We start from the raw sequence: 88,575 nt of genomic DNA, 5'->3' as shown, positions 1-88,575 counted from the left end.
CTGCGCAGCCGCAGACCAGATCAGTGCCGAGCGGAGCCCACCGTCTCCACGGTGCGCGAGCTGGCCGGTGTAAGCAACGCCGATGCCACGCGGTACCTCACGGCATGGAAATTGGAGCACCTTGCAGCCGCGGGCAAGATCGCGGCCACCCCGCAGCCCGTCACCGAGCGGGCAGTGCGCATGGCCGGAGTGGTCTGGGCTGAGGCGGCAACGGCTGATGACGCCAGGCACTCCGAGGTGGAGAAGGCGTGACGGGAAAAGCGTGACCACAAGGCCGGGAGATCCACGAGCCAGCCGCTGAACTGGACAAACTCTCCCTGGCCCCGGGAGCCGGACCCGCAGAACCACCATCCCAGGCTGCGATTTAACCGCCAAACGAAGTTAACAGTCACACACCGCTATTGCGGATAGTTCCGTGCGGGAACTCCACCGACCGCAACTGCCGACGTTTCCGGGCTGCCTACTGTCCACAGCGGTGAGGTGACTCTCCTCGCCGGAGGCGGTCCTTCGGAAAGGAGCGCATCGCGACGCGTCAGGGCATGGAGGTCGCCCAGCGACCGGAATGCCCTCTACGCGGCGGGTCTAAGCGACGCCGAAGGGCCGGCTCAGGCACCCAAGGCGAGCGGACGAGGAAGGGCCGGCTCCGGCACCCGCGCCAGAGCCGGCGCGCCCCAAGGGGGCTATTCGCCGAGGACTTCCAGGGCTTCCATCCATTCGAGTTCCAGGGCTTCGCGGTCGGCGGCGAGGTCCTTGAGTTTCTTGTTCTGGTCAGCGAGGGCATCGAAGTCGGACTCTGCGGTGCTTTTGACCATCTGGTCGTGGATCTTCTTTTCCTGCTGCTCCAGTTTGCCCAGCTGGCGCTCGATCCGGTTCTTGGCCTTTCGGGCGTCGCGCTTTTCGGCTTCGGAGGCGCCGGAGGCCGCGGGAGCGGAGCTGCCGCTCGGACCCGTGACGGGGTTCCCGCCGCCGGTGATGGTGGAGCCGGCGAGGGCCCCTTCGCGCAGTTCCAGGTACTGGTCCACACCGCGGGGCAGGGCGCGGATCTTGCCGTCGCCCAGCAGCGCCATCTGGTGGTCCGTCACGCGCTCCAGCAGGTAGCGGTCGTGGCTGACCACAACGAGCGTGCCCGGCCAGCCGTCAAGGACGTCTTCGACGGCCGCGAGGGTGTCGGTGTCGAGGTCGTTGGTGGGCTCATCGAGCATCAGCACGTTCGGCTCCCCCACCAGCAGGCGCAGCAACTGGAGGCGCCGGCGCTCACCACCGGACAGATCCCTGACCGGGGTCCACTGCTTCTCGTTGGTGAAGCCGAGCTGCTCTACCAGCTGGCCCGCCGTGAATTCCTTGCCGCCCACGTTGAAGGACCGCTTTTCGCGCTCGATGACTTCGATCACGCGCAGGTCCGAGACGTCGTCGAGCTCTTTGACCTCCTGGGTGAGTACGGCGGTGACCACGGTTTTGCCGCGCTTGACCTTACCGGATGACGGCTCAATCTCGCCGTTGAGGAGTTTCAGCAGGGTAGTCTTGCCGGCTCCGTTGACGCCCACGAGGCCCAGCCGCTCACCGGGAGCAAGCCGCAGGGTGATGTTGTCGAAGAGTTTCTGGCCGGGGTCGCCGCCGAGGAAGTCCAGCGAGACGTTCTCGAGGTCCAGGACGTCCTTGCCGAGCCGGGCGGTGGCCATCTTGCTCAGGGCGGTGGAGTCGCGCGGCTCGGGGACGTCGGCGATGAGGGCGTTGGCGGCCTCGATGCGGAATTTCGGCTTGGCCGTGCGGGCCGGGGCACCGCGGCGCAGCCAGGCGAGCTCCTTCTTCACGAGCATCTGGCGCTTGCCTTCCATAACATTCGCCGCGCGGTCACGCTCGGCGCGGGCCAGGACGTAGGCCGCGTAGCCGCCGTCGAACGGGTCCATGATGCCGTCGTGGATTTCCCAGGTCTTGGTGCAGACTTCGTCCAGGAACCAGCGGTCGTGGGTGACCACGAGGAAGGCGCCCTGGTTGGCCCGCCAGCGGGTCTTCAGGTGCCTGGACAGCCAGGCCACACCTTCGACGTCGAGGTGGTTGGTCGGTTCGTCGAGCATGATGACGTCGTGGTCCTCGATCAGCAGCTTGGCCAGCGCCACACGGCGCTTCTGCCCGCCGGACAGGGCGTGGACGTTGGCATGCCAGTCGACGTCCGAAACAAGTCCGCCCATGACTTCGCGGATCTGGGGATTGCGGGCCCATTCATAGTCGGCCTGGTCGCCGACGATCGCCGCGCCGACCGTGAGGTCGCCGTCGAGCACGTCGCTCTGGTCCAGGTAGCCGATGTTGACTTCGCTGCGCTTGGTCACCCGGCCGGAGTCCGGGGTTGAGCGCATGGCCAGCAGGCGCATCAGCGTGGATTTGCCGTCGCCGTTCCGGCCCACCATGCCGATCCTGTCACCTTCCTCGAGTCCGAGGGTGATGCCGTCCAGGACGGTGCGCGTTGCGTACGAAACCGTAAGGTTTTCGCCGCCAAGAAGGTGTGCCAAGGGGACTGCTTTCTGCTGCTCAGTAAGGAAGGGGGCTCTTAAAGGAGGGTATCGGAGATGATGCGCGCGCCGGGCACGGGCCCGTGGACAGCCAGTGCTGTCAGACCGTAGTGCCGCAGGTCCTCCGCCAAGCTTTCGGCGGCTGTCGGATTATGCGTCAACAGTGCCACGGTGGGTCCGGAACCGGAGATAATCCCGGCAATGGCACCGTGAGACTCCCCGATTCCCAGCGTATCGCGGAGTGCCGGGGCAAGTTCAATGGAGGCCCGCTGGAGATCGTTCACCAGGACCCGGCTCAGGGCATCGGCGTCCCCGCTCCGCAACGCCTGCAGGATCTTGGGATCCACGGCCGTGGGCTCGGCAATGTCCAGCCCTTCGGCCTCGCGGAGCCGGTCCAGGGTGCGGTAGACCTCGGGGGTGGGCAGTCCATAGTCCGCTGCCACGAGGACCCAGTCGGTTTGGGCTTTGGCCAGGGCCGGCGAAAGGTCGTCGCCAACGCCAAGCCCGACGGCGGTTCCGCCGAGGAGGGAGAACGGGACGTCGGCACCCAATTCGGCGGCCAGATGTGCCAACTCGTCCCGCGACAGCCCGCTGTTCCAAAGCGCATCGCAGGCCAGCAGCGTGGCGGCGGCATCGGCCGAGCCGCCGCCCATGCCCCCGGCAACGGGGACCCGCTTGGTGATTTCAAGGTGCACTCCGGTGGAATGCTCGGAGACATCGGCCATGATGGCTGCGGCCTTGTAGGCCAGGTTCTTCTCATCCAGCGGAATATCCACGCTGTCCAGGTCCAGCGTGCTCTCAGGGCTGATGCTGACCGTAATCCCAGGCGTCTCCGTACTGGTGGCCGCCACTTCCTCATAAAGGGAAACGGCCAGGTAGACGCTGGCAACGGAGTGGTAGCCGTCCGCGCGCAACGGTCCCACGTCCAGGGAAACGTTGACCTTGCCGGGCGCCTTCACCCGGACCGTCCGTGCGGGAAACTTCCCGGCGGGTGCGTTCACGACCCGGCCTCGCGGGCTTCGGCAATCCGGGCGAAGGCGTGGATGTCAAGGACTTCGCCCCGGGCCGATGGAGCAACTCCGGCAGCGATGAGGCAGCGCTCGGCTTCGGGTGCGCCGCCGGCCCAGCCGGCCAGGGCGGCCCGCAGCGTTTTCCGGCGCTGGGCGAAGGCGGCGTCGATCACGGCGAATACCTGCTCACGGGTGGCAGTTGTTTCAGGCGGTTCCCGCCGGGTGAAGGCCACGAGTCCGGACTGGATCTTCGGCGCAGGCCAGAAGACGTTCATGCCGATCACCCCGGCCTTGCGCATGCTGCTGTACCACGCCGCCTTGACGGAGGGCACCCCGTAGGTCTTTGATCCTGGACCCGCGGCCAGCCTGTCGGCGACCTCGTCCTGGACCATGACCAGACCGTGCTGAAGGCTGGGAAAATGCTGGAGCAGGTGCAGGACCACAGGCACGGCCACGTTGTAGGGCAGGTTTGCCACAATGGCGGTGGGCTCAACAGGGAGGGACGTCACCCTCATGGCGTCCGCCTGGACCAGGTGGAAAGCGCCTGCCGCTTCAGGCCGCCAGGCCTTGACGGTTTCGGGCAGCTTCGCCGCCAGGACAGGATCGATTTCGACGGCGACCACTGTCTGCGCGGCGTCCAGCAGGCCCAGAGTGAGCGAACCAAGGCCGGGTCCGACTTCCAGCACCGTCTCGGTGGGCCCGATGTTGGCAACCGAGACGATCCGGCGGATGGTATTGCCATCAATGACAAAGTTCTGGCCCAGTGTCTTGGTGGGCCGGATACCGATTTCTTCTGCCAGCCGGCGAATGTCGGAGGCACCGAAGAGGGGTGCGGGCGCGGCGGCAGTCGGTTCAGTCACCTAGGTATCCTATCCCGGCCACCGTGGCGGGCCATCCGCTTTCCGGGCGGATCATGCGTGTTACGCGGTGGGCGTTTCCGCTTAACGGCAGCGGCCGGCCCCGGGACAATCCGGGACCGGCCGCTGCTTTCAGCTTGCCTGGCGGCTGTGGTCAGCTGCCACCAGCGCAGGTGCGCATGGTGCCTAGCTCGTAGCGGCCCAGCCACAGCCCCACGGCTGCAGGCCACGCTGTGCGTATACGCGGTTGGCGATATCGATCTGCTGCGCCTTGGTGGCGAGGCTGGCGTTGGGGGCGTAGGCGCCACCGCCGGAGCCGATCCAGGTCTGGATGTTGAACTGGAGGCCGCCGTAGTAGCCGTTCCCCGAGTTGATGGACCAGTTTCCGGTGGACTCACACTGGGCGATCTTGTCCCACATGGCCTCGTTCATCATGGCCGGGGCCGCGGCGCCGGTGTTTGTTCCGGCAGCGGCCGCTGGCTTTGCCTTGGTTCCTACCGTGACCTTTTCAGTCACGGGCTGGCGGGAAACAGTTTCGGAGACCAGGGTCCGCGCGGCTTCGCGGCCGTCAACCATCACCAGTTTGAAGCTCTTGTCCACCTTGCCGGCCACGCCGGCCTGGGTGACTTCTTTCTCGCCCTTGAGGAGCTCAGCGCTCTCAGTGGTCATGCTGTCGAAGGCAACATCTTCAGTAGTGGCTGCGGTCTGGCTGGTATCCACCCGCGAGACCTTAACCACCATGTTGTTGACCACGTGCGCGTTTCCGGGCTGGGAGCTGCGGTCGTCGACGCCGAGGGTGATGCCGGCGTCTTCCAGCACCTGGGCGACGGTCCCCGCGGTGGTGGTGGCCGTGGCGGCCTTGCCGTCGGCAACAATGCTGACGGTCTTGGGCGTGGAGATGGAGACAAAGGATCCGGCCACGGCGAGCTGGGCTTCCTTCGGGACGGAAACGGAAGAGGCGCTGGCCACTCCGAGTTCGGTGACGAGGCCGGCAACATCCGGCGCCGTTGTGTTGACGGTCTTTTCAGAGCCGTCCAGGCTGACCTTCACGGCTTTGGCCATGTTGACGTTGATCACGGTGCCGTTCTCCACTTTGGCGTCCGCCGTGGGCGAGACGCGGTCAGCCGGCTTCAGTTCTACGTTGGCGCTTTTTACGACCTGGCCCACGGTGCCGCCGAAGGACTGGACCGAAGTCACTTTTCCGTCGACGTTGAGGGTAACGGTTTTGTTATTTCCGACGAAGGCCACGAGGCCCAACACCAGCGCACACAGCACCACGAGTTGGGTGCCGACCTTGATAAAACTGAATTTGCCGTCCGTTGTGAAGAGCTTGACCACGATTGCCCGTAACTTTAGATCCATCCGGGCACGGGGAAAAACGCAGTGAAATAGCCGGCGCATGACCCTGGGGACAGCTCCGGGCACCGTTGCGCCGCCACACTCCGCGCGGCAGGCACGGGGCATCAAAGCCCTGCGTGGTCCTGCTGCGAATGAAGTGAAATTATCCGAAGGCCTTCCCCGACCCCGGCTAATAGTCCTCCACTGTAACCGTAGCGTTATAAAGCGGCCAAGAATTTTACATACGAGGTATGCGTAGCAAGCAATGCGACGAGGCCCAGATCAGTCCCACGATCCGTACGCCCGCACGGTATTTTCGCTGATCCGGGTGCAGAGCCCGGCGAGATCAGTTCCTGTCAATTCGGCCATGGCGCGGACGGTATACGGCACCATATAGCTGGCGTTGGGACGGCCCCGGTGCGGATGCGGCGTCAGGAACGGAGCGTCTGTTTCCACCAGCACCAGGGTCGGGTCTGCCACCGCCAGCGCGGCGCGGAGGTTGGCCGCATTCCTAAAGGTCAGCGTGCCGGCGAAGGACATGTTCCAGCCCGCGGCGTTGCAGATCCTGGCGAGCGCCTCATCACCCGAGAAGCAATGAAAAACCACCCGCTCAGGGGCCCCCTCCTCGCGCAGGACCTGCACCACGTCGTCGTGCGCGTCGCGGTCATGGATCTGCAGCGTCAGGTCCAGGCGCTTGGCAATATCGATATGCCGCCGGAACGAATAGCGCTGGTGGGCCAGGCCTTCCCCTTCGGTGCGGAAGAAATCAAGGCCGGTCTCGCCGATGGCCCGGATCCGGGGATGGGCGGCCAGTCGCTCAATCTCCGTCAGCGCATCCTCCAGCTCGCCGCGCCTGGCATAGTCCGGGGCGTCATTGGGGTGCAGTGCCACTGCCCCCAGCAACCTGTTGTCCAGGTCAACGGCGCGGACCGTGAACCGGGAGGACTCCAGGTCGCAGCCCACCTGGACAGCCCCCTGTACTCCGACGGCCTGGGCCGCATCCATCGCAGCGGCGATGCCCACCGGACTCTCGCCGTCCGGGAAATCCAGGTGCGTATGGTTGTCCATCACGGGGACCGGCAGCGGCTCCGGCGCCGGCGGATAGTCCCGCCGAGCCTGCCGCCCGGCACTTGCTACGGAGTCGGCGTCGGGCGCGGAGTGGGCGGCATCGGCAGGGTCCGCCCCGGCGGCACGGTAGGCGGCGGGGATCAGCGAATTGCACATCCCTCAAGCCTAGCGGCGGCGGATCCCCGCAGAATTCCCGGAATTCTCTGTCAGCCTGGGCAGTTGTGTTAGTAGGCTGGTACGAACAGATGCGAACGCCCACCGCCGGGCGAAGGCAGGCCTGCTGTCCCGTTCCGGGTGATCCCCGGGCTGAAAGGTTGCAGATGGACTCCCACCGCCGCACCGCCGTCAACGAGGTAACCCCTGCCAGCCGGAACTTTACCGCTGTGACGGAGCAGGCGGGCCACCTCAACGGCCACAAGGCAGCCGCCATGGACGCCGAAGCATTCCACGCGGCCAGCCAGCGGATCCTGGCCTCGATCAACACCGTCATCGACGGAAAGTCGGATGCCGCCAGGCTCGCCCTGACGGTGCTGCTGGCCCAGGGCCATCTGCTCCTGGAGGACGTGCCAGGTGTGGGCAAGACCCTTCTGGCCAAAACCCTCGCCCGGACCATCGACTGCACGGTCAGCCGCATCCAGTTCACCCCCGATCTGCTGCCGTCGGACGTGACGGGCGTGTCCATCTATAACCAGGCATCGCGGCTGTTCGAGTTCCGCCCGGGTGCCGTGTTCGCCAACATCGTCATTGGCGATGAAATCAACCGGGCGTCCGCCAAGACCCAATCAGCCCTCCTGGAGTGCATGGAGGAACACCAGGTGACCGTGGACGGGGACTCGTACAAACTCGACGAACCGTTCATGGTGGTGGCCACCCAGAACCCGATCGAGATGGAAGGCACGTATCCCCTGCCCGAGGCCCAGCGGGACCGTTTTATGGCGCGGATTTCCATGGGCTACCCGGACAAGGACTCCGAGATCGAAATGCTGGAGACCCATCAGGCAACCTCCCCGTTGGCCAAGGTCACCGCGGCGGTCACCGCGGCGGACGTCGCAGCAATGATCGCCGCGGTCCAGCAGGTGTACGTATCCCAGGCGGTCAAGGAATACACCGTCTCAGTAGGCCGCGCAACGCGCGAAAGCCCCCTGCTCCGGCTGGGCGCCAGCCCCCGCTCCATGCTCCAGCTGCTCCGGGCCGCGAAGGCCACGGCGGCCCTGGACGGCCGTGATTTTGTGCTTCCCGACGACGTCGTCAGCGTGGCGGAATCCGTGCTGGCCCACCGGATCATCCTGGACCGCAAGGCGGCCGGCGCCGGCGAGACCCCGCACAGCGTGATCCGGGGCATCCTCTCCCGGCTCCCGGTGAACCAGGACCCGGTGAACAACCCGGCCCGGTCATCGGCCCCGCCGGCCGGATTGCGCCGGAACCACTAGGCAGGACCGTCACATGGCGCTGCGTGACCGACTGCCCCGACACCTGTTCAGCCAGCGTGGCTGGGGCCTCCTGGCCGCCGGCGCCGTCTGCCTGTTGTCTGCGCAGATCATGGGGCGGCGGGATCTGCTGAGCCTGAGTGTCCTGCTCATCGTCCTTCCCCTGATATCGCTCGCCGGAATCAGGCTCCTCAAGCCCCGGTTCCAGGTTTACCGCGAGTTCAACCCGTCCCCGGTGGAGACCTCCGCCGCCACCACAGTGCGGCTCGCCGTGGCGCGGACCGGTTCCGGTGGCGGCCGGGCGATCATGGAGGAACGGCTGCCGCCACGGTTCGGCGAGTCCCCGGCCTTCCATTTTCCCGCCCGCTCAGCCAAGGGCGGGACCAGCAGGTACGAATACCACTTGCGTTCCACCAAACGCGGACAGTACCTGATCGGCCCGGTAACAGCCGAGTTCACTGATCCGTTCGGGTTGTCCCTGCACCGGCGGTCAATTGACGACGGCGACACGCTCACGGTGACGCCCGCCGCCGTCGAGCTTCCCGTGACGGGCCTCGCGGGAGCCCGCGGCAACGCCGGCATTACAGCAACCCGTACCCGCGCCAACCCCAGCGACGATGACGTCATGACCCGCGAATACCGCCCGGGAGATCCGATGCGCAGGGTGCACTGGGCGGCGACCGCCCACCACGGCGCCCTGATGGTGCGCCAGGAGGAATCCGTCACGACGCCGGAGGCCACCATCATCCTGGACCAACGGTTCGCGGCGTTTTCCGGGGGTCACGGTTCCGGTTTCGGTGGCAATGCGGCCGTGGACGGCCACGAGATGATCACCAGCGGCACGTTTGAGTGGGCCGTGGTGGCCGCGATCTCCATCTGCACGCACCTGTCGGAGCGGAACTACGCCCTGCGTCTCCTGGACCCCCGCGGCGAACCCGCGTTCCTCCGCTCCCTGTCCGCACCGGAACCGGAGACGGAAGAGTTCAGCGGAGTATCCGGGCTCCAGTCAATCGCCGAAAGCCTCGCTGCCATCCAGCTGTCCGGTCCGCACCACGCTGCCCGGGACCACGGTGGCCAGGATGCCGGGCCGGCTGTTTTCGACGATCACCTGATGGACAAACTCTCGGCCCACCGGATGCGGGGGCCCCTTATTGCGGTGCTCGGCAGGATCTCTCCGAACGAGGCCAGAGCCCTTGCTCCGGCGGCGGGTTACGGCGCGAATGCCTTCGCCATCATCGTTTCCGACCGGCCGGCGGATGCCGAGGACTCTTTGGAGGCCCTCCGCCGGGGCGGCTGGAGGGCAGTGGCGGTGCCTGCCTCGGTTTCCGTCCCGGACGCCTGGACCCACTTCGACCAGGGTGGTGCTGCGCCTGCCACGGCAGCGGCTGACGTGCGCCGCGGAGCGGGGGTGGGGCGGTGACGCTGGCACAGGAACGCAACGCGTCCCGCGAGCGGGCAGCCACGGGTTCACCGGGACAGGTCCCGGCACGGAAGCGGGTGGGGGCGTACCCCTGGGCCATGGCCGGTGCCGTCGCCCTGGCCGTGGCCGGCGCCGCCATTTCCCTCAACGGCGTCATGCGCGGTTGGGCCTGGTACTTGCCCATCCTGACCACGGTGGTGGTGGTCTGCCTGTCCATCGCCGCGCTCCGCGCGCTGCGGGCCCAGCCTCTCGTGGTGGCGGCCGGCGGCTTCGCGTCCCTGATCGCGATTCTCACGCTGACGTTCTTCCGGAGCACGGGCATTGCCGGTTTCATCCCGTCAGGGGCAACCCTGGCTGAAGTGGACAGGTTCATCCGTCGCGCGAGCGAGACGGTCCTTGCGGAAAGTGCCCCGGTGGCGCCAAACGCAGGAATCGTGATGGTCAGCTGCGCAGCCCTGGGCCTGACAGCCATCCTTATCGATGCGCTGGCCGTGCCGCTTCGCATGCCGGCAACAACCGGGCTGGGCCTGCTGGCCATCCTGGTAGTCCCCGCCACCGTGAAGCCCCAGAGCGTGGGGGTTTGGGGCTTCGCTGCCACGGTAGCCGGGTACTTGCTGATCCTCGCATGCAGCCAGTGGTTTGCGCCGGATTCCCGCACTCCAGCCGACAGTGGCCGGAACCCCGGCCAGCTCCGGCGGGCCGTGCTGACCGGAACCGTGGCACTGGTGGCAACCCTGGCGGTGCCGGCGGCCATCCCCGGTTTCGACCACGGTACGTTTCCGCAGGGCTCCCGGCTGAATCCTTGGGGCTCCGGCACCGGCTTGAACCCCATGATTACCTTGGGAAACAGCCTCCGTGCACCGGCCGGAAGCGGTCGGATCACCTATGCCACCAACGCGGCCGGGCCGCTTTATCTGCGGTCCGTCACTGTTGATAATTTCGACGGCGAATCCTGGGGACCCGATGACCGCGACGCAGAGCGGCGCCCCGTGGCCGGACAGCTTGAAACGGGCTACGAAATCGTCGCCGAGGAGCAACTCCGCCAGGTGACTGCTGTGGATACGGGCACGTTCACCAGCCCGTACCTGCCGTTGCCGTACGCCCCGGAAACAATCCGCGGGCTCGATGGTGCCTGGACATGGGACCCGGCCACCCTGGCCGTCAAGGGATCCAACACCAACACGCGGGCACAGCAATACATTGTGGTGTCCTCGGCACCTAAGCTCACGGCCACCCTGCTCCAACAGTCGTCGCAGGCCGTGCGGGGAATCCCGGCTGACTTCACAAGGGTTCCCGGCAACGTCCCGGACATCGTCCGCAGTACTGCGGACGCGGTGACGGCCTCCAGTGACACACCCTTCGCCAAGGCCATGGCCATCCAGAGGTACCTTCGCTCAGGGGAGTTCTCCTACTCGCTCCAGTCACCTGTCCAGGGCGGATACGACGGTAACGGGCTCTCGGTGATGGCCGATTTCCTGACCCAGAAGAGCGGGTACTGCATCCATTACTCGTCCGCGATGGCCGTGATGGCCCGCCTGGAGGGTATCCCCAGCCGTATCGCGGTTGGCTACGCGCCGGGCCGCACCACCGGTTCCACGGTTTCTGTGGCCGGGCAAGGTGCACTGCCGGAGTACGAGGTGGACGCCCGGGATGCCCACGCCTGGCCCGAGCTCTATTTCCAGGGATTGGGGTGGGTGCCCTTCGAACCCACGCCGTCGCGTGGTGTTATTCCCGCGTACACCACGGACACCAGCACGCCGGGTAACCCCGCTTCGCTGGAAAACAACGACGACCTCCTTCCCGGCGCAACCGCTCCGACCCCCACGCCCAGCGCCACGGCCGCGCCCCTCCCAGGTGTCGGTGGGGGCACAGGAGACCTCGGACAGTGGATTCTGCCATGGCTGTTGGGGACGGCGGCCGTGCTGGGTCTGGTGCTCCTGGCGGCCTCGCCTCGGCTGGCGAGGATGGGGCGGCGTGCCCGGCGGCTCCGCACCGAGGACCGGGCGCGGGAGGACGCGATTCCGCTGGCGTGGGCTGAAATCCGTGATCTTGGCACCGACTACGGGCTGCCCCCGGAATCCAGCGAAACCGCCCGAACGTACTCCGCACGGCTCCGCGTTTCATCGCTGCTCGGCGCAAGCGGCGGCATGGATGACGCCGCGCACCAGGCCATCCGCAGCCTCACCTCAGACTTCGAACGCCGGCACTACGGCCCGCCTGTCTACGACACAGCCGGCCGCGGCAGAACCGGGGCGATTGCCCCGCGCATCGCGGCGGTGCAGCAGTCCCTGCGTGCCAACGCCTCCTTCCCCCGACGCCTCCGTGCCGACTGGCTCCCGCCGTCGGTTCTGGGACGGTGGGCCTGGCTCCTGGCTGCCCCCTTCAAGGGGCTTAACGGGCTGGGGCGCGGGACGGCAAAAGCCGCCGCACGCTCCTGGTCAAGGGCGCGCGGCGGCTTGTTCCGGCCGCGAGGCAGCCAATAGCGGCTCGCCGCGGCGGCATACCTACGGGCGGTGGCGGGAGCGGCTGACCGGAGGATAATCCTGTCAGCCGGAGAACGATCCGGTCAGCCGGCGTAGGGGTCAGCGATGCCGATGTACTGGGTGTAGAGGTATTCCTCGATGCCTTCGAGGCCGCCTTCACGTCCCAGCCCGGACTGCTTGACGCCGCCGAACGGCGCGGCGGCGTTGGAGATGACACCGGCGTTCAGGCCGAGCATGCCGGTCTCGAGCCTCTCGCCCATCCGGATGCCGCGGTTCAGGTCGCGGGTGAAGACGTACGCCACCAGCCCGTACTCGGTGTTATTGGCCAGGCGGATCGCTTCGTCCTCGGTGCCGAACGTGATGATCGGTGCGACGGGGCCGAAGATTTCCTCGGACAGGATCCGGGTACCCTCGGTGACGCCGGTGAGGATGGTGGGCGGGTAGAAGTAGCCCGGGCCTTCGGCCGGGGCGCCACCCAGGACGGCCTTGGCGCCGGAGGCCACGGCGTCGGACACCAACTCATGGACCTTGTCCCGGCTCTTGGCATCGATCAGCGGACCCACCTTGGACTCCGGCTCCGTACCCCGGGCGGTAGTCATCTCACCCATTTTCGCGGCGAACTTTTCGGCGAATTCGTCAGCGACGGACTCGTGGACGATGAACCGGTTCGCAGCGGTGCAGGCCTCGCCCATGTTCCGCAGCTTCGCCAGCATGGCACCGGCGACCGCGGCGTCCAGGTCCGCGTCTTCGAACACCACAAACGGGGCGTTGCCGCCGAGTTCCATGGAAGTCCGCAGAACGGTTTCGGAGGCGTCCGAGAGCAGGCGGCGGCCCACTTCGGTGGAGCCGGTGAACGAGAGTTTGCGCAGGCGCTGGTCCTTGATCAGCGGGCCGGTGGTGGCGCCTGCCGTGGACGTGGGAATGACGTTCAGGACTCCGGCGGGCAGGCCCGCTTCCTGCATGACCGCGGCGAACAGCTGCGAGGTCAGCGGCGTGAGGTTGGCGGACTTCAGCACCATGGTGCAGCCGGCCGCGACGGCAGGGGCGATCTTGCGGGTGGCCATGGCCAGCGGGAAGTTCCACGGCGTGATCAGCAGGCACGGGCCCACCGGCTTCTTGGTCACCAGGAGGCGGGACTTGCCGTCCGGTGAGACCGAGTAGCGGCCGAACGCGCGGACGGCTTCTTCGGAGAACCAGCGCAGGAACTCCGCGCCGTAGGTAACCTCGCCCCGGGCTTCGGCCAGCGGCTTGCCCATTTCCAGGGTCATCAGAAGTGCGAAGTCCTCGGCACGCGCCGTGACCATCTCAAAGGCACGGTGGAGGATCTCGCCCCGTTCACGCGCCGGGACCTTCGCCCACGACTCCTGCGCCGCGGCGGCCGCGTCCAAAGCAGCCTTGCCGTCCTCCGGGCCGGCGTCAGCGATGCTGAGGAGCACCTTGCCCGTGGCGGGGTCCTCGATGTCGAACGTCTTGCCTGAAGCCGCCGGGCGCCATTCGCCGTTGATCAGCAGTCCGGTGGGAACAGAGGCCAGCAGCGCGCTTTCGCGCTCCGCAGTAACAGCTGGCAGTGCGGTGACAGTCACGTTGACTCCCTCGTCAGTAAGGTTTGGTTCAGCCACTACGCAGGCCTGGTAGCCTGCCTTCCCGGCTGATTTACTGTCAGACTACTGCCGTGGCCGCCAGAGGGTCTACGCCTGGACGCACTACAGACACCAGACACCTTTGTGCAGCTGCACAGCTGAGATTTTCGCTCGCTCAGCGTGCAGCGAGGACCGCCGAGTACAGCTCCCGCTTGCTGACGCGGACGTCCTCAGCGACGGCGGCCACGGCTTCCTTCAGCCGGATTCCCTGGGCCACCAGCTCGTTGACGGCGGCTACGTGGTCTTCGGGGGTGCCCGGCGCCTGCGCGGGGGCGCCGCCCAGCACCACCGCGATCTCGCCGCGGACCTCGTTGCCTTCGGCCCACAGCAGCAGTTCCCCCACCGTCCCGCGGATGACTTCCTCATAGGTCTTGGTCAGTTCGCGGCAGACGGCAATCCGCCGCTCGGCACCGAAGCGCTCGCGCAGCGCCCGCAGCATCGATTCCAGACGGTGCGGGGCCTCAAAAAACACCATGGTCCGGCGTTCCGCCGAAAGGTCGGCCAGCCGCGACGCCCGTTCGCCGGCTTTACGGGGCAGGAACCCCTCAAAACAGAAGCGGTCGGTGGGCAGGCCGGAGAGGGCCAGGGCGGTCAGTACCGCGGAAGGGCCCGGGACGGCGGTCACGGTGAGTCCGGCTGCCACGGCGCCTTCCACCAGCCTGAACCCCGGGTCCGAGACCGAAGGCATGCCGGCGTCTGTGACCATGACCAGGGTTTTGCCTGACCGGACGTGCTCCAGCAGCTCCGCGGTCTTGGTGGCCTCGTTGTGCTCGTGGTAGCTGATGACCCGCCCGGCGACGGTGACTCCGAGGTTCTGGACAAGGCGGTGCAGGCGCCTGGTGTCTTCGGCGGCCACGATGTCCGCCGAGCCCAGGAGTTCGATCAGGCGGGCCGACGCGTCGCCGGTATTACCGATGGGCGTCGCCGCCAGCACAATCCGGCCAGGCCCCGTGGCAACCGGTGCCGCTGCAGCTGGGTCCGCTGTCACCTGCGCCTCTGACTCTGGCTCCTCCCCGGCGGCAACGGAAGGTGCTGCAGGGCGGGAATCGGCGAAGGTGCTGGGGTTAGGGTCCACTCCCCCAGCGTACTGCTGGCAGGCGGCCCAAGCTGCAAAAGGTAGCATGGGGCTCGTGACGCAGACCTCCATGCGGCCTGCCGAGGCCGGTCAAACCAACTTGCCGGCACGAGGCTCCTGGATCGCCCGTCCGGCGGAGGCCTTCTCTGCTGCAGCCCTCCGCGAGCGCCTGATCGGAAGCACCCGCAGCTTGCGGGATTACCCGCCGTCGCTCCGCCTCTGGTTCTGGCTGGTGCCTGCCCTGACCTCCGTGATCGGCGGCGTCCTGCGCTTTGTCCGGCTGGATACGCCGCACAGCCTGGTCTTCGATGAAACGTATTACGTCAAGGACGCATACTCCTACGTGGTCAGCGGCTACGAACGGGGCTGGCCGGACAAGGCCAACGACTCCTTCAACGCAGGGAACCCGGCCATCCTCCTGGACACTCCCGAGTACGTGGTCCATCCGCCCGTGGGCAAGTGGATGATCGCCGGCGGCATGTGGCTCTTCGGGGACGATAACCCGTTCGGCTGGCGGTTCGCGGCCGCGCTGACCGGAACCCTGTCCATCCTGCTGCTCACGCTGATTGCGCTGAAACTGTTCCGCTCACTACCGCTGGCTGCCGCCGCGGGCCTGCTGCTCGCCGTCGACGGCCACCACCTGGTGATGTCGCGGACATCACTCCTGGACATCTTCCTGATGTTCTGGCTCCTGGCGGCCTTCGGAGCTTTGCTGCTTGACCGCGAAGACGGACGACGACGGCTGGCCGCACGGCTCGGACGGCTCGCGGCCGCGTCCCGGAACGGCCGTCCCTCATCCAGTCAGCTGCTGGCGGGACCGTGGCTGGGGATCCGCTGGTGGCGTCTCGCCGCGGGCGCATGCATGGGCCTCGCTGTGGGCACCAAATGGTCGGGCCTGTTTTTCCTCGCCGGCTTCGGCGTGCTGACGGTCCTGTGGGACCTCAATGCACGGCGCGTCGCGGGAATCCGCGGTTGGGTCAGCGGCGGAATCATCAAGGACGGACTGCCGGCCTTTGCCAGCATGGTTCCGGTGGCCGTAGTGGTCTACACCGCCACGTGGACGGGCTGGTTCCGTTCCGAGGGCGCCTACTTCCGCCGCTGGGCCCAGAGCAACCCCTCAGCGGAGTGGGGCTGGCTGCCGGACTCCCTGCGTTCGCTGGCGCATTACCACCTGGAGGCCTACAAGTTCCATCAGGGACTGGGCTCGGAACACCCCTACGAGGCAAGCGCCTGGAGCTGGCTGGTGATGGGCAGGCCGACGTCGTTCTTCTACCAGAAACCGGAGCAGGGCGTCCCGGGATGCGACGTGCCCAACTGCGCCTCAGCCATTCTCTCGGTGGGGAACCCGATGATCTGGTGGGGAGCGGCCATCTCGCTGGTGGTCCTGCTGTTCTGGTGGGCCGGGCGCCGAGACTGGCGCGCAGGGGCCATCCTTGCGGGCGTCGGTGCCGGCTACCTGCCGTGGTTCCTGTACCCGGAGCGGACCATGTTCTTCTTTTACGCCGTCTCCTTTGAGCCTTTCCTGGTGCTCGCGCTGGTGTATTGTCTGGGCCTTGTCCTGGGCCGGGACACCGACCCGCTGTGGCGGCGGCGGTCCGGAGTTTACCTGGTGGCACTCTTCGTCGCCGGGGCAGTCCTGCTGTCCGCATTTTTCTACCCGGTGTGGACGGCGGAGACCATCCCCTACCAGGAATGGCGCTACCGGATGTGGATGCCGTCCTGGATCTAGGGCAGGATTGCATCAGACCCTGACCAGCCGCGAACTGCGTTGAGGCAGCGGAACGGAGACGCCCCCGTGCGAGAAGCAAGCACAAAACTCCTGGTGGAGCTGGAGCCCGGCAGCAATGTCACCGATCTCCTGCGCCGTCAGGAGGCCGCCAACCCGGCCCACGCCCTCTATTCGCGCAAAGGCCCCAACGGCTGGACCGATGTTCCGGCGCAAAAATTCCTGCACGATGTCTGCGCCCTCGCCAAAGGGCTGATCGCCGGCGGCCTGGAAACGGGCGACACCGTGGCCGTTATGTCCGCCAGCAGCTATGAGTGGGCGCTGGTTGACTTCGCCATCTGGTTCGCCGGTGGCGTCAGCGTTCCCATCGACGAGACCTCGTCCCCCGGCCTGGTGGAGTGGATCCTGCACGACGCCGGAGCGCGGCGGGTGTTCGCCGAGGACCGCGGCAAGGTGGCGATGATTACAGGCATCCTGGAGACCTCCGCCCTGCTCAAGGACCGGCTGGTCACCGTGGTTAGGATGGATGACGACGGCGAGGCCCCGAACCTCGCCAGCCTTTCGGCTGCCGGAATGGGCGTCACGAACGCCGAGCTGGAACGCCACCGCTCCGCCGCGGGCCTGGACGATGTCGCGTCCCTGGTCTACACCTCCGGCACCACCGGACATCCCAAAGGCTGCGAGATCACCCACGGCAACTTTGCGCTCGTTGCCGTCAACGTCGTCGCCTTTCTCCCGGAGGTCCTCAAGGCGCAGAATGCACGCACCCTCATGTACCTTCCGCTGGCCCATGTGCTGGCCCGCGCCGCCCAGGTGGCGTGCCTCCACGCCGGCGCCACACTGGGCCACGTCACCCGTCCTGCTGACCTGCCGGCGGACCTGGGCACATTCAGACCGACGTTCCTCCTGGCGGCGCCCCGGACGTTCGAGAAAGTCCGGGGCGCCGCGCACCAGGCGGCCGGGTCCGGGAAAGCCAGGATGTTTGCGGCTGCGTCTACCTCTGCCATCCGCTTCTCCACGGCACAGGACAACGTGGCCCGCGGCGGGGCCAGCGGACCCGGACTGGCGTTAAGGGCGGGGCATGCCGTCTTTGACCCGGCTGGTGTACCCGAAGCTCCGCAGGCTCCTGGGCGGCCGGGTCCGCTACGCCTTATCGGCGGCCAGCCCGCTGAAGCCTGAGGACGCGCACTTCTTCCGTGGCGCCGGGATCACGGTCCTTGAGTGCTACGGACTGAGCGAGACAACGGCACCCTGTACGGCCAACACGCCCGCCCGGACCAGGGTGGGCAGCGTGGGCGTCCCCCTGCCGGGTACCACCATCCGCGTGGCCAAGGACGGCGAAGTGCTGGTCAAAGGGATCGGCGTGTTCAAGGGTTACCACACCAACGAAGCCGCCAACGCCAATGCCTTTGTGGACGGTTTCTTCCGCACCGGGGACCTAGGCGAGCTGGACCCAGAGGGCTTCCTGACCATCACCGGCCGCAAGAAACAGCCCGCCATACGAAACGGTTGAGCCTGGTCAACGGTTTAGGGCTGCACCTCAGCGGCGTCCTGGTCATCCTTGGCCAGGCCGCGACGGCGGCGGGTGGGCCAGGTGAGGATTACCGTCACCAGAGCCGCCAGGAGGACCATTGCGGCGATGACAATGCCGGCATCGATCCAGAACTGACCCGGGAACAGCCTGATGAGGGTGTCTTCCAGGGCGAACGTCCAGGAACCGCCGGCGAAGAAGATCCGGTGGAATTCGGTGAAGAACTGCTGCCAGCCGAGCACGGCCAGCGCGCCGAGGCCCAAGATGATCGCCAACGCAACGATGGATCCCGCAAACAGTCCGCGGCGCACTCCGCCGGTGCTGCGGCGGCGCAGGTACGCGATAGCGACGAGGCTGAGGACGATCAGGAGCGCTCCCCCGCCAAAGGCCGAGAGGATGACAACTTTCACGTCGGCCATATGGCTGACTTCGCCGTCCTTGAAAAGGTCCCCGCCGCTGCGGTTGACCAGATCACCCAGGTACCGCGGCCCAGCCCAGTTGCTGAGGTAGTCAACCGCGTAGGAGCCGTACGTCATCCTGTCGTCGGTGCTGAACCCGTACCCGTCGCCAGGAAACCCGGGCCTGTTGTATTCAGCCCACAGGAACAGCGGGCTGGTGACCGCGCGGACGGCCAGCACCAGCAGGATCACAGGGTAGAAAAGGGCCAGCAGGACTTGCCAGATGCGCGGGGCCACGGGCTTGGCGTTGGCTGCACTTTCGCGCTCCGCATTGCGGCGCTCCACTTCCTCCTGCGGCGGCCGCACCTGCAGCGCCGACGTGGGCAGCGGCTCGCTGAAATGGGCGCCGTTTCGGGTGGCGCCCGGGGTGGACGGTTCTTTGCGGAGTGACTCTTCTACGGACGGTACGACGGCGGGTGGTTCGACGGCGGCCTCCGCGGCTTTGCGGCCGGCACGGCTTTCGGGCTGGGTGACACCGCCCTGATCCGAAACGGCGCTACCGGCCGGGGACTCCTCGGAAGTGCTGGAGTCATTCAGCCAGGCAAAGGCCGGTTCGTCCGAGTCCGACGAAGTGTCCAGGTCCGGATCCGGCTGCGGCTCCGTGCGTTTGGCAGGGGTCGGCGAATTGTCGTTCACAGCAGCGTCACTTCCGTTGGGGTCCGCGCTGCCGGCTCTGATCCGGGCAGCGCCGTGTATCTGATATCGAGCCTACCGCCCGCTCCTCCACGAGGGCGAGGAGCCACCCCGGCGCTACCGGATTCATGCGGCGATTTCACTGTATCCAGCGTCGCCGGCCATCAAATCGCCGCGTTCACCGGCGACATAGGCCCGCCGTCCCCACACCAGGACGTATCCCCAGTAGGCAGCCAGCACCGCCAGGCCAATGCCGATCTTGGCCCACACCGGAAGCGGGCTGGGCGTGACAAAACCCTCCACCAATCCGGAAACGAACAGCACCAGCACCAGCCCCAGGGCCACGGTGATCAGCGACCTGCCTTCGTCCGCCACGGCCCGTCCCCGCGTCCGTGGTCCCGGGGACACCATGGCCCAAAAGATCCGCAAGCCTGCCGCGCAGGCAATAAAAACAGCGGTCAGTTCCATCAGGCCATGCGGCAGGATGTAGCTGTAAAACACATCCTGCTGGCCCACGGCGGCGAAGACCCCGGCGGCGATCCCGACGCCCTGGGCGTTCGTGAACAGGATCATGGGTACCCAGATGCCGGTAATGCCCAGGGCCACCGCCTGCGCACTGATCCACGCATTGTTGGTCCAGACGGCCCCCGCAAACGAGGCCGCGGGATTCTCCGAATAGTAATCAATGAAGTCCTCCTCGACGTACTGCCGGACCGCAGCCTCCGAGGCAACGGACCGCAGGGCCTCCGGGGACGTCCCGATCCAGAGGGCGTATGCGCCGGCGACCAGGACAAACGCGGCGCCGCAGGCCACCGTCAGCCACCGCAGGCGGAACAGTGCAGCCGGCAGGGCAGCCACGAAGAAACTGGCCAGATCCGCCATCACGTTGGACCGTGCGCCTGTGAAACGAGTCCGGGACTGGGCCAGTGTGGCGGACAGGGACGCGGACAGGCCGCTTTCGGGGGCAATCGACCGGATGAAGGAAAGGTGGGCCGACGTCGACTGGTAAAGGCGCAGCAGTTCATCGGCTTCTTCGCCACTGAGGCGCCGCTTATGGGCGAGCTGGTGCAGCCTTGACCACTTGTCCCCGTTGGCGGCGGAGAAGGCATCCATATCCACGGCAACAGCCTAGCCGCCATAGACTGTGAGCGTCCGCAGGATGGTTGACGAGGGATTGGGTATCCGCTTGAGTTCGATAATCACCGGCGAGGCCGTTGTCCTGGAACTGCGCCCCGCATCCTTCGCCGCCCGTGCCCTGGGCCTGCTGCTGGATGTCCTGTTCCACATCATCCTGCTGGTCCTGATCCTGCTGGGCGTCGCGGCCGCGGGCCAGGACGTTGACGAGGCGGCAATGCGGGCGCTGACGCTGGTGAGCGTGGTCTTCTGCTTTGTGATTGTCCCCGTGGCGGTCGAGACCTTCACCCGGGGGCTGTCCCTCGGGAAAATGGCGGCCGGCCTGCGGGTGGTCCGTGACGACGGCGGCGCCATCCGGTTCCGCCACGCCGTGATCCGGGGGCTGACCGGATTCCTGGAAATCTACTTGACCCTGGGCGGCCTGGCCATCGGCGTCGCCCTCTTCAACAGCCGCTCCAAGCGGCTGGGTTACATCCTCGCCGGCACCTATGCCCTGCGCCGGCGCGTCCCGGTGGAGGTACCGGTCCGCGTTTTTGTTCCCCTACAGCAACAGGTCTGGGCCACGGCCGCGGACATCGGACGGATACCGGATGCGACCGCACGGCAGGCCGCCCAGTTCATCCGGCAGGCAGGGCGCATGTCACCGCTGTCCGCCGCCGGAATGGCCGCGTCGATCGCCACGGAACTGGCCGGGCATGTGGCCCCTCCGCCGCCCCCGGGAACCACCCCGGCGCAGTACCTGGCGGCAGTTACCGCAGAACGCCGTCACCGCGAACTTGCGCGGCTGCAGGAGGCCCGGCGCCGGAACTCGGCCACGGCAGAGCGGCTGAACCGTCTGCCGTTCGGCCCCTAGGCCTTGTCCTGGACTGAACCGGTCCCTAGTTGTTGTACTCAGCCCAGGGGATGTTCCAGTCGCCATAGCCGTCGTCGACGGCGGCGTAGTCGCCTTCTGTATTGATAATCTGAACCATATCGCCGGTGGTCATGTTGTCAAAAACCCAGGCGGCGCCGTCGGGAGCGAACCCGATGCAGCCGTGCGAGACGTTCGTGTTGCCGATAAACGGGAACGCGGACTCCAGCGCCTGGTGGATGTAGGCCCCGCTCAGGGTGAGGCGGATGGAATACTCCACGTCCACTTCGCCGTAGTAGGCCGGATCGCCGGGCTTGAGTCCGATGCTGGCCGCACGGAAGTGGTCATAGCGGTTCTTCTCCATCAGGACCGCGTAGCCACGCGCTGACGGGAAGCGCTGATCGCCCATGCTGACCGGGAGGGTTTTCACTACCTGGTCGTTGACGCTGAGTGTGAAGGTGTGTGCGGCGGCGTCGGCGATAGCCACCCGCTTGTCACCGAAATTGACGGTGACCTTTTTGTTGAAGTTGGCAATCTGGCCGTTGCCGAGGTCCACGCCGAACAGCTGCATGTCCATGGTGACGGTGGAGTTCGCCGCCCAGAAGGCCTCAGGGCGGTACCGGACCATGGTGTCGCTGAACCAGTGGAAGGCTCCTGCCTGCCCCGCGCTGGAGGTGATCTTGATGGCCTTCTCGACGGCATCCCGGTTGGCCACCGGTTCGCTGAAGATGACCTGCAGCGGCTGGCCTACGCCAACCTTCATCCCGTCCAGGGGGTAGATGGCGGCATCCGCCTCATGGGTGCTGGAAACCGTGCTGAAGGAGTTTGTGGTACTGGTTTCCCGGCCCGCACCGTCAGTGACCACGTATGTGTAGCTGTATTCGGTGTTGAATTTCAGGGCGTCGGTCGCAGTCCAGCTGCTGCCATCCCCGGCGAAGGTGCCGTGGACTGCTTCGCCGGCGGTGCTGGTCAGGGTAACGCTCTCGATCCTGCCGTTGCCCACCTTGAGCGACACCGGCGTGGCCGGGTTCACCTGCTTTGCGGCGTTGGCCGGCGTGATGTCCACCTTGACCGGGGCCACCACTGGCGATGCGACTCCCGGCGCGGAGCGGACGGCCGAGCCAGCTTCGGACTCCAGGCCACCGCGCGCAAAACCCGGCGCGACGGCAGCGAAAACGCCACCCGTTGCGGCAAGGACACAAACGGCCGCCACCAAGAGAATCTTCTTGGCGGTCCCCCGCCGGCGTGGCTTAACAACAGGTTCCATAGTCCGATCTTAATGCTTGGACCTAACAGCCCCGGGCGCGGTCGGCACCCGGGGCGTCACACGTCAGTAACGATAGTGCTCGGGCTTGTACGGTCCGGCGATGTCCAGGTCCAGGTAGTCGGCCTGTTCCTTGGAGAGTTCCGTGAGCTCCACGTCGAGTGCGTCGAGGTGGAGGCGGGCAACCTTTTCGTCCAGGATCTTGGGCAGGACGTAGACCTGGTTGCTGTATTCGCGTTCACCTTCGGGCTGGTCCCGCTTGGTCCACAGCTCGATCTGGGCGATGGTCTGGTTGGCGAACGAGTTGCTCATCACGAAGGACGGATGGCCGGTGGCGTTGCCCAGGTTCAGCAGGCGGCCCTCGGACAGGACGATGATGGAGCGCTCCTCCGCGGTCCCGGCGTCGAGCACCCATTCGTGTACCTGGGGCTTGATCTCCACCTTCTTGATGCCGGGGATCCGCGCCAGGCCGGCCATGTCGATCTCGTTGTCGAAGTGGCCGATGTTGCCCACAATGGCTTTGTCGCGCATGCCCGCCATGTGTTCGGCCAGGATGACGTCCTTGTTGCCGGTGGTGGTGATGAAGATGTGGCCCTGGCTCAGCACTGACTCAAGCTTGGCCACCTGGTAGCCGTCCATGGCTGCCTGGAGGGCGCAGATGGGGTCGATCTCGGTGACAATGACGCGCGAACCCTGGCCGCGGAATGCCTCTGCGGCTCCCTTGCCGACGTCGCCATAACCGCAGACGACGCCCACCTTGCCGCCCATCAGGACGTCAGTGGCGCGGTTGATGCCGTCAGGCAGCGAGTGGCGGATGCCGTACTTGTTGTCGAACTTGCTCTTGGTGACCGAGTCGTTGACGTTTATGGCCGGGAACAGCAGCTTGCCCTGTTCAGCCAACTGGTAGAGGCGGTGCACGCCGGTGGTGGTTTCCTCGGTGACGCCGCGAAGGCCGGCCCCGATCCGGGTCCACCGCTGCGGGTCTTCCTGCAGCGAGGCGCGAAGCACGTCCAGGAAGATCCGGCCTTCCTCGGACTCGTCATCGCCTGTCGCCGGCACAGCGCCGGCGGCTTCGAACTCAACACCCTTGTGCACCAGCATGGTGGCGTCGCCGCCGTCGTCCAGGATCATGTTCGGGCCAAGCTCCGGGCTGGTGTCCGCGCCGGGCCAGGCCAGGATCTGCTGGGCAGTCCACCAGTATTCCTCCAGCGTCTCGCCCTTCCAGGCGAACACGGGGACACCCTGCGGGTCCTCGGCTGTTCCCTTGCCCACCACAACGGCTGCGGCGGCATCGTCCTGGGTGGAGAAGATGTTGCAGGAGGCCCAGCGGACCTCGGCCCCGAGGGCTGTGAGGGTTTCGATCAGGACGGCGGTCTGCACCGTCATGTGCAGGGATCCTGCGATCCGGGCGCCCTTCAGCGGCTGGGTGGGTCCGAACTCCTTGCGGAGCGACATCAGGCCTGGCATCTCGTGCTCGGCCAGGCGGATCTGGTGCCGGCCGGCTTCGGCCAGCGAGATGTCGGCTACCTTGTAGTCAAATGTCATGGGGTTCCTTATGCTTGTCCGATGGCGGCGACGGCGTTGAAGCGTCTGCGCGAGAGTCGACTGCTGGTGGTGGTGCGGGGTGTCCAGGTGTTGCCTAGGCAGTACCTGCCGGGCTATGGTCCGTGGCTTCCCGGACAGCGGGATCGTGCTGGTCCGAGCCGGCAGCGGTAGCGGCCTGGAGAAGTTCCGGCGGCAGCAGCAGCGGGATACCGTCCTCTATCGGGTAGCGCGGCTTCACGCCCGAATCTCCGGCCGCCGTCGACACCAGCTCTTCGCCTTCCTGGACCAGGGGCGAACCGGTCACGGGACAGCGGAGGACGGACAACAGTTCAGGACTGATCTTTGGCATGATTGGTGCTCCCGACAGGGGCGCGTTCGCGCCGTTGGCTGACTGATTAGCAGGTTCCAGCCTACCGCCAGATCCGTCTCAGGAAGGTTCGCGCAGGACGCGCAGATGCCCCCGGCGGACGCCTTCCGTGCCGGCCGGGGCCTCCAGCGCCGAATGCGAGGCACGCTGGCCCGGCGAGGTTTGCGACTTGGGCGGCAGTGCCGCTGCTTCGCGGACCGCGTTGGCGAGGGCCAGGAGGTCGTCGGGTCCCGGCTGCTGCGGGCTTGTTGGCATCGCCAGCCGAAGCACTTCCCAGCCACGCGGCACCGTCAGGGACCCGGCGTGCTGCTCGCACAAATCGTAACAATGCGGCTCCGCATAGGTGGCGAGCGGACCCAGGACGGCGGTGGAGTCGGCATAGACGTACGTCAAAGTTGCCACCGCCGACTGACGGCAGGCTGACCTTGAACATTGACGGATAGCTCCCACGACATCACAGACTACTCCGTATCCCTGCTTGTTCGGAGTATTTGCCGAAACGACCGCCGCGCCCTGGCCCGCAAACCGGGGTTATGTCGCGTAATTCTGCGCCCGGGTTTACAGTCAAGGTATGCAGTCATCGAACCAAGATTCAGCTTTTACGGTCCGTTTGGCTGGCCCGGATGTCCGCGCCGCAGAAACGGGTTCGGGTTCGCCCGGCCGCAGCTTTGCGATGCGCCGCCGGAACCGCCACGGCCGCGGCCTGCGTGGGGAACTGATGTTGCCCACACTCCCCGGTTATCGGACGCGCTCGGACCGCTTTGATGAGATGGTGCTCGATTCCGCGCAGCGGCTCCACGACATCTGGGGTAAAACGCTCGACGGCGTACGGTTTGCCGTTGACGAAATACCCCCGCAGCTGGAGCAGCTGGTGGCCGACGCCGCGCAACCTCCCATGGGCTCGTACTCTCCCGCCACAGCCGAGGAGGGCCCGGTGATCACCCTGTACCGCCGGGTGGTAGAGCAGGGTTGCGGCAGCCGCGAGGAACTCCAGGACCTGGTGCACGACGTTGTGGTGGAACACACCGCGGAAATGCTCGGCGTGGCGCCGGAAACCCTGGATCCGGTCTACCGCCGCCGGTACTGACCGTTCAGTATCCCAGGGAAACCGGTATCTTTTCCTGCCCTGAGGCGGCCGGCGTGAAGGGCACGGTGGAGACGTCGTCCCGGCCTTCCTGCTCCAGGAGCAGCGCGCCGTAAGCGGCGTCACCTGACGCGGAGACAACATACGCCACCACCTCTGACTCCTCCACCTTCTCGGGGACCTTGATGGACGTTGTGGTGCCGCCGGCGACGTCGGCAGTGGCGGCCGCGCGGATCTTGCCGTCCGCGGTGATGGCGGCGTAAGAGACTGTGGCCCTGTTCTCGAGGACGCCGAACACTAGGGTTCGGTCACCGCCCTGGGGCACGGGCACCACATGCTGGCTTCCCAGCCGGACACCGGAGGCAGCCCAGGCGACGTCCGAGGCCTTCTCGCTCGTGACGCCCCGGGTGACCCGGGTTGCAGCCACAAAGGACACGTCCGAACTGGTGGACACGGTGTAGTGGCCGGCGGGGACGCCAGCCAGCGAAATCTCGGTGACGGACCCGGCTTTTGCCGTGACCACGCCGCCGCCGGGGAGGGCTTTCTGGCCGTCCCGGCCGAAGAGCTTGACCTCCACTACCGCGTCCGACGGTCCCGGCACCGTGATTGCCAGCGCAGGGCCGGCGTCCTTGTAGCCGCTGTTTCCCGTGAGGGCGGAGATCCCACCGGCGTCCTGGATGTCTACGCCGGTCATGACCTGCCGTGCGGCAGGAACGGCCCCCGGAGCAATGAAGTCGATGCCGCCGGGCGTCAGTCCCCTCAGGACACTCTGCTGGATGGCCGCGGCCACGGGCCCGCCCGCGCTCCGGACGTGGACCGTGAGCTGGGCTTCACCAGGGGCCAAGCCGGCCAGGACTATTGAGCGGGTACCTCCCGGTGCGACCAGCAGACCCCTGCTGCCCGGGGCCTGGATCTGGCCCTTGCTGCCGAAGAGCTCCAGGCTGACGGTGGCAGGTGTGCTTGAGGCGTTGCTGAGCACGAGGACGGAAGTGCGGCCCACGGTGGTGCTGGCGCCCGAGAGCCAGAGGTCGTTGGCGGGCGGCTGGCAGTTGGCGGCCGCCGAGCCCTGCAGGTCACCGTCCGTGGCAGTGAATTTCATAACACCGGCGGCTGAGGGCTTCTGGCCTGCCTGGGCGTCGGCGCTCAGGAGGGTGGCGTCATCCACGCTGTGCCCGGCAAGGACACCGGCGGTCAGGTCCTGGGGACCCGACCCCGGGCCGGGCTGGCTGCCGTCCTTGGCGATCTCGACGGCGGGCGTCCCGTTAAGGGCGGCGAGCCGGCTGCCTGGAAGGACACCGCCGGGGGCGCTCAGGACGGCGCCCGTGACGGTGCTCTTCGCCGTGGCTGATTCGGGGCTGAACTGGGGATCAGTGCCCGCCTCAGTCCCTTCGAGCAGGCGAGCCGGGCCGGCACATACCCCTGCGCTGGCGCCGGCGGGAACAGCAGCCAGCACGGCCGGGATACCGCGGCTCCCCGCCGGCTGCGGAGCGACCGACGCGGCAGCGAGTACCGCACCGGCCGCAGCCACAATCGCCACAGCCGAGACCAGGCCTGCCAGCATCTGCTTGCGCGGGGTCCTGCGGGCTGCGTCCTTATGCATTCTGGTGTTCCTTACGCAAAGATCCTTCGTCCCTGGACAGCCCGGTGTTGGGCCGGCGCGCGGGCATGGGAATGGCGAGCATTACAGTGAGTCCGATCACCGTGATCTGTGCGATTCCGGACCACAGGGCCCAGGGGGCGTCGTAGCGGATGGTCAGCTGTCCGGCGGAGGCCGGCAAGGTGAAGGCCTGGGCCGAGCCGGACGTCGTTGCCGTGAGCTTCCGCCCGTCGAACCAGGCGCTCCATCCCGGGTCCGCCCGCTCGGCGAGCACCACCAGCCGCCCTTCCGGTCCCTCGGCGACGGCGGTGTCGACGTCGTCGTACTTGGAGGGCACCAGCGCCACCGTGGCTCCGGCCCCGTCCACAATCCTGACGCGGTGGGCAACGTCGGCAGGCTGCAGCACAGGCTGGTTCAGCGGCGTAATCCGCCAGAGCCAGCCGACATCGGTCTGTCCGACGGCAACAAGCCCCGGCACGGCGTCCATCCTGCTGGCCGTGAGCTGGGCGGCGGTGTCTGCCGAGCGCAGCACCACGAACCCGGCACCGAGGCGCTCAAGCTCGGGCCTGGGATCCACGCCCTGCCCGGCCACCAGCGTGGCCACCACGCTGCGGATCGACGCCGTGACGTCGTCGTCGTCCCTGACCGTCTCCCGCCCGGGCGCGCCCAGAATGTTCCGGGCGGAGGCAATCGACGACATGCTGTCCAGGGTGGTCCCGGCGCCGCGCATCAGGGCCGCGTCAAAGGCGCCGTTCTCCTGCGTGCTGATCAGCAGCGTGCGTGTCTGCTCCGGCCCGGCGCCGCGGTCGATGGCGGTGGCGGGGAGCGTCCGTGCACTGCCTGCCTCCACCAGCCGAGGCGTACCCAGCGCAGGACCGGCCGGCACCTCGGCGGGGAGGGCAGTGGCTGTGGACCGGAGCAGGTTCTGCGCGGACCACACCGCCAAGCCGGCCAGCGGACCTGCCAGCAGCACCACCATGGCAAGAGCCGTTGCGGATCGAAGGGCCACGTTGCGCCGAATGCTCGGCGAGGCCGCCCGGTCCGCGGCATCAAGCAAACGCTCAGCGCCAATCAGTGCCGCCCCCAGCAGGGCGAACCCGGCGGCGGAGACGGCCGGACCGGTGAACGGTGTCACCAGGGTGTCGGCATTAGCCCCGGTGGCGACATGCCCGGCGAGCCAGCCACCAGCGAATATCACCAGTGCCGCCACCCAGAGAACACGTGCCGTCCAGCTGCGCTTACCCGGCAGGAACAGGGCGGCAACGGCAAGCAGCAGGACGGGAACGGCCACCAGCAGTGCGAGCACGAGTGCCCACGGGATGACCTGGCCGCTGAAGAACGGAAGACCGGAAAGACCACCCTCGGCGGAGAACAGCAGCGGCTGCCCCAGGAACTGCTGCCACAGCGGGGCCGCCTCGAATCCGAGGGGAACCCCTGGGTCTGCCAGCAATGCCCGTGGCCTGTCGATGACGGACAGGCCGAAAGGGAGAAAGAGCGCGGCGCTGGGCAGCAGGGCCCACCACACCGTGCGGCCACGACCGCCAAGCATCAGCCCGCACAGCACGATAACCACAACGGCCGGGACGAGCAGTGAAGGCGCCGACGCGGTCACAACGCCCAGCGCCAAGCCTGCGGCGGCGGCAGCGGTCCAGGACGGCATGCCGTTGATCCCGGGCCGTGCGGGCGGCTTTTCGGTGATACGCCGGTCTCCGGGGGCCGGGACAATGAACCGCCCGTGGCCCGCAGCGGACCCGGTGGCCCGCAAGAGTGCCAGGACCAGCAGCGGAATCATGATGTGGGCCACCAAGGCACCCGCCCGGCCTTGGTTCAGTGCGATCTGGAGGGCTGGCGCGGCCGCCCAGAAGAGTGCGGCAACGAGCCGGAAGCGGCGCCGGACAGTCAGGCCCCCTGCCGCAAACCATGCCGTCAGGCCGGACAGCGGAGCGGCGAGCAGCAGGAGCCAGGCCATGGCCGCGTTGGCATCTCCCCCGCCGAGCAGGCCAAGGATCCACAGCACGTAGTTGAAGGGGTCTCCCCTGCCCGGAAGCCCTGCCCCCAGGCTGATCCACCAGCTGGAGGCGTGGTGCCAGATTTCACCCAGGGTGGAGGACACCGGAATGAGGCCTCCGCCGGAAACAGCATCGGCCCGGAACAGCCCGCTGAGCGCCGTGAGGGAAGCCACGGACGCGATGATGACGGCCGCGAGGGCGCCCGTCCCCACCCAACCCCGTTCGCTGGTGGTGAGCGCAGCGAAGTCATCTGATGAGTCACCCGTGGGCTGGTCCGCCAGGGGGTCATGGACCAGCCCATCGGCCGTGGACGTGTCCGCGCCCAGGGCCTCCATCAGGGAACGGCGGTGGTTCCAGACTTCACGGCGGGGCGTCTGCAGCTTCTTGATGACGGACCGCCGGATCCGCCGGCTGTTTGCCGCGGTCCGGCGGGCATTTGCCACGGCACCGGGCCGGGCCAGGGCAGCGAAGGTAGCGACAAGCTGGGAGAAACCGTGCCCGGGATCCTTGACTGCAATACTGAGCACGAGTTTGAAGATGCTGCCCAGCAGCGCACCGGCCGCATGGACGGGAACCTTCCAGAGCGGGGCGTGCTTGAGGCGCAGATGCACCTGGGCTTTCCGCGCCGCGGTGGCATTTCCCTGGGCATGGGGCCGGTGGGCTACGTGGAACATCCGCGCAGTGGGCACCACCACCACACGATGGCCGGCGAGGCGGTTGCGCCAGCAGAAGTCGACGTCGTCGCCGGTGCCCGGCAATGCGGGGTCGAACCCCTGCAGGAGCTCCCAGATATCCCGGCGGACCAGCATGCCGGCCGAGTTCACCGCAAAAGTGTCAGTGCGGCCGTTGTACTGGCCCTGGTCCAGTTCGTCGGCATCGATCAGGGTAAGCCGCTCGGCCCAGCGGCTGGTGGAGAGTCCGACGTCGATCAGCCGGCGTTCGGTGTGCCAGTCCAGTTGCTTGCAGCCTGCCACGGTCACGGATGGTGCGCGTTCCACGGCACTGAGGAGTTCGGCCAGGGCCTCCGGCGCCGGGGCCGCGTCGTCGTGCAGCAGCCAGATCCACTCTGTGGCGGCACGCTGTGACTGGCCTTCCCAGGGCGCGTGCGTGTTGAGCCCGGCGCGTACGGCGCCGCCCATGCCGCTCTTGCCGTGCAGGAAGGTGCTCACATTGGTTGCGCCGAAGGCCCGTTCCAGGAGGACTGCGGAGTCGTCACGCGATCCGGTGTCCACTCCGATGAGGGAGTCCGCTGGCCGGGTCTGGTCCGCGAGGGCAGCCAGGGTTCTGGGGAGATAGGCACAGCCGTTGTGGGACACCACAACGGCAGTGACGTGTACTTCCTGAAGAATTAGATTGCTCGCTTCCTTAGCCGCCGGCGCTCACGCTCGGAAAGGCCACCCCAAATGCCGAACCGTTCGTCGTTTGCCAGCGCGTATTCCAGGCACTGCGACCGCACATTGCATGCACCGCAGACCTTCTTGGCGTCGCGCGTGGATCCGCCCTTCTCCGGGAAGAAGGCTTCCGGATCCGTTTGTGCGCACAATGCATCCGTCTGCCAGCCGAGTTCGCCTTCGTCGTCGAAGTCCTGCCGGAACGGCAGTCCGATCCACACCGGCTGGGTGCTTGTCCCCTGCGCAGGGGTGCGCAGTTCCATGGGCGGATCCAGGTCGTCATCGTCCTGGTCGTGTCCGCCGTCAAGGAGTGCTTCGTGCGCCGCCAGGAAGGCTGTGGCCTGGTCCTGGAGGGAGTCTTTGGTGTTGCGGTTATAGCGGTCCGCTGCGTCAGGATCGGCAGGATCCACATACCAGTCGCCCGGTACCCCCCGTGCGCGGTATTTAGCCGTTGCCTGGCCGGCGACGACGGCATCTTCATGGATACGCTCTGCTTGCCCCACGGCGACCCTCCTGAAAGTTGCAGTCCCTGCGTGGATCCTTGGACACTCGGTTGTGTGCCTGAATTTATGCAGCGACTTTCGATATCTAATTACACGTGTGTAACTAGTGGGTAGTCAAGCCGTGGACGGGATAATAATCAACTTTCCGGGCCAATCGCTGGCACGCCACGCCCGGGAGTTTTCCGAAGGCTCGGCGCGCCGGATGCCTGACGGTCCGCTTCGGTGGCCAAAAGGTCCCGCTTCCGCTGAATAGCGGCCAAAAATACAGGCGCGGCCCGAATAAGACAAATAAGATGACAAACTCCTGTGAGTAACATCACAGCGCCGGCCGGACCTGCTGGGCACTTGAGGGACTCCCCGCAAGGCTTCCCGGCCAAGGACGCCCCACGGGGTCCGTGACAAGATAACGCCATGAGTATCCCGGCGATAGATCTGATGACCACCCTGCGTTCCGGCCACGCCACGTCGCCCCGCCTGACCTGGTATGGCCCGGACTCCGAGCGCGTGGAACTCTCCGGTCGCGTGCTGGACAACTGGGTGGCAAAAACCAGCAATCTGCTGCAGGACGAACTCGACGCCGAGCCCGGCATGCGGCTGAACCTCGACCTGCCTGCCCACTGGAAGTCCATGATCTGGGCGCTGGCCGCCTGGCAGCTGGGCATGGAAACAGTCCTCGACGGCGGGGAGGCGGAGCTCCTCGTCACCGACAGGCCCGGAACCGTTGAGGGAAAGTACGACGCCGTTATCGCCGTCGCGCTGCCGGCCCTGGCGATGCGGTGGCCGGGTGAGCTGCCAGCCGGAGTCATCGACTATGCCGCCGAGGTGCGCTCCCATGGTGACGTCTTTATGGCACACACTGACGCGTCGGCGGCCGGCTGTGCCATTCGGGCCGGAGCAGGCCAGCAGCACGTCCACGAAAACCTGATCACTGGTTTTGCGGCGTCGCATGAGGAAGGCGTCAGGCTTCTGGTCCCCGCTGCGGAAGGGCTGGAACCGGCACTGGCGAACTCGCTCGGCGCGTGGCACAACGGTGGCTCAGTGGTGCTAACGCACCCCGATGTGGAACTGACCGACAAGCTGTTGGCCGCGGAACGCATCCACGGCAAATAGCTTTCCGGTTTCAGGGCTGCCGGCGGCTTTCCGGTGAGTCCCCGTCCGGCTGCTCGCCGCGCTGGGCGGCGGCAGCAGCGGCCTTCTCTTGGTGGTGCCGCTCGATGAGCTCGTGGTCGTGGGAGAACTCCGGCTCCTGGTCCAGTTCTTCGTTGAAGACCCAGAACCGGTAGGCGAAGAAGCGGAAGATGGTGCCCAGGACCAGGCCCACCACACTGCCGGCAATAAAGAGCGAGGGTTTATCGTTCAGGTCCAGGATGTACTTCGCGAACCAGACGCAGCCTGAGGCGATCAGGAGTCCCACCAGGTTCATGATGGCGAAGAGCACGGCCTCGCGGGCCACATTGGCCTGCTTGCGGTGGCGGAACGTCCAGTAACGGTTGGCAACCCACGAGAAGATGCTGGCCACGATGGTTGCCACGGCCTTGGCCCAGACCTCGCTGCCGTGCATCGGACCGGTGAACAGCCAGATGAAGATTGCCGAGTCAATGACGAAGGCCACACCGCCCACGGCTCCGAACTTGGCCACTTCACGCCAAAATAGCGAGGCGAGCCCCCGGATACGATCTGCAAGTGCGCTAAACATGACCCTCCATGGCCGTCCGTTCAATGGGCCACACGGCCAGAGATCTATTTTAGACCCGAAATCGACGAACCGGCCCACGCGGAGTGCAGAGTGGTAGCGGAAATACCCGAAAAGCGGGCACCTCGGCGTCCCAAAGCCCGGATCCGGTGAGCTTTTCTGTAGGCTGGCTCATGTGACTTTTCCAGTAATCGGCGTGGTTGGCGGCGGCCAACTCGCGCGCATGATGGCCCCGGCCGCTACCGCCCTTGGCTTTGAACTCCGTGTCCTGGCTGAGGCGGAGGACGTTTCGGCGGTATCGGCCGTATCCACTTCACCGGTGGGTGACTACAAAGACCTCCAGACACTCCTCGATTTCGCGGACGGCCTGGATGTTATGACGTTCGACCACGAACACGTCCCCACGGACCACCTCCGCGCGCTTTTGGCCGCCGGCGTGAATGTCCAGCCGGGCCCGGACGCCCTGGTTAATGCCCAGGACAAACTGGTAATGAGGGCTGCCATCGACAGCCTGGGGCTCCCAAACCCCACCTGGGCCGCCGTCGCTGACGTCGCCGCGCTCGTGGCCTTCGGTGAAGAAACCGGCTGGCCCATTGTCCTCAAGATGCCCCGCGGCGGCTACGACGGCAAGGGCGTGCGGATCATCGACTCCGCCGAGGCCGCCGAAGAGGCTGCTCCGTGGTTTGAGGCCATGAGCCCCCTCCTCGCCGAAGCCAAAGTTGAATTCAGCCGCGAACTGTCCGCGCTGGTGGCGCGTACGCCGGGCGGCGAAGCGAGGGCCTGGCCAGTGGTGCACACCATCCAGGTGGATGGCGTCTGCGACGAAGTCATCGCCCCTGCCCTGGACATCCCCCTCGAGGTCGCCGCCGCCGCAGAAGACGCGGCGCTGCGCGTCGCCACGGAACTGGGCGTCACCGGAGTGATGGCGGCGGAACTCTTTGAAACGCCGGGCTCCGGCGTCGGCTTCCTGATCAACGAACTCGCCATGCGGCCCCACAACACCGGCCACTGGACCCAGGACGGTTCCGTTACCAGCCAGTTTGAGCAGCACCTGCGGGCAGTCCTGGACCTGCCGCTGGGCGCCACCGACATTCTGGGCCCGGTAGTAGTCATGAAGAACTTCCTGGGCGGCGACAACCAGGACCTGTTTTCCGCCTACCCTGCCGCCCTTGCCAGCGAGCCGGCCGCCAAGGTCCACTGCTACGGCAAGTCAGTGCGTCCCGGACGCAAGATTGGCCATGTCAACCTGGTAGGGACCTCCACGGATGATGTGGACTCGGTCCGGCAACGCGCAACCCGGGTAGCGGCCATCATCCGAGACGGCCGGGTTCCCACCGAAGAATCAGCACGGATTTCCGAGGAGAACGCATGACCACCGACACCACCACCGGCAGCGCCGGCACCAGCCCCCGACCCATCGTTGGGCTGGTCATGGGCTCAGACTCGGATTGGCCGGTTATGGAAGCCGCCGCGGATGCACTGGCTGAGTTCGGCATCCCCTTCGAAGCCGATGTGGTCTCCGCTCACCGGATGCCCACCGAAATGATCCGGTATGGCCAGACCGCCCACGAGCGCGGGCTGCGGGTCATCATCGCGGGCGCCGGCGGAGCTGCCCACCTTCCCGGCATGCTCGCGAGCGTGACGCCCTTGCCCGTCATTGGCGTCCCGGTCCCGCTGAAGACCCTGGACGGCATGGATTCCCTCCTCTCCATCGTGCAAATGCCGGCCGGCGTTCCCGTAGCCACCGTGTCCATTGCCGGTGCCCGGAACGCAGGCCTGCTTGCAGTCCGGATCCTGGCGTCGGGTACGGACGAGCTGGCAGCCTCACTTCGCGCCGATCTCCTGGACTTCGCCCAGGAACTCAACGACGTCGCCACCCGCAAGGGAGCCAACCTCAGGCAGAAAGTCAGCGAAGTCTTCGCCGACGGCAATGGTGTTCTCCGGGGCAGCCGTTAAGGAACCCGACATGTCCAGAAGCGAACCGCAGCAGCCAGCCACCGGCACGGTCATGACTGATCCCGTCCGGTATCCGTCCAGCGCCTCCGTGCCCGTCCGGACCAAACGGGGCTTTGCCCTGGTCCTGATGACCCTTCTGGTGCCCGGCAGCGCCCAAATTGTGGCCGGCGACCGCAAGCTCGGGCGCATTGCCCTGCGCGTCACGCTCAGCGCCTGGGTTTTGCTCGCGGCCGCCGTGTTGCTGCTGGTCGTGAACAGGACGCTTCTGATCAACATCATCACCAATCAGCTTGCCTCGCTGGTGATCATCCTGGTCCTGGTGGCACTGGCGCTCGGATGGGCGTTCCTGTTCATCAACACACTCCGGCTGATCCGCCCCGTCCTGCTGGCACCGGCGGCGCGTCCCGCCGTCGGCATTGCCCTGGTACTAGCCCTGGTCCTGAGCAGCGGCACCCTTGGGTATGCCGCGTACCTGCTGAACGTGGGCCGCAACGCCATCGGCAGCATCTTCGCGGCGGGACCATCGATCGATCCCGTGGACGGCCGCTACAACTTCCTGATGATGGGCGGCGACGCCGGCGACGACCGCACCGGCAGGCGCCCGGACAGCCTGTCCGTACTCAGCGTGGACGCCAAGACCGGCCAGACAGCCATCATCTCCGTGCCCCGCAACCTGCAGAACGCCCAGTTCAGCGAAGGTTCGCCCATGCGCGAGATCTATCCGGACGGCTACGACTGCGGCGACGCGTGCCTCATCAACGCCATCAACACCGAAGTGACCAACGAGCACGCGGACCTGTATCCGGGTGTCGCCGACCCCGGCGCCCAGGCCACCCTTGAGGCAGTGTCGGGAACGCTTGGGATCACGGTCCAGGCCTACGTGCTGGTGGACATGGATGGCTTCGCCAAACTGATCGACGCCATGGGTGGAATCCGGATCAAGGCCGGCGGCTGGGTGCCCATGAGCGGGGACATGATCGACGAAGCCAACGGCATCCACGGCATGCCGCTCGGGTGGATCGCCGCCGGTGACCAGCACCTCGATGGCTTTCACGCGCTCTGGTACGGACGCTCCCGCGAATTCGTCGACGACTACGCCCGGATCCAGCGGCAGCAGTGCGTCCAGCAGGCCATGCTCAAGCAGCTGGACCCGGCAACCCTGCTCGCAAAGTTTGAGGACATCGCCAGTGCGGGCACCAAGGTTGTGGACTCGAACATCTCTTCCTCCCAGCTGGGCAGTTTCGTGGATCTCGCTATGAAGGCCAAGGGCCAGGAGGTCAAACGGCTGACCATCGGGCCGCCCGATTTTGACGCGTCCTTCTCCACCGTGCCCGACTTTGACATCATCCACGACAAAGTGGACCAGCTGCTGGCCTCCGCATCGGGCCCGCAGGCCGCCGCGCCGGTCGACGGCCTCGTTGAGCCCGCCACGGCCGGCGGACGGCTGCAGGCGTCCGCACAGGTGCCCCTGGCTGCGTTCCTGGCAGCCGGGGGAGCCCCCGCGCAGACTGCCCCGCCGTCGTCGGACTTCACACCGGTGACCACAACGCCCGACGGCGAGCCGATCACCGAGGCGATGTTGAACCAGCTTAAGAGTGAAGGCAACGAACAGGCGCTGCGCGAACTGGTGGCCACCAACGGCCTATGCGCGCCGCTCTAGGCCCGCTGCGCTGTCGGCCGGAAAACCCGGCCGCAGCACGTGACTGCAAGACCACGTTGACCTGAAGACCAAGAACGGATACCGGCTGTGTACGAAATTGAGAACGTCCTGCGCGACTACGCCTGGGGATCCACCACCGCCATCGCCGGGCTGCTGGGACGCCCCGAGTCCGGCCGTCCGGAAGCCGAACTCTGGATCGGCGCCCACCCCGGCGCCCCGTCAATGGCCCGCCGGGCGGATGGCTCCGTGGCACGGCTGGATGCCTTGATTGCCGAAGATCCGGAGCATTTCCTGGGCAGCGAATCCGTGGCCGAGTTTGGCCCGCGGCTCCCGTTCCTGACCAAGATCCTCGCCGCTGCCCTGCCCTTGTCGCTCCAGGTCCATCCCAGCATCGAACAGGCCAAAGCAGGATTCGCCCGGGAGAATGCTGAAGGCATTGCGCCCGATGCCGCACACCGCAACTACCGCGATGACAACCACAAGCCCGAAATGATCTTCGCGCTGACGCCGTTCGAAGCCTTGTGCGGGTTCCGGGCGCCGGCTGCAACCCGGAAGATCCTGCTCCACCTTGCCGCCTGCTTCGACCTGGTGGAAACCGGGATCCCGCCCCTGCTGGTGGAGCTGCTCGAGGTCCTGGAAAACCCGGACGAGGGCGCCGGTCTCAGGACTGCCTTCGAGCGGCTGATCAAGGGCGGCGAAGACGTCTCGCACACCACAGCGATGGTGGCGGCCGCCCTGATCTCCGGCGCTCCGCTGGCACCGTTCCAGGCGGAACTGTCCACGGTCATCAGCCTCAACGAAAAGTACCCAGGCGATCCGGGCGTACTGATTTCGCTGCTGCTGAACAGGATTTCGCTGGCCCCCGGCGAGGCCGTCTATCTCCCCGCGGGCAAAGTGCATGCTTACCTGCACGGCATGGGTGTTGAAGTCATGGCGTCCTCGGACAACGTGCTCCGTGGCGGGCTGACGCCGAAGTACGTCGACGTGCCCGAGCTGCTGCGGACCGTGGACTTCCAGTCGGTGGCCATCCCCAGGCTCACGCCGGAATTCTCCGGCCTTGGCCAGGAGCTCTATCAGCCGCCTTTCCGGGAGTTCCAGCTTCAGCGGATCGAACTGGCACCCGGCGCAGAGCCTGTCCCGCTGGCACAGGCGGGCGCCGTCGTCGTTATTGTTGTTGCCGGATCGGTGTATCTCGATTCGCCCAAGGGCGATCTGCAGCTGACCCGCGGCGGCAGCGCTTTCCTGCCTGCTGCGGAAGCACCGGTCAATGTCCACCCGGTGGCCGGTGCCGGCGAACCGGCTGTTGCCTTCGCCGTGACCACGTCCCTGCAGGCCTGAGCCGTGGACCACTTCCTGCAGACGCCCGCCTGGGCGGACGTCCAGTCGTCCTTGGGCCGCACTGTCCATCAGCACTCCGGCCCGGGCTGGAGCTTCCTGGCCGTGGAGGAGAAAAACCCGGCGGGCAAGGTCCTCTACTCCCCCTATGGACCGGTGGCATCATCCGCAGAGGCGTTCGACGCCGCCCTGGCCGCCCTGGTGACCACGGCACGGTCGTGCGGCGCAGTGTTTGTCCGGATCGAACCGGTGTCCGCCGGCCTGGCAATGCCGGCCACCGCGGAGCTCAGCAGCCGCGGCCTGCAGCCGGCGCCGGTGAACCAGCAGCCTGAACTCAGCTGGATCGTGGACCTCGAAGGTGACTTCAAGGACGTCCTCGCCGCGATGAAACCCGTGAACCGGAACCTCTACCGGAACATCCACAAGAAGGACGTCACCTTCCGGGCGTCGCAGGACCCGGACGACATCAGTATCCTGCTGGACTTCCTGCACATGACGGCCCGGCGGAACGGCTTCAAGCCGCAGAGCGACGAGTACCTGACCCAGGTGGCAGCCTCCCTTATGCCCGCGGGCGCAGCGACGATGTTCATCGCCGAACTGCACGGCGAGCCGATCGCGGCGGCCTTGGCCTACGATTCCGCGGACACCCGGACTTATGCGCACGCAGCCTTGGATGATGCGCACCGCAAGCTCAGCGCGGGCATACCGCTCTTGGTGACCCTGATGGCGGACGCCAAGGATCGGGGCCTGAAACACGTGGACCTGTGGGGTGTTGCGCCCGCGGACCAGCCCAGCCACAAATGGGCAGGTTTCACCGCGTTCAAGAAGTCCTTCGGCGGCCACGAGGTGGCGTACCCCGGCACCTGGGACCTTCCCGTGAAAAAGCTCCGGTACAACGCCTACCAGCTGGCCCGCAAGCTGCGCGACAGGCTCCGCGCCCTCATCTCCCCCGCCGCCCGCCCCGCACCCCCGGCGCGAACGGATCCTTAAGCCCCCTCAGCCCCTCCGCGCGAACTGGCAGATAACACCGTCAAATTCGCTGTTTGGGGTCATCAGCTGCCTGTTCGTTCCCACCCGGTCCGGCCCGACGAACCGTTCAGGACCGTCCGCACCTTTTCGACGACGAAGGGCCTGTCCCCTTCCAGGTCACTCTTCTGGACACGGATTTCCCGCCAGCCCAGACTTTCAGTCAGGCCCTGCCTCTTGATATCGCGGCGGTACTGGTCAGGATCACTGTGGTGGACGCCGTCATATTGCAGTGCGATCCGATAATCCGGATAGGCAGCGTCCGGCCAGATTACCGGGTGGCCCCGCCCGTTGCGGAGCACAACATTCAATGTCGGTTCGGGAAGTCCCGCCTGTACCAGGGCCAGCCGCATCAGGCTTTCGGGTGCCGAGTCCGCCCCAACCCTGATCAGATCCAAGGCTAACCGCGCCGTTTTCACCCCACGCAGTCCCGGATGCTGACCCACCATGTGCCTCAGGTCGGCAACAGTTGCCAGCGGCTTCCGTGGCATCGGGAAGTCATCTCCATGGCTGACGACAATGGAGTCACCGGCCGCGACAAGGTCGTTGAGGTCCAGCATTGTGGCCAGGTCGAGCCAGGTACGGCAGGTGAGGTGAGTCGGACGCCGTCGAACGATATGACCTCGCCGTATTTGAACGACAATTGGTGACCCGCAACGTTCCTGCGTCGTGGCTTGCAGCCGTCTGCAGGGCGGGCAATGTGGATCCTCCAGTCCTGCTCCAGCCAAGCCGGCAGGCATACTCCGCAAATTCTCGCGCTGGTGGAGTGCGTCAGCACGCAACTGGGGTCAATGCGGCTGTAAGCGCGGATGTTTTCTGCGACACTTCCCGTGCTGCCCAGCGGCAACCTGATGCCCCGGGAGGGCGTGAATAAGCCCTCCCGGCTCAGCTGTCTCCGAGTGAGGCCCAGGGCCTCTGCATCGGCAACAAGGAATGATCCGTGCGGGAGCTGAGGAGGCATGGGCGTCCGGGACATGCTCCATTGTGGACCGGTTTCGGCCTGCGGTTTTCGTTATCCACAGGCTGGGTTACCTGCTGAAACGCGAACTGGCAGCTGATGACGCCAAATCAGGGATTTGAGGTCATTAGCTGCCTGTTCGCGCAGGGTATACAGGAGTACGCGGGTGAAGAACCTGCTAGTTCTTGCGGGCGTAGCCTTCCCACTTGCTGGCCTGGTGCTCGCCGTCAACAAAGCGGATGGTGCCGGACTTGGAACGCATCACGATGGACTGGGTCAGGACCTTGTCCTTGGAGTAGCGGACGCCCCGAAGGAGGTCGCCGTCGGTGATGCCGGTGGCCGCGAAGTAGCAGTTGTCGCTGGACACGAGGTCGTTGGTGGACAGCACGCGGTCCAGGTCGTGGCCGGCGTCGATGGCCTTCTGCTTCTCGTCGTCGCTCGTGGGCCAGAGCCGGCCCTGGATGACGCCGCCGAGGGACTTGATGGCGCAGGCAGCAACGATGCCTTCCGGCGTGCCGCCGATACCCATGAGGGCGTCAACGCCGGTGCCGGAGCGGGCAGCGGCAATCGCGCCGGCAACGTCGCCGTCCATGATGAACTTGGTGCGTGCGCCGGCTTCGCGGATCTCTTCGACCAGGGGGCGGTGGCGGTCGCGGTCAAGGATCATGACGTTGAGCTGATTGACCTTCACGCCCTTCGCCTTGGCGATCAGGTGCAGGTTCTGCTTGACCGGCAGGCGGAGGTCCACCATGTCGGCGGCTTCCGGGCCCGTGACGAGCTTCTCCATGTAGAACACGGCGGACGGATCGAACATGGAGCCGCGCTCAGCCACGGCGAGGACTGCCAGGGCGTTGTTGATGCCGAGGGCGGCCAGGCGGGTGCCGTCGATCGGGTCCACGGCAACGTCGCACTCGGGGCCGGTGCCATCGCCAACGTGTTCGCCGTTGAACAGCATGGGGGCTTCGTCTTTTTCGCCTTCGCCGATGACCACAACGCCGTTGAAGTGGACCGTGTGAAGGAAGGAGCGCATGGCGTCAACGGCCGCGCCGTCGGCTTTGTTCTTGTCGCCGAAACCAACCCAGTGGCCGCCGGCGATGGCCGCGGCCTCTGTGACGCGGACAAGCTCGAGGGCGAGGTTGCGGTCTGGCTCGTCGATGCCCACGGCCAGGGAGGGGGAGATCGTGGAGTACTGCTGGGTCATAGGCGCTGGTGACACGTGAACCTCTTCTTCGAGTGGCGATCATTGGACCCGCTCAGCCGGATTCAGCCGGTGCGGTGATTCCTCTGGTACTGATCATAGTCGTGGCGGCGCCCTCGGGGCGCGGCATGACGCAGTCCTGCAACATGGACCTTGGGCCGCCTGTACGCCCCCGACTGTGAGTTGCACCTAAACATGGGCGACTATAGAGGTGTGAGTGAAATGCAGGAAAAAACCAGCCCCGGGCCAGACCCCTCCGACTCCGGAGCTAAAGGCGACGGCACCGGGACGGCTGAACCAGCCCCCGTCCGCCCAGTGATCCCGGCCGCAGCGGCGAAGCGCGCCAATGCCTCCGTGATCGGCATGATCGTTGCCCTGGTGGTCAGCATCGCCGCCTTCCTGCCCATCATCCTGATGAATCCCCTCCCCAAGAGTGACGGATTCCGCCCGGACATCGACGTCAGCGCCGTGGCCCGGAACGCCTCGGATGTGGCAGGATTCACACCCGCAACACCGGACACCGGCAACACGTTCACGTCCAACTACGCACGATGGGAGTCGGGCAGCGGCAGCGGCGTTCCCACCTGGGAAGTTGGCTACCTGACCCCGAACGAGTCCTTCATCGGCCTGGTCCAGACCCGCCAGCCCAACCCCACCTGGCTCGTCCAGCAGACCAAGAGCGCTCCCGTGACGGGAACGCGGACGGCGGGCGGACAGGTGTGGGAGCTGCGTGACACCGGCAAAGGCGAGAAGAGCATGGTGCTGAACCACCGCGGAACCACCGTCGTCCTGACCGGAAGCGCACAGCTGGACGAATTCGCCGAACTGGGCGCCGCCGTCGTGAAGTCCATGGACAGCAACCCGCCCGTAACGGTTTCACCGTCAGCCAGCACCGCCCCGTAAAGTAAGCCCGTGGCTACCTACCTGACCCCCGCCCTTGCCTGGCGCCGCATGCGCGAAGGCAACGAACGCTTTGTTGCCGGCGAATCGTCGCACCCGAACCAGGATGCGTCCCGCCGGTCCTCGCTCGTGGAAAACCAGCACCCGTTTGCAGTGATCTTCGGTTGCTCGGACTCCAGGCTCGCCGCGGAGATTATCTTTGACCTGGGCCTCGGGGACGCCTTTGTGGTGCGCACCGCCGGCCAGGTGATTGACGACGCCGTATTGGGCTCCCTCGAGTACAGCATCAGCGTGCTGGGAGTGCCGCTGATCGTGGTGCTGGGGCATGACAGCTGCGGCGCCGTCACTGCCACCAAGTCCGCAGTGGACACCGGGAACATGCCGGTGGGCTTTATGCGGGACCTGGTGGAGCGCATCACGCCCTCGGTACTGACGTCCATGCGGAACGGCGAGCACGAGATCAACGACATGGTGGTGGAGCACGTCAAGCAGACGTCCCAGCGCCTTGTGGACAGCTCCCGTGTGATTTCCGCCGCAATCGAGAGTGGCCGCGCCGCGGTGATCGGCCTCTCCTACAGCCTCGCCGAGGGCCGCGCCAACGTGGTTTCCGGGATCGGCGACGTCTAGGCCCAGCCTGAATCAATGCCCGTAGCATGCGGTTCACGGTTTTAGTCCGGGCCCCCGATCGCCCTAAGCTAGCCCCATGACTTCCACTGAAGAATTCCGCATTGAACACGACACGATGGGCGAAGTCCGCGTCCCCGTGAACGCCCTGTATCGTGCACAGACGCAGCGTGCAGTTGAAAACTTCCCCATCTCCGGCAAGACCCTGGAACGCGCGCACATCGAGGCGCTGGCCCGGGTGAAGAAGGCGGCCGCCCAGGCCAACGCAGAACTTGGGGTGCTCGACGGCGAGCTGGCCAAGGCAATCGCAGCGGCTGCCGATGAGGTAGCTGCCGGTAAGTACGACGGCGACTTCCCCATCGACGTTTTCCAGACCGGCTCCGGCACGTCCTCGAACATGAACATGAACGAGGTCATCGCCGAGCTGGCCACCCGCGCCCTCAAGACCGCCGGCAGTGACAAAGTTGTCCACCCGAACGACCACGTCAACGCCTCGCAGTCCTCCAACGATGTGTTCCCCACCTCGGTCCACGTTGCCGCCACCTCGGCCCTGATCAACGACCTGATCCCGGCCCTCGGCTACCTGGCCGGGTCGCTGGAGCGCAAGGCCGTGGAGTTCAAGGACGTCGTCAAGTCCGGCCGCACCCACCTCATGGATGCCACCCCGGTGACGCTCGGCCAGGAGTTCGGCGGCTACGCAGCCCAGGTCCGCTACGGCATCGAGCGCATTAACGCCGCCCTCCCCCGCGTCGCCGAAGTTCCACTCGGCGGCACCGCGGTGGGCACCGGCATCAACACCCCGGCCGGCTTCCCGGAACGTGTCATCGAACTGCTCGCCACGGACACCGGCCTGCCGCTGACCGAAGCACGCGACCACTTCGAGGCCCAGGCCAACCGCGACGGCCTCATCGAAGGCTCCAGCCAGCTGCGCAACATCGCGATCTCCTTTATGAAGATCAACAATGACCTCCGCTGGATGGGCTCCGGCCCCAACACCGGCCTCGGCGAAATCGCCATCCCGGACCTGCAGCCGGGCTCCTCGATCATGCCGGGCAAGGTCAACCCGGTCATCTGCGAAGCGTCCATCATGGTCTGCGCCCAGGTCATCGGCAACGACACCGCCATCGCCTGGTCCGGCACCAACGGCGCCTTCGAGCTCAACGTCGGCATCCCCGTGATGGCCGCCAACCTGCTCGAGTCCATCCGCCTGCTGGCCAACACCAGCCGCGTCATGGCGGACAAGATGATCGACGGCATCACCGCCAACGTGGAGCGCGCCCGCTTCCTGGCCGAGGCCTCCCCCTCGATCGTGACGCCGCTGAACAAGCACATCGGCTACGAAAACGCGGCGAAGATCGCCAAGAAGTCCGTCGCCGAAGGCCTGACCATCCGCGAGACCGTCGTGGCCATGGGCTTCCTGGAGCGAGGCGAACTGACCGAAGAGCAGCTGGACACCGCCTTGGACGTTATGTCCATGACGCGCCCGCCGCACAAGGCATAGTTCCCCACCGCCTCCCTCCCTTCGCTCCGCTCAGCCAGGGAACCCTCGGCGGCGGAGGCCCCTTTACGAACGACGGCGGCCGGCACCTTCCCCACGGAAGGCGCCGGCCGCCGTCGTTCGTGGCGAGCGCGGCCTGAACGGCTACCCCGTGGAGGAAGTCTGCGAGCTGGCAGACATTTCGCGCCGCACGTTCTTCAACTACTTCCCCACGAAGGAAGACGCCATCCTTGGCCCCGTGGACGACGAAATACCCCAGGATGTCATCGAGGGCTTCATCGCCGGCGGTGCGTCATCCCCGTCCGGAGAGATCTCCCCGTCCCTCTTCCAGGACCTGATCGGGCTCTCCCTGAAACTGTCCGAAAACATGGCGGCTTCCGAAGAGGAAACGCGCCAGCTGATCGGCGTGATCAAAAAGGAACCCCAACTGATGCTCCGCATCATCGGCGCCACAGGGGAACGCGAGGCCGAGTTCGCCCGCGTCCTCGCCGCCCGCGAGGGTGTGGCGGCTGACCACCCTGTTGTCCAGATGGCCGTTGCCTTGCTTGGAAACATCGCCCGGAAGAGCAGCATGGCCTATTTCTCCGATGGCAACACCCGCTCCTACCAGGAGCTGCTGCTGGAAAACATCGCAGCGGCCCGCCAGCTCTTCTCCCAGCACTTTGACGAACCCGCGCCCGCAGAAGGACACCCATGAGCACCACTGCCAGCCCCAAGGCAGCAGCCGGCCCGCTGCTGCTGACCCAGAAACGCATCTGGATCATCTTTTCGGCACTTATTGCCGGAATGCTGCTCTCCAGCCTCGACCAGACCATCGTCTCCACCGCCATGCCCACCATCGTGGGCAAACTCGGCGGCGTGGAACACCAGGCGTGGATCACCACGGCCTACCTGCTGGCCACCACCATCGTGATGCCCATTTACGGCAAGTTCGGCGATGTCCTGGGTCGCCGGAACCTCTTCCTCATTGCCATCGCACTGTTTACCCTTGCGTCAGTGGGCTGCGCCCTGGCCACCGATTTCTGGGGCTTTGTCATCTTCCGCGCCATCCAGGGCCTGGGCGGCGGCGGCCTGATGATCCTCTCGCAAGCGATCATCGCGGACATCGTCCCTGCGAAGGACCGCGGCAAGTACATGGGCCCGCTGGGCGCCATCTTCGGCCTCTCCGCCGTGGCCGGCCCGCTGCTCGGCGGATTCTTCGTGGACCACATGACCTGAGAATGGGCTTTCTACATCAACATCCCCATCGGCATCGCCGCCTTCGTCACAGCCTGGTTCACCCTGACGCTGCCGAACAAAAAGGCCGAAAAGCGGATCGATATCCTGGGCGTGCTCCTGTTGTCCGCTGCCACCACCTGCCTGATCTTCTTCACCGACTTCGGCGGCAAGAAGGATGAAGGCTGGGATTCGCCGCTCACGTGGGCGTTCGGCGCCGGAATGCTTATCTCCGCCGCGGCATTCGTGATGGTGGAGCGCCGCGCAGAAGATCCCATCATCCCGCTCAGCCTGTTCAAGAACCGGATCTTCGTCAACGCCACGGCCATCGGCTTCACGCTGGGCCTGGGCATGTTCGCTGCCATCGCCTTCGTCCCCACGTTCCTGCAGATGTCCTCCGGGACCTCAGCCGCTGAATCCGGGCTTCTCATGCTGCCAATGATGGTGGGCCTCATGGGCATGGCCATCTATTCCGGAATCCGGATCTCCAAGACCGGCAAGTACAAGATGTTCCCCATCCTCGGTGCCTCCCTGACGATCGCGGCGATGCTATGGCTGACCACCCTGACCGCCGAAACGCCCATCTGGGTCATCTGCGTCCAGCTGTTCGTGTTCGGCGCAGGACTGGGATCGATCATGCAGGTCATCGTCCTGGTGGTGCAGAATTCTGTCCCCGCGGATCAGATCGGCACCGCGACCAGCACCAACAACTACTTCCGCGAAGTCGGAGCGTCCCTGGGCGTGGCAGTGTTCGGAGCGATTTTCACCAACCGGCTCTCGGAGTCGCTGACCAGCGCGTTCACTGGCGCCGGGGCGTCCGCGGAACAGGCGTCGCAGTCCACCAGCACCCTGGACCCGCAGGCGCTGAGCCAGCTGCCGGACCAGCTGCGCGACGCAATCGTGAACGCCTACGCCGAATCCCTGGCCCCGGTGTTCTGGTACCTGGTGCCGTTCATCGCCGCAGCGCTGATCCTGGCCATCACTCTGAAGCAGATCCCGCTCTCGGACACCGCCGGCATGGTGGCCCGGGGCGAGGCCATCGGCGGCGCGGAGGCGGAGCTGCTGGAAGCGGAGCACCTGGCCCTGCTGAACAGCGGTACGGAAAAGGAACCCGCCGTCGCCGCAGGTTCCTCGGACAGCCTGAAGAACGACGACGGCGAGCCCGCCTCCCAGCGCCGCTGACCGCCGTCGTACGGCTGTCAGCCGTAGCGGCTCAAGCCGCAGTATAAGCCTGCAGGGGCGCCGCAATCTTGGGGGTTGCGGCGCCCCTGCTTTTTTCGTGGAACCTGCGAACCGGGCCGCAAGTGTCCTCTCGCGCAGAGCTAAGCCGGCAGCAGCATGGCGGCAGCGGCGCCGGCGAGCATAAAAGGGCCGAACGGGATGGAGGATTTCAAGGTGCCGCGGCGGGCCGCCAGCAGCGCCAGGGACCAGAGGCCACCCAGCAGGAAAGCCGCGAAGGTCCCCGCAAAGACGTGCCCCCAGCCGAGGTAGCCAAGGTACATCCCCAGGACGCCGGCCAGCTTCACGTCGCCAAAACCCATGCCGGGCGGGTAAACCATCCGCAGGACAAAATAGAAGGCCCACAGAACCGCTCCCCCGGCCAGGATGCGCAGCGCCGGGATCCCCAGGAGCTCGGCAGCACCGTCAGGTGACCCCAGGAGCGCGGATGGGCCGGCAATCACGTGCACCAGGGCCGCCGCGAGCAACAGGACCCCGGCCACACCGTAGGAAGGGAAAACAATCCGGTTGGGCAGCAGATGATGGCGCACATCAATAACCGTCAGGCGGACTGCCATAACAAAAAAGTAGGCACATGCGGCCAGCACCAGCCAGAACGCCAGCGGGGTGGCATCCCACAGTCCATCGAGTCGTCGGATCACCCCTCGGATGCTACTGGATTCGTGTGCCGCACCGCAGAGCCCACGCGTAAACTGTGGATATGTCGACATGGGACACCAGGCGCCGGCCGGATCCGGAGGGCACCGCGGCCGCCGCGGACCTGAGCACCATGTTCCGAAACCTTTGCCGGTCTTCCCCCTGGAGGTGGCAGTCCCTGCGCTTTGAATACTGGGATGAACCGTTCACCGACGTACCGGACCCGTCCGCTCCCCTGGTCCGCGCCTGGCTGCGCCGGCCCGGTGCGCTCCGCCTTGAAACGGCTGACCGGCTTGTCCTCCACAGCACCACCGGAATCAACGATTCCAAGGACGGGCTGTACGTCAGCGCCACCCGGAAGTCCTGGCTGTTGCCGCCCCACCTGGTGGCGCCTGTTTACGACGACGGCGGACTCGTCAGGCGCCGGCCGGAGGCAGCATACGGCGAGCCGGGCCTCGGGAACGGCCGCTTCTCGGCTGCCCTTGATCCCGTGGAACTCGCCGGGAGTGCCCCTGTCCCCATCGAGTTTCCGGGCACAAATGCCGTCGGGGTCGACGCCGTCCGCCGCGTGGAACACAATGGCCGGCCGGCGCTGGAGGCAACCGTGACACGCACCGCCTCTTACCATCCCGCGGATCCTGCCGCTCCGCTCTGCCTGCCCGGCATCAGCCGGGTGCGGATCGACCTGGAAACCGGCGTCTGCGTGGCCAGCCGGTCGCTGGAAACAGCAACTCCGGATTATGGGCACTGGATCCGGATCCTGGCGGTGGACGAATACATGCTGGACGACCTGTTCCTGGCCGAGTCCATGAACCTTACGGACGTCCGCCGCCACATCAGCTGGGACATCCGCGCCTGATCACAGGTCCTTCTCCGGGCATCACCGGCGGTTGACAGGCCCCGCGGCCGGCCGTGGGCTAGGCTTCCCTGATGACCGCGCTGACTTCCATTTGGCCCCTCTTCGGCCTCGAGCTGACCACTCCCCGCCTGATGCTGCGTCCCATAACCGACGCCGACATTCCGGCCGCAGTTGCCGCGGCCGCCGGCGGAGTCCACGAACCCGGCAGGAACCCCTTCAGCACTCCGTGGACGGAGCTGCCGGCGGAATCCATGGGGCACAATATGGCGCAGTGGTATTGGCGTTGCCGTGGTCAGGCCACGCCCGAGGACTGGACCCTGCTCCTGGGCATCTGGTACCAGGACGAATTCATCGGCTGCCAGGACATCGGTGCCAAGGACTTCGCCACCCTCAAAACCGTCAGCACCGGCTCATGGCTCAAGCAGTCCGTCCACGGCCAGGGGCTCGGCAACGAGATGCGGGCCGCCGTCGCCCTTTACGCGTTCGACTGGCTCGGCGCCGAAGTGGCCGAATCCGAGGCCGCCGCCTGGAACGCCGCCTCCCTGGGCGTGTCCCGCTCCCTCGGCTACGAACTCAACGGCATCCACAGGCAGACCTGGGGCGGCAAGGCCGAGGAAGTCCAAAAAGTGCGCCTCACCCCCGCAACTTTCAAACGCCCCGACTGGACCCTGCAAGTAAAAGGCCACGAACCCGCAGCCATGTTCCTCGGGGCTCAGTAAATCGGGGTTGGGTTCGTCAGGCCCCGGACCTTCTCCGTCGCTTAGCGCGGAGGTCCCTTCCCAAGGCTCGCAAGCTCGCCTCGGGTCCCTCGGGACGCCGCTTACGACGCAAAAGGGCCACTTCAGTCGCTGGGCGACCTCTGGGCCCGATGCGCCGCGATGCGCTCCTACGCGAAGAGCCGCCACCTGACGTGTGCGTCGGTCACCTTCATGCAGCGTGGGTAAGGCGAGCAAAAGCCCCGCCGTTCAAGGAGGGCCCCGGGCCTTCTCGTAGGAGCGCATCGCCGACCAAAGCGGCGCGAAGGTCGCCCAGCGACCGTAGCAAAGCGGCGGGAGGTGTCTAAGCGACGGAGAAGGGCCGTGGCTCGACGAACCGGACCACGGCCCCTCACCTACGCAATCTAGATTTCCGCTCCCTCGAGGAGCTCTGTTACCAGGGCTGCGATGGGTGACCTTTCGGAGCGGGTGAGGGTGATGTGGCCGAAGAGTGGGTGTCCTTTCAGGGTTTCGACGACGGCGGCGATACCGTCGTGCCGGCCGACGCGCAAGTTGTCTCGCTGGGCGACGTCGTGGGTGAGGACGATCTTGGAGTTCTGGCCGATCCGGCTCATCACGGTGAGGAGGACGTTCTTCTCCAGTGACTGGGCCTCGTCGACGATCACGAAGGCGTCATGCAGCGAGCGGCCGCGGATGTGGGTCAGCGGCATGACCTCGAGCATGCCGCGGTCCATGACTTCTTCCACGACTTCCTGGCTGACCAGGGCGCCGAGGGTGTCAAAGACCGCCTGAGCCCAGGGGTTCATCTTTTCCGACTCGGAGCCGGGCAGGTAGCCGAGTTCCTGGCCGCCCACGGCGTAGAGCGGGCGGAAAACGATCACTTTGCGGTGCTCGCGGCGTTCCAGCACCGCTTCCAGGCCTGCGCACAGGGCAAGCGCGGATTTGCCGGTGCCGGCCCGTCCGCCGACCGAAACGATCCCGACGGCGGGGTCCATCAGCATGTCGATGGCCAGCCGCTGTTCCGCGGAGCGTCCGTGGAGCCCGAACACGTCCCGGTCCCCCTTGACCAGCCGCACCTGCTTGTCGGCGCCCACCCGGCCCAGGGCTGAGCCCCGGTTGGAGAGGATCACCAGCCCGGTGTTGACCGGCATTTCGGCGGCTGCGGGGATAAAGACAGGCTCATGGCCGTACAGGGTGGATATCTCGTCCTCGCTGGCTTCGACCTCGGCGACGCCGGTCCAGCCCGAATCCTTCACGAGCTCATTGCGGTATTCGTCGGCCGTAAGTCCCATGGCGGAGGCCTTAACCCGCATGGGGAGATCCTTCGAAACCACGGTGACGTTCCGGCCTTCATTGGCCAGATTCTTGGCCACGGCAAGGATGCGGCTGTCGTTGTCGCCGCTGCGGAAACCCAGCGGAAGCACCTCGGCGGAAATGTGGTTCAGCTCCACCAGGAGGGTGCCGCCCTCGTTTCCGATGGGGATGGGCCGGCTCAGGCCACCGTGTTTCACCCGGAGGTCATCGAGCAGCCGGAGCGCCTTGCGGGCAAAGTAGCCCAGTTCGGGGTCGTGCCGTTTCCCCTCAAGTTCGGTGATGACAACGATGGGAACAATGACTTCGTGCTCGGCAAAGCGCAGCAGCGCCTGTGGATCCGAGAGCAAGACGGAGGTGTCAATGACGAAGCTGCTGATGGTGGCGTCCCTTCCGGAGACAGCAAAACCGGCCGCAGAGTTTTCGTCTGCTGCACCGGTTTTTGAGGTAGCTCGCGTGGTGCGAGAGGTAGCTTTCTGTCCCTGGTCAAAAACGGCCTCGGGCAGTTGCTCAGAAATAGCCACATCGACTCCAGCCCCGGGCAAGCCCGGAATTGTTATTGGTGAGGCGGCTCGGCCTGGAGGCCGGGCACGGCCTCCCATACAACCGGTGCGAAACATCGCTCCATGTACTGGCCTCCCCGATCAGCCGGCGGTTTTGCCTGCTGATACCTACAACGTAAATCCACGGCAACTAATTTCCGGCTTCATCCGTCGGCGATTCCTGTTGCGGCCGTGTGAATTCCACGTGAACGGCGGCGTTCAGGTGCCGAAGCGCCGCTGCCTGCCGGCGTAGTCGCGAAGGGCGCGGAGGAAGTCCACTTTGCGGAAGGCGGGCCAAAGGGCCTCGCAGAAGTAGAACTCGCTGTAGGCGCTCTGCCACATCAGGAACCCGGACAGGCGCTGCTCCCCGGAGGTCCTGATCACCAGGTCCGGATCCGGCTGCCCGCGCGTGTACAGGAAGCGGGAAATGTCGTCGACGGACAGCGTGTCAGCGAGCGCCGAAATGTCAGAACCCTTGGCGACGGCGTCGTGGAGGAGCTCGCGCACGGCGTCGACGATCTCGCGGCGTCCGCCGTAGCCCACCGCAACGTTGACGTGGATCTTTTCGCGGACGGGCGTGCGGGCCGTGAGCTTGTTGAGCCGGTCCGCCAGATAGTCGGGCAGAAGCTCGGGAGCGCCCATGGCGTTGACCGAGATGTTGGCGTCCCCGTCGAGGCGGTCCAGGGTGTTGGCAATGATCCCCATCAGGAGATCCAGCTCCTCGCTGGACCGGCTCATGTTGTCCGTGGACAGCATGTAGAGCGTGACTACCTTGACCCCAAGCTCCTGGCACCAGCCGAGGAATTCATGGATCTTGTCCGCGCCGGCCTGGTGGCCCTGGCTGGTGGGTGCGTTGAACTGCTTGGCCCAGCGGCGGTTGCCGTCCACCATCACGCCGATGTGCTTGGGAATGCGGCCGCCGGCAAGCTCACTGAGCAGCCGTCTCTCGTAGAAGCCATATAGGAACCCGCGCAATTCCACGAGGAGACTCACCTGACTTCCGTTGCTGTTCGACGGCATTGCACATCCTAGGCTACCGTCCGGGACCGGGACGGGTGTGCCGGGACATTCCCGGAAAACCCTGTCATGATTGTTACCCATGAGTAACTTGCGCAAAGAGAGGATATCCTGAGGCCATGAACAGCCAGACTCCTGACGGCCCCCGCACCCCCTCCGCGGACCACGGTCACAGCCCCCTGGACGACGCCGCCGTCCGGCTGGCCGAACTCCTGATGATCAAGCCCCAGTGGCGCGGCTGGATCCACACCGTCACGGCGCCATTGGCCCTGGCCGCGGGCATCGTCCTGGTGGTCCTCGCCCCCACTACGGACCGCAAGATCACCTCGGCCATCTACGCCGCTACGGGCGTCCTGCTTTTTGGCATCAGCGCCATCTACCACCGGGGCAACTGGTCGCCCGGCGTGAAGATCGTCCTCAAGCGCCTGGACCACACCAACATCATGCTGGTCATCGCCGGCAGCTATACACCTCTGGCCTGGTCGCTGCTGGAACAGCCCAAGGCAGTCCTGCTGCTCTGGGTCATCTGGTCCGGGGCCATCCTCGGCGTGCTGTTCCGGCTGCTGTGGACGGACGCCCCACGCTGGCTCTACGTGCCGATCTACATCGCACTTGGCTGCGGGTCGCTGTTTTACCTGCCCGAATTCTTCGCGGCCAGTATCCCCGCCGCGGTCCTGATCTGTGTGGGAGGGATTCTGTACATCACCGGCGCCGTGTTCTACGCGCTCAAAAAGCCCAACTTCAGCTACGAGCATTTCGGCTTCCACGAACTCTTCCACGCCCTGACGGTGCTGGCCTTCGCGGCGCACTTTACGGCGATCGCCATCGCAGTCCTCAGTTGAACCGGCGGGACCCGGTAGGCCGGCGGGAGTTCCGCCCGCTTTAGTCGCGGGGCTGGGACCGGTCGGCCGCCCGGCCCTGCCCGTTGTCTTCGAGGCCTGCCGGCTCCCCGGCCGCACCGAGTCCGTCGTGGTCGTCGGCAGCTTCAATGTCCGCGGCTTCGGCCGCTGCCTGGCGCTCCTCTTCCACCTGCGCGCGGTAGCGGACGCGGCGGATGCGGCGGACCATGTCCACAATGAGCAGCGTGGTGGCCAGCACAAAGAAGGCCGTCATGATGAAGCCCCACAGGCCCGGTGTGATCTGGTCCTCGGAGATGCCCTCACGCAGGCCGGGCGTCGGCAGCGGTGAGGGTGTGGTGGTCAGGGCGAGGAGCAAGTGATGCACGGTTCAAACCTTCTGTGGAAACTGATGGGCAGCCGGCCGGGGATTCCGGACGCGGGTCCGCGGGACCCGGACCAGCCCACTGCTTTTCTACACGGCATAGAATATGCTGCAGCCTCTATCTTAGCCCGGCGAAAAGGTCCTTTTCGGGCAATTCTGCGGGGACCCTGGACTCGATCAGTGAGTAGTCTTCCCACGGCCACACGCGGCGCTGCATCTCGGCCGACACGGCAAAGAAGAACCCCAGCGGATCCACCTGCGTGCGGTGCGCGCGGAGGGCGTCGTCGCGGGCCTCAAAAAAGTCCCCGCAGTCGATCTGCGTGGTGGTGGCATGGGAACCCCGCGGCGGGGTATGGCCCTCCGCGTCCGTTTCCAGCCACGCGGCAAGCCGCTGGGCGTATGGGGACTGCAGGCCTGATTCCTCCAGGGCAAAATGCAATGCGCGGAACCGGTCCGGGCTGAAGGCCCTGTCGTAGTAGAGCTTGCTGGGTTCCCAGGCCGCTCCGGCGTCCGGATACCTATCCGCGTCACCCGCGGCCGCAAAGGCCTCCACTGCCACCCGGTGCGCCATGATGTGGTCCGGGTGCGGGTATCCTCCGTTTTCGTCATAGCTGACGATCACCTGCGGCTTGAAGTCCCGGACCAGCCGCACCAGCGGCGCCGCGGCTCGCGCCAGCGGCTGGACGGCAAAGGATCCTGCGGGCAGCGGCGGCAGCGGGTCACCCTCGGGCAGCCCGGAGTCCGTGAATCCCAGCCAGCGCTGCTGGATGCCAAGTACCTTGGCCGCCTGGTCCATCTCCAGCCGGCGCGCCCCTGCCATGTCCCGCTTGGGATGCGGCTCACCTTCCACGGCAGGGTTCTGGATATCGCCGCGGGATCCGTCGGTGCAGGTGGCCACCATAACTTCCACCCCGGCGGCGGCGTACATGGCCATGGTGGCCGCGCCCTTGCTGGACTCGTCGTCCGGGTGCGCGTGAACGGCTAGCAGCCTCAGCGGTGCCGGGGTATGCGTGGACGCTGTCATCGAAGGACGGCTCCTTATTCTTCTGCGGCTGCTGTGACGGCCACTGGACTGACGGGACTGCATAACGGGACAGGCGGCATAGCTGCGCCGGAGAGGGGTGCGGATCCGGCACGGACAGCCATGGACCGGAACCGAACTAAACTGGACTGGTGACTACCCAGGATCAGCCCGCCGTGTCCCCGCCTGCAGACACTAGCCTAGCCAATCGTTATGGCAGTAAGAAGCAGCCCCTCCCGCGCGCGGTCAAACGTGGCATCGCCGTAGCGGCACTGGCGGCCGGAGTGGGGTTTATGGCCTGGGTCTCCACGTCAAACGCTGTCTCGGACGTGACGTTCAAGGACATCGGCTTCAGCACCATCGACGCCACTGCGGCCGACGTTGATTTCCAGGTCACCAGGGAACCCGGAACGGCCGTCAAATGCGCCATCAAGGCCCTCGACTCCAAGTTCGCGGTGGTGGGCTGGAAAGTGGTGGACATCCCGCCCGGCGAGGCTGACGGAACGGCCGACGGCGGGAGGACAGTTTCGCAGCGCGTGACACTACGGACGGAGTCCCTGTCCGTTTCCGGTGTAGTGGACGACTGTTGGATTCCGGGCGCCGGGACGTAGCACCATGTGATCTGTGCCCTATCCCGGTTGGGTATGTCCAGAGTATTGACTACAATGGGTCAATACCTTTACCCCGCTGAGCTGGTTGCTGAGTTCCACAAGTGGCCACCGTTGCGGGGTCTTTTGCATGTATGACCATTAGGAGAAGTCCGTGTCTACCACCAATAGCGCGCCTGCAGCCTGGCTCACCCAGGAAGCTTTTGACCGCCTGAAGGCAGAGCTGGACCACCTTTCCGGCCCTGGCCGTGCGGAGATTGTCCAGAAGATTGAAGCCGCCCGGCAGGAGGGCGACCTGAAGGAAAACGGCGGCTACCATGCAGCCAAAGAAGAGCAGGGCAAGATCGAAGCCCGAATCCGCCAGCTGACGGCCCTTCTGCGCGACGCCCACGTGGGCGAGTCCCCCGCTGACGACGGCATCGTCGAGCCCGGCATGCTCGTTGTTGCCCGGATCGCAGGCGACGAAGTGACATTCCTGCTGGGGTCCCGCGAAATCGCCGGCGATTCAGACCTCGACGTATTCAGCGAGAAGTCACCCCTCGGCGCCGCAATCGTCGGCCACAAAGAAGGCGCGAAGCTCAGCTACACGGCTCCGAACGGCAAGGACATCACGGTGGAAATCCTCTCCGCCAAGCCTTACGCAGGCTGACGCGTCAAACTGAGCGCGCTCCAGGCCTAACAGGCCCAGCCAACGCCGGTCCCCGTCAGGGGGCCGGCGTTCTTGCGTGCTTGGGGCGCAGCAACAGGGCAGCCACAACCCCGCCTGCCGCCCCGCCGAGGTGCGCCTGCCATGAGATGTAGCTTCCCATGATCGGCAACACCCCCAGCAGGATGCCGCCGTAGACCAAAAACAGCACCACGGCGAGCAGGATCTGCCGCCAGCTGTGGTTGAAGAAACCACGCACCAGGAGGAAGGCGAACAACCCGAAAACCAGGCCGGAGGCACCGACTGTGATGCCGCCGTCGCCAATCAGCCATACGGTCAGTCCGGAGCCCAGCCAGCTGAACCCGAGGGCCGTCAGGAACACCCGCACGCCGGAGAGGAACACCAGGAAGCCGAAGACAACCAGGGGCAGGGCATTGGACAGCAGATGGTTCAGATTGGCGTGCAGCAGCGGGAACGTCAGGATGTCCAGAAGCCCGTCAGCGGACCGCGGCCGCAGCCCGAACGTCCGGTTTAGTGCGTGCAGGGTCAGCATGTTGAACAGCTCGATCACAAAGAGCAGCGCCACAAAGCCGCCGGCCACCAACAGTCCGCCCTTCGCCCGCGAGGCTGTGGTTTCCCGGTTCCGCGGCTTTCCGTCCCCCATCGCGTCAAGCATGGCTGCTCTTAATGCACCACAATGGGCTGGAAGCCCTCGGCACGGAGGGCGCCGAGGACCTGCTCGCAATGTTCGTGGCCCTTGGTTTCGAGGTTCACGGTGATGGAAACGTCGCCCATGCTGATGGAGCCGCCAACACGCGTGTGGTCCAGGCCCGTGACGTTGGCATCGTTTTCGGCGATGATGCGGGCGATGGTGGCCAGCGAACCCGGCCGGTCATCCAGCATCATCCGAACTGTCATGTATCGCCCGGCAGCGGACAGGCCCCGCTGGATAACTTTGAGCATCAGCATCGGATCAATGTTGCCGCCGGACAGGATTACGGCCGTGGTGCCGGGGTTTTCGATCTTGCCGTCCATCAAGGCGGCAACCCCCACGGCCCCGGCGGGTTCCACCACCATCTTGGCCCGCTCCAGCAGGAAAATCAGGGCCCGCGCCAGGGAATCCTCGCTGACGGTGACCACATCGTCCACGAGTTCACGGATGATGCTGAAGGGCAGCTGGCCGGGCCGGCCCACGGCGATGCCGTCAGCCATGGTGGACACTTTCTTCAGCGGTACCAGGGCATCGGCGGCCAGGGACGGCGGATAGGCCGCGGCGTTTTCGGCCTGGACACCGATGATGCGGATTTCCCGCCCGAGTTCCCTGGCCCGGGCCTTGACGGCTACAGCGACGCCGGCCAGCAGGCCGCCGCCACCCACGCCCATCAGGATGGTGTCCACGTTGGGGATCTGCTCGAGTATTTCCAGGCCTATGGTTCCTTGGCCGGACACCACATCAACGTTGTCAAAGGGATGAACAAAGACCATGCCGGACTCGTCGGCGTAGCGCTGCGCCTCGGCGAGGGCCTCATCCACGTTGTGGCCGTGGAGGATCACCTCGGCGCCGTGGCTGCGGGTGGCGGCCAGTTTGGGGAGGGCTACGCCCAGCGGCATGTAGATGCGGGCTTTGATGCCCAGGCTTTTGGCAGCCACGGCCACGCCCTGTGCGTGGTTTCCGGCTGACGCGGCCACAACACCGCGTTTCTTCTCCTCAGGCGAGAGCTTGGCCATGCGGACGTATGCACCGCGGACCTTGAACGATCCGGCCCGCTGCAGGTTTTCGCACTTGAAGAAGACGTCGCCGCCCACCATCCCGCCCAGGGCCCGTGATGATTCCACCGGGGTCCGCATAATAATCCCCTCGAGCAGCTTCTGCGCCTCCAGGACATCGTCCAGCGTGACGGGAAGGGTTTCAAGGGTGTTCACGGACTTATTCTCCTTGGGTGGATACGGCTCCGGCGCCTTGGCTCAGGCCTGGGCGTCCGGATTGGCTGCTTCTGTGCTGGCTGCGGCGTCCTTGCCGCGCTTGGGCCTGCCGCCCGGCAACCGGACGTCCCTGATGGAGTCATCATGGTCCGGGCCTGGCGTCACTGGCCCTCCGGGGGTTGCCAGCACCTGTTCATGTTCCCACGTTCTGGCCGCGATGTAGCGAATCGCGGAGTTTGCTACGGCGAGGATGGGCACGGAGAACAACGCACCGGGGATACCCGCAAGGTACGAACCCGCCGCCACGGAGAGGATCACCGCCACCGGATGCAGGGACACGGCCTTGCCCATCACAAGTGGTTGCAGGATGTGGCTCTCCAGCTGCTGGACCAGCAGCACGATAGCCAGCATGATCAGGGCGTTGACCGGCCCGTTGGCCACCAGGGCCAGAAGGACGGCGATGGCCCCGGTCACGAGGGCACCGACCACCGGGATGAAGGAACCGATGAACACGAGCACGCTCAGGGGCAGTGCCAGCGGCACCCCGATGATGGCCGCGCCGGCGCCGATGCCTACCGCGTCTACAAACGCAACAAACATCTGAATCCGTGCGTAGCTGACCATGGAAGCCCAGCCCTTGCGTCCGGCACCGAAAGTTGCCGCACGTGCTTTCTTCGGGAGGAGGCGGACCAGGAAGGCCCAGATCCTGTCGCCTTCGAGCAGGAAGAAGATCAGGATGAACAGGGCCAGCACCATTCCCGCGGCAAAGTGGCCCGCGGTGCTGCCGAAGGACAACGCACCGCTGAGGATGCTGCTGCTGTTGTCCTGGAGTGCGGTGGAGGCTTCCTTGAGGTACTGGTCGATCTGGTCGGCGGTGAGGTGCAGGGGTCCGTCGGCCAGCCAGTCCTGGATCTGCTTCACGCCCGTCAGCGCTTGGGACCACAGTTCGCCAAAACCTGAAGCCAACTGCCGGCCCACCAAGGCAAGGGCGCCAACGATCACGCCGATGAACCCCACCACCGTCATGGCTACCGCGGCGCCGTTTGGCAGGCGCCTGGTCCGCAACCAGCGCACCACGGGGCTCAGCAGCCCGGCCAGAAGTGCGGCCACCATGACGGGGATAATCAGGAAGCTGATCCGGCCGAGCAGCCAGATTAGGGCGCCGGTCATCAGAAGGATAAGGCCGAGCCGCCAGGCCCACGACGCAGCGATCCGGACACCGTACGGAATGTCCTGCTCAAGCTCCCGGTCCGCCCGTACCGGTGCCGGGCGGACAGTTTCCACTGGCCGGACCGTGTCCGGTGCCGTGCCTGTGGGCGTTGAATCGGATGGGGCGGCGTCCTTGGCTGGCGTCATAGCCTAATACTTCCTCAGCACCGGCCCTTATGCGAAACGGCTACCCGGCCTCACCCAGGACGGCATCGATCCCCCAGGCCATGGTGAACGCTTCCCCGGCCGGGAGCCACCGCAGCCCGTCGCCCGAGTTGAAGGCGTTGGCCGGACCGGTCATGGGTTCTATGGCCACCGCCCTGGGCCTGCCGGGCAGCTCAGTTGTCACAAAGATGTGGACGTAGCCGCAGGATTCGTCCTGCCACAACGTGACGCTGCGGCCGTCGGGCGCGCTGAGCACGTGGCGGGCCGCACCGCCGTCGAACGTCAGGTCCGTCAGGGCGACATCAATCTCAAAGTCCCCCACCCTTTGGCCGTTTCGGAAGTCACTGTCGCCGCTGACGGGCTCCGAGCTCCGCGGGATCAGGCGCGGGTCCGCCACCAGGCGCGTGCCGGCAGCAACGGTCAGGGTCAGGTGGTCCACGTCCGCGTCGCCCAGCCGCAGGTAGGGGTGGGCGCCCAGGACGAACGGCGCCGGGGCGTTGGAGTCGTTGATCAATGTCTGGCGGACTTCAAGGCCAAGGTCCTCAGCAAGAAGGTACTGGACCTGGTGCCGCACCATGAAGGGGTAGCCATGCTGCGGGAAGACGGTCGCCTCGAGGGTCACGGAATATTGCGCTTCATCAACCAGGCTGTAGGCGGAGTTGCGGAGCAGCCCATGGCTGGCGTTGTTCCGCGAAACCTCCGTGATGTCCAACTGCTGTTTCTTGCCGTCCAGGTACCAAACCCCGTCCTCCACCCTGTTTGCCCAGGGCGCGAGCGTAATCCCGGCGGCCCCGGGGGAAATCTCGGCGTCCCCATAGGTCTCGGTGAGCTGGACACCGGCGCGGCTGTAGAGCCGCAGTCCGGCCGCCAACTCAGTCACAACAGCCAACGCGTCAGCCCTGCGGAGTTCGTACTGCCGGCCGGTGGCGTAGCTCTGGAATCCGGCGGGAATGCTCGCGTCCGGGGTTGCGCTCGAAGTCATGAGCACCACCGTAACAGGGGGCACGGACAGCCTGCCAGCGCCGCAAAATGTTATCTTTTGTGTGAATCTAGTCTTTTTTGAGCGAAATATGGGATGATCGAGGCAACGGACGCCCGCCATCTGCCGGCACCAGCACGCAAAGGACCCCCGCCATGACAGGTATCACCTCCACCACGCTCGCCGATGGCCGGGAGCTGATCTATTTCGACGACGGCGCAACCGCCAGGCCCCGCACGGCGGCCACCACCACCGATCATCGGCCCTTGCCCGAGCGCGGCGAGCCTGGCGAAGTCCGCTTCGATGCCCTCACCGACGAGTGGGTGGCCGTCGCGGCCCACCGGCAGGCCCGCACCCACCTCCCGCCTGCCGACCAGTGCCCCATCTGCCCCACCACACCGAACAACCCCTCCGAGATCCCCGCGCCCGACTACGACGTTGTGGTCTTCGAAAACCGCTTCCCGTCGCTGGGCCCGGCCGTGGGACCCGTGCCGTCCACCCCGGCCTGGGGCACCACAGGCCGCGCGTACGGACGCTGCGAAGTAGTGGCCTTCACGCCCGAGCACACGGGATCCTTCAGTGGCCTGAGTGAGGCCCGCGCCCGGACTGTTGTTGAGGCGTGGGCGCACCGCACCGAAGCCCTCAGCAAACTGCCGGGGATCAAGCAGGTGTTCCCGTTCGAAAACCGGGGGGCCGACATCGGCGTCACGCTCCACCACCCGCACGGCCAGATCTACGCGTACCCCTACGTCACGCCCCGGGCAGCGGTCATCGGAACAGCAGCACGCAAGTTCTATGATGAGTCCGACGGGCGGCAGACGCTCACGGGCTCGCTGCTGCAGGCAGAACGGGAGGATGGGAGCCGAATGGTGATGGAGGGCGAGAATTTCAGCGCCTACGTGCCGTTCGCTGCCCGCTGGCCGCTCGAGATCCATCTGGTGCCGCACCGGCAGGTACCCGACCTGGCCGCCTTGAGCGGTGAGGAAAGGGACGAACTGGCGCATGTTTACCTTGACCTGCTCAAACGGCTCGATGCGCTTTATCCGACGCCGACGCCCTACATTTCAGCCTGGCACCAGGCCCCCCTCGATGACCTCCTGCGCCCCGCCAGCTACCTGCATCTTCAGCTGACGTCGCCCCGCCGGGCAGCGGACAAGCTCAAGTTCCTGGCCGGCTCCGAGGCCGCCATGGGTGCCTTCATCAACGACACCACCCCGGAAAGCGTGGCGGAGCGGCTCCGTGCCGTGGTGGTCCCGGAGCCCAGCCCCTTCCCTGCCACAACTTCCGCCGCCCCCCTTGGGGCACTGCCTGAAGGAGCACACGCGTGAGCGCCTCCCCTGACCCATTGACTGCCCCGCTGGCCAGCCCGCCGGAACCCGGCACGGAGGACTTAGTCAGCGAGGGCCTGAGCTCGGCGGACCTGGCCGCCCGCTTCGAGCAGGAGTTCGGCAGGCTGCCCGACGGCGTCTGGCAGGCACCGGGACGCGTTAACTTGATCGGCGAGCACACCGACTACAACGAGGGCTTTGTGCTCCCGTTCGCGATCGATAAGACCGCCCGGGTGGCTGTCGGAGTCCGTCCGGACTCCGTGATCAGGCTCCTGTCCACCTACGGGGCCCACGGCATGGTCACCGCCGACCTCGATACTTTGGCCGCGGCTTCCGCCAAGGGCTGGACGAAGTATCCGCTCGGTGTGATGTGGGCGCTGCAGCAGCAGGGCATTACCGTTCCGGGCGTGGATCTGCTGCTCGATTCGAACGTTCCCCTGGGCGCCGGCCTTTCCTCATCCCACGCCATCGAATGCGCGGTCATCACGGCTCTGAATGAACTGACGGGAGCTGGACTTGAACCCGAAGAGATGGTCCTCGCCACGCAGCGTGCAGAGAACGACTTTGTCGGCGCACCGACCGGCATCATGGACCAGTCAGGGTCGCTGCGCGGATCCAAGGGGCACGCCGTGTTCCTGGACTGCCGTGACCAGAGCGTTCAGCTGGTTCCCTTCGAAGCGGAACCCGCAGGGCTGGTGATGCTGGTGATCGATACCAAGGTCTCCCATTCACATTCTGACGGCGGCTACGCCTCCCGCCGAGCATCCTGCGAACTGGGCGCCGAGGTCCTGGGCGTAAAGGCATTACGTGACGTCCGGCTGGAGGATCTGGACGAAGCTGCCGGCCTCCTGGACGAGGTCACCTACCGGCGCGTGCGCCATATCGTGACCGAAAACGACCGTGTGCTGAAGACCGTGGAGCTGCTGGCCAGCGCGGGCCCCGGTTCGATCGGTGCGCTGCTGGACGCCAGCCATGTATCGATGCGGGACGATTTTGAAATCTCCTGCCCGGAGCTGGACCTGGCCGTTTCCACCTCCCGTGCCAACGGGGCAATCGGCGCCCGGATGACCGGCGGCGGCTTCGGCGGGGCAGCCATTGCGCTCACTCCGGTGACGTCCGAGCAGCAGGTGCGTGCCGCCGTCGTGCGTGCATTCGCAGACGCCGGCTATGCGGCGCCTGACATTTTCACGGTGACCCCGGCAGCAGGAGCCATGCGCATTTCGTAGCGCGGGTACCCGCAAAAAGGAGGGCCCCACCTGATGCGAATTGCATCGGTGGGGCCCTCTTCTTGCGTTGGAATTACGACGGCGGACGCCGGGTTTTGTTGTCAGTCCTCGCCGCGGAGGATGGCCAGAACGCGAATGATTTCCACGTAGAGCCAGACCAGGGTGACCGTCAGGCCGAAGGCTGCGGTCCAGGAGAAGCGTTGCGGTGCGCCGCTCTGCACGCCGGCTTCGATGCTGGTGAAGTCCATCACCAGGGAGAACGCGGCCAGGCCGATGGCAAGGATGCCGATGACAACCCCAATAATGCCGCTGCGCAGGCCGAACGGTTCCGTCTGCAGACCCGTCATCATCATCACGAGGTTGACCACGGAGAACAGGCCGTAACCCACCATGGCGATCATAAAGAACTTCATGGCCTTGGGCGAGGCGCGCACCTTGCCGCTCTTGAACAGGAGCAGCGTCACGGTAAACACTGACAGCGTGCCGATGACAGCCTGCAGCCCGACTCCCGGGTACATCAGGTCGAGCACGCGGGTGAGTCCGCCGAGGAACAAACCTTCGAGCCCGGCATAAGCCAGGATCAGGGCCGGAGAAGGCTGCTTCTTGAACGTGTTGACCAGTGCCAGGACAAAGCCGCCCAGTGCACCGACGATCATCAGTATGCTGGCCAGCCCCATGCTGACGAACATTGTCACTGCGGCACCTGCCAACAGGACTCCGAGGCAGGCCGCTGTCTTGACGATGACGTCGTCGTACGTCATCCGGCCGGTGTCCGCGGGACCCGCAGCCGGCTGGTTGTACATCTGGCGCAGCTGCTCATCGGTCATGTTCTGCTGTGCGCCCCAACCGCTCTGGGGATCCATGACCTGGCCGGGAGCCCGCTGGCCGTACTGGGCCTGTCCGTAGGGCGCCTGCGGGACACGCGGTGCCTGCGTTGCTCCACGGAAATTCTTTCCGTTGAAGATCGGGTTTCCGCCAAGTGCCATTGCTGGTGTCCTCCAAGTAAAGGGTTGAGTCGTGACTTACGAACCACGCTACCAATATCTACGCGCTCACGCCCGAATAAGTTCCCCGTCCATGGCGTCGAAACCCAACCGTGATGCACCCGGGTGGACGGTCGCCCGCGCCGCTGGGCCGCGCGTAGGCCATGCCGCCCCTGAGGAATACCGCTGATCAACAGAAGTTTCTTTGCGAACACTTTGCCAATGCGCCATTGCTGTAACGCAGTTGTTATGCGATCGCTACCAGACGGCCTCCCCCCACCCTAAAATTTGCCCCTGACGAGCTGTAACATAAACCACACACGGTGACGGATATCACAATCAGGCGCCCAGCCTGCAGAAAGCACCACCATCCGTCCCGTGACGTTTGCAGTGGTTGCAATGGCGCACCCCTGGCCACCCCACCCAAGTGGAGGATTTTCATTTTGAGAAGTACACCCAAAGGCTTGCCGCACAGACGGCCGGGCGGATTGCTGAAAGTGATAGGGGCCCTCTTTGCCTCTGTCGTCGCAATACTGCTCGTCGTCGCCCCGGCATCACAGGCCACTTCGCCGTCTCCGACACCATCCCCGTCGATTACGACTTTCCAGAACAACATCAGCGGCTTCCTACGGGATGACGCGCGCGCCCCGATCGCCGATGTCACCATAACCGCCAGGAGCGGGGACTTCGAAGGGACCGCCAAATCCGCGGCCAACGGGTCCTGGAGCATCGGCGTCCCTGTCCAGGGCACCTATGAGATCGAGCTGGACGAATCGACCCTGCCGGAGGGCATCAAGCTCGCGGAGGGCCAGGAAAACCCCCGCAGTGTCACGTTCAGCCAGACCTCCAACCTCTCGGTGATTTTCGCCTTCGGTGAGGGCATCGTGGTCCAGCAGCAGGACTTCGGCCAGAATCTCCTCAACCGGCTCGTGGCGGGGCTGAGCTTTGGCCTCCTGTTGGCGCTGGCTTCCGTGGGACTTTCCCTGATCTTCGGAACCACGGGACTGACCAACTTCGCACACGGTGAAATGGTCACCCTCGGCGCCGTGCTCGTCTTCACGTTCAACGCAGTTGGCCTTCCCTTCTGGCTGGCGATCATCCTTTCCCTGCTCGGCGGCGGATTGTTCGGCTACGTCCAGGACGCCGGCCTGTGGAAACCGCTGCGCAGGCGCGGGACGGGCCTGGTGCCGATGATGATCGTCAGCATCGGCCTCGCTCTGGCCGTCCGCTACGTCATCCAGTTCTACTTCGGCGGCGCCACCCAGCAACTTCCCTATGCACAGAGTGCGGAAATCCAACTCGGCCCCGTCTCCATCTCGCCCAATAATCTGTGGTCCCTCGTCATCAGTGCTGTGGTGATCGCCCTGATCGGCATCATTCTGCTGAAGACCAGGCTGGGCAAGGCCACCCGCGCTGTGGCCGACAACCCGGCGCTCGCCGCCGCCTCCGGAATCGACGTCGACAACGTGATCCGCATCGTCTGGGTGGCTGGCGGCATGCTGGCCTCGCTCGGCGGCATTCTGTGGGCGTACTATCGCCCCGGCGTCACGTTCGATATGGGCTCGCAGATCCTGTTGCTCATCTTCGCCGGCGTGACCCTCGGCGGACTAGGCACCGTCTTCGGTGCGTTGATCGGGTCAATCATCGTCGGCATCTTCGTGGAGCTGACCACCGTGTTCGGCCTCGCAGCCGACCTCAAATATGTGGGAGCACTGTTCATCATGATCGTTGTCCTCTTGTTCCGGCCCCAGGGCATCCTGGGCCGTCGCGAGCGCGTGGGTTAGGAGGCAGCCATGGACTTCGGATTCATACTTTCCAGCGCTGCCGGTGAACTGTTCAGCCCGACGACGGCGGCCTACGCGCTTGCCGCTCTCGGCCTCGCGGTTCACTTCGGCTACTCGGGCCTGTTGAACTTCGGCCAGGCCGGCTTTATGGCAGTGGGAGCCTACGGCTTTGCCATCTCCACCCTCACATTCGGCGTTCCGTTTTTTGTCGGACTTCTCATCGCCATTATCTGTGCGGCCATTTTTGCCCTGTTGCTGGGTATCCCAACCCTGCGGCTCCGGGCTGACTACCTGGCAATTGTCACCATTGCCGCGGCCGAAATCGTCCGCTACATCGTCACCACCAACCAGCTCACGTCCGTGACTGGGTCCGCCAACGGACTGGCCGCCTTCGAGGGCGGGTTCTATGCAATGAACCCTTTCCCAGAGGGTTCCTACTTCGGGATGAACAACAGGGATTTCTTCATCCGCGTTGTGGGCTGGGGACTTGTCATCGTCTGCTGCATCCTCGTGTGGCTGCTGATGCGCAGCCCCTGGGGCCGTGTCCTCAAGGGCATCCGCGAAGACGAGAACGCCGTCCGCTCGCTGGGCAAGAACGTGTATGCCTACAAGATGCAGGCCCTGGTCATCGGAGGCGTGCTCGGAGCACTGGCGGGCATGATCTTCACGCTGCCCCGGGGCGCGGTCCAGCCGGCCAACTACGGCACGGAGCTCACGTTCTTCCTATACACCTGCCTGCTGCTCGGCGGCCTCGCCACGGTGCTGGGACCCGTGGTCGGCGCGATGATCTTCTGGGTGGTGCTGTCCCTCACCCAGGGCATCCTGTACGGACTGATTGAATCCGGGGCAGTGACCTGGCTCAACACAGTCCAGGCCGGGCAACTGCGTTACATACTGGTAGGCATCGCCCTGATGCTTCTGATGATTTTCAGGCCGCAGGGCGTCTTTGGCAACAAGAAGGAGCTGGCGTTCGCATGAGCAAGCACAGCGGAGACTCTACAGAGGAAAACGTCGATTACATGACGGACGACCGCCCGATCGCGGCCGGGGAGGCCGCTCCCGGCTGCAAAAAGCGGGACCCCATCGTGGTGGCGGAGAACGTCACTCGCACCTTCGGCGGCATCAACGCGGTGGATGTCGAATACCTCGAGATCCCTCGCCACAAGATCACGGCGTTAATCGGTCCCAATGGTGCCGGCAAGACCACACTCTTCAACCTTCTCACCGGTTTCGATACTCCGAACTCCGGCAAATGGCAGTTTGAAGGAAACAGCCTGGCCGGGGTCTCACCGTACAAAGTGGCCAGGATGGGCATGGTGCGCACGTTCCAGCTCACCAAGGTCATGGGCAAACTCACGGTAATGGAAAACATGCGTCTTGGCGGTTCGGAGCAGCCCGGTGAGCGGCTTTCCAAGGCGCTGTTCAAGGGCATCTGGGGCGGCCGTGAAAAAGAGATAACCGCACAGGCAGACGTCTTGCTGGAGAAGTTCAAGCTCGAAACGAAGAAGGACGATTACGCGGCGTCCTTGTCCGGGGGGCAGCGCAAGCTGCTGGAAATGGCGCGTTCCCTGATGGTCCGGCCCAAGCTGGTGATGCTGGATGAACCCATGGCGGGTGTTAACCCGGCACTCACCCAGTCCCTCCTAGACCACATCAAGAACCTCAAGGCAGAAGGCATGACCGTGTTGTTCGTCGAACACGACATGAATATGGTTCGCCACATTGCCGACTGGGTGGTGGTGATGGCCGAAGGCAAGATTGTTGCTGAAGGCCCGCCTGGTGAAGTGATGAAGAACCCCGCGGTAATCGACGCCTACCTGGGCGCGCACCACGACGTCGATCTGGGCGACGCCGAGGGAATCAAGGAACTTGCAGCCGAACTCGTAGCCGACGAGGAGTCCATCGTCGGCACCGAAAACGCCGGCATCATCGCCCTCGACATCGTCGCCGCGGATTCCGACGAGCCCGGATCCAGAAAGAGGGACACCGAATGAGTGCCACCAGCCCGGCGCCCGCCGCAAGCACCGCAGCATCGCACGACTCAGTCGTAAAGGTAACCGACCTTGTGGCCGGGTATCTTCCCGGAGTGAACATCCTCAACGGCTGCAGCATCGAAGCCCGCAAAGGCGAACTGATCGGCATCATCGGCCCCAACGGCGCGGGCAAGTCCACGCTGCTTAAAGCGATGTTCGGCCTGGTGAAGGTCCATTCCGGTACTGTTGTGGTGCGCGGCCAGGACATCACCGGACTGAAGGCCAACAGGCTCGTCTCCAAGGGCGTGGGATTCGTCCCGCAGAACAACAACGTGTTTTCCACCCTCACCATCGAGGAGAACATGCAGATGGGCATGTTCCAGCGGCCCAAGGACTTCGCCGAACGGTTTGACTTCGTCACCAGCCTCTTCCCTGAACTCGGCAAGCGCCGTGCCCAGCGGGCGGGCTCGCTCTCCGGTGGTGAACGACAAATGGTTGCCATGGGAAGGGCCCTGATGATGGAACCGGCCGTCCTGCTGCTCGATGAGCCATCGGCAGGCCTCTCCCCCGTCAAGCAGGATGAGACATTCCTGCGGGTCCACGAGATCAACCGGGCAGGCGTATCGGTCATCATGGTGGAGCAGAACGCGCGCCGCTGCCTGCAGATCTGCGACCGCGCCTACGTGCTTGACCAGGGTAAGGACGCATACACAGGCACGGGCCGGGAGCTCATGAAGGATCCGAAGGTCATCCAGCTCTACCTGGGAACCCTGGCCGACGAAACCTAGGCGGGGCTTCCCGCCTCCGGCGCCCGTCCCGCAACACGAAAGGGGGCCGTCACCAGCCGGTGGCGGCCCCCTTTGCGTGCCGCCCTGGGCTCCGGCCTCGCCCGCACGCACAGAAGCCCCCGTCCGAACTTGGACGGGGGCTTCTGTGCGTCTGTGGAAGCGGCTTACAGCTTGCCGAATTCTTCCTTGGACGGCTTGTAGTTGTTGTTGTCCTGGTACTCGTAGATCCCGATGTAGGCTTCGGTCGGGTCGCCGGCATCGGAGAAGGTCACAGGACCGGACTGACCGTCGTAGTCAATGTCCTTGCCGTTGCGGAGAAGGGTTACGCAAGAGGCGAAGTTGTTGCACTTCTCGCCGGTCTGGGAGACTTCCTTCAATTTTGCGGCTATATCCGTGCCCTTAGTACTCTTGGCGGCCTCAGCAGCCAGTGCAATCAGGTTGACAGCATCGTAGGACTCGCCTGCGTAGCTGAAGTCCTTCAGGGCCGGATCAACGGCAAGCATCTTCTTCTTGAAGTCCTCCTTGGCGAACGTGCCTGGGATGGTGCCTTGGGCGCCCTTCAGCGTGCCCGGCTGGAAGTCCTTGCTGTAGTCTGACGTGTTGCCGTCCACGAGGAACATCTGGGTTGCCTTGACTCCCTTGCCCGTCATGAGGGGAACAATGCTCTTAGCTTGGTCGAACGTGATCAGGGCAATGGCGTCGGGCTTTGCAGCGATAACCTTGTCCACCTGGCTGCTGAACTGGGAGTCGCCTTCGTTGAACAGCTCTTCGGCAACCACCTTGCCGCCGGCAGCCTCAAAGGCCGCCTTGACGTTCTTCGCCAAGCCTGTGCCGTAGGCATCATTGAGGACGATCATGCCCACTGTCTGTGCGCCACAGGTCGCCATGTAATTGCCCAGGACCTTGCCCTGCAGCACATCCGACGGGGCCGTGCGCCAGTAAAGGCCCTTGTCATCCCACGCTGTGAAGTCCGGAGACGTGTTCGCGGGCGAGAACTGGATGACGCCAGCACCGGTGATCTGGTTGATGACAGTCTTGGAAACGCCGGAAGACGCCGCACCAATGATTGCGCTGACGCCTGAGCCAAGCAACGCTGTGGTGGACTGGGTGGCGATATCGGTCTTGGTGTCACCGGAGTCGCGGTGGGTCACCTCCACGGGCTTTCCAAGTACCCCGCCTGCGTCATTGACTTCCTTGATGCCAAGGTTGACACCGGCAATTTCGGGCGGCCCAAGGAAGGCCAGTGAACCTGTGGTGGGGAGCAGGGATCCCAGCTTAAGCGGCGTTTCCGTGATGGTGGTTGCAGCCGGAACTGCGCCTCCACCGCCGGCCTGCGCTGTGCTTCCGGGAGCCGCGCCGGGAGCGGGGCAGGAGATCCCAGTTGCTGACGTGGTGGTTTCTGTCGAGCTCGGGGTGGAGGTACCACCACAGGCTGTAACCAGAAAGGCGACGCCGACGCTAAGCGCTGTGAGCTTGGCAAGACGGGGTGCCGCCGGGGAAAGTGAAATCATTGACAATCTCCTGGATCGAAAGGTGCGAACGGCCTTTGACGCGGATGATCAGGTGTTCCTGATTTAACTTCAAGCTAATGCAAATCCGCGGAGGATATAAGTGACTGAGGTCACATCCTTATAACAGTCGTTGCATATGCGAAATCAACGGCGGCGATGCTCCGTTCGAGCTCGTGCGGGACGCATGGCGGCCGCAAGAGGGCGCCGTGGGAGAAAATTTGTACCCCAGGTGGGACTCGAACCCACAACACGCGGATTTTAAGTCCGCTGCCTCTGCCAATTGGGCTACTGGGGCGCCCGGTCTATGGTATCCCGTCATTCGCCCGCAAGCGGCCCGGCGTACCGGAATGTCCCGTGGACTCCGCCGGGCCAGAGTGCCAGCGGGAGCAGCTGGAAGTGGTCGCTCCAGGCGTCGTCGGGCGGCAGGATGCCGAAGGACGCAGCCGGGACAAAGCCGAAGCGCGGGTAGTATTCGGTGCTGCCCAGCAACGCAATCCCGCCTTCCCCCGCCGCGTTGGCCCGGGCGATGGTGTCATTCATGAGGGCGCTGCCGATCCCATGGCGCTGCAGCCTGGGTGTCACACCGATGGGCCCCAGCCCCAGCAGCCCGTAGTCGCCCACCCAGCCCCGCGTGCTGATCACATGGCCGACTATTTCGTCGTCCAGCACCGCCACCACGCTGAACTCTGGCAGGTAGTCCTCGCATTCGAAGAGTTGGCGGAGCACTTCTACCTCTTCAGGTTCCCCGTCCACGGGCAGGTTTGTGACCGGGGAGACCGCGAACGCATCGGCCGTCAACGCGAGGATCTTGTCCCGGTCAGCAGCCGTCTCGTTCCGGAGCAGCAACTCGGGCCGCGGCAGGTGCCGGCTTGCGGCTGACAGCTCAGCCAGGGCTTCAACGGCGCGTGCCGCGTCCGCCACCGGCACCAGCAGGTGGTCATGGTGGAAGCCGGCCAGCACGTTGCAGCTGATCCTGGCGTCGGTCAGGGCCTTCCCGACGGCGGCGGTCAGGCCAACGGCTTCCAGCGCCGAGTGCACCTCCAGGGTGATCCACGCAGCCACAAAGTCGTAGTGCAGCCCCAGGGTGTCCGCCCTATCCCGGGGCAGGACCACCGTCAGGCCCTCGGCCTCACGCACAGCAGCCTCAATGCCCGGCTCGAGCGGCCTGCCATGCGGCCACAGGACGTAGACGTATTCCCCCTCCCGCAGTACCGGTTTCAGTGTTGCCAGCAGGCTCTGGAGGTTTTTTTCGCCAGTCATGGTGCCAGTCTAGAAGGGACACCCGGCGGGATACGCAAAAACGGCGGCCATCCCCCTCAAGGGGACAGCCGCCGTCGGGCGTTACTGCAGATGCTTTCTCAGGAAGCCAGTGCTACTTGGCGTCCGCGGTGACCGACTGCTTGGCGTCCACGCTGGTGGCAGCCGCGGCGCCCGGCTGTGCCGCTGCGGCAGGCGCCTCAGGTGTGCTGGCTGCCGGGGCAGGAGCAGCCGCGGCCGGCTTGGGAGCCGGCGTTGCAGCGGCCACGAAGGCGCCGCGCGGGTTGTCTAGGTCGATCAGCTGAGTAGTATCGCGGCCCATGAAAAACGCGAGGATCCAACCCATGATGACGCGGACCTTGCGCTCCACGGTAGGCATGGCCATGCCGTGGTAGCCGCGGTGTGCCAGCCAGGCGAGCGGGCCCTTGAGGCCGATGCTGCCCACGAGGTTGATGTTGGCAACACCCTTCCACTCGCCGAAGCCGGCCACAGCACCCAGGTTCTTGTGCTTGTAGTCCTTCAGCGGCTTGTCCCAGCGCGAAGCCCACAGGTTCTTGGCGAGGCGCTTGGCCTGGCGCAGGGCGTGCTGGGCGTTCGGGACGCAGGTGCCATCCGGCAGGCCGCTGCCCGTGAGGTCCGGCACGGCGGCGATGTCGCCGGCAGCCCAGGCGTTGTCGATGATGCCTTCATCGCCGGCGATGCGGAGGTCCGGCAGAACGCGGACGCGGCCGCGCGGTTCCAGCGGGAAGTCAGAGGAGCGGATCATCGGGTTGGCCTGCACGCCGGCAGTCCAGACGAGGGTATCGGCTTCGAATTCCTGGGCCGGGGTCTTGTCCGGGAGGTTGATCAGCTTCAGCGAGCCCTCGGCGCTGTCCAGCGAGGTGTTCAGGAGGACCTCGATGCCGCGGCTGCGGAGGTGCTCCACAACCCATTCGGCCTGCGATGCCGTGACCTCGGGCATGATGCGGCCCATGGCTTCGACCAGGACGAAGCGTACTTCTTCCTGACGGATGCGGGGGTTGTTCTTGACCGCGGCGCGGGCCAGGTCTTCCATTTCGGTGATGCACTCGATGCCGGCAAAGCCGCCACCGACAACCACGAAGGTCAATGCCTTGGCGCGGGCAGCGGGGTCCGCGATGGTGGACGCGGCTTCGAGGCGCTCCAGCACCTTGTTGCGAAGGGCCACAGCCTCTTCGATGGTCTTCAGGCCGATGCCCTTGTCCGCCAGGCCCTTGATGGGGAAGGTGCGGGTGATGGCGCCTGCGGCCACCACGATGTCGAAGTAAGGGATCTCGATGTGCTCTCCGCCGTCCGCGGGCGCCACGACGGCGGTGCGGTTGGCGTGGTCGATCGAGGTGACGCTGCCCTGGATGAGTTCAGTCTGCTTCAGGTGCTGGCGGTGCGAGACCACTGCGTGGCGGGCCTCGATGTTGCCGCCGGCCACTTCGGGCAGGAAGGGCTGGTAAGTCATGTAGGGCAGTGGATCCACGAGGGTGACGATGCCACCGGCATTCGCGATCTTCTTCTGCAGTTTGAGTGCTACGTACAGGCCGACGTATCCGCCGCCGACGACGAGTACCCTGGGACGGTCCTGGAGCTCTGGGGTGGTTGCCATGATTTAAGGATACAACAGTTTGTGAAAATCTTCACTAACTACGTTTTGCCGCCTGAATCAACGGTTTGGAAGGCTCCGGTATCGGGTTCCTCGCGCGCCGTTCCCGGGTTTCGGCCCGCCCGGCGCAGCTGGAAGACAGCTGCCGCGATGATCACCAGAAAGAGTGCCACTGAGCCGATCACGACGGCGGCGCCAACGGCACTGTCACGCTGTGAGGGTGCCTCCGCCGGGGGCACAGTGGGCTCGGGCAGCGTGGGAACGGCACTTGCCACTTCGTCGGTGGGCACCGGCGCGGGGGCGCCAAGGTTGCCGCGGCGGTGTACGCGGATCCAGTCCGAGATGGAGCCGAGCGGGTTGGCGGCGGCTTCCGGGACGGAGTCCTTCAGGGCAGCCTCGGCGTTCAGCACGCCAAAGCCGTACAGCGGGTCTTTTCCTGCCGGACCGGCGTCCTTGGCCGTCGTGACGATCCGGTTGATGACCTGCTTGGCGCTCATCTCCGGCCACTTGGAACGGATGAGTGCGGCCACACCGGCAACGATCGGAGCAGCTCCGGACGTCCCCGCCCACTCCGCGTAGCCGCCGCCGGGCAGCCCGCCCAGCAGGTTTTCAGCCGGGGCCGCCACGCCGATGCTGATCCCCTGGGAGGACGAGTCGACGCTCGCTGCGCCTTTGCGGTCCAGGCCTGCGACAGTGAGGACGCCGGGGATGGTTGCGGGCGCGCCGACCTGGAGGTTGCCGCCTATCCGGTTTCCGGCGGCGGCCACGATTACCACATCCTTCTGTTCGGCATAAAGGAAGGCTGCATCCCAGCTCTGGGGCCACTGCGGCGTGGCGCTGCCCAACGAAATGTTGATGACTTTGGCTCCGTTGTCCACGGCCCATCGGACCGCTTCCGGGATCTGGTCCTGGTCGCTCTTGCCCGCGGGGTTGGCCGATCCGAGCCACGTTGATACGGACAGGATCTCGGCTTCAGGAGCCACCCCAATCATGCCGTCCGGTCCGGCAGCAGCCGGGCCCGGACTCGGCGAAGCGGTGGCGCCGGCCGGCTGGTGCCCGCGACCGGCCAGTATGGTCGCTACCAGGGTCCCGTGTTCCGGTTTGACCCCCAGGCTTTTCTGCCCGTTGGGGCTGCCGGCCCCGGACGCGTCGAAGCCTCCGGTGACGGCGCCCTTCAGGTCAGGATGCTGGGCATCCACGCCGCTGTCGATCACCGCGACCTTGACACCGGCGCCCTTGGAAATCTCCCAGGCCTTCGTAATTCCGGATTCGCCAAGCCAGTACTGTTTGTCCCGGTCAGCGTCGGCCGTGGCCGCAGGCGCCAGGGTCAGTCCGGCGGCCAGGCTGATGCCTGTAAGGGTCATCGCCAGGAGAGCTGACGCGGTCCGGCGGAACCGTGCGGTTGCTCTGGTCATGTGAGTTCCCATGCTTGGTTGGCTGAGCCCAAAGTCAGTGGAGGCTCAGGGCAATTCCGTCAAGAATATCGTGTTCGCTGGCCGTGGCCGTCACGATCCGGCCCGCGGTGAGTTCGTTCAGCCGCTCCAGGATGCGCCGCCACACCAGTCCGCCGGCGCCCATAACGTCCACGCGGCCGGGGTGCATGTACGCCAGTCCGGCCCGTTCTCCCCGGGTCATGTGGAGGAGGTCTGTGGCGGCTTCGATGATGGTACTGATGGACAGTTCCCTCCCGTGGATGGCCGCTGGTGAATACTCCGGAAGCCGCAGGGCATGGGCGGTGATGGTGGTGATCGAGCCGGCCACCCCGACGACGGCGGTGGCGCGTTCCAGCGGAATTTCCAGCCCCGCCCGGGTGATGGCGGCGTCGACGTCGGCTTCCGCGGCGGCGATCTGCTCCGCCGTGGGCGGATCGTCCTGCAGGTGCCGTTCGGTCAGGCGGACGCAGCCGATGTCCACGGATTTGGCGGCCGTGACACCGGCGGAGGTGCCGAGGACGAACTCCGTGCTTCCGCCGCCGAGGTCAACCACCAGCACCTGCTCCCCGTCAAGGATGGGCAGGACGCTGCTGGCCCCGGCGAAGGACAGGGCAGCTTCTTCATCGCCCGAGATGACCTCCGGCTCAACGCCCAGCAGGTCCCGGATCCCGTCCACAAAGACCTGGCGGTTGCGCGCGTCCCGGCTGGCCGACGTTGCCACAAAACGGATGGACTCTGCGCCGTGCTCGCGGATCATTGCCGCGTAATCCGCGGTGGCCGCGAAGGTGCGCTCCAGCGCCTCAGGGGCAAGTTCGCCCGTGGCATCCACGCCCTGGCCCAGCCGGACAACCCGCATTTCCCGGACCACGTCGGTGAGCTTCGCTGTCCCGTTGCTGCGGTCGATATCGGCAATGAGCAGGCGCAGAGAGTTCGTGCCGCAGTCGATGGCGGCGACGCGGGTCATACCCCTGCCCCGTCAGTGCCTGCGGTCTTGCGGACCGGGGCGGGCCGGCCCACGATCTCCGGCAGGCCCTGGGGTCCGTGGCGGCTGAGATCCTTCGACGGGGCTTCCCCCGCGGTGTCCCAGGCGCCGTCGCAATAGCAGCGGTCCGCGGTCCACCATTCGCTGATGCCGGCGATGGCCTCATCCCCCAGCGGATTCACGCCGGGCCCTGCCGCGAGGGAGTGGCCCACCAGGACGTGGAGGCACTTTACCCGTGTGGGCATGCCGCCGGCGGAGATGCCGTCGATCTCCGGGACGGCGCCGATGCCGGAACGCTCGCCGATGGCCGCGCGGGCCCCGAGATAGTCCTCGTGCGCTGCACGGTAAGCGGCCGCGAGCGGCTCATCGGCGCTCAGGCGTTCATTCATGTCGTTCATCAGCCCGGCGGCTTCCAGCCGGGAAACCGCCGAAGTGATGACGGGGTGCGTCAGGTAGAACGTGGTGGGAAACGGTGTCCCGTTGCTCAGCCGAGGCGCCGTGGCGGCGACGAGGGGGTTGCCGCAGACGCAGCGCGCCGGGATTTCCACCACATCGCGCACCGGCCGTCCCAGCTGCCTGCTGAGTACTTCAAGATCGTGTGCTGATGGCTGGCGGGACTTCTCCGGCGCAGTCGCCGTGTTTTTTTCCACTGGCGCGGGCCATCCTTCCTCTAGCTGTTCAGTCTGTGGCCGCACGCCTGATGGACTCCCACAGGGAATCCACCCACGGCAGATCGGCGGGGTCTTGTGCTGCTGTGGCGGTCAGGCTACTGCTTGTTCCGGCCGGCAGTTCGCTGCCGAAGACCCAGTAGCCGGATTCACCCGGCATAACCATGTTAATGCGGTCGCGGGCCTGCTGCTTCACGTAGTTCGGATCCTGCCACCGCGAGATCTGCTGCCGCAGGCCGTCCTGCTCGGCCTGGCGGGCGGCAATATCGGCGCTGAGGGCAGCGAGTTCGGCGCGTTTGTCGAAGAAAATTTTCACGGTGGGTGCCAGCATGATCGTGATCGCAATCATGACGACGGCCAGTGCCAGCATGCGGCCGGAGAAGGCCTTGGCGGGCACCGGCTGGGTTTCATCGTGCGTGGTGTCCGGCTTCGGCGTCTTGCCCGCAGCGTCACCGCTGTGGCCGCTCCCCTGCCCTTCGGCGGCCTGGAGCCTGGTATCCGAGGTGAGCGTTCCGGCGGTGAACGCCGGCCCGTTGTTGCCCTTGGTCCCGCCTTTTGCGTTGCCGGCCGTGCCGCCAAAATCGGCGCGGATGACGCCGGCGGCTTCCTTGGCTGGGTCCGTGGTGGCTTGTTGCCGGGAAGCGGCCTTGGGAACTTTGGGACGGCGGGTAGCCATGACACTCCTGAAACGTGCGGCCTGCCTCTGGCCGCAACTCTGCGCCTGATGCCGGCTCAATCAATGCCGGCTAAAACAAAACCGGTGGCTATGGTCTTTCAACCATAGCCACCGGTCAGAGGTTTACGCGGATACTAGCCCTTGAAACGCGGGAAGGCGCTGCGGCCGGCGTAGCGTGCGGCGTCGTCGAGTTCTTCTTCGATGCGCAGCAGCTGATTGTACTTGGCAACGCGCTCGGAGCGTGCCGGGGCACCGGTCTTGATCTGGCCGGCGTTGGTGGCCACCGAGATGTCGGCGATGGTGGTGTCCTCGGTCTCGCCGGAGCGGTGCGAGGTGATGGTGGTGTAACCGGCGCGCTGGGCCAGGCTGACGGCGTCCAGCGTTTCGGTCAGTGAACCGATCTGGTTGACCTTGACCAGCAGCGAGTTGGCGGTCTTGGTGTCGATGCCGCGCTGGAGGATAGCCGGGTTGGTGACGAAGAGGTCATCACCTACGAGCTGGACCTTGTCACCGATGCTGTCGGTGAGGGTCTTCCAGCCGTCCCAGTCGTTCTCATCCAGGGGGTCCTCGATGGAAACCAGCGGGTAGTCAGCCACGAGCTCGGCGTAGTAGGCGCTCATCTCGGTGGCGGACAGTGCCTTGCCTTCGAACTGGTAGGCGCCGTCCTTGAAGAACTCGGAGGAGGCGACGTCCAGTGCCAGGGCGATGTCCTTGCCCGGGGTGTAGCCGGCGTTTGTGATGGCTTCCTGGATCAGGTCCAGCGCGGCACGGTTGGAGGGCAGGTTCGGCGCGAAGCCACCTTCGTCGCCCAGGCCAGTGGACAGGCCCTTGGCCTGCAGGACGGACTTGAGGTTGTGGTAGACCTCGACACCCCAGCGGAGGCCCTCGGAGAAGGTCTCGGCGCCGATCGGGACAATCATGAATTCCTGGATGTCCACGTCGGAGTCGGCGTGGGAGCCACCGTTGAGGATGTTCATCAGCGGAACCGGCAGGACGTGCGCGTTGGGGCCGCCCAGGTACTTGTACAGCGGCAGGTCTGCGGAGGCTGCAGCCGCGTTGGCAACGGCCAGCGAAACGCCCAGGATGGCGTTGGCGCCGAGCTTGGCCTTGTTGGGGGTGCCGTCCAGGTCAATCATGGCCTGGTCGATGCTGCGCTGGTCGGTGGCGTCGAAGCCGGTCAGGGCCGGAGCGATCTGGTCGATGACAGCGTCAACGGCCTTCTGGACACCCTTGCCGAGGTAACGTCCCTTGTCTCCGTCACGGAGCTCAACAGCCTCGTGCTCACCGGTGGAGGCACCGGAGGGTACTGCCGCGCGGCCGATCTGGCCATCGGAGAGCAGTACTTCAACTTCTACGGTCGGGTTTCCGCGGGAATCGAGGATTTCGCGGGCGTGGATGGCATCGATAAGCGCCATGGATGTGCTCCTTATGGGCGATTTTGGGGAACGAACAGCTGGAAAAAGCGTTAAATCTGGGACGTCCTCGTCAGGACCAAGCCTAGTCGAGAGTGGTACAGGTTACGGAACCCTATCCATCACCCGGACGTCATGATGGCGACGCGAACTGCCGCCGGATGGCGCCCCGAAGGGCCCGTTCGGCGTCGAATCCCTTGGCACGTGCAGAGCCGACGACGGCGAGCAGCAGGTCACCGAGCTCCTCCTCCGACGTTGCGGTTTCGACTTCCGGGGTTTCGCTCCCCAACCGCTCCCTATCCTCGCAAGCTCGGTCAGGGAACCCTGCGGTCGTGGGCCCATGCTCAACCACAGATCCGGCGCGCTCGGCCCGGTCAAGGAACTTCTGCGCCTTCGCCAGGGCCGGCAGGGCGTCCGGGATTCCCTCAAAGGGCCCCGTACGCTCCGGACGTTCCGCAGTCTTGACGGCGTCCCACTTCCGGACAATCTCCGCCACCGAGGCAGGGAAGCTGTCCTGCAGCGTGCCGTCGGGCCGGAAAACATGCGGATTGCGCCGGACCATCTTGGCACTCAGGCCGCGCGCGACGTCGTCGAACGTAAACGTGCCGCGCTCCTCGGCGAGCCGGGCGTGCAGCACCACCTGAAGCAGCACATCGCCCAGTTCGCCCCGGAGCTCGGCGTCATCCGCGCCGGTCTCAATGGTCTCCGCAACCTCGAAAGCCTCCTCCAGGAGGTACTCCACCAGCGAGGCATGGGTGAGGGCGCCCATCCACGGGCAGTGCTCCCGCAGCTGGGCTATTACAGCGACCAGCCGATCGATGGGAGCCTGCTCAGCCAAGGTTGTCGTAGGCGTCGTTGATGTACTCCACCAACGCTTCCTTCTCTTCAAGCGGCAGGAAGGATGCTTCGGCAGCGTTGAGCGTGAGTTCCAGCAAATCGTCAAGGTCGTAGTCGAAGGTTTCCACGAGGAGCTCGAACTCGTCCGTCAGGGTGACGCCGCTCATCAGCCGGTTGTCGGTGTTGATGGTGACGTTAAAGCCCAGCTGGTACAGCATGTCCAGCGGGTGGCTCTCGATGCCCTCGCCGAAACCGGCGATTGCTCCGGTCTGGAGGTTCGACGACGGGCAGATCTCCAAGGCGATGCCGCGGTCGCGGATCCAGCTGGAGAGGTCGCCCAGGGTCACCAGGCCGATGCTGTCCTCGTCGCTTACCGAGCTGTCGTCGTCTTCGTCGTCGAACTCGACCATGATGTCCTCGGCGATCCGGACGCCGTGGCCCAGACGCAGTGCCCGGCCGTCAACGAGGGCGGACTGGATGCTTTCGAGTCCGGCGGCCTCGCCGGCGTGCACCGTCGCGGGGAAGTTGTGCTCGGCGAGGTAGGTGAAGGCGTCCTTGAACCGGGACGGGAGGAAGCCGTCTTCAGCTCCGGCGATGTCAAAGCCCACAGCGCCCTTGTTGCGGTGGCGGACAGCGAGTTCGGCGATTTCCTGGCCCCGGTCTGCGTGGCGCATGGCTGTGATCAGCTGACCCACCTGGATTTCGCGGCCGCTTTCGGTCACGGCGTCCACGCCGGCTTCGAGGCCCTCCTGGACGGCTTCAACGACCTCGTCCAGGGACAGGCCCTTCTGGAGGTGCTGCTCCGGTGCCCAGCGCACTTCGCCGTACACCACGCCGTCGTCCGCGAGGTCCTCAACGAATTCCTTGGCGACGCGGATCAGGCCTTCCTTGGTCTGCATCACGGCAACTGTGTGGTCGAACGTCTCCAGGTAGCGGACCAGTGAGCCGGAGTCCGCGGACTCGCGGAACCACTCGCCCAGGGCCACCGGGTCGGTGGAGGGCAGCGTGTGGCTAACGGCCTCGGCCAGTTCGATGATGGTAGCTGGACGGAGACCACCGTCCAGGTGGTCGTGGAGCGAAACTTTGGGCAGGCTCTTCAGGTCGAAATCGATGGCAGGGGCAGCGTCAACAATAGGCTCAGTCACCTTCCAACCTTAGGGTCGGCAGGCGGCTTATGCCAGCCGCTACTTTCCGAGCTGCTCGGCTTCAGCCGGGGACGACGCCAGCAGCGGCAAAGCCGCAGTGTGCGCAGCGGTGTGCGCGGGCAGGGCACCTCCCGGGCCGCCGTCGAGCCATTCATCCACAGTTTCGGCGTCGTTGCGGGCCAGGTGCTTGTGCCACCAGCGCAGCAGGTGGTCGATCAGGATGCCCAGCACGATAGCGAACACCACGGCAATGCCTGCGCTGAGCAGCGGGTTGTTGTGGAGCCAGGGGAAGGAACTGGCCAGAATCCCGATGCCGATGGAGTACCCCACCCAGGTGAAGCAGGCGAAGGCGTCCAGCAGGAAGAAGCGGCGGTGCGCAAAGCCGGTACTCCCGGCCACATAGTTGACCGCCACCCGGCCCCAGGGAATGTAGCGCGCCGTGAAAATCAGGACGGCGCCGCGTTTTTCGAGTTCATACCGTGCCCAGCCGAAGGCCTTCTGCACTTTGGGACGGCGCATCCACTTCCAGCGGTCAAGGCCAATCCTGCGGCCGAGCATAAAGGCCATGTTGTCACCGGCGATGGCCCCGATCAGTGCTGTCGCGCCCAGGATCCAGAGGTTCGGTTCACCGCTGTGCCGGGAAAACGCAGCCAGTGCCACGATGAGCGTCTCGCTGGGAACCACCATGGCGAAGCCGTCAACGAAGAAGAACACCAGAAGGACCGGGTAGATCCACCATTGGCCCGCTGCATGGAGCACGGCCTCATTAATAAACTCCACGCGGGTCTTGCTCCTAGACGAAAATGATGCAGCCGGAAGTGACGTAAGTCGCTCTTCAGTGTCCCATGCCCGGGACCCCGCCCGCTACGCCCGGACGCCACAAACCCTAGGCTTCCGGATCCTTCAGCCGCTCCACCACAGGAACCTTTCCCCGGATGCGGTTAATGATCAGATCCACCACGATTCCAAGGCCTACGGCGCAGACGATGGCGATGGCCGCGCCGAGCAGGTGATTGTTTTCAAACCACTGGCCGAAGAACAGCCCGATACCTACGGAATAGGAGGCCCACAGCGTGGCGGAGAGCACCGTCAGGCCAACGAAACGCAGGTGCGGATAGTGGGTCACCCCGGCGGTGAGGTTAACGGCAACCCTGCCGATTGGAATGAACCGCGCCACGAGGATGAGCGACGCCGGCCGTTTCCTCAGCTCGTCTCCTGCCCAGCGGAAGGCCCCTTGCATACGCGGTCCGCGCATCCAGTGCCAGCGACGCGTACCCACCCGGCGCCCGATGAGGTAGGCGATGTTGTCGCCTGAGAAGGCGCCGAGGCCCGCGACGGCCATCAGCAGCCAAGGATTGGGGACGTCCGCGGTGGCGGCCACCGCGGCCAGGCCCACCACCACGGATTCGCTGGGGATCGGCGGGAAAAACCCGTCGATCAGGCAGCAGGCCAGCACAAGGAGGAGCACCCACGGCTGCCCGGCGGCAGCGAGGATGAATTCGTTGATGGCCTGCATTATCCCTATGCTATTCGGTCGATGATGAGCTGTTGCGCCGGGCGTGCCCCTTCCGGGGCGATCGTGATGGCGTGTTCAAGGGCGTCCTTGGCGCGCGCGAACTTCTCCGGCGTGTCCGTGAGCAGTGTCATGAGCGGCTCACCGGCACGGACCATGGCACCTGGCTTTGCGTGCATGCGGATCCCGGCACCTGCCTGGACGGCGTCCTCCTTGCGGGCGCGCCCTGCCCCGAGGCGCCACGCCGCAACACCGACGGCCAGGGCATCAAGTTCAACCAGGACACCGTCGGCCGGGGCGTAAATGACCTCGGATTCCTTGGCGACCGGCAGTTTGGCGCGCGGATTTCCGCCCTGCGCTTCGATCATCCGGTTCCAGAGGTCCATGGCGCGGCCGTCCTTCAACGCGGCGCGTGGATCGGCGTCGTGGACACCCGCGCAGGCCAGCATCTCCTCGGCCAGGCGGACGGTGAGTTCGACGACGTCCTCCGGGCCGCCGCCGGCCAGGACCTCCACGGATTCCTCCACTTCGATCGCGTTGCCCGCGGTGAGGCCGAGCGGGGTGCTCATGTTGGTCAGCAGCGCCACAGTGTTCACGCCCGCGTCCTTGCCCAGGGCCACCATGGTTTCGGCCAGTTCGCGTGCCCGGGCCTCGTCCTTCATGAATGCTCCGCTGCCCACCTTGACGTCCAGGACAAGGGACCCCGTGCCTTCGGCGATCTTCTTGCTCATGATCGAGGAGGCGATCAGCGGGATCGCCTCCACCGTGCCGGTGACGTCACGCAGTGCGTAGAGCTTCTTGTCCGCCGGCGCCAGCCCCGCCCCGGCAGCGCAGATCACGGCGCCGATGTCCTGGAGCTGGGCCATCATTTCGTCGTTGCTCAGGTCCGCCCGCCAGCCGGGGATCGATTCCAGCTTGTCCAGCGTGCCGCCGGTGTGGCCAAGGCCGCGGCCGGACAGCTGCGGCACGGCCACACCGAACACTGCCACCAGGGGTGCCAGCGACAGCGTGATCTTGTCTCCCACTCCCCCGGTGGAATGCTTGTCGCTGGTAGCCTTCACGCCGCCGTCGGGCCGCCGGAGACCGCTGAAGTCCATCCGTTCACCCGAGGCGATCATAGCGGCCGTCCAGCGCGAAATTTCGGCCCGGTCCATGCCGTTGAGCAGGATGGCCATGTTCAACGCGGCCATCTGTTCGTCCGCGATGACCCCGCGGGTGTAGGCGTCAATGGTCCAGTCGATCTGCTCCGGACTCAGGACGCCCCGGTCCCGCTTGGTGCGGATGATGTCGACGGCGTCGAAAGCCTCAGTTGCCTGTGTCACCTTGGATCCTCCAGGTTTTGGGGACCGAATGCGTCGGGCAGCACCTGGTCCATTGTCTTGATGCCTTGGGTGGTCATGAGCTCCATGTCAGGCGCGCGGAATTCATAGAGAAGCTGCCGGCAGCGGCCGCACGGCATCAGCACGTTGCCGGCGGAGTCCACACAGTAAAAGGCGCGCAGCAACCCACCGCCGGTCATGTGCAGGTTTCCCACCAGCGAGCATTCAGCGCACAGGGTGAGCCCGTAACTGGCGTTTTCCACGTTGCAGCCGCTGACCAGACGCCCGTCCTCGGTGAAGGCCGCGGCCCCCACCGGGAACTTCGAATACGGGACGTAGGCCTTTTTCATGGCGTCGACTGCCGCAGCTTCGAGGGCCCGCCAATCGACGGGGAGCGAACCCCGTTCCTGTTCCATGGCCGTCATCCCTTGACGTACGGGATGCCGCTGGCTGCCGGCGGCCTGGACCGGCCCACGATCCCGGCCACGGCCAGCACGGTGACCAGGTACGGCAACATGGCCATGAACTGGCTGGGCACCGGGGTGCCGATAATGGTCACGATGCTCTGCAGGTTGTCCGCGAAACCGAACAGCAGCGCCGCGAAAAACGCGCCGATGGGGTTCCACCGGCCGAAGATCAGTGCGGCCAGTGCAATGAAGCCTCGGCCGCCGGAGATCTCCTTGGTGAAGCTGTCGATCGCCACGAGGGTGAAGAACGATCCGCCGATGCCCGCGATGGCGCCACCGAGCGTGACATTCCAGAACCGCGTGGCGTTGACCTTGATGCCCATGGTGTCGGCGGCCTGCGGGTGTTCCCCGACGGCCCTGACGCGGAGTCCCCACTTGGTCTTGAACAGGCCCACCCAGACCACGATGACGGCGACGTACATCAGGTAACCCACCAGCGACTGCTTGAACAGGATGGGGCCGATGATCGGGATGCTGGAAAGCACGGGGATCTCGATGATGTCCAGCCCCGGCGGTGAATTGAATTTTTCCTTGTCGGCCTGCATGACTGTGCTGAACAGGAACCCCGTGACACCGGAGACCAGGACGTTCAGCACCACGCCCACGATGATCTGGTTGACCAGGTACTTGATGCTGAAGACTGCCAGCACCATGGACACCACAGCACCCGCGACGGCTGCGGCGAGGAGGCCGACGAACGGATTCTGCGTCAGACTAGCCACCATCGCTGCCGTAAAGGCCCCGCCCAAAAGCTGGCCTTCGATGGCAATGTTGACCACCCCGGCCCGCTCGCACAGCACGCCGGACAATGATCCGAACACGAGCGGAACGGCCAAGGTAACAGATCCGGCGATCAGCCCGGCCAGCGAAATGCTGGGTGTCCGGGCACCGCCCACCACCCAGATGAGGAAGGCCGCCACGAACAATACCGTGAAGGTGATGGTCAGCCACGCTGGTGCGGGCCTGGCCTTGGTCTTCAGATAGACGGCATAGGCCGCCAGTCCCAGCATCAGGATCGAGAGGACAATGCCGCCCGGCATTGCGGGTACTTCAAGGGCTGGAAGCTGGAAGAAGTCCCCGCCCGTGGAAATGCCGAACTTAGCGGTCTGCCCGGGTCCCATCAGCCCAAAGAATATGAAGGCGACCAGGCCCAGGGAGGTGAGCAGGACGGGGGTCTTCCAGACCACGGGTTTACCGGACGTTGCCTGGACATCACCGGATTCCGGCGCTGGTCCCGGGCGTCCCTGTCCCGGACGGGGCGAAGTTGCTGTTGCGCTCATGCTGCGCCTCCGGTGGTTGCTGCCTGCTGGGACTTTCCGGCTTTGGCCGGCTTTTTGCGGCGGGGATTCAGCCCGAAGACCGCCCGGACCAGCGGCGGGGCCGCGATGAAGAGAACGATCAGCGACTGGACCACCAGGACAATATCGATGGGCGTGCCGGTCTGGATCTGCATCTGCACGGCACCGGCGCGGAAGGCGCCGAACAGCAGGCCGGCAGCGAAGGTGCCCCACGGCGTCGAACGTCCCAGCAGCGCCACCGTAATAGCGTCAAACCCGTACGTTGCCGCGACCCCGTCCGTAAGGACCTTTTCCGTGCCAGCCACCTGCGCCACGCCGGACATACCGGCGAGTGCGCCGGCTATCGCCATGACCAGGATGGTGGACCGCGAGACGTTGATTCCGGCAGTCAGCGCGGCCTTCGGGTTGGCCCCCACGGCGCGGAATTCGAACCCAACCGTGGACCGGTTGAGCAGCCACCAGACCAGGACCGTGGCCGCGATGGCCAGGACGAAGCCCAGGTGCAGGCGGTACTGCGAGCCGAAAATCTGCGGGTAAACCGCAGTGGGGTCCAGGATGGGAGAGATCGGGTTGGTCTCTCCCGGGCGCTGGAATGCCGGGGTGTTCAGCAGATAGCGCAGGAAATAGAGCGCGATGTAGTTGAACATGATGGTCAGGATGACCTCGTGGGCACCGGTCCGGGCTTTAAGCAGGCCAACCATCCCGCCCCAGAGGGCACCGCCGATGATCCCGGCCAGCAGGACCAACACCAGGTGCAGGCCCAAGGGCAGGTGCAGGGCGAAGCCAACCCAGGCCGCCAGGATGCCGGCCATGATGATCTGGCCTTGGGCGCCGATGTTGAACAGCCCGGCCCGGAACGCCAATGCCACGCCGAGGCCCGCCGTGATGAGCGGAGTTGCGATGGTCAGCGTTTCCATGAGGGGCGCGAACTGGACGGCGAGGCCGGAACCGCGGGGGTTGAAGACGGCTCCTTGGAACAGTGCGATGTATGAACGGGTGGCCGCGTTCCAGACAGCCGAGAGGAAGTCCGCGGGCCGGGCAAACAGGTAGCTGGAAGTGGCTCCCACTTGCTTGTCGGTGCTGGCGATCAAAAGGCCGCCGATGAAGAGAGCCAACAGTACGGCGAGGACCGAGACCATGCCGCTACCGGTGAAGATCTTCCGGACCAGCGTGTCCGGGCCGCCGGGGAGCTTCCCGCTTTGGGCTGCGGCGGGTACTGCCGAGGGGCTGATGGCCCCTCCAGCGGTATCCACGGCCACCACGGCGGCAGTTTCTTCGGCCGCTACGCTAGGCTCGTGCGGTTTCGCATGCGTTTCATCATGTTTGGGGGGATGCTCTTCAGGCATGATCGCCTCCTTCGGCGCCGGAGGTCCCGTGGCTTTCTGCAGCAGCGGAGTCAGTCTTGTCTGCGGCGGACTTGTCTGCGCCCGCAGCGTCGGCCGGTGAGATTCCGGCCATCATCAGGCCAAGGACGTTCCGCCCGGTTCCTGCCGGCACGATGCCCACCAGCTTGCCCTTGTAGAGAACAGCGATCCGGTCCGCGAGTTCCATGACCTCGTCCAGCTCAGTGGAAATGATCATGACGGGTGTGCCTTGATCCCGCTCGGCCACAATCCGCTTGTGCAGGAATTCGATGGATCCGACGTCCACACCACGCGTGGGCTGCGAGGCGATGAAGAGGCGCAGCGGCCGGGAGAGTTCCCGCGCCATGACCACCTTCTGCTGGTTGCCGCCGGACAGGGTGCCGGCGGCCAGCAGGCCCGACGGCGTCCGTACGTCGAACTCGTCGATCCGCGTTTTCGCGTTCTCCAGCACCTTTGCCGGGCTCATGCTGATTCCCTTGGCGAACGGTGGCTGATCGTAACGGTCAAGGATCAGGTTTTCGGCGATTGAGAACGTGCCGATGAGGCCGTCAACAGACCGGTCTTCCGGGACAAAGCCGACGCCCGCGTTGAGAACGTCCTTCACGCTGCGGCCAACGAGTTCCTCACCGTCCAGCAGGATGGAGCCGTGAACGCGGTCCTGCAGGCCAAGGATGGCCTCGGTGAGTTCGGTCTGGCCGTTGCCCTGGACTCCCGCGACGGCGAGGATCTCGCCACGGGCGATGTCGAAGGTGATGCCGTCGACGGTGTGCTGCCCGTTCGGGGCAATGACCGTGAGGTCTTTGACCTGGAAGGTGGTTTCCTGCGGTGTCGCGGGTGCCTTGTCCAGTGTCAGGTTCACGGCACGTCCTACCATCATGGAGGCCAGTTCCGTGGTTGAGGCGCCGGGGTTGGCGGACCCCACCACCTTGCCGCGCCGGATCACCGTGATGGTGTCCGAGACGGCTTTCACTTCACGCAGCTTGTGCGAGATGAAGACGATTGAAGTGCCGTTGGACTTGAGCTGGCGCATGATGTCCAGCAGTTCGTCCGTGTCCTGGGGCGTCAGGACGGCCGTGGGCTCATCCAGGATGAGGACCTTGGCGTCGCGGACCAATGCCTTGATGATTTCCACGCGCTGCTGGACGCCCACCGGAAGGTCCTCCACCAGCGCGTCGGGATCGACGTCGAACGCGTAGCGGTCAGAAATCTCCTTGATTTTCCGGCGGGTGTCCTCCAGGTTGAGGAAACCGCCGGCCGTGGTGGACTCAGCTCCAAGGGCCACATTCTCGGCGACGGTAAAAACCGGAACAAGCATAAAGTGCTGGTGCACCATGCCGATGCCGGCCGCCATGGCGTCGCCGGGGCCGCGGAAGGAAACGGGTTTGTCGTCAACGAGGATTACGCCCTCGCTGGGCTCGTAGAGCCCGTACAGCACATTCATCAGGGTGGACTTGCCGGCCCCGTTCTCGCCCAGCAGACAGTGGATCTGTCCGGGTTCAACCACCACGTCAATGTGATCGTTGGCGAGCAGGGAGCCGAAGCGTTTGGTGATCCCTCTGAGTTCAAGTTTCAAAACTCTGACCAATCTCGAAGCGTCCGTAAATGAACCGGACGGGATATATGGCTGCAGCACCAGCCTAGTGCCTGCAGTCCCGGGTGGACGGTCTCGCTGGGCAGCCGACTCCAACGAAAAGCGCCACCACCCGGCCAGTCTGTGACCATCCGGGGGTGGCGCTTATCGAGGATGACTAAGCCTTGGGGCTCGCCGCAGACTCGACCTTAACCTTGCCGTCCATGATGTCCTTCTTGAGCTGTTCCAGCTCGGACTTCAGATCGGCAGGGACCTGGGAGTCGAAGCTGTGGAACGGGGCCAACTGGACTCCGTCGTTCGCCAGCGTGCCGACGTACGGCGTGTTGGTGAACTTGCCGTCCTTGTCCTCCTTCACCACGGTCTCAACAGCTTCGCCCATCAGCTTCATGACTGACGAAAGCATGATGTCCTTGTAGTCGGGAGCTGTGAGGAAGCCATCGGAGTCAACCCAGATGAGCTTGACGTCCTTGCCGGCCGCTTTCGCTTCGTTCAGCGCTGCGCCGGCACCCTTGCCCACCGGACCGGCCACGGGCATCACGATGTCCGCACCCTGGTCCAGGAAGTTCTGGGTGAGCTGCTTGCCCACGTCCTGTTTGGTGAAGTCGCCGGTGAAGCTTCCGTCCTGTGCAGCCTTGTCCCAGCCGAGGACCTTGACGTTCTTGCCCTTTTTCTCGTTGTAGTACTTCACGCCGTCGGCGTAGCCGTCCATGAAGATGGTCACGGTGGGGATCTTGATGCCGCCGAACGTGGCGACGGTACCTGTCTTGGTCGATCCGGCCGCGAGGTACCCTGCCAGGAAGGCAGCCTGGGCGGTGTCATAGATGATCGGCTTGACGTTGCTGATCGGCGTCGCGTAGCCGAAGTCGATGATCGCAAAGTGGCTGTCCGGGTTTGCAGTCGCCTGGGCCTTGGTGGCGTCACCGAGGAGGAAACCGACCGTGATTGTGAGGTCGCAGCCGGCGGTGACCATGGCACGGAGGTTCGGCTCAAAATCGTTGTTGGTCTGGGATTCAACCTGGTTGACCTTGATACCCAGGTCCTTCTCGGTCTTCTTCAGTCCATCGTAGGAGGACTGGTTGAATGACTGGTCATCGAATCCGCCGGAGTCGGAGACGATGCAGCCGGTGTAGTCGCTCGCCGTCGCGGTGGGGCTGCCGGCTTCGGGAGGCGCACCGCAACTGGTCAACAGGAGTGCGGTAGCACCCATGGTGGCCACGCTTGCAACTGAACCGCGCTTAAGGTGTGCACGCAGTGATGTCTTCAAGATTCCTCCAGGATGAAGAGAGATGCGCTACGACGTGGATTCAATGAGTGTCTGTTTCAACCCTGAAATTCTGTTTTCACTGACGGTCCGCAGCACTGCGCCGAAGCGCTCTGATAGAAGCAACATTAGTGGCCTGCAGCACATCCGCTACCGCATTGGAGCCGGATCCTGAACATTGTTGAGAATTTGTTACCAACCAGTAGAAGACGGCCGTTCCGCACCCCTCCCATTAAGCGCGAACGGACATTTGGGGCCAGCCGGGAGGGGCCCCAAATGTCCGTTCGCGCTGGTGGGGTTGGTTAGAGGCGCACCAGCATCTTGCCGGTGTTCGCGCCGTCGAGCAGATCCATGAAGGCCTGGGGCGCATTCTCCAGCCCATCCACCACTGTCTCGTCATACCGGATTGAACCGTCCGCGAGCCAGGCTGACATCTTGGCGAAGAATTCAGCGCTGTGCTGGTGCTGTCCGCTCACCAGGAATCCGCGGAGCGTCAGCTGTTTGCCGATGGCGAGCGCGAGGTTCCGCGGCGCCGGCGTGGGTTCGGTGGAGTTGTACTGGGCTATCGCACCGCACATGGCCACACGGCCGCCCACATTCATGACCGCCAGGGCAGCCTCCAGATGATCGCCGCCCACGTTGTCGAAGTACACGTCGATACCTGCGGGTCCTGCGGCCTGTGCAAGCTGTTCCGGCACCGGCCCGTCGTTGTAGTTGAACGCGGCGTCGAAGCCCAGTTCCAGGAGCCGCGCAACCTTCTCCGGGGTTCCCGCGCTGCCAATGACCCTGGAAGCGCCCATCGCCTTGGCGATCTGGCCCACAAGCGAGCCCACGGCACCCGCCGCACCGGACACGAATACGGCATCGCCGGGTTTGAATTCGGCCACTTTGAGCAGGCCGGCGTAGGCCGTCAGTCCGGTCATGCCAAGCGCGCCAAGGAACGCCGACGCCGGTGCAAGGTCCGTGCGGGCAACCGAGGTTGCGTCTGCGTCCAGTACTGCATATTCCCGCCAGCCCAGTTGATGGACGACGGCGTCCCCCGCCTTCCGTCCCTCGGCCCTGGACGCGATGACCT

General features: G+C 65.5%; 76 protein-coding genes, 1 tRNA gene and 2 pseudogenes (1 of these 79 running past the window's edge). 30 read left to right on the top strand and 49 right to left on the bottom strand.

Annotation, left to right across the window (positions count from 1 at the left end; translation table 11 throughout):
- Positions 1 to 252 (top strand): DNA-binding protein (locus AC50YA_RS11560; RefSeq protein ID WP_494982415.1); only part of this gene is annotated, 252 nt, incomplete at its 5' end.
- 428 nt (positions 253 to 680) lie between these two features.
- Here AC50YA_RS11560 and AC50YA_RS11555 read toward each other — a convergent pair.
- The 5 genes from AC50YA_RS11555 to AC50YA_RS11535 all read right to left on the bottom strand — a co-directional run bounded on the left by AC50YA_RS11555 (position 681) and on the right by AC50YA_RS11535 (position 6,936).
- Positions 681 to 2,507, bottom strand: a complete 1,827-nt coding sequence (locus AC50YA_RS11555; protein ID WP_494982414.1) for an ABC-F family ATP-binding cassette domain-containing protein — start codon at positions 2,505 to 2,507, stop codon at positions 681 to 683.
- A gap of 38 nt (positions 2,508 to 2,545) precedes the next feature.
- On the bottom strand, positions 2,546 to 3,508 hold the full coding sequence (locus AC50YA_RS11550; protein WP_494982413.1) for a 4-(cytidine 5'-diphospho)-2-C-methyl-D-erythritol kinase: 963 nt from the start codon (positions 3,506 to 3,508) through the stop codon (positions 2,546 to 2,548).
- Positions 3,505 to 4,377, bottom strand: a complete 873-nt coding sequence (rsmA, locus tag AC50YA_RS11545; RefSeq protein WP_494982412.1) for a 16S rRNA (adenine(1518)-N(6)/adenine(1519)-N(6))-dimethyltransferase RsmA — start codon at positions 4,375 to 4,377, stop codon at positions 3,505 to 3,507. The genes AC50YA_RS11550 and rsmA overlap by 4 nt, the downstream gene beginning before the upstream one ends.
- Before the next feature lie 183 nt (positions 4,378 to 4,560).
- Complete coding sequence (locus AC50YA_RS11540) at positions 4,561 to 5,736, bottom strand: resuscitation-promoting factor (RefSeq protein WP_494982411.1); 1,176 nt, start codon at positions 5,734 to 5,736, stop codon at positions 4,561 to 4,563.
- A 258-nt stretch (positions 5,737 to 5,994) separates the two neighbouring features.
- A complete protein-coding gene (locus AC50YA_RS11535) occupies positions 5,995 to 6,936 on the bottom strand; it encodes a TatD family hydrolase (RefSeq protein ID WP_494982410.1) in 942 nt (313 codons plus the stop codon).
- A 164-nt stretch (positions 6,937 to 7,100) separates the two neighbouring features.
- Here AC50YA_RS11535 and AC50YA_RS11530 point away from each other — a divergent pair, with 164 nt between their 5' ends.
- The 3 genes from AC50YA_RS11530 to AC50YA_RS11520 are packed head-to-tail and all read left to right on the top strand — an operon-like array spanning position 7,101 to position 12,110.
- Positions 7,101 to 8,210, top strand: a complete 1,110-nt coding sequence (locus AC50YA_RS11530; protein ID WP_494982409.1) for an AAA family ATPase — start codon at positions 7,101 to 7,103, stop codon at positions 8,208 to 8,210.
- A gap of 13 nt (positions 8,211 to 8,223) precedes the next feature.
- On the top strand, positions 8,224 to 9,627 hold the full coding sequence (locus AC50YA_RS11525) for a DUF58 domain-containing protein (RefSeq protein ID WP_494982408.1): 1,404 nt from the start codon (positions 8,224 to 8,226) through the stop codon (positions 9,625 to 9,627).
- Complete coding sequence (locus AC50YA_RS11520) at positions 9,624 to 12,110, top strand: transglutaminase TgpA family protein (RefSeq protein WP_494982407.1); 2,487 nt, start codon at positions 9,624 to 9,626, stop codon at positions 12,108 to 12,110. Before AC50YA_RS11525 ends, AC50YA_RS11520 begins: the two co-directional genes overlap by 4 nt.
- Positions 12,111 to 12,193: 83 nt before the next feature.
- Here AC50YA_RS11520 and AC50YA_RS11515 read toward each other — a convergent pair whose 3' ends face one another.
- Positions 12,194 to 13,693 (bottom strand): NAD-dependent succinate-semialdehyde dehydrogenase, encoded by a 1,500-nt coding sequence (locus AC50YA_RS11515; protein ID WP_494982406.1) that lies wholly within the window; start codon positions 13,691 to 13,693, stop codon positions 12,194 to 12,196.
- A 172-nt stretch (positions 13,694 to 13,865) separates the two neighbouring features.
- Positions 13,866 to 14,825 carry a 16S rRNA (cytidine(1402)-2'-O)-methyltransferase gene (gene rsmI / locus AC50YA_RS11510; protein ID WP_494982405.1) on the bottom strand — a complete coding sequence of 320 codons (960 nt, stop codon included), beginning with the start codon at positions 14,823 to 14,825 and terminating at the stop codon, positions 13,866 to 13,868.
- Positions 14,826 to 14,871: 46 nt separating this feature from the next.
- Here rsmI and AC50YA_RS11505 point away from each other — a divergent pair, with 46 nt between their 5' ends.
- Both AC50YA_RS11505 and AC50YA_RS11500 read left to right on the top strand, forming a co-directional pair.
- A complete protein-coding gene (locus tag AC50YA_RS11505; RefSeq protein WP_494982404.1) occupies positions 14,872 to 16,554 on the top strand; it encodes a dolichyl-phosphate-mannose--protein mannosyltransferase in 1,683 nt (560 codons plus the stop codon).
- Between the two features lie 66 nt (positions 16,555 to 16,620).
- A pseudogene (locus tag AC50YA_RS11500) lies at positions 16,621 to 18,061 on the top strand (AMP-dependent synthetase/ligase); the annotation flags it as partial.
- A gap of 17 nt (positions 18,062 to 18,078) precedes the next feature.
- On the opposite strand, the gene AC50YA_RS11495 reads toward AC50YA_RS11500, so the two are convergent.
- Together AC50YA_RS11495 and AC50YA_RS11490 are read right to left on the bottom strand one after the other, a co-directional pair.
- On the bottom strand, positions 18,079 to 19,176 hold the full coding sequence (locus AC50YA_RS11495; RefSeq protein WP_494982403.1) for a TIGR01906 family membrane protein: 1,098 nt from the start codon (positions 19,174 to 19,176) through the stop codon (positions 18,079 to 18,081).
- A 123-nt stretch (positions 19,177 to 19,299) separates the two neighbouring features.
- The gene (locus AC50YA_RS11490) at positions 19,300 to 20,292 is read right to left on the bottom strand and encodes a stage II sporulation protein M (RefSeq protein WP_494982402.1); all 993 of its coding nucleotides are present in this window, start codon (positions 20,290 to 20,292) and stop codon (positions 19,300 to 19,302) included.
- Between the two features lie 67 nt (positions 20,293 to 20,359).
- On the opposite strand from AC50YA_RS11490, the gene AC50YA_RS11485 reads away from it, so the two are divergent.
- Entirely contained in the window at positions 20,360 to 21,160 is an 801-nt protein-coding gene (locus tag AC50YA_RS11485) for an RDD family protein (RefSeq protein ID WP_494982401.1), read from the top strand.
- A 25-nt stretch (positions 21,161 to 21,185) separates the two neighbouring features.
- Here the strand turns inward: AC50YA_RS11485 and AC50YA_RS11480 are convergent, their stop codons facing one another.
- The 4 genes from AC50YA_RS11480 to AC50YA_RS11465 form a co-directional block, all read right to left on the bottom strand.
- Entirely contained in the window at positions 21,186 to 22,424 is a 1,239-nt protein-coding gene (locus tag AC50YA_RS11480) for a L,D-transpeptidase (RefSeq protein WP_494982400.1), read from the bottom strand.
- Between the two features lie 63 nt (positions 22,425 to 22,487).
- Positions 22,488 to 23,966: an adenosylhomocysteinase gene (gene ahcY, locus AC50YA_RS11475; protein WP_494982399.1), complete on the bottom strand. Its 1,479-nt coding sequence runs from the start codon at positions 23,964 to 23,966 to the stop codon at positions 22,488 to 22,490.
- Between the two features lie 94 nt (positions 23,967 to 24,060).
- Positions 24,061 to 24,315: a Trm112 family protein gene (locus AC50YA_RS11470; protein ID WP_494982398.1), complete on the bottom strand. Its 255-nt coding sequence runs from the start codon at positions 24,313 to 24,315 to the stop codon at positions 24,061 to 24,063.
- A 78-nt stretch (positions 24,316 to 24,393) separates the two neighbouring features.
- The gene (locus tag AC50YA_RS11465; protein ID WP_160678544.1) at positions 24,394 to 24,783 is read right to left on the bottom strand and encodes a DUF3499 domain-containing protein; all 390 of its coding nucleotides are present in this window, start codon (positions 24,781 to 24,783) and stop codon (positions 24,394 to 24,396) included.
- A gap of 121 nt (positions 24,784 to 24,904) precedes the next feature.
- Between AC50YA_RS11465 and AC50YA_RS11460 the strand changes: the two genes are divergently transcribed.
- Positions 24,905 to 25,420, top strand: coding sequence for a metallopeptidase family protein (locus AC50YA_RS11460; protein ID WP_494982397.1), 516 nt, complete (start codon positions 24,905 to 24,907; stop codon positions 25,418 to 25,420).
- 4 nt (positions 25,421 to 25,424) lie between these two features.
- On the opposite strand, the gene AC50YA_RS11455 is transcribed toward AC50YA_RS11460, so the two are convergent.
- The 3 genes from AC50YA_RS11455 to AC50YA_RS11445 are packed head-to-tail and all read right to left on the bottom strand — an operon-like array spanning position 25,425 to position 30,917.
- A complete protein-coding gene (locus AC50YA_RS11455; RefSeq protein ID WP_494982396.1) occupies positions 25,425 to 27,017 on the bottom strand; it encodes a DUF5719 family protein in 1,593 nt (530 codons plus the stop codon).
- Complete coding sequence (locus AC50YA_RS11450; protein WP_494982395.1) at positions 27,010 to 30,342, bottom strand: glycosyltransferase family 2 protein; 3,333 nt, start codon at positions 30,340 to 30,342, stop codon at positions 27,010 to 27,012. The genes AC50YA_RS11455 and AC50YA_RS11450 overlap by 8 nt, the downstream gene beginning before the upstream one ends.
- A 29-nt stretch (positions 30,343 to 30,371) precedes the next feature.
- A complete protein-coding gene (locus tag AC50YA_RS11445; RefSeq protein ID WP_494982394.1) occupies positions 30,372 to 30,917 on the bottom strand; it encodes a WhiB family transcriptional regulator in 546 nt (181 codons plus the stop codon).
- Between the two features lie 411 nt (positions 30,918 to 31,328).
- Here AC50YA_RS11445 and AC50YA_RS11440 point away from each other — a divergent pair, with 411 nt between their 5' ends.
- On the top strand, positions 31,329 to 32,027 hold the full coding sequence (locus AC50YA_RS11440; RefSeq protein ID WP_494982393.1) for a TIGR03089 family protein: 699 nt from the start codon (positions 31,329 to 31,331) through the stop codon (positions 32,025 to 32,027).
- Positions 32,028 to 32,037: 10 nt separating this feature from the next.
- Here the strand turns inward: AC50YA_RS11440 and AC50YA_RS11435 are convergent, their stop codons facing one another.
- Complete coding sequence (locus AC50YA_RS11435; protein ID WP_494982392.1) at positions 32,038 to 32,613, bottom strand: GtrA family protein; 576 nt, start codon at positions 32,611 to 32,613, stop codon at positions 32,038 to 32,040.
- Between the two features lie 172 nt (positions 32,614 to 32,785).
- Between AC50YA_RS11435 and AC50YA_RS11430 the strand changes: the two genes are divergently transcribed.
- From AC50YA_RS11430 to AC50YA_RS11410, 5 genes are all read left to right on the top strand, one after another.
- Positions 32,786 to 33,982 (top strand): 5-(carboxyamino)imidazole ribonucleotide synthase, encoded by a 1,197-nt coding sequence (locus AC50YA_RS11430; RefSeq protein WP_494982391.1) that lies wholly within the window; start codon positions 32,786 to 32,788, stop codon positions 33,980 to 33,982.
- Positions 33,979 to 34,566 carry a 5-(carboxyamino)imidazole ribonucleotide mutase gene (gene purE, locus AC50YA_RS11425; protein WP_494982390.1) on the top strand — a complete coding sequence of 196 codons (588 nt, stop codon included), beginning with the start codon at positions 33,979 to 33,981 and terminating at the stop codon, positions 34,564 to 34,566. The genes AC50YA_RS11430 and purE overlap by 4 nt, the downstream gene beginning before the upstream one ends.
- Positions 34,567 to 34,576: 10 nt before the next feature.
- Positions 34,577 to 36,226, top strand: coding sequence for an LCP family protein (locus AC50YA_RS11420; protein ID WP_494982389.1), 1,650 nt, complete (start codon positions 34,577 to 34,579; stop codon positions 36,224 to 36,226).
- An 87-nt stretch (positions 36,227 to 36,313) separates the two neighbouring features.
- Positions 36,314 to 37,564: a mannose-6-phosphate isomerase, class I gene (manA, locus tag AC50YA_RS11415; protein ID WP_494982388.1), complete on the top strand. Its 1,251-nt coding sequence runs from the start codon at positions 36,314 to 36,316 to the stop codon at positions 37,562 to 37,564.
- A 3-nt stretch (positions 37,565 to 37,567) separates the two neighbouring features.
- Entirely contained in the window at positions 37,568 to 38,551 is a 984-nt protein-coding gene (locus tag AC50YA_RS11410) for a lipid II:glycine glycyltransferase FemX (protein WP_494982387.1), read from the top strand.
- 62 nt (positions 38,552 to 38,613) lie between these two features.
- Here the strand turns inward: AC50YA_RS11410 and AC50YA_RS11405 are convergent, their stop codons facing one another.
- Both AC50YA_RS11405 and glpX read right to left on the bottom strand, forming a co-directional pair.
- Complete coding sequence (locus tag AC50YA_RS11405) at positions 38,614 to 39,147, bottom strand: endonuclease domain-containing protein (RefSeq protein ID WP_494982386.1); 534 nt, start codon at positions 39,145 to 39,147, stop codon at positions 38,614 to 38,616.
- 576 nt (positions 39,148 to 39,723) lie between these two features.
- Complete coding sequence (gene glpX / locus AC50YA_RS11400) at positions 39,724 to 40,746, bottom strand: class II fructose-bisphosphatase (RefSeq protein ID WP_252566698.1); 1,023 nt, start codon at positions 40,744 to 40,746, stop codon at positions 39,724 to 39,726.
- A 219-nt stretch (positions 40,747 to 40,965) separates the two neighbouring features.
- On the opposite strand from glpX, the gene AC50YA_RS11395 reads away from it, so the two are divergent.
- From AC50YA_RS11395 to AC50YA_RS11375, 5 genes and pseudogenes are all read left to right on the top strand, one after another.
- Complete coding sequence (locus AC50YA_RS11395; protein ID WP_494982423.1) at positions 40,966 to 41,646, top strand: DUF4245 domain-containing protein; 681 nt, start codon at positions 40,966 to 40,968, stop codon at positions 41,644 to 41,646.
- 9 nt (positions 41,647 to 41,655) lie between these two features.
- Complete coding sequence (locus tag AC50YA_RS11390) at positions 41,656 to 42,270, top strand: carbonic anhydrase (RefSeq protein ID WP_494982385.1); 615 nt, start codon at positions 41,656 to 41,658, stop codon at positions 42,268 to 42,270.
- A gap of 76 nt (positions 42,271 to 42,346) precedes the next feature.
- Complete coding sequence (locus tag AC50YA_RS11385) at positions 42,347 to 43,768, top strand: class II fumarate hydratase (protein WP_494982384.1); 1,422 nt, start codon at positions 42,347 to 42,349, stop codon at positions 43,766 to 43,768.
- A gap of 133 nt (positions 43,769 to 43,901) precedes the next feature.
- Complete coding sequence (locus tag AC50YA_RS11380; protein WP_494982422.1) at positions 43,902 to 44,462, top strand: TetR/AcrR family transcriptional regulator; 561 nt, start codon at positions 43,902 to 43,904, stop codon at positions 44,460 to 44,462.
- Positions 44,459 to 46,162 (top strand): annotated as a pseudogene (locus tag AC50YA_RS11375) (MDR family MFS transporter). The gene AC50YA_RS11380 and the pseudogene AC50YA_RS11375 overlap by 4 nt, the downstream one beginning before the upstream one ends.
- Positions 46,163 to 46,302: 140 nt before the next feature.
- Here AC50YA_RS11375 and AC50YA_RS11370 read toward each other — a convergent pair.
- Complete coding sequence (locus AC50YA_RS11370; RefSeq protein ID WP_494982383.1) at positions 46,303 to 46,860, bottom strand: prepilin peptidase; 558 nt, start codon at positions 46,858 to 46,860, stop codon at positions 46,303 to 46,305.
- 59 nt (positions 46,861 to 46,919) lie between these two features.
- On the opposite strand from AC50YA_RS11370, the gene AC50YA_RS11365 reads away from it, so the two are divergent.
- Together AC50YA_RS11365 and AC50YA_RS11360 are read left to right on the top strand one after the other, a co-directional pair.
- Positions 46,920 to 47,714, top strand: a complete 795-nt coding sequence (locus tag AC50YA_RS11365; RefSeq protein WP_494982382.1) for a hypothetical protein — start codon at positions 46,920 to 46,922, stop codon at positions 47,712 to 47,714.
- Positions 47,715 to 47,785: 71 nt separating this feature from the next.
- Entirely contained in the window at positions 47,786 to 48,433 is a 648-nt protein-coding gene (locus tag AC50YA_RS11360; RefSeq protein WP_494982381.1) for a GNAT family N-acetyltransferase, read from the top strand.
- Positions 48,434 to 48,834: 401 nt separating this feature from the next.
- On the opposite strand, the gene phoH2 is transcribed toward AC50YA_RS11360, so the two are convergent.
- On the bottom strand, positions 48,835 to 50,265 hold the full coding sequence (gene phoH2 / locus AC50YA_RS11355) for an RNA 5'-3' helicase PhoH2 (protein WP_494982380.1): 1,431 nt from the start codon (positions 50,263 to 50,265) through the stop codon (positions 48,835 to 48,837).
- Positions 50,266 to 50,502: 237 nt separating this feature from the next.
- Complete coding sequence (locus AC50YA_RS11350; RefSeq protein WP_494982421.1) at positions 50,503 to 51,264, bottom strand: isoprenyl transferase; 762 nt, start codon at positions 51,262 to 51,264, stop codon at positions 50,503 to 50,505.
- Positions 51,265 to 51,419: 155 nt separating this feature from the next.
- Between AC50YA_RS11350 and trhA the strand changes: the two genes are divergently transcribed.
- Positions 51,420 to 52,142, top strand: coding sequence for a PAQR family membrane homeostasis protein TrhA (gene trhA, locus AC50YA_RS11345; protein WP_494982379.1), 723 nt, complete (start codon positions 51,420 to 51,422; stop codon positions 52,140 to 52,142).
- A 40-nt stretch (positions 52,143 to 52,182) separates the two neighbouring features.
- Here the strand turns inward: trhA and AC50YA_RS11340 are convergent, their stop codons facing one another.
- Both AC50YA_RS11340 and mca read right to left on the bottom strand, forming a co-directional pair.
- Complete coding sequence (locus AC50YA_RS11340; protein WP_494982378.1) at positions 52,183 to 52,524, bottom strand: hypothetical protein; 342 nt, start codon at positions 52,522 to 52,524, stop codon at positions 52,183 to 52,185.
- 115 nt (positions 52,525 to 52,639) lie between these two features.
- Entirely contained in the window at positions 52,640 to 53,545 is a 906-nt protein-coding gene (mca, locus tag AC50YA_RS11335) for a mycothiol conjugate amidase Mca (protein WP_494982377.1), read from the bottom strand.
- Positions 53,546 to 53,694: 149 nt separating this feature from the next.
- Between mca and AC50YA_RS11330 the strand changes: the two genes are divergently transcribed.
- Both AC50YA_RS11330 and greA read left to right on the top strand, forming a co-directional pair.
- A complete protein-coding gene (locus AC50YA_RS11330) occupies positions 53,695 to 54,153 on the top strand; it encodes a DUF4307 domain-containing protein (protein ID WP_494982376.1) in 459 nt (152 codons plus the stop codon).
- 151 nt (positions 54,154 to 54,304) lie between these two features.
- Positions 54,305 to 54,799 carry a transcription elongation factor GreA gene (greA, locus tag AC50YA_RS11325; RefSeq protein ID WP_111906271.1) on the top strand — a complete coding sequence of 165 codons (495 nt, stop codon included), beginning with the start codon at positions 54,305 to 54,307 and terminating at the stop codon, positions 54,797 to 54,799.
- 55 nt (positions 54,800 to 54,854) lie between these two features.
- Here greA and AC50YA_RS11320 read toward each other — a convergent pair whose 3' ends face one another.
- Genes AC50YA_RS11320 through AC50YA_RS11305 form a run of 4 tightly spaced genes read right to left on the bottom strand, consistent with a single transcriptional unit; the run spans position 54,855 to position 59,075 of the window.
- Complete coding sequence (locus tag AC50YA_RS11320; protein ID WP_494982375.1) at positions 54,855 to 55,472, bottom strand: rhomboid family intramembrane serine protease; 618 nt, start codon at positions 55,470 to 55,472, stop codon at positions 54,855 to 54,857.
- An 8-nt stretch (positions 55,473 to 55,480) separates the two neighbouring features.
- A complete protein-coding gene (ilvA, locus tag AC50YA_RS11315; protein ID WP_160678502.1) occupies positions 55,481 to 56,719 on the bottom strand; it encodes a threonine ammonia-lyase in 1,239 nt (412 codons plus the stop codon).
- A gap of 42 nt (positions 56,720 to 56,761) precedes the next feature.
- Entirely contained in the window at positions 56,762 to 58,075 is a 1,314-nt protein-coding gene (locus AC50YA_RS11310; protein ID WP_494982374.1) for an AI-2E family transporter, read from the bottom strand.
- Between the two features lie 40 nt (positions 58,076 to 58,115).
- The gene (locus AC50YA_RS11305; RefSeq protein ID WP_494982373.1) at positions 58,116 to 59,075 is read right to left on the bottom strand and encodes an aldose 1-epimerase family protein; all 960 of its coding nucleotides are present in this window, start codon (positions 59,073 to 59,075) and stop codon (positions 58,116 to 58,118) included.
- A 152-nt stretch (positions 59,076 to 59,227) separates the two neighbouring features.
- Here AC50YA_RS11305 and galT point away from each other — a divergent pair, with 152 nt between their 5' ends.
- Together galT and galK are read left to right on the top strand one after the other, a co-directional pair.
- Positions 59,228 to 60,400 (top strand): galactose-1-phosphate uridylyltransferase, encoded by a 1,173-nt coding sequence (galT, locus tag AC50YA_RS11300; RefSeq protein WP_494982372.1) that lies wholly within the window; start codon positions 59,228 to 59,230, stop codon positions 60,398 to 60,400.
- A 77-nt stretch (positions 60,401 to 60,477) separates the two neighbouring features.
- The gene (gene galK, locus AC50YA_RS11295; protein ID WP_494982420.1) at positions 60,478 to 61,626 is read left to right on the top strand and encodes a galactokinase; all 1,149 of its coding nucleotides are present in this window, start codon (positions 60,478 to 60,480) and stop codon (positions 61,624 to 61,626) included.
- 101 nt (positions 61,627 to 61,727) lie between these two features.
- Here the strand turns inward: galK and AC50YA_RS11290 are convergent, their stop codons facing one another.
- Positions 61,728 to 62,612, bottom strand: a complete 885-nt coding sequence (locus tag AC50YA_RS11290) for a Bax inhibitor-1/YccA family protein (RefSeq protein ID WP_494982371.1) — start codon at positions 62,610 to 62,612, stop codon at positions 61,728 to 61,730.
- Positions 62,613 to 63,109: 497 nt separating this feature from the next.
- Here AC50YA_RS11290 and AC50YA_RS11285 point away from each other — a divergent pair, with 497 nt between their 5' ends.
- The 4 genes from AC50YA_RS11285 to AC50YA_RS11270 are packed head-to-tail and all read left to right on the top strand — an operon-like array spanning position 63,110 to position 67,154.
- On the top strand, positions 63,110 to 64,393 hold the full coding sequence (locus tag AC50YA_RS11285) for a branched-chain amino acid ABC transporter permease (RefSeq protein ID WP_494982419.1): 1,284 nt from the start codon (positions 63,110 to 63,112) through the stop codon (positions 64,391 to 64,393).
- 9 nt (positions 64,394 to 64,402) lie between these two features.
- Positions 64,403 to 65,371, top strand: coding sequence for a branched-chain amino acid ABC transporter permease (locus AC50YA_RS11280; RefSeq protein WP_494982370.1), 969 nt, complete (start codon positions 64,403 to 64,405; stop codon positions 65,369 to 65,371).
- On the top strand, positions 65,368 to 66,387 hold the full coding sequence (locus AC50YA_RS11275; protein WP_494982369.1) for an ABC transporter ATP-binding protein: 1,020 nt from the start codon (positions 65,368 to 65,370) through the stop codon (positions 66,385 to 66,387). The genes AC50YA_RS11280 and AC50YA_RS11275 overlap by 4 nt, the downstream gene beginning before the upstream one ends.
- Positions 66,384 to 67,154 carry an ABC transporter ATP-binding protein gene (locus AC50YA_RS11270; protein WP_494982368.1) on the top strand — a complete coding sequence of 257 codons (771 nt, stop codon included), beginning with the start codon at positions 66,384 to 66,386 and terminating at the stop codon, positions 67,152 to 67,154. The genes AC50YA_RS11275 and AC50YA_RS11270 overlap by 4 nt, the downstream gene beginning before the upstream one ends.
- Before the next feature lie 164 nt (positions 67,155 to 67,318).
- Here AC50YA_RS11270 and AC50YA_RS11265 read toward each other — a convergent pair whose 3' ends face one another.
- The 20 genes from AC50YA_RS11265 to AC50YA_RS11170 form a co-directional block, all read right to left on the bottom strand.
- Positions 67,319 to 68,665, bottom strand: a complete 1,347-nt coding sequence (locus AC50YA_RS11265; protein ID WP_494982367.1) for an ABC transporter substrate-binding protein — start codon at positions 68,663 to 68,665, stop codon at positions 67,319 to 67,321.
- A 221-nt stretch (positions 68,666 to 68,886) separates the two neighbouring features.
- Positions 68,887 to 68,960 (bottom strand) — tRNA-Leu (locus tag AC50YA_RS11260).
- A gap of 20 nt (positions 68,961 to 68,980) precedes the next feature.
- Positions 68,981 to 69,925: an N-acetyltransferase gene (locus AC50YA_RS11255; protein WP_494982366.1), complete on the bottom strand. Its 945-nt coding sequence runs from the start codon at positions 69,923 to 69,925 to the stop codon at positions 68,981 to 68,983.
- 112 nt (positions 69,926 to 70,037) lie between these two features.
- Complete coding sequence (locus AC50YA_RS11250) at positions 70,038 to 71,537, bottom strand: NAD(P)/FAD-dependent oxidoreductase (protein ID WP_494982365.1); 1,500 nt, start codon at positions 71,535 to 71,537, stop codon at positions 70,038 to 70,040.
- Positions 71,538 to 71,575: 38 nt separating this feature from the next.
- Entirely contained in the window at positions 71,576 to 72,949 is a 1,374-nt protein-coding gene (locus tag AC50YA_RS11245; RefSeq protein ID WP_494982364.1) for a S8 family serine peptidase, read from the bottom strand.
- Between the two features lie 34 nt (positions 72,950 to 72,983).
- Positions 72,984 to 73,931 (bottom strand): Ppx/GppA phosphatase family protein, encoded by a 948-nt coding sequence (locus AC50YA_RS11240; RefSeq protein ID WP_494982363.1) that lies wholly within the window; start codon positions 73,929 to 73,931, stop codon positions 72,984 to 72,986.
- Positions 73,928 to 74,599 carry a DUF501 domain-containing protein gene (locus AC50YA_RS11235; protein ID WP_494982362.1) on the bottom strand — a complete coding sequence of 224 codons (672 nt, stop codon included), beginning with the start codon at positions 74,597 to 74,599 and terminating at the stop codon, positions 73,928 to 73,930. The genes AC50YA_RS11240 and AC50YA_RS11235 overlap by 4 nt, the downstream gene beginning before the upstream one ends.
- Before the next feature lie 28 nt (positions 74,600 to 74,627).
- Positions 74,628 to 75,293: an FtsB family cell division protein gene (locus tag AC50YA_RS11230; RefSeq protein ID WP_494982361.1), complete on the bottom strand. Its 666-nt coding sequence runs from the start codon at positions 75,291 to 75,293 to the stop codon at positions 74,628 to 74,630.
- 134 nt (positions 75,294 to 75,427) lie between these two features.
- Complete coding sequence (eno, locus tag AC50YA_RS11225) at positions 75,428 to 76,708, bottom strand: phosphopyruvate hydratase (protein ID WP_056343550.1); 1,281 nt, start codon at positions 76,706 to 76,708, stop codon at positions 75,428 to 75,430.
- Between the two features lie 130 nt (positions 76,709 to 76,838).
- Positions 76,839 to 77,474: a MazG nucleotide pyrophosphohydrolase domain-containing protein gene (locus AC50YA_RS11220; protein ID WP_494982418.1), complete on the bottom strand. Its 636-nt coding sequence runs from the start codon at positions 77,472 to 77,474 to the stop codon at positions 76,839 to 76,841.
- A gap of 61 nt (positions 77,475 to 77,535) precedes the next feature.
- Entirely contained in the window at positions 77,536 to 78,687 is a 1,152-nt protein-coding gene (locus AC50YA_RS11215; protein WP_494982360.1) for an adenosine deaminase, read from the bottom strand.
- Between the two features lie 39 nt (positions 78,688 to 78,726).
- Positions 78,727 to 79,467, bottom strand: a complete 741-nt coding sequence (locus tag AC50YA_RS11210) for a DedA family protein (protein WP_494982359.1) — start codon at positions 79,465 to 79,467, stop codon at positions 78,727 to 78,729.
- A gap of 106 nt (positions 79,468 to 79,573) precedes the next feature.
- Positions 79,574 to 80,203 carry a DedA family protein gene (locus AC50YA_RS11205; protein WP_485835434.1) on the bottom strand — a complete coding sequence of 210 codons (630 nt, stop codon included), beginning with the start codon at positions 80,201 to 80,203 and terminating at the stop codon, positions 79,574 to 79,576.
- Between the two features lie 5 nt (positions 80,204 to 80,208).
- The gene (locus AC50YA_RS11200) at positions 80,209 to 81,522 is read right to left on the bottom strand and encodes a thymidine phosphorylase (protein WP_494982358.1); all 1,314 of its coding nucleotides are present in this window, start codon (positions 81,520 to 81,522) and stop codon (positions 80,209 to 80,211) included.
- Positions 81,519 to 81,935, bottom strand: a complete 417-nt coding sequence (locus AC50YA_RS11195) for a cytidine deaminase (protein WP_494982357.1) — start codon at positions 81,933 to 81,935, stop codon at positions 81,519 to 81,521. Before AC50YA_RS11195 ends, AC50YA_RS11200 begins: the two co-directional genes overlap by 4 nt.
- Positions 81,936 to 81,940: 5 nt before the next feature.
- The gene (locus AC50YA_RS11190) at positions 81,941 to 83,266 is read right to left on the bottom strand and encodes an ABC transporter permease (protein ID WP_494982356.1); all 1,326 of its coding nucleotides are present in this window, start codon (positions 83,264 to 83,266) and stop codon (positions 81,941 to 81,943) included.
- Entirely contained in the window at positions 83,263 to 84,630 is a 1,368-nt protein-coding gene (locus tag AC50YA_RS11185; RefSeq protein WP_494982355.1) for an ABC transporter permease, read from the bottom strand. The genes AC50YA_RS11190 and AC50YA_RS11185 overlap by 4 nt, the downstream gene beginning before the upstream one ends.
- Positions 84,623 to 86,221, bottom strand: a complete 1,599-nt coding sequence (locus AC50YA_RS11180) for an ABC transporter ATP-binding protein (RefSeq protein ID WP_494982354.1) — start codon at positions 86,219 to 86,221, stop codon at positions 84,623 to 84,625. The genes AC50YA_RS11185 and AC50YA_RS11180 overlap by 8 nt, the downstream gene beginning before the upstream one ends.
- A gap of 175 nt (positions 86,222 to 86,396) precedes the next feature.
- Positions 86,397 to 87,503: a BMP family lipoprotein gene (locus tag AC50YA_RS11175; protein ID WP_494982353.1), complete on the bottom strand. Its 1,107-nt coding sequence runs from the start codon at positions 87,501 to 87,503 to the stop codon at positions 86,397 to 86,399.
- Positions 87,504 to 87,802: 299 nt separating this feature from the next.
- On the bottom strand, positions 87,803 to 88,575 hold the 3' portion of the coding sequence (locus AC50YA_RS11170; protein WP_494982352.1) for an NADP-dependent oxidoreductase. It continues 250 nt past the right edge of the window; only the last 773 of its 1,023 coding nucleotides appear in the window; its start codon lies beyond the right edge, outside the window; its stop codon occupies positions 87,803 to 87,805.

It is taken from the genome of Pseudarthrobacter sp. RHLT3-21 (genome assembly GCF_059383495.1).
Note: the sequence above shows the minus strand (reverse complement) of the source record. Positions and strands in the feature narration are given on the sequence as shown.

Excerpts from the sequence above, each read along its gene's own strand:
- AC50YA_RS11540 (WP_494982411.1), bottom strand. The coding sequence starts at position 5,736 with ATGGATCTAAAGTTACGGGCAATCGTGGTCAAGCTCTTCACAACGGAC.
- AC50YA_RS11535 (WP_494982410.1), bottom strand. The coding sequence starts at position 6,936 with ATGTGCAATTCGCTGATCCCCGCCGCCTACCGTGCCGCCGGGGCGGAC.
- AC50YA_RS11530 (WP_494982409.1), top strand. The coding sequence starts at position 7,101 with ATGGACTCCCACCGCCGCACCGCCGTCAACGAGGTAACCCCTGCCAGC.
- AC50YA_RS11525 (WP_494982408.1), top strand. The coding sequence starts at position 8,224 with ATGGCGCTGCGTGACCGACTGCCCCGACACCTGTTCAGCCAGCGTGGC.
- AC50YA_RS11505 (WP_494982404.1), top strand. The coding sequence starts at position 14,872 with ATGGGGCTCGTGACGCAGACCTCCATGCGGCCTGCCGAGGCCGGTCAA.
- AC50YA_RS11480 (WP_494982400.1), bottom strand. The coding sequence starts at position 22,424 with ATGGAACCTGTTGTTAAGCCACGCCGGCGGGGGACCGCCAAGAAGATT.
- ahcY (WP_494982399.1), bottom strand. The coding sequence starts at position 23,966 with ATGACATTTGACTACAAGGTAGCCGACATCTCGCTGGCCGAAGCCGGC.
- AC50YA_RS11470 (WP_494982398.1), bottom strand. The coding sequence starts at position 24,315 with ATGCCAAAGATCAGTCCTGAACTGTTGTCCGTCCTCCGCTGTCCCGTG.
- AC50YA_RS11460 (WP_494982397.1), top strand. The coding sequence starts at position 24,905 with ATGCAGTCATCGAACCAAGATTCAGCTTTTACGGTCCGTTTGGCTGGC.
- AC50YA_RS11455 (WP_494982396.1), bottom strand. The coding sequence starts at position 27,017 with ATGCATAAGGACGCAGCCCGCAGGACCCCGCGCAAGCAGATGCTGGCA.
- AC50YA_RS11440 (WP_494982393.1), top strand. The coding sequence starts at position 31,329 with ATGAGTATCCCGGCGATAGATCTGATGACCACCCTGCGTTCCGGCCAC.
- AC50YA_RS11435 (WP_494982392.1), bottom strand. The coding sequence starts at position 32,613 with ATGTTTAGCGCACTTGCAGATCGTATCCGGGGGCTCGCCTCGCTATTT.
- purE (WP_494982390.1), top strand. The coding sequence starts at position 33,979 with ATGACCACCGACACCACCACCGGCAGCGCCGGCACCAGCCCCCGACCC.
- AC50YA_RS11420 (WP_494982389.1), top strand. The coding sequence starts at position 34,577 with ATGTCCAGAAGCGAACCGCAGCAGCCAGCCACCGGCACGGTCATGACT.
- AC50YA_RS11405 (WP_494982386.1), bottom strand. The coding sequence starts at position 39,147 with ATGCTGGACCTCAACGACCTTGTCGCGGCCGGTGACTCCATTGTCGTC.
- glpX (WP_252566698.1), bottom strand. The coding sequence starts at position 40,746 with ATGACCCAGCAGTACTCCACGATCTCCCCCTCCCTGGCCGTGGGCATC.
- AC50YA_RS11395 (WP_494982423.1), top strand. The coding sequence starts at position 40,966 with ATGCAGGAAAAAACCAGCCCCGGGCCAGACCCCTCCGACTCCGGAGCT.
- AC50YA_RS11385 (WP_494982384.1), top strand. The coding sequence starts at position 42,347 with ATGACTTCCACTGAAGAATTCCGCATTGAACACGACACGATGGGCGAA.
- AC50YA_RS11365 (WP_494982382.1), top strand. The coding sequence starts at position 46,920 with ATGTCGACATGGGACACCAGGCGCCGGCCGGATCCGGAGGGCACCGCG.
- AC50YA_RS11360 (WP_494982381.1), top strand. The coding sequence starts at position 47,786 with ATGACCGCGCTGACTTCCATTTGGCCCCTCTTCGGCCTCGAGCTGACC.
- trhA (WP_494982379.1), top strand. The coding sequence starts at position 51,420 with ATGAACAGCCAGACTCCTGACGGCCCCCGCACCCCCTCCGCGGACCAC.
- mca (WP_494982377.1), bottom strand. The coding sequence starts at position 53,545 with ATGACAGCGTCCACGCATACCCCGGCACCGCTGAGGCTGCTAGCCGTT.
- AC50YA_RS11320 (WP_494982375.1), bottom strand. The coding sequence starts at position 55,472 with ATGCTTGACGCGATGGGGGACGGAAAGCCGCGGAACCGGGAAACCACA.
- AC50YA_RS11310 (WP_494982374.1), bottom strand. The coding sequence starts at position 58,075 with ATGACGCCAGCCAAGGACGCCGCCCCATCCGATTCAACGCCCACAGGC.
- AC50YA_RS11305 (WP_494982373.1), bottom strand. The coding sequence starts at position 59,075 with ATGACTTCGAGCGCAACCCCGGACGCGAGCATTCCCGCCGGATTCCAG.
- galT (WP_494982372.1), top strand. The coding sequence starts at position 59,228 with ATGACAGGTATCACCTCCACCACGCTCGCCGATGGCCGGGAGCTGATC.
- AC50YA_RS11290 (WP_494982371.1), bottom strand. The coding sequence starts at position 62,612 with ATGGCACTTGGCGGAAACCCGATCTTCAACGGAAAGAATTTCCGTGGA.
- AC50YA_RS11280 (WP_494982370.1), top strand. The coding sequence starts at position 64,403 with ATGGACTTCGGATTCATACTTTCCAGCGCTGCCGGTGAACTGTTCAGC.
- AC50YA_RS11275 (WP_494982369.1), top strand. The coding sequence starts at position 65,368 with ATGAGCAAGCACAGCGGAGACTCTACAGAGGAAAACGTCGATTACATG.
- AC50YA_RS11270 (WP_494982368.1), top strand. The coding sequence starts at position 66,384 with ATGAGTGCCACCAGCCCGGCGCCCGCCGCAAGCACCGCAGCATCGCAC.
- AC50YA_RS11265 (WP_494982367.1), bottom strand. The coding sequence starts at position 68,665 with ATGATTTCACTTTCCCCGGCGGCACCCCGTCTTGCCAAGCTCACAGCG.
- AC50YA_RS11255 (WP_494982366.1), bottom strand. The coding sequence starts at position 69,925 with ATGACTGGCGAAAAAAACCTCCAGAGCCTGCTGGCAACACTGAAACCG.
- AC50YA_RS11250 (WP_494982365.1), bottom strand. The coding sequence starts at position 71,537 with ATGGCAACCACCCCAGAGCTCCAGGACCGTCCCAGGGTACTCGTCGTC.
- AC50YA_RS11245 (WP_494982364.1), bottom strand. The coding sequence starts at position 72,949 with ATGACCAGAGCAACCGCACGGTTCCGCCGGACCGCGTCAGCTCTCCTG.
- AC50YA_RS11240 (WP_494982363.1), bottom strand. The coding sequence starts at position 73,931 with ATGACCCGCGTCGCCGCCATCGACTGCGGCACGAACTCTCTGCGCCTG.
- AC50YA_RS11230 (WP_494982361.1), bottom strand. The coding sequence starts at position 75,293 with ATGGCTACCCGCCGTCCCAAAGTTCCCAAGGCCGCTTCCCGGCAACAA.
- eno (WP_056343550.1), bottom strand. The coding sequence starts at position 76,708 with ATGGCGCTTATCGATGCCATCCACGCCCGCGAAATCCTCGATTCCCGC.
- AC50YA_RS11220 (WP_494982418.1), bottom strand. The coding sequence starts at position 77,474 with ATGGGCGCCCTCACCCATGCCTCGCTGGTGGAGTACCTCCTGGAGGAG.
- AC50YA_RS11205 (WP_485835434.1), bottom strand. The coding sequence starts at position 80,203 with ATGCAGGCCATCAACGAATTCATCCTCGCTGCCGCCGGGCAGCCGTGG.
- AC50YA_RS11195 (WP_494982357.1), bottom strand. The coding sequence starts at position 81,935 with ATGGAACAGGAACGGGGTTCGCTCCCCGTCGATTGGCGGGCCCTCGAA.
- AC50YA_RS11190 (WP_494982356.1), bottom strand. The coding sequence starts at position 83,266 with ATGAGCGCAACAGCAACTTCGCCCCGTCCGGGACAGGGACGCCCGGGA.
- AC50YA_RS11185 (WP_494982355.1), bottom strand. The coding sequence starts at position 84,630 with ATGCCTGAAGAGCATCCCCCCAAACATGATGAAACGCATGCGAAACCG.